Genomic DNA, 100,963 nt, shown 5'->3' on the forward strand with positions numbered 1-100,963 from the left:
CCTGTGGTCAAGTAAATCGCCGATGGCGTGAACTAACGCCGACAGCAACGCACAAACGCCCCGACTGGTTCGGGGCGTTTGCGTTTCTGGCGCGTCACTTCGGCGACTTTTGTTTTACAGTGAATGACTCGGTTGTAACGCTTGCAGGAGGTTATGTGGACAGTGTGGATCTGAATGTCCTGCGCAGCGTGCTCGAATGGCGCCGTGCCGGACAGCGAGTGGTGTTGTACAGCGTGGTCCAGACCTGGGGCAGCGCGCCGCGCCCGCCGGGCGCCATGCTGGCGTTGCGGGGCGATGGGGTGGTGATCGGCTCGGTATCGGGCGGGTGCATCGAGGATGACTTGATTGCACGCCTGCAGGATGGCCGGCTGCCTGAAGACGGGCCGCCGGTGCAGTTGGTGACCTATGGCGTTACCCGCGATGAAGCGGCGCGTTTTGGCCTGCCGTGCGGCGGCACCTTGCGCCTGACCGAGGAGCGGGTAGACGAGTGGGAATGGGTGGCTGAGCTGTTGGCACGGTGCGAGGCTCATCAGATCGTCGCTCGGGAGTTGGACCTGGCCACTGGCAAGGTGACGTTGAGTGGCGCGAGCAAGACCGATGTCGTCACCTTCGACGGTGAACGCCTGCGAGCCATCTATGGCCCACGCTGGCGCCTGCTGTTGATCGGTGCCGGGCAGTTGTCGCGGTATGTGGCGGAAATGGCGCGCCTGCTGGATTTCGAAGTACTGATCTGCGACCCGCGCGATGAGTTTGTCTATGGCTGGGAAGACCAGCACGGTCGCTTCGTGCCGGGTATGCCCGATGAGGCGGTGCTGAATATCCAGACCGACGAGCGCACGGCCATCGTCTGCCTCACCCATGATCCGCGCCTGGATGACATGGCGCTGCTGACGGCACTGAATTCCTCGGCGTTCTACATTGGTGCCCTCGGTTCACGGGTCAACAGCCAGAAACGCCGGGAAAACCTCGCGGCGCTGGGCTTGTCGACGGAAGCGATTGCGCGTCTGCATGGGCCGATCGGTTTGCATATCGGCAGTCATACACCGGCGGAAATCGCGTTGTCGTTGATGGCGGAAATTGTTGCGATCAAGAATGGTGTGGCGCCGATGCAGAAGAAGCCGTTGCCGGTGGTGGTTGAGTGAGCATCACCGCGATTGTGCTGGCGGCGGGGCAGGGCAGCCGTTTTCGCGCCGAGGCAGGGGCTGACCAGGACAAGTTGCTGGCTGATTGTGTGGGCCTGGATGGCGTAGTTCGGCCAGTGATCGAGCAGGTGCTGAAGAATCTGCCGAGTGCCGTGGCTGATCGTTGGGTGGTGACTTCAGCCGATCGTCCCGAAGTAATTCGCTTGGCAGAGATCTACGGTTGCAAGGTGTTGCTGCTGCGCTCGGCCGGCATGGGCGACAGTATTGCCGCTGCGGTTGCAGCCAGTGCTTCGGCGAATGGCTGGCTGGTGGTGTTGGGGGATATGCCGTTTATTCAGTCATCGAGCATTGAGCGAGTGATTGCGGGGTTGGAGGAGGGTGGCATCAGTGTGCCGGTGCAGGACGGGCAGTACGGGCATCCTGTGGCATTTGGCCGGGCATGTGGGCCTGGGTTGATGGCTTTGACCGGTGACCGTGGAGCCAAGCCGTTGTTTGCCCAGGCGGCGGTGCGTGAGGTGGCGGTAGATGACCCAGGTGTGTCATGGGATGTGGACGTGCCTGCGTTGTTGCATTACCTCTAGCCGGACGAACATAAAAAAGCCCCGCCTGATCACTCAGGCGGGGCTTTTCAGTGGCTGCGGGAATCAGGCGAGAGGTTTGCTCTCGTGTTCTGCTTCCTGTGCCGCGGCAGCAGCAGCGGCAGCGGCTTCAGCTTCCTTGCGACGACGACGCACTTCACGTGGGTCGTTCGGCGCACGGCCGTTTTCGGTCAGGGCGCTGACCGGTGCAGCCTCAACCACGGGGGCAGCCACTTCGGCAGCCGCCGGCGCTTCAACCACTGGCGCTGGTTCAACGACCGGAGCAGGCTCAACCACTGGGGCTGGCTCGGCAACCACAACTTCGGCAACCGGTGCCGGCGCTTCTTCTACCGCCGGGGCAGGTGCTGGCGCTGGCGCTTCAACCGGAGCGGCAGGCTCGGCAGTCCATTGGAAGGCGGTCTGTTCTTCACGAACTTCACGAACTTCCGGGGCCGCTTCGACAACCGGTGCTTCAATCACTGCTTCAGCCACAGGTTGAGGCTCGACTACCGGTACTTGTTCAGCCACCGCTTCAACTTCTGGCAGGGCTTCTTGAACCGGAGCAACTTCCACTTCCGGAACAACCGGTGCTTCGATTGGGGTAGTCGCTTCAACAACCGGTGCTTCTACGACTGGGGTTTCGGCAGCAGGTGCTTCAACGACCGGCGCTTCAACCACTGGGGCCTCGGCGGCAGGCACTTCCACAACGACGGCTTCTTCAACAGTCGCGGTAGCGCGCTCAGCCTGCTCGTGCGCCTGGGCTTCAGCCGGAGCGCTGATGACCGAGCTGGCAACGGCAGCGGTAACGGCCAGGCCGGCAGCCAGTTCGGCGCCAGTCGGCTCGCTGGTAGCGGCTTCTGCGTTTTCGCCGGTCTCTTCCGAGCCTTCGATCACGTTGCCGTTGGCATCGCGTTGACGCTCACGACGGTTGCTGCGACGACGCTGGCCACGGGAGCGGCGGCGTGGACGATCGCCTTCGGCGCCTTCCTGACCGTCTTCCTGCAGTTGCTCTTCGCCGGTCAGCACTTCTTCTTCGCTGGCGGCAGCCGCTTGTTCGGCACGTGGTTGACGCTCTTCACGCGGAGCGCGAGGCTGGCGTTCTTCACGTGGCGCACGTTCTTCGCGCGGCTGGCGAGCCGGGCGTTCTTCGGCAACAACAGCTGCACCGGCAACGGCTGGCGCAGCGTCCAGCGGCTCGCGCAGTTCGCGCACACGCTCTTCGCGCTCGCCACGTGGCTTGCGGTCTTCGCGTGGGGCGCGTGGAGTACGCGGGGCGCGCTCTTCACGCGGTGCCCGTTCTACGGTCGGGGTTTCTTCACGGGCTTCGCGAGGCGCACGCTCTTCACGTGGGGCGCGTTCTTCACGCGGCGCACGCTCTTCGCGCGGCTTGCGCTCTTCGTCACGACGGCCGTTGCGGTTACGGCTCTGCTGGCGACCGTTGCGACGCTCTTCGTTGCGTGCAGGGCGCTCGGTCGCTGGTTTCTCAACCACAACCGGTGCAGCAGGCTCTTCCTTGGTGGCGAACAGGCTTACCAGCGACTTCACCAGGCCTTTGAACAGGCTTGGCTCAGGCATTACGGCTGGCGCGGCAACCGGAGCGGCGGCTTCAACCGGAACCGGTGCGTTGGCACGGGCCGGAGCGGTTTTCACGGCGGCTTCCTGGCGGACCAGGGTGCGGGTCGCGGCGGCTGGCTGCACTTCTTCGACTTCGGCGGCTGCAGCGGCGATTTCGTAGCTGGACTGGCCGCTGTGGGCTTCCGGGCTGTCATCACGCAGGCGCTGCACTTCGAAGTGCGGCGTTTCGAGGTGATCGTTCGGCAGGATGACGATACGGGCACGGGTGCGCAGTTCGATCTTGGTGATCGAGTTGCGTTTTTCGTTGAGCAGGAAGGCTGCAACCGGAATCGGCACTTGTGCGCGGACTTCGGCGGTGCGGTCTTTCAGGGCTTCTTCTTCGATCAGGCGCAGGATCGCCAGGGACAGCGATTCAACGTCACGGATGATGCCGGTGCCGTTGCAACGCGGGCAAACGATGCCGCTGCTCTCGCCCAGGGACGGACGCAGGCGCTGACGGGACATTTCCAGCAGGCCGAAGCGCGAGATGCGGCCGACCTGTACGCGGGCACGGTCAGCTTCCAGGCATTCGCGGACTTTCTCTTCCACGGCGCGCTGGTTCTTGGCTGGGGTCATGTCGATGAAGTCGATCACGATCAGGCCGCCGATGTCACGCAGGCGCAGCTGGCGGGCGATTTCTTCAGCCGCTTCCAGGTTGGTCTGCAGGGCGGTTTCTTCGATGTCGCTGCCTTTGGTCGCACGCGCCGAGTTGATGTCGATGGACACCAGGGCTTCGGTCGGGTCGATCACGATGGAGCCACCGGAAGGCAGTTCGACCACGCGCTGGAAGGCGGTTTCGATCTGGCTTTCGATCTGGAAACGGTTGAACAGCGGAACGCTGTCTTCGTACAGCTTGATCTTGCTGGCGTACTGCGGCATCACCTGGCGGATGAAGGTCAGGGCTTCGTCCTGGGCTTCAACGCTGTCGATCAGCACTTCGCCGATGTCCTGGCGCAGGTAATCGCGGATGGCGCGGATGATCACGTTGCTTTCCTGGTAGATCAGGAACGGCGCGGAACGATCCAGGGAGGCTTCCTTGATGGCGGTCCAGAGTTGCAGCAGGTAGTCGAGGTCCCACTGCATTTCTTCGCTGCTGCGGCCCAGGCCGGCAGTGCGCACGATCAGGCCCATGTCGGCCGGTGCGATCAGGCCGTTCAGCGCTTCACGCAGTTCGTTGCGCTCTTCGCCTTCGATGCGACGGGAAATGCCGCCGGCACGCGGGTTGTTTGGCATCAGGACCAGGTAACGGCCAGCCAGGCTGATGAAAGTGGTCAGGGCGGCGCCCTTGTTGCCACGTTCTTCTTTTTCGACCTGGACGATGACTTCCTGGCCTTCGCTCAGGACGTCCTTGATGTTCACGCGGCCTTCGGGGGCTTTCTTGAAGTATTCGCGGGAGATTTCTTTGAGGGGCAGGAAGCCGTGGCGCTCGGAGCCGAAATCGACAAAGGCAGCCTCGAGGCTTGGTTCGATGCGAGTAATACGGCCTTTATAGATGTTGGCCTTCTTTTGCTCGCGTGCACCGGATTCGATGTCCAGGTCGTAGAGGCGTTGGCCATCTACCAGTGCAACACGCAACTCTTCGGGTTGAGTTGCGTTAATCAGCATTCTTTTCATGTTGTACCGTCGGTTTCCGGGCTGCCGGAAACGGCGTTCGGCACACACGACTTCTCACGGTCGGTGTCAGGTGCGTCAAGAGTGGTTGGCCACTCCAGTGTCCAGCAATAACAGGCCAATTGGGCCGGTACCGCGACGGACGCGTCCTGCTTGTTAGCGGTGGTGACAAAGGCACCACTTCAACAAAAGCTAAGGTCAGGAGGAGGAATCAACCGGCGACTGTGGACGAGATGAAGCGTCTAAATATAAGCCTAGTGCTACACGGTCCGACGGTTGTGCATCTCCACCCTACACGTATCCCTGATAATTCGGGTGCTGCCGCGCGCAGAATCCGCAGCGGGTTGGCATTTACCGTGTTCTCCAATGGGGAGTCCACGCTCATGGCTAAACAAGACTAGGTGTGGGCGGTTGCGCTCTCACTCAGCTCTTAACAGGCGTTGTTTCCGAAGCATTCGCCGTGGTCTGGTCCAAGACTGACTGCACTTTGTGAACTGGCCGTAAATATCGGCGCAGAACGCGAGTATTCACTCTGCTTTCTGCACTCGCTTCAGGCCTCATGTCACCTGCGCTTGTTACAATCTTGAACCTTCCAGGGTGGCGAAAGCCCCGTAGGACGGCCTCGCGTCCTGATGAATTGCGATGGTCAGGGCCGGCAGTTTGCCGCATGTCCTCTGTCCAGGCCGCTTTTGGCGGCGTTCGCGACTATAGCAGCAATGATTAAGTGCTTCAATTCCATAAAAAATTGTTATCATCGCCGCCATGACGACTACCGCCCCCCAGACCCCCAGCGTCCAGCTGCTCGAGGTCTCGCCGGAATATGCCGGCCAACGCATCGACAATTTTCTCCTGGCCAGGCTCAAAGGCGTGCCCAAGACCTTGATTTACCGCATCTTGCGTAAAGGTGAAGTGCGGGTGAACAAGGGCCGGATCAAGCCCGAGTACAAGTTGCAGGCGGGCGATATCGTACGCGTGCCACCGGTGCGCGTGCCTGAGCGTGACGAGCCTGTACCGTTGGCCCAGGGCTTGTTGCAGCGCCTGGAAGCCTCGATTGTCTTCGAAGACAGCAAGCTGATTGTGATCAACAAGCCCTGCGGCATTGCGGTGCATGGTGGCAGCGGCCTGAATTTCGGCGTGATCGAAGCCTTTCGTCAGTTGCGCCCGGATGCCAAGGAGCTGGAACTGGTCCACCGCCTGGACCGCGACACGTCCGGCCTGCTGATGATCGCCAAGAAACGCAGCATGTTGCGCCACCTGCACACCGCCTTGCGCGGCGATGGCGTGGACAAGCGCTACATGGCGCTGGTGCGCGGCAACTGGGCCAGTTCCATCAAGAGCGTCCGTGCGCCGTTGCAGAAGAGCAACCTGCGCTCCGGCGAGCGCATGGTCGAAGTGGATGAGGAGGGCAAAGAAGCCCTGACCCTGTTCAAGGTGCTGCGCCGTTTCGGCGACTTCGCCACGATGGTCGAGGCCAAGCCGGTCACCGGGCGCACCCATCAGATTCGTGTGCACACCCTGCACGCGGGTCACTGCATCGCGGGCGATACCAAGTACGGCGACGAAGATTTCTCCAGGGAAATCCGCGATCTGGGCGGCAAGCGCCTGTTTCTGCACGCCTACATGCTCACCGTGCCGCTGCCAGATGGTGGCGAGTTGAAGCTGCAGGCACCGGTCGATGAGATGTGGGCCAAGACCGTGGAGCGCTTGAGTGTCGCGCCTTGACTACAAACTGCTGATATTCGATTGGGATGGCACCCTGGCCGACTCCATTGGCCGGATTGTCGAGTCGATGCACGCTGCGTCGACCCGCTCGGGGTATGCGCTGTGCAGTGATCTGGCGGTCAAGGGCATTATCGGCCTCGGCTTGCCTGAGGCGATTCGCACCTTGTACCCCGAGATCAGCGACGCCGAACTGGTCGCGTTTCGCGAGCATTACGCCGATCACTACATCGCATTGGAGGCCACCCCTTCGCCGCTGTTCGACGGTGTGGCGCAGGCCCTGGAGGCATTCCGTGCCCAGGGCTATCACCTGGCAGTCGCCACTGGCAAGGCACGACGTGGCCTGGATCGGGTGCTCAAGGCCCACGGTTGGGAAGATTATTTCGATATCACCCGCGCCGCCGATGAAACTGCCAGCAAGCCTCATCCTCTGATGCTGGAGCAGATCCTGGCCCATTGCGGCGTGTCGCCACGCCAGGCCTTGATGGTGGGCGATGCCTCCTTCGACCTGATGATGGCGCGCAATGCGGGCATGGACAGTGTGGCGGTCAGCTATGGCGCCCAGGCTGCCGAGGCGTTGCAGCAATATGAGCCGCGTCTGACGATTGATCATTTTTCCGAATTGCGGGCCTGGCTCAACCGGGCCCAATAAGTCTTTGCTGGGGTTGATGGCATGAGTGATGAGTGGAAAGCGCCCGAAAAGGCTGAAAGCAGTGATGACAAAAGCTGGAAGCTGCTGGAGAAAACCCTTCTGGCCAGCGTTCAGGAGCAGCGTCGCGCGCGGCGTTGGGGGATTTTCTTCAAGCTGCTGACCTTTGTCTGGCTCATCGGCATGCTGGCGCTGTTCAGTCCACTGGTAGACATGGAAAAAAGCGCAACCCGGGGTGCCAATTACACTGCCCTGATCGAAGTGCGCGGAGTGATTGCCGACAAGGAGTCCGCCAGTGCCGACAACATTGTCAGCAGTCTGCGCGCCGCGTTCGAAGACCCTAAGGTCAAAGGTGTGATCCTGCGCATCAACAGTCCGGGCGGCAGCCCGGTGCAATCGGGTTATGTGTATGACGAGATCCGTCGTCTGCGTGGTCTGCACCCGGATACCAAGCTGTATGCGGTGATTTCCGACCTGGGCGCCTCGGGTGCCTATTACATTGCCAGTGCCGCTGACCAGATCTACGCCGACAAGGCCAGTCTGGTGGGTTCCATTGGCGTGACGGCGGCCGGTTATGGTTTCGTCGGCACCATGGAGAAGCTCGGGGTGGAGCGTCGCACGTACACTTCGGGTGAACACAAATCCTTCCTCGATCCCTTCCAGCCGCAAAAGGCCGATGAGACCCAGTTCTGGCAGGGTGTGCTCGATACCACTCATCGCCAATTCATCGCCAGCGTGAAGCAGGGGCGTGGTGATCGTCTGAAGGACAAAGACCATCCGGAGCTGTTCTCCGGCCTGGTGTGGTCCGGCGAGCAGGCGTTGCCGCTGGGCTTGATCGACGGCCTGGGCAGTGCCAGTTCGGTGGCGCGGGATGTGATTGGCGAGAAGGAGTTGGTGGATTTTACGGTTGAGGAATCGCCGTTTGATCGTTTCTCCAAGCGGCTCGGTGCCAGTGTGGCGGAGAAGCTGGCCTTTTACATGGGCTTCCAAGGTCCAAGCCTGCGCTGAGCCCCAGGCTACATATAGATCAAAATGTGGGAGGGGGCTCGCCCCCGATTGCGGTGGGTCAGCTGCGGGTTAGTTGGCTGATCCTCTGCTATCGGGGGCAAGCCCCCTCCCACATTTGCTTGTGGTGTTCTCAGGGGATTTGCACGCCTTCGGCCAGCAGCATATCCACCAGGCGAATGAGGGGAAGGCCGATGAGGCTGGTGGCGTCCGACCCTTCGGTACTTTGGAACAGGCTCACGCCCAACCCCTCGGCCTTGAAGCTTCCCGCACAGTCATACGGCTGCTCGACTCGCAAATAGCGCTCGATGCGCTCTGCATCGAGTTCGCGCATATGTACGGTAAAAGGCACGCAGTCGACCTGGCAGTTGCCTGTCTCGCTGTTCAGCAGCGCCAGCCCAGTGAGGAAACTGACGCGCTTGCCGCTGGCGGCCAGCAGTTGCTCGCGGGCATTCTCGAAGGTGTGCGGCTTGCCGATGATCCGGCCATCGAGTGCGGCCACCTGGTCGGAGCCGATAATCAAATACCCCGGATGGCTGGCGGCAAGGGCGCGGGCTTTCTGTTCGGCCAGGCGCTTGACCAGTTCCTCGGCGGATTCATTTTCGTGGTGACTTTCATCGATATCCGGTGAGCTGCAGATAAACGGCAGGTGCAGGCGGCTCAGCAATTCCCGGCGATACACCGAGCTGGATGCGAGTAATAAAGGCAGCATGGGCGTCTCCTCAGGTCGGCAGCGGATTCTAGCGGGGCGACCGGCTGACGCACAGGGCTGAATTTCCTTTGACATGGCTGGGTGCATCCCTATAATGCTGCGCCTATGTTGAATGACCCGATTCCACCTCACGTTGACCCGCGCAAATTGGCTGATCGTGGCACTTCCCTTCAAGGTGAGTTGCTGCTGGCCGATTTGGAGAGACTCTGCGACCCGCTTTCCGACACTGTCGGTACGGTGCAGGCCAAATTCGTTTTTGAACGAGATGAACGTAAATCTGTGGTAATCCACAGTTTTATCGACACCGAAGTCAAAATGGTTTGCCAGCGTTGTCTTGAGCTGGTCACCCTGCCGATCCACAGCGAGTGCAGTTATGCTGTGGTGAAGGAGGGTGCGAATACCCAGTCGTTGCCGAAAGGTTATGACGTGCTGGAACTGGGCGAAGATCCTTTGGATCTGCATGCACTGATCGAGGAGGAGCTTCTGCTCGCCTTGCCCATTGTGCCTGCTCATCATCCGGAAGAATGCCAGCAGCCGGCGGGCCTCGATGACGAGCCCGAACCGAGCGAGGACGAGGTAACGCGGTCCAACCCGTTCAGTGTATTGGCGCAGTTAAAGCGTGACCCAAACGTTTAGGAGTTAATCAATTATGGCTGTTCAGCAGAACAAAAAATCCCGCTCCGCCCGTGACATGCGCCGTTCGCACGACGCTCTCGAGGCTAGCACCCTGTCCGTGGAAAAGACCACCGGTGAAGTTCACCTGCGTCACCACGTATCGCCAGAAGGCGTATACCGTGGCCGTAAAGTGATCGACAAGGGCGCTGACGAGTAATCACTTGTCTGCTCTAGTCATCGCGATAGACGCAATGGGCGGGGACTTCGGTCCCCGCAGCATTGTTCAGGCCTGCATTGCCAGCCTGTCTGCAACACCCTCGCTGCACCTGGCCCTCGTCGGCCAACCCTCCTTACTTGAAGAAATGATTGCCAGCCATCCGGCGGTGGATCGCGCGCGCCTGACGATTACGCCAGCCAGCGAAACCATCACCATGGATGAAAAGCCTGCGGCAGCTCTGCGTGGCAAGCCTGACTCTTCAATGCGGGTGGCCCTGGAACTGCTGCGTGATGGCAAGGTGCAAGCCTGTGTCAGCGCCGGTAATACCGGGGCGCTGATGGCGTTGTCGCGGTTTGTGCTCAAGACCCTGCCCGGCATTGATCGACCGGCTATGGTGGCGGCGATTCCGACGCAAAAAGGCTATTGCCAGTTGCTGGATCTGGGCGCAAACGTCGATTGCAGCGCCGAGCATCTGCTCCAGTTCGCCGTGATGGGCTCGGTGGCCGCCGAGGCGCTTGGCGTGGCCCGCCCGCGCGTTGCCTTGCTGAATATCGGCACCGAAGACATCAAGGGCAACCAGCAGGTCAAGCTGGCCGCCACGTTGCTGCAGGGCGCGCGGGGTTTGAATTACGTCGGGTTTGTCGAAGGTGACGGCTTGTACCGTGGCGAAGCGGACGTGGTGGTGTGTGACGGGTTTGTCGGCAATATCCTGCTCAAATCCAGCGAAGGCCTGGCGACCATGATCGCCACGCGTATCGAGGCGCTGTTCAAACGGAACCTGGCATCGCGCGTTGTCGGCGCCCTGGCGCTGCCGTTGATGCGCCGCTTGCAGGCTGACCTGGCTCCGGCGCGGCATAATGGCGCGAGTTTTCTGGGGTTGCAGGGCATTGTGGTAAAAAGCCACGGCTCGGCCGGTGTCGAGGGTTTTCAAAGTGCGATCGCGCGGGCAGTGATCGAGATCCAGGAAAACCTGCCGCAACGCTTGCACGGCCGTCTTGAGGACCTGTTGCCTTAGGCGAATCGGCCCGGGAGTGCTTAAATGTGACCGGCCAGTTCAATTGACCATCCAATCTGTCAGTTTCGTGCGCTCCCACCGTAGGAGTGCGCATTTTTGACGACCAGATCATTAGGGGCTTGTTACATGTCTACATCCCTCGCATTCGTCTTTCCAGGGCAGGGTTCGCAGTCCCTCGGCATGTTGGCCGAGCTGGGCGCGCAATACCCGCTGATCCTGGACACCTTCAAGGAAGCTTCCGACGCCCTGGGTTACGACCTGTGGGCACTGACCCAGCAGGGGCCGGAAGAGCAACTCAATCAAACCGATAAAACCCAGCCGGCCATCCTGACCGCCTCGATCGCCCTGTGGCGCCTGTGGCTGGCAGAAGGCGGCGCACGCCCTGCATTCGTCGCCGGCCACAGCCTGGGCGAATACAGCGCCCTGGTTGCCGCGGGCAGCCTGACCCTGGGTGAGGCGGTCAAGCTGGTCGAGCGTCGTGGCCAGCTGATGCAAGAAGCCGTTCCGGCCGGGCAGGGCGGCATGGCCGCGATCCTGGGCCTGGACGACGCCGTGGTGATCGAAGCCTGCGCCGAAGCGGCCCAGGGCGAAGTCGTCAGTGCAGTGAATTTCAATTCCCCGGGCCAGGTGGTGATCGCCGGTGCCAAGGCTGCCGTTGAGCGTGCCATCGAAGGCTGCAAGGCCCGTGGCGCCAAGCGTGCGTTGCCGTTGCCGGTGAGCGTGCCGTCGCACTGCGAGCTGATGCGCCCGGCGGCCGAGCGTTTTGCCGAGTCCATCGCCGCCATCAACTGGCAGGCGCCGCAGATCCCGCTGGTGCAGAACGTCAGCGCCGCCGTGGCTGCCGACCTCGAAACCCTCAAGCGCGATCTGCTGGAGCAGCTCTACAAGCCGGTACGCTGGGTTGAATCGGTCCAGACCCTGGCCGCCAATGGTGCGACTGAACTGGTTGAGTGTGGACCGGGTAAAGTCCTGGCCGGCCTGAACAAGCGCTGCGCCGACGGCGTGTCGACTGCCAACCTCAATACCCCTGACGCCTTTGCTGCCGCTCGCGCGGCACTGGCCTGAATCCCTGAACTTAGGAGAAGCCTGCATGAGTCTGCAAGGTAAAGTTGCACTGGTCACCGGCGCAAGCCGTGGCATTGGCCAGGCGATCGCCCTGGAGCTGGGCCGTCAGGGCGCTGTTGTGATCGGCACCGCTACTTCCGCCTCGGGCGCCGAGCGTATCGCCGCGACCCTGAAGGAAAACGGCGTGCAAGGCACCGGCCTGGAACTGAACGTGACCAGCGATGAATCCGTGGCTGCCGTTTTGGCCGAGATCACCGCACAGTTCGGCGCGCCGGCGATTCTGGTGAATAACGCCGGTATCACCCGCGATAACCTGATGATGCGCATGAAAGACGACGAGTGGTACGACGTGGTCGACACCAACTTGAACAGTCTGTTTCGCCTGTCCAAGGGCGTTTTGCGCGGTATGACCAAGGCGCGTTGGGGCCGAATTATCAATATTGGCTCCGTAGTGGGTGCCATGGGCAACGCAGGCCAAGTAAACTACGCAGCCGCCAAGGCCGGTCTGGAAGGTTTCAGCCGTGCATTGGCGCGTGAAGTCGGCTCGCGGTCGATTACGGTCAACTCGGTGGCTCCAGGGTTCATCGACACCGATATGACCCGCGAACTGCCGGAAGCACAGCGTGAAGCGTTGCTGACGCAGATTCCGCTGGGCCGTCTGGGCCAGGCTCAAGAGATCGCGAATGTGGTCACTTTCCTGGCATCCGACGGTGCGGCATACGTGACTGGGGCTACAATCCCGGTGAACGGCGGGATGTACATGAGTTAAATTGTGACGGATCGCTTCAAAAATATGTCATACGAGCTGTCTAAAATCCGTTATAAAGCTGCAACTTAATTTATAGGCAGGTGGCCGACCGGGTACAGGATGAAGCTTTCAGTTGAAAAGCTGAAAAGGCTTTCTATACACTTACCCACTGGCCAGCTGCCTGAATTTGTCCATTAGGAGTTAAACAAGGTATGAGCACCATCGAAGAGCGCGTCAAGAAAATCGTCGCCGAGCAACTGGGCGTTAAAGAAGAAGAAGTGGTCAACACTGCTTCCTTCGTAGAAGACCTGGGTGCCGATTCCCTTGACACCGTTGAGCTGGTGATGGCTCTGGAAGAGGAATTCGAGACCGAAATCCCGGACGAAGAAGCTGAAAAAATCACTACTGTTCAAGCTGCTATCGACTACGTTACTAGCCACCAGGCGTAATAGTTTGTAGTCGTCGCTTGCTGTCAGGGAAAAACCGCACTGCTGTAACGGCGTGCGGTTTTTTCTTTAGCCCTGATGAAAAGTACGCGCTGAAGCAAAAGTGTCGTCATTAGAAAAAGGAGAGTGCTGTGTCGCGTAGACGCGTCGTAGTCACCGGTATGGGTATGTTGTCGCCACTGGGCACGGATGTGCCAAGCAGTTGGCAGGGCATTCTGGCTGGCCGCAGTGGTATTGGTCTGATCGAACACACGGACCTTTCTGCCTATTCCACCCGTTTTGGCGGCTCGGTAAAGGGTTTCAATGTCGAGGAATATCTCTCGGTCAAGGAATCCCGCAAACTCGACCTGTTCATTCAATACGGCCTGGCAGCCGGTTTTCAGGCGGTGCGTAATGCCGGCCTGGAAGTCACCGACGCCAACCGTGACCGCATCGGCGTGGCCATGGGTTCGGGTATTGGCGGTTTGACCAATATCGAAGAAACCAGCCGCACGTTGCACGATTCCGGCCCCCGTCGAATTTCGCCGTTCTTCGTCCCGGGCTCGATCATCAATATGATTTCCGGTTTCCTGTCCATCCACCTGGGCGCACAGGGACCTAACTACGCCATCGCCACGGCGTGCACTACCGGCACGCACTGCATTGGCATGGCGGCGCGCAATATCGCCTATGACGAAGCCGACGTGATGATCGCCGGTGGCGCCGAAATGGCGGCCTGCGGCCTCGGCATGGGCGGCTTCGGCGCGTCCCGTGCGCTGTCGACGCGCAACGACGAGCCGACCCGCGCCAGCCGTCCATGGGACAAAGGCCGTGACGGCTTCGTGCTGTCCGACGGTGCCGGCGCCCTGGTGCTGGAAGAGTTGGAACACGCCAAGGCGCGTGGTGCCACCATCTACGCCGAGCTGATTGGCTTTGGCATGAGCGGTGACGCCTACCACATGACCTCGCCACCGTCCGACGGTGCCGGTGCCGCGCGTTGCATCACCAACGCCCTGCGCGATGCCAAGGTGAATGCGGACCAGGTGCAGTACATCAACGCCCACGGGACTTCGACTCCGACGGGCGACCTGGCGGAAGCCGAGGCCATCAAGTCGGTGTTCGGTGAGCACGCCTATAAGCTGGCGGTCAGCTCCACCAAGTCCATGACCGGACACCTCTTGGGTGCGGCGGGCGCGGTCGAGGCGATCTTCAGTGTCATGGCCATCAAGGATCAGGTCGCGCCGCCGACCATCAACCTGGATGAGCCTGACGAAGGCTGCGACCTGAACTTCGTGCCTCACGAAGCGCAGCCGATGCCGATCGACGTGGCGATCTCCAACTCGTTCGGGTTTGGCGGTACCAACGGTTCCCTGGTGTTCCGCCGGTTCGCCGAGTGATGCACAGCTGGGTCGACGGTCAGCCAGCGGACAGCGTGCCCCTGAAAGATCGCGGCCTGGCGTATGGCGATGGGCTGTTCGAGACCATTGCCGTCAAGGCCGGACAGCCGGTGCTGCTCGACCGTCACCTGCAACGCCTCGACGAGGGTTGCAGGCGCCTCGCCTTGGTTGCGGATCCGATGGTGATCCGCAGCGAAGTGCTGGCCTACGCCACCGCCCTTGGCGAGGGTGTCCTCAAATTGATCCTGACCCGTGGCGACAGCCTGCGCGGTTATGGCATCCACCCTGGCGCACCGGTGCGCCGTATCTTGCAGGGCAGCCCGCCTGCTACTTATCCCAGCGCTCATGGAACCGATGGCATCCGCCTGTTTCCCTGTGCCACCCGCTTGGCCGAACAGCCGTTGCTGGCCGGTCTCAAGCACCTCAACCGTCTGGAACAGGTGATCGCCCGCGCCGAGTGGCAGGACACCAAGCACGCTGAAGGCTTGATGCTGGATGTGTCCGGTCGTGTGATCGAAGGCGTGTTCAGCAACCTGTTCCTGGTGTGCAACGGCTTGTTACTAACCGCTGATCTGACACGTTGCGGCGTGGCCGGGGTGATGCGCGCCGAGATTCTGGCCCAGGCACAGACCCTGGGCATCCCGGTGGCCGTGGCCGACATCAGTGTCGGGCAGTTGCAGCAAGCCGACGAAGTCTTCGTGTGTAACAGCGTTTATGGCATTTGGCCGGTGCGCGAGTGCGCTGCGATGAGCTGGTCGGTTGGCCCGCTCACCCGTAAACTGCAGGGCATTGTTCGCGCGCTATTGGAAATTTGAGTTGATACGAAAACTGTTTGTACTGCTGCTGATCGGTCTGTTCTCGGCGGCTTTGCTGTTGGGTTATGGCGCCTGGAAATACGACGCTGCCCTGAAGCAGCCCTTGAAGCTGACCCAGGAGCAATTGCTCGACGTACCGGCAGGGGCGACCCCCACCGGCACCTTCAATCGCCTGGAAGCTGACGGCGTACTGGACGGTGCCTTCTGGTTGCGTCTGTACTGGCGCTTCAACCTGGACGGCCAGCCATTGCACAGCGGCGAATACCGCATGACGCCCGGCATGACGGCGCAAGGCTTGATCGGCTTGTGGCAGCGTGGCGAAGTGGTGCAATACAGCCTGACGCTGGTCGAAGGTTGGAACTTCCGCCAGGTACGCTCGGCCCTGGCCAAGCATGAAAAGATCGTGCAGACCCTCTCGGGCCTGAGCGACAGCGACGTCATGGACAAGCTCGGTCACCCTGGCGTGTTTCCAGAAGGGCGGTTCTTCCCCGATACCTACCGTTTCGTGCGTGGCATGACCGACGTCGAATTCCTGAAGAAAGCCTACAACCGCCTGGACGACGTACTCGCCCAGGAATGGAGCAAGCGCGCTGCCGACGCGCCTTACACAGACCCTTACCAAGCGCTGATCATGGCCTCCCTGGTGGAGAAAGAGACGGGCGTGCCTGAAGAGCGTGGGCAGATTGCCGGGGTATTTGTGCGGCGCCTGAAGGTCGGCATGCTGCTGCAGACCGACCCGACGGTGATCTACGGCCTGGGTGAACGCTACAACGGCAAGTTGACCCGCGCGCACCTCAAGGAAGCCAATCCCTACAACACCTACATGGTCGCCGGCCTGCCGCCGACGCCCATTGCCATGGTCGGCCGCGAGGCGATCCATGCCGCGCTGAACCCGGTGCCGGGCAGCAGCCTGTATTTCGTTGCCCGTGGCGATGGCAGCCACATTTTCTCGGATAACCTGGATGCGCATAATGCCGCCGTGCGTGAGTTCCAACTCAAGCGACGCGCCGATTACCGCTCCAGCCCGGCGCCGGTGGTGAAGCCTGCCGAAGACGCAACGCCACCGGCGGATGTGCCTGCCGAGGCGCCGGTAGAAAAGCCGGCCGACCCTGCTCCGGACGCTACCGCGCCGTAAAGCCCGCAATAATTCTGACTAAGGACTGCCTGTGACTGGCTTGTTTATTACCCTGGAAGGCCCCGAAGGCGCCGGCAAAAGCACCAACCGCGATTACCTGGCCGAGCGCTTGCGCAGCGAAGGCATCGAGGTGGTGTTGACCCGTGAGCCCGGTGGCACGCCGCTGGCCGAGCGTATCCGCGAAGTGCTGCTGGCGCCGGGTGACGAGCAGATGAACCCGGACACCGAGCTGCTGCTGGTGTTCGCCGCCCGTGCCCAGCACCTGGCCGAGGTGATCCGTCCGGCCCTGGCCCGTGGTGCCGTGGTGATTTGTGACCGTTTCACCGATTCCACCTACGCCTACCAGGGCGGCGGTCGGGGCTTGTCCGTGGAGCGTATCGCCACCCTGGAAACCTTTGTCCAAGGCGACTTGCGCCCTGACCTGACCTTGCTGTTCGATCTGCCGGTGGAAGTCGGCATGGCCCGTGCCAGCGCCCGTGGCCGCCTGGATCGCTTCGAGCTGGAAGGCGATGGGTTCTTCAACGCGGTACGCAGTGCATTCCTCACACTTGCCAAGGCGGAGCCTGCACGGTACTCCCTGCTGGATGCAGCCCAGCCGCTGGCGCAGGTGCAGCAGGCCATCGACGCGCTGCTACCCGAACTGCTGGAGCGCGCCCGTGGCTGAAGCCTACCCGTGGCAGGACAGCCTGTGGCAACAACTGGCCGGCCGTGCCCAGCACGCCCACGCCTACCTGTTGCATGGGCCGGTGGGGATCGGCAAGCGAGCGTTGGCCGAGCGCCTGATGGCAAGCCTGCTGTGCCAGCGCCCGATCAATCTTGAGGCCTGCGGCGAGTGCAAATCCTGCCTGCTGCTCAAGGCTGGCAGCCACCCGGATAACTACCTGCTGGAACCCGAGGAAGCCGACAAGGCAATCAAGGTCGACCAGGTGCGCGACCTGGTCAGCTTCGTGGTGCAGACCGCACAGATGGGCGGACGCAAGGTGGTGCTGATCGAGCCGGTGGAGGCGATGAACATCAATGCTGCCAACGCCTTGCTCAAAAGCCTGGAGGAGCCGTCCGGCGATACGGTGTTGTTGCTGGTGAGTCACCAGTCCAGCCGTTTGCTGCCGACCATCCGCAGCCGCTGCGTGCAGCAGGCGTGCCCGCTGCCAAGCGAGGCCATGAGTCTTGCGTGGCTGGCACAGGCGTTGCCGGAGTGCTCCCAGGACGAACGGGTCGAGTTGCTGAGCCTGGCCGCCGGTTCGCCGTTGGCGGCGGTGAAGCTGCAGGTCCAGGGCGTGCGTGAACAACGGGCGCTGGTGGTGGAGGGGGTCAAGAAACTGATCAAGCAGGAAGTGTCCGCCACCCAGCTGGCAGAAAGCGCCTGGAAGGACATCCCCCTGCTGTTGCTGTTCGACTGGTTCTGCGACTGGTCAAGCCTGATCCTGCGCTACCAGCTGACCCAGGATGAAAACGGTCTGGGCCTGCCGGATATGCGCAAGGTGGTTCAGTACCTGGCGCAGAAAAGTGCCCAGGACAAGGTGCTGGCGATCCAGGACTGGATCCTCGCCCAGCGCCAGAAGGTGCTCGGCAAGGCCAACCTCAACCGCGTGCTGCTGCTTGAAGCGTTGCTGGTGCAATGGGTCGGTTTGCTCGGACGCCGTTAATTTCCGTGGCCGGCGGGTGTATCGTCGGCCAGACACTTTTCGTGACTGAAGTTGTAGACTCCTATGATTGTAGATTCCCACTGCCACCTTGACCGCCTCGACCTGGCCCAGCACGGCGGTTCCCTTGACGCTGCCCTCGACGCCGCACGCCAGCGTGGGGTAGGGCACTTCCTGTGCATCGGCGTCAGCGCGGAGAATGCAGCGGACGTCAAATCCCTGGCCGAGCGTTATGCCGATGTGGATTGCTCGGTGGGCATCCACCCGCTGGACCTCAAGCCCGGTGAAGCCCCGGCACTCGACTGGCTGCTGGGTGAACTCAATCACCCGCGTGTGGTGGCCATTGGCGAAACCGGCCTGGATTACCACTACGAACCCGAAGCCGCCGAGGTGCAGCAGGCTTCGTTCCGCCTGCACCTGCAAGCCGCCCGGCAGACCGGCAAACCGGTGATCGTCCACACCCGTGGCGCCCGTGCCGATACCCTGACCCTGCTGCGCGAAGCGGCATTGCCCCAGGCTGGCGTGTTGCATTGCTTTACCGAAGACTGGGACATGGCCAAGGCGGCGCTGGACCTGGGGTTCTATATTTCGCTGTCGGGCATCGTCACCTTCCGCAACGCCGACGCCCTGCGTGATGTCGCACGCCAGGTGCCCGCCGACCGCCTGCTGGTGGAAACCGATTCCCCGTACCTGGCTCCCATCCCCCATCGCGGCAAGCCGAACCTGCCGGAGTATGTGCGCGACGTGGCGGATTACCTGGCGATGCTGCGCGGTGAGTCCTACGAGCGTTTTGCCGAGCAGACCACTGAAAACTTCAAGCGCCTTTTCCCACTGGCCCACGTCGCTTCTTAACGCGAGGGTCAAATCGCAGGCAAAAAAAACCCGGGTTCTGGGGGGTGAATCCGGGTTAAGACCATTAGGAGTAAAACAAGGGTACGCGGTCCGTTGGTACCCAGGTCGGCGCTTCACTTGGGGGAGATGTCACGTCGACAGTTCAAGTATTGATCAGTATCCGATTCAGTCCAGTCGCGGCTGATCGTTTTTTAAACAGATTTGGAATACGCGCGCTTCGCTTGAGTTCTCATCAGGCCGGTGCACGGGTGCAGTTGTTGCGTATTATTTCTGACTGATATCAATGAAAACGTTGGCGTGCTGAAAGTAAAGTGCATTCCGGGTTCACATAGACATTGCCCAACGACCGTTCAGTCGGGATAATCCCTCGCACCGGGTAAATCGTATCGCCACGTATCCGTGGCCCTGCGCAACCCTCCCTAATCCGACCTTTGCAGACCTCTTCCTCATGCACAAAGAACCCCGTAAGGTCCGTGAGTTTCGCCGCCGTGAGCAGGAAATTCTCGACACCGCACTCAAGCTGTTCCTTGAACAAGGTGAAGACAGCGTCACCGTCGAGATGATCGCGGATGCCGTGGGTATCGGCAAAGGCACGATCTACAAGCACTTCAAGTCCAAGGCCGAGATCTACCTGCGCCTGATGCTCGACTATGAGCGCGACTTGAACGAGTTGCTGCACTCGGCCGATGTCGACAAGGACAAGGAAGCCCTGTCCCGTGCCTACTTCGAGTTCCGCATGCGTGACCCGCAGCGCTATCGCCTGTTCGACCGGCTGGAAGAGAAGGTGGTCAAGGGCCACCAGGTGCCGGAGATGGTCGAGGAACTGCACAAGATCCGCGCCTCGAACTTCGAACGCCTGACTTTGCTGATCAAGGGGCGCATCAGCGAAGGCAAGCTCGAAGATGTGCCGCCGTATTTCCACTACTGCGCCGCCTGGGCCTTGGTCCACGGTGCCGTGGCGCTGTACCACTCGCCGTTCTGGAGCAACGTGCTGGAAGACCAGGAAGGTTTCTTCCAGTTTTTGATGGATATCGGCGTGCGCATGGGCAACAAGCGCAAGCACAGCAGTGAGCAGCCACCGGCAGAAACGCCTGCCACGTAATGATTTGCTGCCACGCGTAGTACCCCAGGAATATACTCAGGCATGGACTCTTGCTAAAAGCTGATTTATCAGTCAGCTTTTAGCGCGCCCGAATCATCCTCTGCCGGAGTGATCCATGATCGTTGATCGTCAAGGCAGGCGTTTTCGCAATTTGCGGATCAGCCTGACCTCAGCCTGCAATTACGCGTGTACCTACTGCGTGCCTAACGGCAAGCGGCTGGTGGCTGCCCAGGACGAACTCTCCGCCGAGGCCATGGCCCGTGGTGTGGAATACCTGATCGAAGCGGCGGGCATCGACCGCCTGCGCATCACCGGCGGCGAGCCGCTGGTCAGCCCCAAGCTGGAAGCGTTCATGGGCGCCGTGGGGGGGATGGGGCTCAGCGATATCAGCCTGACGACCAACGGCCAATTGCTGGCGCGCAAGCTGCCGTTGCTGGTGGAGGCCGGGATCAAGCGCATCAACGTGTCCCTCGATACCCTCGACGCAGATGCCTTCCGCGGCATTGCCCGTGGTGGCGACCTGGCCACTGTGCTCGACGGCATGGACCAGGCCCGCGCTGCCGGCATCAAGATCAAGGTCAATATGGTGCCGTTACGCGGCCAGAACCTCGACCAGGTCATGCCGCTGCTCGACTATTGCCTGGAGCGTGGCTACGAGCTGCGCTTTATCGAATTGATGCGCATGGGCCACCTGGCCAAGGACTCCAACGCGTTCCTGCAGCAGTTTGTCAGCCTGCAACAACTGCTGGGTTTGATCGGTGAGCAGCATGAATACCTGCAAGCCAATGCGCCTGTGGATGCCACTGCCGTACGCTACGAAATCCCCGGTAAAGGCTTCTTTGGTGTGATCGCCAACGAAAGCGTACCGTTCTGCCGCACCTGCTCACGGTTGCGCTTGTCGTCCACGGGTTGGTTGCATGGCTGCCTGTCGTCGAGTAACCGTCACTACGTCGGCGACCTGCTGGACAAGCCGCGCCATCAAGCACTCCCGGCCTTGCAGGGGCTGTTGATGAAGGCGTTGGGTGACAAGCAGGAGGTGGCTTTTTCTGGCGGCGCCACCATCATGAAAATCATCGGCGGCTAACCAACCCGCCAAGCCAGCACACAACCAACTGTGGGAAGGGGCAAGCTCCTCCCACATTTGTTATAGGTTGCTGCCAAATGGCGCAAAACCTGCATCACACGCCCATTCGCCGGTTTTCCGTCACCGGCTTCTGGAGGATTAGGATGCGTAGTGTGGTTTTGTTGCTGGCGTCGTTGACGCTGAGTGGCTGCATGACCGTCAGCGATATGGCCGAAGGCACCCGCTATCAGATGAGCGACGCCGGTTTGCTGGACCACAGCGATACCCGCCGTACCGCCTCGGTACGCATACAGCCGGACTCCTTTGTCTTTATCGCCCAGGGCGCCTTTGTGCCGCCGGGCAGTGCCTACCCGCGGCCGAACGTGGTGGCCGAAGAAGCCTTCAATGGCTTTGTCGAGTACTTCCCCATGGTGCGCCGCGCCCGTCAGCCTGAAGGCCTGGAGCAGGCCATGGCCGAAGCCCGTGCGGCGGGGGCTCACTACCTGCTGTACTGCCGTTTCGCCAAGGCGGATGACCGCATCGGCAACGCGGATGAATGGGCCGACCAGGAAGCCCTCGACCGCGTCGGCCTGGACAGCGGCGTCATCCAGATCATGTTGATCGAGACCAGCACCCAGTATTTGATTGATACTGCACGTATACGCAGTCGTGGCGGTTTACTGACGTTTCACGACAACAAGCCAGAAGATCTGATTGCCCGCCCCCTGGCGCAGTACGCCCGCGGCCTGTTGGGGATGAGCAATCCATAAGACCCAGGAGAACCCCATGACCGATTCCGCCAAGGCCAACGACCTGTTGGCCCAGTTGCCCAAGGGCAAGGGGCCGGCCCCGGTGCACCTGTGGAACCCGGACTTCTGCGGCCAGATCGACATGCGCATCGCCCGTGATGGCACCTGGTTCTATCAAGGCACGCCGATCGGGCGCAAGCCGATGGTCAAGCTGTTCTCCAACATCATCCGTCGCGATGGCGATGATTACTTTCTGATTACCCCCGTGGAAAAAGTCGGCATCACCGTCGATGATGCACCGTTTGTCGCCATTACCCTGGAAGTCGAAGGGCAGGGCGAAAGCCAGGTGCTGCGCTTCACCACCAACGTCGATGACCAGGTCGAAGCCGGCCTCAAACACCCGCTGCGGGTGGTGATCGATCCTGTGACCCAGGAGCCTGCACCCTATCTGCGAGTGCGCACCAACCTCGAAGCCCTGGTGCACCGCAATGCGTTCTACCAGTTGGTGGAGTTGGCAGTGAGCCGTCCGATCAACGGTCAGAATTGGCTGGGCGTCTGGAGCGCAGGCGAGTTTTTCCCTATTGGCCTGGAGCCCTGAAGCCGGTTTTATCATCTCCCTGAAATAATTCGCTTGCTGCACATGGGCGCTTTGCGTTATCAATTTGTACATGATTAGACATGTTCGATTTGATAAGAAAAAACGCGTCGTCGACGAGCTCATCCGCCGTATCGAGGGTGGGGTGATGGCCGACGGTTTCCTGCTGCCGGGCGAGCACCAATTGGCCGAGGAGTTCGCGGTCAGCCGCGGCACCCTGCGCGAGGCCCTGGCCGAACTCAAGCGGCGCAACTACATCGCGACCCAGAGCGGCGTCGGCTCCATCGTGACCTTTGACGGCATGGTGCTCGACCAGCGCAGTGGCTGGGCCCAGGCCCTGGCGGACACCGGTGCGAAGGTCAACACCGATATCCTGCGCCTGGAAGCGGTGACCCGCCCGGACCTGCTCAGCCGTTTCGGCAGCGACCAATTCATTGCCCTCGACCGCCGCCGTCGCACTACCGATGGCACTGCCGTGTCCCTGGAACGCTCGCTGATGCCCGCTTCCGGAGGCCTGGAGGGCCTGCCAAGAGTAGGCCTGATCGATAATTCCCTGACCATCACCCTGGCTGCCTACGGATATGTCGGCGCCGAAGGGGACCAATGGATCGGTGCCGAGCCCCTCAGCGATGAAGATGCCGAGTTGCTTGGCCGCCCAGCCGGCACGGTGTTCCTCAAGGCTTCGCGTACCACCTACGACCGTCGCGAACGTTTCATGGAGTATGTCGAAAGCTTGCTCGACCCTCTGCATTTTCGCCTGCACCTGCAATTTGGAAACTCGAAATGACCCCGCTCAATCGCGCCCTCGGCGCGTTCTACGGCCTGGCCTTGGGCGATGCCCTGGGCATGCCGACCCAGTCCTTGAGCCGCGAACAGGTGCGTGCGCGTTTCGGTGCCATCACCGGCCTGGAAAACGCCGATGCCGACCAGCCCATCGCACCGAACATGCCCGCCGGCTCCATCACCGATGACACCGAACAGGCCATCCTGGTGGGCGAGTTGCTGGTGGAAGGCCGAGGCAAGATCGAACCCACTGTGCTTGCCGAGCGCCTGATCGACTGGGAAGCGGTGATGCGTGCCAAGGGCTCGCAGGATTTGCTCGGTCCCTCCACCAAGCGTGCGATCGACATGATCCTCGCCGGCCACACCCCGGAAGAATCCGGCCGCTACGGCACCACCAACGGCGCCGCGATGCGCATCACGCCAGTGGGGATTGCCGCCGATGTCAGCGACCCGGCGCAGTTTATCCAGGCGGTGATCCAGGCCTGCCAGGTCACCCACAACACCACCCTGGGTATTTCCAGCGCGGCGGCGGTGGCGGCGGTGGTGTCGGCCGGCATCAACGGTGTGGACCTGGGCGAAGCGTTGAACATCGGCACCCAGGTTGCCCAGCAGGCCGAAGGCCATGGTCACTGGATCGCTGGTGGGCGGATTTCCACGCGCATCAGCTGGGCGCGGACCTTGAGCGTCGGCAGCGGTGACAAGGCCCTGTTCGCGGACCTGTTGTACGAATTGATCGGCACCTCCGTCGCGTCCCAGGAGTCGGTGGTGGTGTCGTTCGCCCTGGCCCAGCAAGTGGCGGTGGGCGAGATGAATGCCTTCGAGGCGTTGTGCCTGGCGGCCAGCCTTGGCGGCGACACTGACACCATCGCGGCGATTCTCGGCGCCATGCTCGGCGCGTGCCTGGGCATGCAGTGCTGGCCCGAGGCGCTGATCGAACAGGTCAAGCAGGTCAATGGCCTGGATCTGCAATCGCTGGTTCAAGAGCTGTTGAAAATGCGCTGAGTCAGGACGACCGGAAGATTCGCTTTGTATACCTGCCACAACCACAACAATACAGGCACTTGGAGCACCCCCTCATGAGCAGTACATCTTCCGGTCAAAGCGCCGGGCAATTGGAAACACGCGGCATCGAACCGGTCCCGGAAGGCGAGTGCAACGGCCACCCGCTGCAACTGTTCTGGGTGTGGTTCGCGGCCAATATCAGCATCCTCGGCTTGCCGCTCGGCGCCACGCTGGTCGCGTTTCGCGGCCTGGCGATCTGGCAGGCCATCATCGTGGCGATCCTCGGCGCCGCCGGCTCCTTTGCGGTGGTCGGCATCATCTCCATCGCCGGCCGTCGCGGCCGTGCGCCCAGCCTGACGCTGTCCCGCGCCATCTTCGGTGTGCGCGGCAATATCGGCCCGACCCTGGTGTCGCTGATGTCGCGCCTGGGCTGGGAAACCGTCAACACCACCACGGCGGCCTTTGTGCTGCTGTCGTTGTGCTCGATCCTGTTCGGCTCGCCGGTCGAAGCCAAAAGCGCACCGGTGCTCACCCTGGTCTTTATCGCCATCTTCGTGCTGCTGACGTTGTCGGTATCCGGGCTGGGCCACGCCACCTTGCTGGTGATCCAGAAGTGGGCCACCTACGTGTTCGGCGCGTTGAACGTCCTGGTCGGCGGCTTCCTCTGCGCCACGATCGACTGGAGCGCGGTGTTCAACGCTACCCCGGCACCGTTGAGCGCGATGATCATCGGCATCGGCACCATGGCCGCTGGCACGGGTATCGGCTGGGCCAACGCCGGCGCGGACATGTCGCGCTACCAGCACCGCAGCGTCAAGGCGGTGCGCCTGGTGGCGTCGGCAGCATTCGGTGCGGGCATTCCGCTGGTGCTGTTGATCACCCTCGGCGGCCTGTTGTCGGTGGGCAACAACGACCTGGCTTCGGCCACCGACCCGATCGTCGCGATCCGCGACATGCTGCCGACCTGGATGGCCGTGCCGTACCTGATCACCGCGTTCGGTGGGTTGCTGCTGTCCAACAACCTGTCGGTGTACTCGGCGGGCCTCACCACGCTGACCCTCGGTTTGAAGGTCAAGCGCGTGCATGCGGTGATCGTCGATATCGTGGCGATCTTCGCCGGCTCCATCTACTTCATGCTGATCGCCGACAGTTTCTACGGCCCGTTCATCACGTTCATCTCTTTGCTGGCGGTGCCGATCACGGCATGGGTCGGCATCTTTGTGGTCGACCTGATCCACCGTCACTACTACAGCGCCAAGGACCTGCTGGACGTGAGCCCAAGCAGCGCCTACTGGTATCGCGGCGGTGTGGAATGGCGTGCCTTCGGTGCCTGGGCCGTGGCGATCGTGCTGGGCTTCAGCTTCACCACCATTGGCACCACCGCCGAGAACATCTGGTTCGCCGGGCCTTTGTCCGACTCGTGGCTGGGCCACAACGGCCTGGGCTGGATCGTCACCTTCCTGGTGGCCGGCGGGATTTATGCGGTGCTGGGCGGTGCGGCTGACCGTCGCCCGGCTTTAGTCGAGAGCCCTAATGTCTAGATTGCTGCACACCGGTCAGGTCATCGTCGACCTGGTCATGGCCCTCGATACCTTGCCCGCAACCGGTGGCGACGTGCTGGCGCAATCGGCCAGTTTCGAAGCCGGCGGTGGTTTCAATGTGATGGCGGCCGCACGGCGCAATGGGCTGGCGGTGGTCTACCTGGGCCGTCACGGCAACGGGCGTTTCGGCGAGCTGGCACGCGCGGCGATGCAGGCGGAAGGTGTCGAAATCGCCCAAGCCGCCAGCACGGATAAAGATACCGGTCTGTGTGTATCGCTGACCGAGGCCACCACCGAGCGCACGTTCATTTCCCATATCGGTGCTGAAGGCGAGTTGAGCGCCGACGACTTGGCGCGGGTGGTTCCACAGGCGGACGATTATGTGTATGTGAGTGGCTACAGCCTGTTGCTGGAAGGCAAGGCGCAGGCTCTGCTCGACTGGTTACTGGCCCTGCCTCGCGATATCCAGGTGGTGTTCGACCCGGGTCCGTTGGTGAAGGCACCGGATTCGGCGCTGATGGTGGCGCTGTTGCCGCGTATCGATATCTGGACCAGTAACGGCCCTGAAGCACTGGCGTTTACCGGGGCGGAAACGGTTGCAGAGGCGCTGGTCGACCTGAACCGTCATCTGCCCGGCGATGCCTTACTGGTGGTGCGGGATGGGCCGAATGGCTGCTGGGTGAGCCGCAATGGCCAGGCGGAGCATGTGCCGGGGTTCAAGGTGACGGCGGTGGACAGCAATGGCGCAGGGGATGCCCACGCCGGGGTGTTTATTGCAGGGTTGGCCGATGACCTGGCACCTGCCCAGGCAGCGCGTCGGGCGAACGCAGCAGCAGCGCTGGCCGTGACACGCTGGGGGCCGGCTACATCGCCTGGCAGCGCAGAAGTCGATGCCTTGCTGCGGGAATAGGGTGGGTCAAAAAATGTGGAGGGGGCAAGCCCCCTCCATATTTGAGGCTACTGGCTCGTTTCAGACTCCAGCTTGCGCGCCTCATCCACACCCGACGCCGTCAGCTTGATCGGCAGGTTCAACGCATACTCACCGGCGGCGTCGGTGGTCACATGCCCATCCTTGATCAGGCCGCGATCCTGCAGGAACGCCAACGCACTGGCGACGACTTTTTCTCCGCGGTAGTTATCCAACACCTCCTTGCCCAGCCCTTGAGGGTGAGCGTGCAGCAGGCGGGTCAGGACTTCTTTTTCAAGGTCTTTGTCGACGTTCATGCGTACCTCTTCACTGGGAAATGATCGGGTGTTCGTCAGGCGTTGGTTGGATCAGGGCGCAGGTTGTTTCGGAGCGCCGGGCAGGTTCGAGTCATCGCCCTTATTGATCTTGGGTTCATTGACCGATGGACCCATTTTGCCGTTGCCGACGGCGGCTGGCGCCTGGCGTTGAGTGTCATGACCCTGGGTGTGCGGGTCGGCGGCATTGGTATTGTCAATGACTGCGCCGCCATTGGTGTCCAGGCCGGTGCCCATGGATTTCTGGGACTCGGTGGTGGCGTCCGGATTGGTCGGGCCGGTAGAGGAGGTGGCTGCAAAACCGCTCAGCGAAACCGAAGACAACAGGCCAGCCAGGGCGAGGGCAGCAAACTTGGAATGCTTCATGAGGGTGTCTCCATATGATGAATGTCCTTACCCTCTATTGGTCCGCCGGTATTCTGCGTTCGTGCCTTGATGGCGACGAACGGTCTTGTGTCACCTGTAAGATTTTGTGTGCCAGTGACCACGAAAATGCGCTGCAACTCGTCACGAAAGCGCCTTAGTATGTGTGCTTTGAAATTGCCAAGGCTCACCCATGACCATCGAGATTCGCCCCGCCGTGCCCAGCGATGCTGCGCAGATCCTGACTTTCATCACCGAGCTTGCCGAGTATGAGAAGGCCCGGCATGAAGTGATCGCCAGTGTGGTGGACATCGAGCGCAGCCTGTTCAGCGAAGGGGCGACCGCCCATGGCCTGATCTGTTTGCGCGATGGCTTGCCGATTGGTTTTGCGGTGTTCTTTTTCAGCTATTCCACCTGGCTGGGCAGCAACTGCCTGTACCTGGAAGACCTGTACATCAACCCGGAGCAACGCGGTGGCGGCGCAGGCAAAAAGCTCTTGCGCCACCTGGCGAAGATCGCGTTCGACAACGGTTGCGGTCGCTTCGAGTGGAGCGTGCTGGACTGGAACGAACCGGCGATTGCCTTCTATAAATCCATCGGCGCCCAGCCGCAGGAAGAGTGGGTGCGTTACCGCATGGAAGGCGATGCGCTGCGTGATTTCGCCTTGGGCTAGCTGAAAATCAAAATGTGGGAGGGGCTTGCCTACTCCCACATTTTTTTGTGCTTTGCTCACTATATGGGATGCAAATTTATATATTGAGATGTTTCAAAAGATGGGTTTATAGTCGGCTGCATCAGCACTCACTACCAAAAATAAAACAGGTGAAGCGATGCAGGCACAACCGTTGTCACTCCCCGCCGTGCCCGAGCCCATCTACGGCGAGCGGCTCAAAGGCAAAGTGGTGATCATCACCGGTGCCGCCCAGGGCATTGGCGAGGCGATCGTCGCGTGTTTCCAGGCGCAGCAGGCGAAGCTGGTCATCGCCGATATCCAGGGTGAAAAGGTCGAGAACGTCGCGACCCACTGGCGTGAACGCGGCGCCGAGATCTACGCGCAACCGGTCGATATCACGTCCAGGGAGCAATGGCAGGCGCTGGTCAATGTGGCCATCGAGCGCTTCGGCCGGGTTGATGTGCTGGTCAATTGCGCCGGGGTCAATGTGTTCCGCGACCCGCTGGAGATGACCGACGAAGACTGGCGCCGCTGCTTCGCCATCGACCTCGACGGCGCCTGGTACGGCTGCCGCACGGTGCTGCCGCACATGATCGAGCAGGGCATCGGCAACATCATCAACATTGCCTCCACCCATTCCAGCCACATCATCCCCGGCTGCTTCCCCTATCCCGTGGCCAAGCATGGCCTGCTTGGCCTGACCCGCGCCCTCGGCATCGAATACGCGCCCAAGGGCATCCGTGTGAATGCCATCGCGCCGGGCTACATCGAAACCCAACTCAATGTCGACTACTGGAACGGTTTCCCCGACCCCCACGCCGAGCGCCAGCGTGCGTTCGACCTGCACCCGCCCAAGCGCATCGGCCAGCCGATCGAGGTGGCGATGACCGCGCTGTTTCTGGCGACCGACGAGGCGCCTTTTATCAACGCCACCTGCCTGATGATCGATGGCGGGCGGTCTGTGATGTACCACGACTAACGCGTTTTCCAATAACAAGAAAGAGGTGGTTCATGTTCAAGAAGACTCTAGGCACCCTCGCGCTCGCCCTTGCCTTCAGTGGCTTTGCATCGGCCGAAGAAGTGAAGATCGGCTTCCTGGTCAAGCAGGCCGAAGAACCCTGGTTCCAGACCGAATGGGCCTTCGCCGAAAAAGCCGGCAAAGAACACGGCTTTACCGTGATCAAGATCGCCGTGCCCGATGGCGAGAAGACCCTATCGGCCATCGACAGCCTGGCCGCCAACGGTGCCAAGGGCTTTGTGATCTGCCCGCCGGACGTGTCCCTCGGCCCGGCCATCGTGGCCAAGGCCAAGGTCAATGGCTTGAAAGTCATGGCTGTGGATGACCGCTTTGTCGACGCCAAGGGCAACTTCATGGAAGACGTGCCGTACCTGGGCATGGCGGCCTTTGAAGTGGGCCAGAAGCAGGGCACCGCGATGGCGGAGGAGGCGAAAAAACGCGGCTGGGATTGGAAGGACACCTACGCGGTGATCAACACCTATAACGAACTCGACACCGGCAAGAAGCGCACCGATGGTTCGATCAAATCCCTGGAAGACGCCGGCCTACCCAAAGACCATATCCTGACCGCCGCACTCAAGACCCTCGACGTTCCCGGCAGCATGGACGCGACCAACTCGGCCTTGGTCAAACTGCCTGCAGGCGCGAAAAACCTGATCATCGGCGGCATGAACGACAACACCGTGCTCGGCGGCGTACGCGCCACCGAAAGCGCCGGCTTCAAGGCGGCCAACGTGATCGGCATTGGCATCAATGGCACCGACGCCATCGGCGAGTTGAAAAAGGCTGAAAGCGGTTTCTTCGGCTCCATGCTGCCCAGCCCGCATATCGAGGGTTACAACACCGCGCTGGCGATGTACGAGTGGGTCACCACCGGCAAGGAGCCTGCGAAATACACGGCGATGGACGAAGTGACGCTGATCACCCGCGCCAACTTCCAGGCAGAGCTGACCAAGATCGGGCTGTGGAAATGACCGGCGCGGCCTTGCGTTTCAACGGCATCGGCAAGGAGTTTCCCGGTGTGAAAGCCCTGGCGCAGATCAGCTTTGAAGCGCGGCCGCGCGAGGTGCATGCGTTGATGGGCGAGAACGGTGCGGGCAAGTCGACGCTGCTGAAAATCCTTGGCGGCGCCTACCTGCCCAGCAGCGGCTCACTGCAGATCGGCGCGCAGACCATGGCCTTCCGAAACGCCGCCGACAGCATTGCCAGCGGCGTGGCGGTGATCCACCAGGAGCTGCACCTGGTGCCGGAAATGACGGTGGCCGAGAACCTGTTCCTTGGGCATTTGCCGACGCGCTTCGGGGTGGTCAACCGCAGCCGGTTGCGCAAGCAAGCGTTGGCCTGCCTCAAGGGGCTGGCGGATGAAATCGATCCGGATGAGAAGCTCGGTCGGCTTTCCCTTGGGCAACGCCAACTGGTGGAAATCGCCAAGGCGCTGTCCCGTGGCGCCCATGTGATTGCCTTTGACGAACCCACCAGCAGCCTGTCGGCGCGGGAGATCGACCGCCTGATGGCGATCATCACGCGCCTGCGTGACGAAGGCAAAGTGGTGCTCTACGTGTCCCACCGCATGGAAGAAGTGTTCCGCATCTGCAACGCCGTCACGGTGTTCAAGGACGGTCGCTACGTGCGTACTTTCGATGACATGAGCACGCTGACCCACGATCAATTGGTGACGTGCATGGTGGGTCGCGATATCCAGGACATTTACGACTACCGCCCGCGTGAACAGGGCGAGGTGGCGCTGAAGGTCGAGGGCTTGCTTGGCCCGGGCCTGCGTGAGCCGGTCAGCCTTCAGGTACACAAGGGCGAGATTCTCGGCCTGTTCGGCCTGGTCGGGGCAGGGCGCACGGAGCTGTTTCGGCTGCTGAGTGGTTTGACCCGCAGCACCGCAGGACGCCTGGAACTCTGTGGGCAACCACTGCGGCTGCATTCACCCCGCGATGCCATCGTCGCCGGGGTGCTGCTGTGCCCGGAGGACCGCAAGAAGGAAGGCATCATTCCGCTATCCAGCGTCGCCGAGAACATCAATATCAGTGCGCGTGGCGCCCACTCTGCGTTCGGCTGGCTGCTGCGCGACGGTTGGGAAAAGGCCAACGCCGACCGGCAAATCAAAAGCATGAAGGTCAAGACGCCGAACGCCGAACAGAAAATCATGTACCTGTCCGGTGGCAATCAGCAGAAGGCCATTCTCGGCCGATGGCTGTCGATGCCGATGAAAGTGCTGCTGCTGGATGAGCCAACGCGAGGCATCGATATCGGCGCCAAGTCGGAGATCTACCAGATTATCCATAACCTGGCGGCCAGCGGCATTGCGGTGATTGTGGTGTCCAGCGACCTGATGGAAGTGATGGGGATTTCCGACCGTATCCTGGTGATGAGCGAAGGCGCCCTGACCGGCGAACTCACCCGCGACCAGGCGGATGAAGCACGGCTGTTGCAACTGGCTCTCCCGCGTTCGCGGGCTTGAAGAATTCGAGGTGAATGATGTCCGAGGTAAAAACTGCAAAGGGCTTCTGGCCGGGTTTCAACCAGCGCAAATTCCTCGATGACTGGGTGATGCTGCTCGCCGCGTTGAGCATCTTTGTGCTCAGCGCGTTGTTTATCGACAACTTCCTTTCACCGCTGAACATGCGTGGGCTGGGCCTGGCGATTTCCACCGTAGGCATTGCCGCGTGCACCATGTTGTTCTGCCTGGCCTCCGGGCATTTCGACTTGTCGGTGGGCTCGGTGATTGCGTGTGCCGGCGTGGTCGCGGGCATCGTGATCCGCGACACTGACAGCGTGGTGCTCGGTGTCGCGGCAGCGTTGGCCATGGGCCTGGTGGTGGGGCTGATCAACGGCATCGTCATCGCCAAGCTGCGCATTAATGCATTGATCGCGACGTTGGCGACCATGCAGATCGTGCGCGGCCTGGCCTACATCTTCTCCAACGGCAAAGCGGTGGGGGTGATGGATGAGGGCTTCTTCGTGTTCGGCAACGGCCAGCTGATGGGCGTGCCGGTGCCGATCATCATCACCGTGCTGTGCTTTGTGTTCTTCGGCTGGCTGCTCAACTACACCACCTACGGGCGCAACACCATGGCCATCGGTGGTAACCAGGAAGCGGCATTGCTGGCCGGGGTGAACGTCGATCGCACCAAGATCATCATCTTTGCCGTGCACGGCTTGATCGGCGCCCTGGCCGGGGTGATTCTCGCCTCGCGCATGACCTCGGGCCAGCCGATGATTGGGCAAGGGTTCGAGCTGACCGTGATCTCGGCGTGTGTATTGGGCGGGGTGTCGTTGAGTGGCGGCATCGGCATGATCCGCCATGTGATTGCCGGGGTGTTGATTTTGGCGATCATCGAGAATGCGATGAACCTGAAGAACATCGACACCTTCTACCAGTACGTCATCCGTGGTTCGATCCTGTTGCTGGCGGTCATCATCGACCGCATGAAACAGCGTTGATCCCGAGCCCTATGAAGATTCGAATGTGGGAGGGGGCTTGCCCCCGATAGCGGTGGGTCAGTGGATACCTGTTTTTCTGATGTGCCGCCATCGGGGGCAAGCCCCCTCCCACATTTGGATCGCCACTGTATTGAGGGTCGGTATTTGCCATAATGCCCCCGCTTTCACACTAATAGGCCCGATATGCAGGAAAACGCCCACATCCCCGTCAAAGATACCGCCCCCACTGGCACCCAGACCCTGTTGCGCGGCCTGGGCGTGGTGCAGGCCGTGGCGGCGGGTGCGCGGGATCTGAAAGAGATCGCCAAGCGCATCGGCACCACTCGCAGCACCACCCACCGCCTGGCCAGTTGCCTGGTGGAGGAGCGTTACCTGCGCGTGGTGCCGCAAGTGGGTTACCTGCTGGGGCCGAAATTGATCGAACTGGGGTTCCAGGCGCGCGAAGAGCTGCCACTGGTGACCCTGGCCATTCCGTATCTGGATGAGCTGTCGGCGCTGACCGGTGACACCATCCACCTGGCCATCCGTGAATACGACGATGTGCTCTACCTGCACAAGAACCCCGGCCGCAATGGCCCGGAAATGCGCTCGCGGGTCGGCCACCGCATGCCGCTGGCGCGGACCGGGATCGGCAAGGCATTGCTGCTGGATGACACGGTGGAGGAGTGGCAGCGCCTGTACGACGTCAGCCTGCCGGCGGGTGGGAAAAGCCTGCAATGGCCGCAGCACCCGGAACAATCCTGGGCTCAGTTCGAGCAGCGCATGCGTGAATACGTGGTGGGTGGGTATGCGTTCGACCTGGAAGACAACGAACCGTCGATCCGCTGCGTAGCGGCACCGGTGCGCGATGCCAGCCGGCGCATCGTCGCCGGCATCAGCATCGCCAGTACCGTGCCCTACATGCCGCTGGAGAAAATGGCCGAGCTGATCCCCGTGGTCAAACAGGTCGCAGCCCGGCTGTCGGCGGAGTTGGGCGCTAAGGCCTGATCAGGCCTTCAAGGTCGCCATGTCGATGACAAAACGGTACTTCACATCGCCGGCGATCATGCGGCTGTAGGCTTCGTTGATATGGCGGATGTCGAGCATTTCGATGTCGCAGGTGATGTTGTGCTCGGCGCAGAAATCCAGGACTTCCTGGGTTTCGGCAATGCCACCGATCAAGGAACCGGCCAGCACTTTACGGCCCAGCACCAGCTTGGCGGCGTTGACGGGCGGGTCGACCGGTTCGATCAGACCCACCAGGATATGCACGCCGTCAAAGCGCAGCACGTCGAGGTAAGGGTTCAGGTCGTGCTGCACCGGGATGGTGTCCAGCAGGAAGTCGAAACTGCCGGCGGCGGCGTTCATCTGCTCGGTATCGGTGGACACGATCACATGGTCGGCCCCCTGGCGACGACCTTCCTCAGCCTTGCTCGCCGAGCGGGTGAACAATGTCACTTCCGCACCCATCGCCTTGGCGAACTTGATGCCCATATGGCCCAGGCCACCCATGCCCAGCACGCCGACCTTATCGCCGGCCTTTACGCCGTAGTGCTTGAGCGGCGAGTAAGTGGTGATGCCGGCGCACAGGATCGGTGCCGCGCTGGCCAGGTCGAGCTTGGCCGGGATCTTCACCACGAAGTGTTCGCTGACCACGATGCTGTCCGAGTAACCGCCCATGGTGTTGCTGCCGTCTACGCGGTCCGGGGTGGCGTAGGTCATGGTCGGGCCTTCGAGGCAGTATTGCTCAAGGTCCGATTTGCAGGCGTCGCAGTGACGGCACGAGTCGACCATGCAGCCGACGCCGACCAGGTCGCCGACTTGGTGCGCGGTGACATTGGCACCAACGGCAGTGACCTTGCCGACAATCTCGTGGCCCGGCATCAGCGGGTATACGGCGATGCCCCATTCGTTGCGAGCCTGGTGGATGTCGGAGTGGCAGACGCCGCAGTAGAGGATCTCGATGGCCACGTCATCGGCGCGCGGGCTGCGGCGCTGGAAGGACATGGGGGCGAGGGGAGTGGTGGCCGACTGGGCGGCATAACCGATGGCGGTATACATGGGGAAACCTCGCAAAAGCCTGGACTGTAGAGGTGGCGCATTCTGCGCGCCGACCCTGGGAGCGAACATGGCAAATGCTCCGAGTCTCATGCCTATTCGTCCGGGAGTGCCCCTGGTTTGGATCCATTGGCCGCCAGACCTGCGATGATGTTCTCATCCCTTATTCGCGAAGTTTTTTGCCATGTTGTTGACCCGCCATCTCGATGCCAACGCCACCTTGGTTGCCTTGATTGAGGGGCTTACGCCCTGCGACGGTTTCTCCCCGACCCACCTGCCCGGTGTGCAAGTGCTGCGCGCCAGTTGTGACGTGGCACGCGGGCCGCAGATCTATGAGCCAAGCCTGATGTTCGTGGCCCAAGGCAGCAAAGTCGCCTACCTGGGGCCGCGCACGCTGGAGTATGGCGCCGGGCATTACCTGATCCAGGCCATGCCGGTGCCGTTCGAGTGCGAGACGTTTGCCATGGGCTCCGATGCGCCGTTGTATGGCGTCACGGTGGGCATTGACCGCGTGGTCTTGGGCGAATTGGTGATGGCCATGGGCATTCAGGCCGGGCCGCCGCCCACGGCGCAGACGCTGGAGTCGATGAGTTCGGTGATGCTCGATGATGCGATGCGCGGTGCCGTCGAACGGCTATTGGAGTGTCTGCACGATCCGCTGGAAAGCCGGATCATGGGGCCGGCGCGGGTCCGGGAAGTGTTGTTCACCGCTTTACGAGGTCCGCAAGCGGATGTATTGCGGGCGCTGGTGGAACAGCAGGGGCAGTTTTCGCGCATCGCCACGTCGTTGAATCACCTGCATGCCCATTACGCCGAGCCGCTGAATATCGAGACGCTGGCGGGGTATGCGCACATGAGTGCGTCGACCTTTCATGAGCACTTCAAGCGCTGCACGTTGTTGTCGCCGGTGCAGTACCTGAAGCGTTTGCGTCTGCTCAAGGCCCAACAGTTGCTGCTGGTGGACGGCATGGGCGTGGCGCAGGCGGCGCATAGCGTGGGGTATCAGAGTACGTCGCAGTTCAGTCGGGAATATAAACGCTATTTCCTGCGTAATCCCGGCGAAGAGCGCGCAGCATAAAAAAGGCTCCCATTTGGGAGCCTTTTTGTTCGAGCCGCGAGCTTACATATTCGGGTAAGTCGGCCCACCCGCGCCTTCCGGCGTAACCCAGGTGATGTTCTGCGAAGGGTCCTTGATGTCACAGGTCTTGCAGTGCACGCAGTTCTGGGCGTTGATCTGGAAGCGCTTCTCGCCGTCTTCCTGGGTGATCACTTCATACACGCCGGCCGGGCAGTAGCGCTGCGCCGGTTCATCGTAGAGCGGCAGGTTGGTGCCGATCGGGATGCTCGCGTCTTTCAACTTCAAGTGGCACGGCTGTTCTTCTTCATGGTTGGTACCGGAGATGAACACCGAGCTCAGCTTGTCGAAGCTCAGCTTGCCGTCGGGTTTCGGGTAGTCGATCTTCTTGCTGTCCTTGGCCAGCTTGAGGCAGGCGTAGTCCGGCTTGGTGTCGTGCAGGGTGAACGGCATCTTGCCGCCCAGGATGTTCTGGTCGAACCAGTTGAAACCGGCACCGATGATCGGGCCGAACTTGTGCATCGCCGGGCCGAAGTTGCGGCTGGCGAACAGTTCTTCGTAGAGCCAGCTGGACTTGAAGCTGTCGACGTACGCGGTCAGTTCATCACCGCCTTCGGATTCGGCAAACAGGCGGTCGGCCACGGCGTCGGCGGCAAGCATGCCGGACTTCATCGCGGTGTGGCTGCCCTTGATCTTGGCGAAGTTCAGGGTGCCGAGGTCGCAACCGATCAGCGCGCCGCCCTTGAAGACCATCTTCGGCAGCGAGTTCAGGCCGCCTTTGCAGATGGCACGGGCGCCGTAGCTGATGCGCTTGCCGCCTTCGAGGTACTGGGCCAGCACCGGGTGGTGCTTGAGGCGCTGGAACTCATCGAACGGCGACAGGAAGGTGTTGCTGTAGGACAGGTCGACGATCAGGCCGACCACCACCTGGTTGTTTTCCAGGTGATAGAGGAACGAGCCGCCGGTGTTCTCGGCGCTCATGATGTCCAGCGGCCAGCCGGCGGTGTGCACCACCAGGCCAGGCTGGTGCCTGGCCGGGTCGATTTCCCAGATTTCCTTGAGGCCGATGCCGTAGTGCTGGGCGTCGGCGTCGCTGTCCAGGTTGAAGCGCTGGATCAGTTGTTTGCCGATGTGGCCACGGCAACCTTCGGCGAACAGCGTGTACTTGCCACGCAGCTCCATGCCTGGGGTGTAGACGCCTTCCTTTGGGTTGCCCTCGCGATCGACGCCGAGGTCACCGGTGATGATGCCGCGCACCACGCCGTTTTCGTCGAACAGCGCTTCCTGGGCGGCGAAGCCTGGGTAGACTTCCACGCCCAGGTTCTCGGCCTGCTGGGCCAGCCAGCGGCACAGGTTGCCCAGGGAAATGATGTAGTTGCCTTCGTTGTGCATGGTCTTGGGCACAAAGAAGTCAGGGACCTTGGTGGAGGCTTCGGGGCTGCGCAGTACATAGATGTCATCGCGCACCACCGGAGTGTTGAGCGGCGCACCGAGTGCTTTCCAGTCCGGGAACAGTTCGTTCAGGGCGCGGGGTTCGAACACGGCACCGGAGAGGATATGCGCGCCGACTTCGGAGCCTTTCTCGACCACGCAGACGCTGATTTCCTTACCGGCTTCGGAGGCCTTCTGCTTCAGGCGGCAGGCGGCAGACAGTCCCGCCGGGCCAGCGCCGACGATGACCACGTCGAATTCCATGTATTCGCGTTCCACAGGCTATCTCCTACTCAAGGCTCAACAGGCTTTTTTTCTAATGGGTGGAGGTTCGGTGTTGTCTTGCGGCAACGGCAAGACCCACCTTTCTCTCTAGGTGGCGCATTATATCTACACCACTGGCAGCGTCCAATACAAACGTTTGTTTGAATTGCCCGCAGGCTAGATAAATCACAGTGGTGCGGCTTATGACTGGCTATTTTGCCGTATTGACCAGAATAGGCGTTCCGGTCAATATACGGTCGGTTTTGCGCTTACCGTAGGCAGACAGCAGGTTTCAAGAGCACGTCCAAAAGCAAGACAGGTGACGCGTGCCCAACCATTGGCGCGCAGTTTACACGCTGCGATAAAGAATGACCTCTCAGTCACCCCTGACGAACGGTCATCATTTCCCGTGAGCAAGGTCGCCGCCTGCGTTTTTGGAGGTGCCCTTGTGTGCCGATGAGCATCAACCGCCAGGTTCGCCTAGGCGACTTTCTTTTCACCGGAGAGTAACGAGGAATCCATGAAGGTTCTTGTAGCTGTCAAACGCGTTGTCGATTACAACGTGAAAGTTCGCGTCAAGGCGGACAATTCCGGCGTCGACCTCGCTAACGTCAAGATGTCGATGAACCCGTTCTGCGAAATCGCCGTGGAAGAAGCCGTACGCCTGAAAGAGAAAGGCGTGGCGACTGAAATCGTCGTGGTTTCCATCGGTCCTGCCACTGCTCAAGAGCAGCTGCGTACCGCCCTGGCACTGGGCGCCGACCGAGCCATCCTGGTCGAGTCCGCTGAAGAGCTGACCTCCCTCGCCGTGGCCAAGCTGCTCAAAGCCGTTGTCGACAAGGAACAGCCTCAGCTGGTTATCCTCGGCAAACAGGCCATCGACAGCGACAACAACCAGACTGGGCAGATGCTGGCTGCGCTGACCGGTTACGGCCAGGGTACCTTCGCCTCCAAAGTCGAAGTGAGCGGCGACAGCGTGGCTGTCACCCGTGAAATCGACGGCGGCGCGCAGACCGTTTCTTTGAAACTGCCGGCCATCGTCACCACCGACCTGCGTTTGAACGAGCCGCGCTACGCGTCCCTGCCAAACATCATGAAAGCCAAGAAGAAGCCGCTTGAGTCGCTGACTCCGGAAGCTTTGGGCGTTTCCACCGCTTCCACCAACAAGACCGTCAAAGTTGGAGCACCGGCTGCACGCAGCGCGGGCATCAAGGTCAAGTCGGTGGCTGAACTGGTCGAGAAACTGAAAAACGAAGCGAAGGTAATCTAACCATGACTATCTTGGTAATCGCAGAACACGACAACAAAGTGCTGGCCCCGGCCACCCTGAACACCGTGGCTGCCGCTGCGAAAATCGGTGGTGATATCCACGTATTGGTTGCGGGCCAGGGCGCTGGCGCGGTGGCTGAAGCCGCTGCGAAAGTCGCTGGCGTGAGCAAAGTACTGGTCGCCGACAACGCGGCCTACGCTCACCAACTGCCGGAAAACGTTGCGCCTCTGGTTGCAGAGCTTGGCGGTGGCTACAGCCACATCCTGGCTGCCGCCACCTCCAACGGCAAAAACATCCTGCCACGCGTTGCCGCGCAGCTGGACGTTGACCAGATCTCCGAGATCATCTCGGTCGAAAGCGCCGACACCTTCAAGCGCCCGATCTATGCCGGTAACGCTATCGCTACCGTACAGTCCAACGCTTCGGTCAAAGTCATCACCGTGCGTGCCACCGGTTTCGACCCGGTTGCCGCTGAAGGTGGTTCGGCTGCCGTTGAAGCCGTCGCCGCTGCCCACGACGCTGGCACCTCCAGCTTTGTAGGCGAAGAGCTGGCCAAGTCGGACCGTCCTGAGCTGACCGCTGCCAAGATCGTCGTTTCCGGCGGCCGTGGCATGCAGAACGGTGACAACTTCAAGCACCTGTACGCCCTGGCCGACAAGCTGGGCGCTGCGGTCGGCGCTTCCCGCGCGGCCGTCGACGCAGGTTTCGTACCCAACGACATGCAGGTCGGCCAGACCGGCAAGATCGTTGCGCCACAGCTGTACATCGCCGTCGGTATCTCTGGCGCGATCCAGCACTTGGCCGGTATGAAGGACTCCAAAGTGATCGTTGCGATCAACAAGGACGAAGAAGCACCGATCTTCCAGGTGGCTGATTACGGCCTGGTGGCGGACTTGTTCGAAGCCGTCCCTGAGTTGGAGAAGCTGGTCTAATCCAGTCGCTTCACTTATAAAGAGCCCGGTCCTAGTGACCGGGCTTTTTTTTGACTTGCTGGAGACACACGCCATGGAATTGCGCCCCTGGGCTGTACTGCTGGGCCTCACACTGCTGCCGAGCCTGGCGCTGGCCGCCGGCAAATGCGACCGCCTGGTGATCACCGGCAGCCCGGACGCGCCGCCCCTGCTCTGGCGTGACCCGCAAGACCCCACGCACCTGATCGGCGCCACCGCCGACGTGCTGCAACAGGTGGGCAAGGACCTCGGGTTGAAAATCGACCTGCTCTATGGCGGCAAACGCCCGCTGGCCCTGGATGAGGTGCGCAGCGGGCGCATGGATATCCTCGCCGATGCGCCGCTGAACCTGGGCGAGCTGGAAACCCTCGACTACATTCACCCGGCCCTGGTGCAGCTCGACTACCTGGTGTGGACGCGCAAGGATTCAGCGCTGGTCTACACCACGGCGGCCGACCTGCACGGGCACAAAGGCGCGGTGTCGGAACGTGCGCGCTTGAGTGCCGCCTTCGAGACCTTCGTCGGCCAGCAATTGAGCCTGCAACGCCTGGCGTCCCTGACGCCGGCGTTCCAGAAGCTGCTGCTGGGAGAGGTCGACTATGTCCTCGCCGGACGCTATTCCGGCATGGCGACGGCGCAGACCCTGGGCATGAGCAACGACCTGATCGCCCGCGACGTGCCCGTCGATCAGCCGGGCCTGTACCTGGCGATTTCCCACAACTCGGCCTGCAACGATCCGTGGTTGCGCGGACAGCTCGCCAAAAAGATGACAGAATTGCCCGGGTCTGGTGTGACGGAAGCCGCGTTGCAGCGCAATCTGGAACGTTGGAAAGCGCAATTGCAACAACCCGTCGGCACCCCAACAAAGTAGGGATTTTCAGTGACTCTTCGACCTCTTTTCGCGGCCCTCGCCGTTGTCGCTCTGGCGGGATGTGCAGCTGATCCTGCGCCGAATGAACAAATTCGCCTCACCCAGCAAGCCCTGGAGCAAGCCAGCGCCGTTGGCGCCAACCCTGATGAATCGCCCGAACTGAAACTGGCCGAAGAGAAATTCGCCCGGGCCAAGTCGAGCATGGCTGACCAGTCCTACAAAAATGCACGCATGCGCTTTGAGCAAGCCGAGTTGGACGCGCGGCTGGCAGAAGCCAAAGTGTTGACCCGCAAGAGCCAGGAGCAGTTGAACGTGCTCAACACCCGCATCACGCGCCTGCGCAAGCAACTGCAGTTGGGGGACGCCCAATGAGCCCGATGATCCGTGGTTTGAGCTGTGCGCTGCTGTTGGGCACTGCTGTATTGGGCGGTTGTGCCAGCCATCCCGACAGCGAACAGGCCCTGCAACAGGCCGGGAATGATTTCCAGAAGGTCAAGGAAGACGCCAATGTGTTGCGCTTTGCACCCAAGGACGTGATCCGCGCCGGTGAGTCCCTGGCTCGTGCCGACCGCATGTCCAGCTACTGGGGCAGCGGTGCCGACGTGGTGCATTACGCCTATTTGAGCCAGCGCTATAGCGCCATTGCCCGCGAACACACCGAACAGGCGCTCAACCAGGAGCGCGGCGCCAAGCTCGAACTGGAGCGCCAGCGCCTGCAACTGGCCTTGCGCGAAAGCAAGCTGAGCAGCGTGCAGCAGCAGGGCAAATGGCTTGAAGAACAGATCGCCAGCCTGACCACTACCCAGACCGATCGTGGCCTGGTGATGACCCTGGGCGATGTGCTGTTCGACACCGGTGACGCCGAGCTGAAGAACTCGGCCAACCGTACAGTGCTCAAGATCGTGCAGTTCTTGCAACTGAACCCCAAGCGTGTGGTGCGTATCGAGGGCTACGCCGATAACACCGGCGGCGAGCAGGAAAACCTCAAGCTGTCCCGCGACCGCGCGCAGTCGGTGGCTGATGTGCTGGTCGACCTGGGCATCGACGAAAAACGCATCCAGGTGGAAGGGTATGGCGACCAGTACCCGGTGGAGGCCAATGCCTCCGAGCGGGGCAGGGCACAGAACCGTCGCGTTGAAATCGTCTTCTCTGACGAAAAAGGCCAACTGGGCGCTGCCCGATAGTAGCCTGGAGCAGCTCTGAATGTGGGAGGGGGCTTGCCCCCGATAGCGGTGCATCAGTCAGCAAATCTGTCGCTGACCCACCGTCATCGGGGGCAAGCCCCCTCCCACATTTTTTGGTGTGCACCCTCACAGTTTTTACTGTCACTCCAACGCGCGCTCGACTATTGTGGCAACTGTCCCCGTACACTTCTAAACTGTGCCGGTATGTTTCACACAAAAATAAAATACCCGTGAAATCGAGTGCTGCGTCATGACCAATCTGTTGCTTTACCAACGTATCGCCCAGCAACTGGCTGAAGATATCCGGCGCGGTGTCTATCAACCGGGCGAGCGCGTGCCTTCGGTGCGCAAGATGAGTTCGCAGTTGAACGTCAGCCACGCGACGGTGTTGCAGGCCTATGCCAACCTGGAAGACCAGGGGCTGATCCGGGCGCGGCCACAGTCCGGTTATTACGTGCACCAGACGCCAGCACTCACGGCGCCGACGCCGGATATTGCACGGGTCGAGCGCCCTGGGTTGGTCACCCGCAGCAGCATCATTCAACAGGTATTGGGCGAGTCGCGTCGCGAGGGAGTGTTTCCGTTGGGCGCCGCGGTGCCGAGCGTGGACTACCTGCCTGTACGCGCGCTGCACCAGCAACTGGCCAAGGTCACGCGCTTCCAGAGCCCACGGGCGTTCAGCTACATGTTCAGCCCCGGTTTCGAACCGCTGCGCCGCCAAGTGGCGATCCGCATGCGCGATGCGGGCGTGGTGGTGGACCCGTCCGAAGTGGTGATCACCCACGGTTGTGTCGACGCGTTGCAGATGTCCCTGCGGGTGCTGACGCGGCCGGGCGACCTGATAGCCGCTGAATCGCCGACCTATTACGGGTTGCTGCAACTGGCCGATCTGTTGGGCCTCAAGGTCATCGAGATTCCCAGCGACCCGTCCACCGGCATGAGCCTGGAGGCCCTGCAGCTGGCGGCCAACCAATGGTCGATCAAGGCCCTGGTGCTGACCACGCGCCTGAGCAACCCGCTGGGCGGCACGATGCCCGAGGAACGACAGAAACAGTTACTGCGCCTGGCCTCGGACTTCGACATCCAGATTGTCGAGGACGATATCTACGGCGAGCTGATGTTCGAACTGGGCCGCACCAAGGCGCTGAAAGCCTATGACCGCCTGGATCGGGTCATCTATTGCTCGAGCTTTTCCAAGACGCTGTCCCCCGGTGTGCGCATTGGCTGGATGATCGCCGGCAAGTACCAGCAGGAGATCCAGCGCCTGCAGATGTTCAGCACCCACTCCGCGTGCAGTGTCACACAGATGGGCGTTGCGGCTTACCTGGAAAATGGCGGCTACGACCGGCATCTGCGTTACATCCGCCAGGAGTACCGCAAGAACCTCAGCGCCTTTCAACTGGCCGTGCAGCAGTATTTCCCGGAAGGCACTCAGATGACCCGTCCGACGGGCGGCTTCATCCTGTGGGTCAGTTTGCCTGGAAGGGTCAATACCCAGGAACTGCACGTGCGCGCACTGCAACAGGGCATCAGTATTGCGCCGGGGCTGATCTTCAGTAACACGGAGCAGTTCAATCACTGTATTCGCCTCAACTGCGGCACCCCGTGGAACCGCGAGGCAGAGCGGGCGCTGATGACGTTGGGGATGCTGGCCAGCCAGTTATGCCAGGAAACGGCAGCAGGACTGTGACGCTCGGAAAGGGGACAAATCCTATAGCGCGCTGATCACCGTGCTTGTCATGCCGCGCACAACAAGCGAGCATATGGCCCTCTGCCGTTAATGCTGTAGGCGATATGACCTGTATTTTTCGCGCTGTTCTGGTAATTGGCCTGTTAAGCCTGTGCAACGTCGGCACAGCGCTGGCGGCAGCCCCTGTGAGCGAAACCAGGCCCGCCGCCAGTAACGAGCAGAAGACCCCCGCGAAAAAACCGGCTCCCGAAAAAAAAGCGCCAGCGGTGAAGAAACCCACCGCCGCCGCCAAAAAACGTGCAGCCAGCAAGTCCAAGGCATCTCGCGAAGTGACGCAGACACAATTGCCACCGGCACAGTTGGACCTGTCCTTGCCGTCGGATATGGTCAGGCACTTGCAGCCTATCGGCACCATGCCCAAACCCAAAAGTGTGCCCTTGCTGCCGCCAATGTTCGGTGAGAAGCCCGCCGACAACAGCGCCTTCCAGATCAACGGCCGCCTGCTCAGCAACGAAATGCAGCTGCAACTGCGCAACGAAGAACGACGCGAAGTGGAAGGCGCCGCGCTGGAGTTCGAGTTCAAGCAGTAAACTTTTCCCGCAAACGTGACGCGTGCCCTCGACCATCTGTCGCAGACTGGTCAGTCACTTTTGTTTTCTGCGAAAAACCCCTGTTAACCCATTTTAAAACGGCTGTTTTAGGGCGTACTCTAACCCCGCCATCCACATTGAGTCGTCGAGGACCTGCTGGTCATGAATTGCCGTGAAGGCTGTGGCGCTTGCTGCATCGCCCCCTCCATCAGTTCGCCATTACCGGGCATGCCACAAGGCAAGCCCGCCGGCGAACGCTGCTTGCACCTGTCGGTCGAACAACTATGCCTGCTGTTCGGCCAGCCGGAGCGACCGGCGGTGTGCAGTGATTTCAAGGCAGATCTCGAGGTCTGCGGCACCGACCAGGCCGATGCGATCCGCTTGATCGGCTGGTGGGAGCAGATGACGGCGGCTTGATGGGCTTTACTATCGGAACTTCAACAATAAGGAATACAACAATGGGTTCGCTGAAACGAATGGCTGTGTTGTGCGGTTTTACAGTGTTGTTTGCTGCCACCGCCCAGGCTGAGGATTGGCAAGTCGCCAAGGACGAAGACGGTATCAAGGTGTCCCTGAGCGAAATTGCCGGCTCCAAGTACAAGGCGTATCGCGGGGTCACCACGATCAAGGCGCCGGTGGCCAAGATTGTCGCGCTGCAGGAAGACGTTGCCGGTGCGTGCGCCTGGATCCACGAATGCAAGTCCCAGAAACTGGTCGACAAGAAGGGCGACGAGAGCTGGACCTACACCCAATTCAAAGCGCCGTTCCCTGTGACGGATCGTGACTCCTACCTGCATATCACCACGACCAAGGCCGCCGATGGCACGTTGACTCGTAAACTTGAAGGTGTCCCCACCTACAAGCCTGAAGAAAAAGGCTACGTGCGCGTCGCCCAGGTCGACGGCTTCTGGAAACTGGTGCCCAAAGGCGACAACCAGACCGAAGTCACCTACCAGGTGCACACCGAGCCAGGCGGCAGCGTGCCCTCGTGGTTGGCCAACAAGTTTGTGGTGGACGCCCCGTTCAACACCTTGAAAGCCTTGAAACAACACGCAGAAAAATAACTGCAGTTGATCCGGTGCCTCCGGCCTTGAGTGGAACGTTTGTCCAGCGCTCAAGGTCCAGATACGTGTAAGCCCACACATGGGTTTTATCGAGGAGGCACCGATGCAAACGTGGCAAATTACCTTCGTTGATGATCACGGCGTGCAGTCCGTGGAGCAGTTCACCTGCGAACACAAGCCCAGCCTCGAAGACGCTGCGCACATGATTCGCAACAAGCTGGTGCCCGTCGCCGCCAAACTGAACCTCAATGACCTGGAGGGCCGCAAGCCCGAGCCGACGGTCAAGATTCTCAAAGACCAGAACAGTATCCAGATCCTCGACATCTCTCCCGCCGCCTGAACATTCCCTGTAAGCCATCCAAGCGCCTCTGGTGGAGGTGATAGCTTCGCGCTACTCTGCAAACGAGATCAGCGAATGAATCGCTAGTTCTGGTCTTGTCAGCTACATGCTTGTTTTCCAGCGGTGATGTTGTTGCCGTAGTCCCCACGCCATTGCGGCGTGGGCTTCGGGAAGCACGGAAAGTCTATCCATCAATTCGAGGAGCACTTTTCATGAGCACAGCCTATCAAGAAGACATCAGCACCAACGTTCTGCGCCGCATGAAAGAAGGCGGCTTCGACTTTTCGCGTTTTCACCCCATCGAGTTCTACGCCATTTTCCCGGATGAGGAACGGGCGCGCAGGGCTGCGGGTGAGTTTCGCGGGGAATCCCTGAATGCCCAGGTGAGTGCGCGCGACGATGGCGCCTGGTACCTGGAACTGAGCAAAGTCATGTTTGCGACCTACGACGGCATAGGAGACTTCGAGCAAGACTTCGGGGCGGTGGTCGAGCCGCTGGGTGGGATCATCGAAGGATGGGGCGTGAAGCAGGAGGTGCGTGGGTTACCCATGTAGCGGCTTGAAGTATGAGAAACGCAGCGTATCGGCTGACCTTTGGGTCGGCCGATTTTGTTTGTGAGGTGGGAAAATTACTCGGAACTTGCGCGCTATTTTTACGCACCAAAAAAAGGCCACCCATGAGGGTGGCTTAAAGGGAAGAGCGGAGCGCTGAAGGCAGTTCAGCAGATGGGGCCGATTATCCGCAGCCTGCGCCGGGCAGTGAAATCAACTCTGACTATGCTGTTGATAGTCAAAGCCCGCATTGCGATGAAGCGCCGGGCAGTGCACCGGGCATTCTGCGCACCAGGACGGTGCGAGCAGATTGCGTGGTTAATTCAACTCACTGATTTCTAAGTGTTTATGCCGCTGGCACGGGCCTTGCGACGGTTCTTTCGCCCGGGTGACAAGGAGTTCGGCATGATCCGCACTTATTACGATGAAATGTACGATGGGGCAGGCCAGGTCCGACCGCATTACCGCGAGTTCGCCCGCTGGCTGGCCGAAACCCCGCCTGAACTGCTGGCCCAGCGCCGGCGCGAAGCCGATTTGCTGTTTCACCGCGCCGGGATCACCTTCACCCTCTACGGGGACGAGCAGGGCACCGAGCGCCTGATTCCCTTCGACACCATCCCGCGCAGCATTCCCGCCAGCGAATGGCGGATTGTCGAGCGCGGCTGCATCCAGCGGGTCAAGGCGCTGAACATGTTTCTCGCCGACCTGTATCACGAGCAACGCATCATCAAGGCCGGGATCATTCCTGCCGAACAGGTGCTGGCCAACGAGCAATACCAGCTGGCAATGCAGGGCCTGGACCTGCACCGCGACCTGTATTCCCACATCTCCGGCGTCGACCTCGTACGCGATGGAGACGGTACGTACTACGTGCTCGAAGACAACCTGCGTACGCCCAGCGGCGTCAGCTATATGCTTGAAGACCGCAAGATGATGATGCGCCTGTTCCCCGAACTGTTCGCTGCCCAGCGCATCGCGCCTATCGATCACTACCCCAACCTGTTGCTCGACACCCTGAAAAGCTCAAGCCCCCTGGATAACCCCAGCGTGGTGGTATTGACGCCGGGCCGCTTTAACAGCGCGTTCTTTGAGCATGCCTTTCTCGCCCGTGAGATGGGGGTGGAACTGGTGGAAGGCGCCGACCTGTTCGTGCGTGACGATCGCGTCTTCATGCGCACGACCGATGGGCCAAAGGCCGTGGACGTGATCTACCGTCGCCTCGACGATGCGTTTCTCGACCCCCTGGCCTTCAACCCGGACTCCATGCTCGGCGTGCCCGGCCTGCTCGCGGCTTATCGCTGCGGGAATGTGGTGCTGGCCAATGCCATCGGCACCGGGGTGGCGGATGACAAGTCGGTGTACCCCTTCGTCACCGAGATGATCCGTTTTTACCTGGATGAAGAACCGATCCTGAAGAATGTTCCGACCTTCCAGTGCCGTAAGCCCGACGAACTGTCCCACGTGCTCGCCAACCTGCCCGACCTGGTGGTGAAGGAAACCCAGGGCTCCGGCGGCTACGGCATGTTGGTAGGCCCGGCGTCCACGGCAGCGGAAATCGAAGCCTTCCGTGCGCGTATCAAGGCCAAGCCCCACGCCTATATCGCCCAGCCGACCCTGTGTTTATCCACCTGCCCGACCTTTGTCGAAAACGGCATTGCGCCGCGCCATATCGACCTGCGCCCATTTGTGTTGTCCGGCAAGGAGACCCGTGTAGTCCCCGGCGGCCTGACCCGCGTGGCCTTGCGCGAAGGCTCGCTGGTGGTCAACTCGTCCCAGGGCGGCGGCACCAAAGACACTTGGGTGGTCGAGGACTGATGCCATGTTGAGTAGAACTGCCTCGGATCTGTACTGGATGTCGCGCTACCTGGAGCGTGCCGAAAACCTCGCACGCATGCTCGACGTCAGCTACTCGCTGTCACTCATGCCCCAGGATGGGCGCGGCGATGGCCTGCATGAACTGGCCATGCCGTTGTTGATTACCGGCACCCTGGAGGATTACCACGAGCGTCACGGCCAATTGCACGCCGAACGCCTGTTGCACTTTTTTGCGCTGGACGCGGCCAACCCGGCCAGCATCTACAGTTGTCTCGGTGCGGCGCGGGCCAGCGCCCATGCCGTGCGTGGGCGAATTACCGCGGATATGTGGGAAAACATCAACGCCACCTGGCTGGATATTCGCGATATCGCCCAGCAGGGCCTCAGCCGTTATGGCATGAGCCGGTTCTGTGAGTGGGTCAAGGAACGCTCCCATCTGTTCCGTGGCGCCACCTACGGCACCATCATGCGCAACGACGCCTTCCGGTTTATCCGCCTGGGCACTTTTATCGAGCGCGCCGACAACACGCTGCGCCTGTTGGACGCCCGCTATGAAATGGCCGGTGACCGCGCCGAGCCTGTCACCGATGGCACGGCCCACGCCTACTATCAATGGAGTGCCTTGCTGCGCGCCTTGTCGTCGTTCGAGGCCTACACCGAGATTTATCGCGATGCGCCTGGCGCGCGGCAAGTCGCCGAGTTGCTGCTGTTGCGCGCCGATGTGCCACGCTCGTTGCGTGCCTGCAGTGAAGAGATCGACCAGATCCTCGCCAGCCTGCCCGGCATCAACGGCCGCCCGGCCCAGCGCCTGGCTGCCGAGATGGATGCGCGCCTGCGCTTTACCGCCATCGATGAAATCCTTGAGGAAGGCCTGCACGCCTGGCTGACCGACTTTATCCCTTTGGTCCGCCAGTTGGGCGACGCCATCTACAGTTCCTACCTGGAGGCGGCATGAGACTCTCCATCAGCCACGAAACCACCTACCACTATGAAGACCAGGTGCGCGCCAGCATCCAGTACCTGCGCCTCACGCCCCATGACAGCGAGCGCCAGCATGTGCTCAGTTGGCAACTCGACCTGCCGCGCCCGGTGCGTGCCCAGGTGGACCCGTTCGGTAACATCCTGCATGTGTTGACCCTGGATGAGCCCCACGACGCCATCATCATTGGCGCGCGTGGCCAGGTGGATATCGACGAGCTGCGTGAGGCCGAGCACGAGAGCCAATCGGCGTTCCCGTTCCTGCGGTGCACCCGCCTGACCGAACCTGATGACGCCTTGCGTGGTTTTGCCGAACAGCACTGCCGTCAACGGCGCGACCGCACGGCGTTGATCGACTTGATGCACGCGCTGAACCAGGCGATGGCCTACACACCTGGCGCGACCGAAGTCGACACCTGCGCCGCCCAGGCCTTCGCCGGCCGGGCGGGCGTGTGCCAGGACCACACCCACGCGTTCCTGGCCTGTGCGCGTAGCCTGGGCATTCCTGCGCGGTATGTGTCGGGGTATTTATACACCGAGGACAGCACGCACCTGGCCAGCCACGCCTGGGCCGAAGCCTGGCTGGATGACGCCTGGTACAGTTTTGACGTGACCAACCAACTGGCGCGCCCGGAGCGGCATTTGAAGCTGGCGGTGGGGCTGGATTACCTCGATGCTTGCCCGGTGCGCGGCATGCGCCGGGGCGGTGGGCATGAGCAAATGCATGCCAAGGTGTTCGTGGCGCCGACGCCGGTGATTTCCGTCCAGCAGCAATGATAGGGTCGCGGCGAGCGGGGTGTCGTGGCGTTTGCCACCGGATGTTTAAGGTTGCGGTTTACGCCCGGCCATATGCTTCAAATACCCCACCAACAGATCCAGCTCACCGTCGGGCAACACGCTGGTCGCGAACGCCGGCATCTTCGCCTGCGGCCAATGCCGCAAACTCTGTGGGTCGCGGATATAGCGCTTGAGGAAATCACCGCCAAAATACTCGGTGGGGTTGTAGGGGATATTCAGGTCCGGTCCCACCTGGCCGTCTCCGGCGCCATTGAGGCGGTGGCATGCCAGGCAGTTTTTCTGGAACAGGGCAAAACCCTGGTTGATCGGGTCGTTGGCCGCCAGCTTCGGATCCGGCAACAACGCCGGAAAACGCTCCGCCACTGTCTTCAACTGCTTGATCGCGGAAATCTGGAATGGCCACTGCTCAGGGCTGATAGCCCCGGCTTGCGGGTTGGTCCACACCAGGTAGAACGGCCCTGCACTGGGTTTGCCATCTGCCAGCGCCGGCCATGGTTGAGCAGGATCCTCCACCGCCAGCCAGGCGCGTGCACCCTGTTGTTCCAGCAACGGCGCGGCGGTGAGTTCGGCGGCGAATCCATCCAGGGCCACCGCTTGCACGTGGCTCTCGGGTTTCAAGCCAGGTAGGAGTACGGCCAGCGGCACTGCGCGATAATTCATGCTGCGCTTGTAGGAGACGTCATCGGCGATCTGCACCGTCTGCGCTTGCGGGTGCTTGAGCAAGTCGGCGGTCTCCCAGGTCTTGCGGGAGTGGTCGAGTTCGATGGTCAATTGGGCCGCCGCAGTGGGGAGGCTGATGAGCAAGGCGAGGAGGGCAAGGATGGCTTTCAAGAAAGGGCCCGGTGTCGAGTGGCGATGCTGCTCACGATAGCGCAAATCTGCACGCAAAAAGACAGCCCCTGCAGGACCGCTATGCGCAATGTCCTTGCAGGCGCTGCCAAAAACTGCAGAACCGGTGCTGTGAATGCACGGCATGTGGGCGTGGAGGTGTCACCCAATAACCTTGGTTAAATTGGGCAAGATCAGAATCAGTGTGGTGGCGAACAGAATGAGTCCCGCCTGACGTACTTTCGAATGTTTGAACATGGCTGACTGCCTTTTGTTGTTATTCCTGAGCGTCAAATGCGTGCCGGTTTTATTTCAGTATGGCGAGATGACGTGTCGCTTTTCTTACAGTTGCTCCGGCAAAACCCGGCAGCAACTTCCTACTGATTCAACCTTAGAGGCCTTGTTCTTCGCGGCTTAGACTCATTTCGTATCAGTTAATCAGTATTTCTGCTTAAAAAGGCATGAGGCATATCGCCATCTTGGCGCCAATGCCTTGGCTAGACAGCTAAAACGATTAATCAGGGGATTACCTTAGGTACCTACCGTTCGTCCGAGCGAGGGGGTCAAAAGCAATGAGCGCATCCGTCATTGAAACCGTGTCAATCGGGCCTAAGGTAGGGCACACATGCACACTGGTTCGAGGACGTCATGACCCAAGCGTTGATCTTTGATGCAATACGCACCCCCCGTGGCAAAGGCAAGCCGGACGGTGCCTTGCACAGCGTCAAGCCGGTGAACCTGGTGGCCGGCCTGCTCACCGCGCTGGCCCGACGCAGTGACCTCGACACTCATCAAGTGGACGACATCGTGCTCGGCTGCGTGACCCCGGTAGGCGACCAGGGCGCCGACATCGCCAAGACCGCGGCGCTGGTGGCGGACTGGGACATCAGCGTCGCCGGCGTGCAGGTCAACCGCTTCTGCGCGTCGGGCCTGGAGGCGGTGAACCTGGGCGCGATGAAAGTCCGCTCCGGCTTCGAGGACCTGGTGGTGGTCGGCGGTGTCGAGTCCATGTCCCGCGTGCCCATGGGCAGTGACGGCGGCGCCTGGGTGCTCGACCCGCAGACCAATATGCACAGTCACTTCACCCCACAGGGTATTGGCGCGGACCTGATCGCCACCCTGGAAGGTTTCACCCGCGAGGACGTCGACGCCTTTGCCCTGCATTCTCAGCAGAAAGCGGCGAGGGCGCGTGCAGACGGTGCCTTCGACAAGTCGCTGATCGCGGTGCAGGACCAGAACGGCATCGTGCTGCTGGACCATGACGAATTCATTCGCGGCGATTCCACCCTTGAAGGCCTCGGCAAGCTCAAGCCGAGTTTCGAAATGATGGGGCAGATGGGCTTCGATGCCACCGCGTTGCGGGTCTACAGCCATGTAGAGCGCATCCATCACGTACACACCCCCGGCAACAGTTCCGGCATCGTCGACGGGGCGGCGCTGATGTTGATCGGCTCCGAAGCCAAGGGGCGTGAACTGGGCCTGCAACCCCGGGCACGTATCGTTGCCACGGCGGTCACCAGTACCGATCCGACGATCATGCTCACCGGTCCCGCGCCCGCCACGCGCAAGGCCCTGGCCAAGGCCGGCCTGCGCGTCGAAGACATCGACCTGTTCGAGGTCAACGAAGCGTTTGCCTCGGTGGTGCTCAAGTTCATCAAGGACATGGGCATCGACGCCGCACGTGTGAACGTCAACGGCGGCTCGATTGCCATGGGGCACCCGTTGGGGGCGACCGGCTGCGCGATCCTCGGCACCCTGCTCGACGAACTCGAAGTACGCCAGCAGCGCTATGGCCTGGCCACCCTGTGTGTTGGCGGTGGCATGGGCATCGCCACCATTATCGAACGCCTCTGAGCCCAAGGAATTTGTCATGACCCAAGCCATTCGTTACGAAAAAGGCCAGGACGGCATCGTGGTGCTGACCCTCGACATGCCCGGCCAAAGCGCCAACACCATGAACGGCGTATACCGCGCGGCCATGGCGGCCACGGTCGAGCGCCTGGAGACGGAAAGGGACAGCATCGCCGGCGTCGTCATCACCTCGGCGAAGAAAACGTTTTTTGCCGGTGGCGACCTCAATGAACTGATCAAGGTCGACAAGGCCCACGCCAAGGATTTCTATGACGGTGTGCGGGTGTTGAAAGCGCAACTGCGGCGCCTGGAAACCCTCGGTAAACCCGTGGTGGCCGCAATCAATGGTGCGGCACTCGGCGGCGGCTGGGAGATTTGCCTGGCATGCCATTACCGCGTCGCGCTGGACGACAAGTCGGTGCAGTTGGGCTTGCCGGAAGTCACCCTGGGCCTGCTGCCGGGGGGCGGCGGGGTGGTGCGCATGGTGCGTATGCTGGGGCTGGAAAAGGCCTTGCCGTATTTGCTCGAAGGCAAGAAAGTGCGGCCGCAACAGGCGCTGCAAGCCGGCTTGATCAACGAACTGGCGGCGGATCGCGATGAGTTGCTGGCCAAGTCCCGCGCCTGGATCCTGGCCAATCCGGACGCCAGGCAACCGTGGGACAACAAGGCCTACCAGATTCCGGGCGGCACCCCTTCGAACCCGAAAATTGCGCAGATGCTGGCAATTGCGCCGTCGATTTTGCGCAGTAAAACCAACGGCTGTTTCCCCGCCCCGGAGAAAATTCTCTGTGCGGCCGTCGAAGGCGCCCAGGTAGACTTCGACACCGCGCACCTGATCGAAACCCGTTACTTCACCGAGCTGGTGACGGGGCAGGTCGCAAAAAACATGATCGGCACCTTCTGGTTCCAGCTTAACGAGATCAACTCCGGCAGCTCGAGGCCGCAAGGGTTTGCGCCGCATATCACGCGTAAAGTCGGCGTGCTGGGCGCGGGGATGATGGGGGCGGGCATTGCCTATGTCAGCGCCAGCGCAGGCATCGAGGTGGTGCTCAAGGACATCAACCTGGCGGCCGCCGAGAAGGGCAAGGCGCATTCGGCGGCGCTGCTGGACAAGAAGGTCAGCCGTGGGCAATTGACCGCCGAGCAGCGGGAAACCATTTTGGCGCGGATTCTTCCTACGGCCTCTGATACTGATCTGGCAGGCTGTGACCTGATCATCGAGGCGGTGTTCGAAGACCGCGAACTCAAGGCCAAGGTCTCGGCCGCTGCGCAAAGCGTGGTCGGCGCCGACGCCGTGATCGCCTCCAACACCTCCACCTTGCCCATCAGCGGCCTGGCCACGGCGGTGCCGGATCAGGCCAGGTTCATTGGCCTGCACTTCTTCAGCCCGGTGGACAAGATGCCGCTGGTGGAAATCATCAAGGGCGCACGCACCAGTGACGAAACCCTGGCCCGTGGTTTGGATTTTGTCCTGCAAATCAAGAAAACCCCGATCGTGGTCAATGACAGCCGTGGCTTCTTCACTTCACGGGTGTTCGGCACCTTTACTAACGAAGGCATTGCCATGCTCGGTGAGGGCGTGGCCGCGCCGATGATCGAGACCGAAGCGCGCAAGGCCGGCATGCCGGTGGGGCCGTTGGCGGTGTCTGACGAAGTGTCCCTCAGCCTGATGAGCCATATCCGGCAGCAGACGGCCAAGGACCTGCAGGCGGAGGGCAAGGCGCTGCCTGCGCACCCGGCGACGGCGGTGATCGATCTGTTGGTCAATGAATACAAGCGGCTGGGCAAGGCGGCGGGAGGCGGTTTCTATGAGTACCCCAGCGGCGGGCAAAAGTACCTGTGGCCAGAGTTGAAAAGCCGCTTTGAGCGACCCGACCAACGCATCTCTGCACAGGATGTACGCGACCGCCTGCTGTTTATCCAGGCCATCGAGACGGTGCGCTGTGTGGAGGAGGGGGTGTTGATGTCCACGGCGGACGCGAACGTGGGGTCTGTTTTCGGCATTGGTTTCGCGGCCTGGAGCGGTGGCGCGCTGCAGTTCATCAACCAATACGGCTTGAACGACTTTGTTGCCCGCGCCCGCTATCTGGCGCAGCAGTATGGCGAACGTTTCACGCCGCCGGCGCTGTTGCTGGAGAAAGCGGCGCAGGGCGAAGTGTTCCGGTGAAGCTGGGGGGCTTGCCTTGAAGGGGTATTTCAAGGCAGGCTCTGGGGGTGTGCAATATTCCCATCACCGTGTCAGGTATTTTTTATGTCGCTACGCGTCTGTATCCTGGAAACCGATATCCTGCGTCCAGGCTTGATCGATCAATACCAAGGGTACGGGCAGATGTTCAAGCGCCTGTTCGCCAAGCAGCCGATTCCCGCCGAGTTCGTGGTGTACAACGTGGTGAACGGTGAATACCCCTCGGACGACGAAGTCTTTGACGCGTACCTGGTCACCGGCAGCAAGGCCGACTCCTTCGGCACTGACCCATGGATCCAGACCCTCAAGACCTACCTGCTCGGCCGTTACGAGCGTGGCGACAAGCTGCTCGGCATCTGCTTCGGTCATCAGTTGCTGGCACTGTTGCTGGGCGGCAAGACCGAGCGCGCCGGCCAGGGCTGGGGCATGGGCATTCACGACTACCAGTTAGATGCCAAGGCCCCGTGGATGAGCCCTGAAGTACCGGAATTGACCCTATTGATCAGCCATCAGGACCAGGTCACCACGTTGCCGGAGAATGCCACGGTCATCGCCTCCAGCGCTTTTTGCCCGTTCGCGGCGTACCACATCGGTGACCAGGTGTTGTGTTTCCAGGGCCACCCGGAATTTGTCCATGATTATTCCCGCGAGTTGCTGGAGATTCTCCAGACAACCCTGGGCGAAAAAGTCTATACGAACGGCGTGGCCAGCCTCGAGCGCGACCACCACGGTGCAACCGTGGCGGAATGGATGATGCGGTTTGTGGCGCACAAATCCTAAAGCCAACCCGACCTTTTGAAACTGGCCCACAATGCCGTGCAACCCGTCGCAATAAACCCGAGTACCGCAAAGTAGCCGTAGTGCCATTGCAGCTCGGGCATGTTCTGGAAGTTCATCCCGTAAATCCCCGCCACTGCGGTGGGGAACGCCAGGATCGCCGCCCATGCGGCAAACTTGCGCTGCACCACGCTCTGGCGCGAAGCCTCCAATAACACACCGATTTCGATGGTCTGGCTGGCGATATCGCGCAGGGTGGTCAGGTCTTCCATCTGCCGCGTCACGTGAATCTGCACGTCACGGAAATACGGGCGCATGTTCTTGTCGATGAACGGGAAGCTGAGCTTCTGCAACTCCTGACTGATCTCCACCATCGGCGCCACATAACGCTTGAGTCGCAACACGTCGCGGCGCAGGCCGTGGATCTTCTGGATATCCCGCTCGCTCAGCGAACTGCACAACACGTTGCGCTCCAGCTCATCGATCTCGGCATGGATCGCTTCGCTCACCGGTTGGTAGTTTTCGGTGACGAAATCCAGCAGCGCATACAGTACGAAGTCTTCCCCATGCTCCAGCAACAGCGGCCGCGCCTCACAACGCTGGCGCACAAAGCCGTAGGACGCCGAGTGCCCATTGCGCGCGGTGATGATGTAGCCGTTGCCGGCAAAGATATGCGTCTCGATAAACTCCAGCTTGCCGTTCTCGCGCACCGGCGAGTAGGTGACGATAAACAGCGCATCGCCAAAGGTTTCCAGCTTGGGGCGGCTGTGTTTTTCCAGGGCGTCTTCGATGGCCAGTTCATGCAGGTTGAACTGGCGTTGCAGGTTGGCCAGCTCCCGGGCGTCGGGTTCTTCCAGGCCTATCCATACAAAGTGATCGGGTTTGGCGGCCCAGGCCGCGCCTTCATCGAGGGTGATATCCGTGACTTTCTTACCGGCGCTGTAGACGGCGGCCGCAACAACTCTACCCATGGTGCTGATCGCTTCTTATTGGGAGGACAAGTGTTGGGCAGCTTAGCCTGAATGGCGTTCCGTCGTTGCGTCGAGCTTTTTGTAGTGAGCGAGCTTGCTCGCGCTGGGGGGCGAAGCGCCTTCAAGTGGTGTTCAGGCTGCCCGCAACTCGCGGTCCATCTCGTCAATACAGGCTTCCATCTGTGCATGACACGCCTGCATCAACGCCGGGATGTCGTCCGAAGTCATGCCAACGGTAGGAATTGGCGGCAGCGACCGTATGAGCACATCCCCACTGTTCCAGCGATTGAGCTGCATATGCGTGACGTAATTGCTGACACACACCTGCACAATCGGCACCCCCGCCGCAATCGCCATATGGAACGCACCTTTCTTGAACGGCAGCAATCCTTTGCCCAGGTTGCGCGTGCCTTCCGGGAACACCCAGATCGAGGTGTCTTCATGCTGCAACGTGTGGGTGGTGGTGAGCATCGCGCGGCGTGCCTTGTGCGCATTGCCCCGGTCAATCAACACATTGCCCGCCAGCCAGAACAACTGGCCGAACAGCGGCACCCACTTCAGGCTTTTCTTGGCGATGCACACCGTACGGTGGGGCACCACGGTGCCGAACACAAATAGGTCATAGTTGGACTGGTGGTTGGCGATGATCACGCAGGTGCCGGGCTTGTTGCGCAGCGAGTCCACATCGGCCTTCACCTTGAGCCGCAGGATCCACATGGCCGGCACCGCGTACAGGCGTGCGCACAGGCGACTGTTGTCCGGGTTGAACGGCCGGCACACACCAACCAGCACGCCGAGCACGCCGGCAAGCATAAAGTGCAGGCTCATCAACAACATACGCAACAGGAAAAGCATCGACACGGCCTACCGGGACAAAAGGTGGCGCAGTGTACGGTTGTGCACTGTATTCGGCAATTACCCCGGTAGAGGTAGGAGATAGCCGATGTTTAAGCGCATGTTTCAACATCTGTCGATACGGGCAAGCTAGAGCGGCTGAAGATGATTCGGAATTGGTTGTACGAAAAAGCCCGACGTAAGGTCGGGCTTCGGTGTATCAGGCGTAGGGATTAACTCAGGATATGCCCCTGGTCTTGGATGATGGCGTCGTCCAAGGCTTCCAACAGTTCTTTACGGACTTTCAACTTGGTGTGCTTGTGGGCGTTCATGTTGAGCTTCTTCAACTGACGCGCCGCTTCCAGCGCCGCCGCGTGCAGCTCTTCCGGTGCCACCACCTTGTCGAGGAAGCCCGCTTGCAACGCGCCCTGCGGGTCAAACATCTCGGCATTGATCACCGAACGATGGAACGCCGACTTGCGCAGGCGATCCCGCGCCAACTCGATACCGGCGTGGTGCATGGTCATGCCAATCGCTACTTCGTTCAGGCCAATGCTGAACGGGCCTTCCACGCCAATCCGATAATCCGCCGACAGCAGCAGGAAGGCACCCTTGGCCACCGCATGCCCAGGGCACGCCACAATCACCGGGAACGGGTGCGACAACAGGCGACGCGCCAACGTCGAACCGGACGTCACCAGGCTGATCGCCTCTTTAGGGCCGGCGGTCATCACCTTCAAATCATAACCACCCGACAAAATCCCCGGCGTACCGGTGATCACCACCACCGCCCGGTCCTTCTCCGCCTGGTCCAGCGCTTCATTAAAGGCACTGACCACCGCCGGAGAAATGGCATTCACCTTGCCGTTGCTCAAGGTCAGGGTCGCGATACCGTCTTCGAGGTGGTAGGCAATCAACTCACTCATGACGCGGTTCCTTGTAGGACTTGTTATAGAAGAATGCAGCAGACGTTACCCACCACGCCCGCCCCGGTAAAGCGCTGTGACTGACTGGCCAGTCAGGGTTTTCCCCTGCACAGCGCATCGGAATGCCTGGGGCAGGGCACAATCGCCGCCCCAGACACCTACCGCCGATGCCTGAGAATGGCACAATCAACGCCCCTTGCCGGGCGGTGAGCGGCATAACCGGCTAAGCGCATGAATATTCTGAAAAAAACCTTTGCCATCAGAAAGGCTTTCGACTACATTAGCGCGCCTCGACAGACTGAACTGGTTTGACGAGATACGGTGAAGTGTCCGAGTGGCTTAAGGAGCACGCCTGGAAAGTGTGTATACAAGAAATTGTATCGAGAGTTCGAATCTCTCCTTCACCGCCAAATTTGAAACGACTAAACCCCTGAAAACGTTAAAGTTTTCAGGGGTTTTGTGTTTTCAGGGGGTCAAAAAAGGCCCATATGGGAACATCCTTGGGAACACAAGCTGCTGGATTGCCCGCGTTCGAACCCCGGTTTACGGGGCTTTGTCACCACCTGGTGGCTGGATGCCCAGGGCGTGTTGCAGCATGCCGATGACGTCCGGGCCGTCCTCATTGATCCACATGCCGTAGTGCTGTCGGATCATGTTCGCGCTGGTGTGGCCCATCTGCTCCGCTATCCAATCCACCGAGGCCACACCGGTGGTCAGCAGTTGGCTGGCGTAGGTGTGTCGGCACTGGCCCGGACCGCGATAACGAACCCCGGCCGCTTTTAAATGTGCTTTGAAGAACCGGTCCCTTACGACAAAGTCGCTGACGTGCGGCAAGCCGCTCTTGGTGTTCAGGAATACGAAGTGCAGCTTGTGCTTGCGGACCGTCTTGTTGTCCCGCTCGACGACATCCACCGTATCCACGGTCTTGAGCTGGTTGATGGCGTCCAGCTTGCGCAGGGCATCCCACGCTGGCTCCAGCAGACGCACCTTGCGAGTAGAACGCCGAGTTTTCGTCACGCGATAGGCTCCCCGCACCTTGGATCGGCGGAAAGTTACTGTCCCCTGTTTCAGATCGACATCCTCCCAGGCCAGGGCAATAGTCTCCGACACCCGCGGCCCTGCCCAAATCATGAACTGCACCATCAGCAGCTCCTGGGTACGATTGGTCGGTGTTTCGAGGATCTGCTTGATTTCCGCCCTGGTGAACGGGTCTGGCGCCTCTGGATCGGGCAGACGCACGAATAACCCTTCAGTTGGGTCGTGCGCGACCTTCTTCCGGGTGCGGTACAGCCGGAACACCTGGCGCACATTGCTGATGATGTCGCGGATGGTTTTGTTCTTCAGCCGCTTCGACAACGGCCCCTGAATCCACTCCTGCAGGTCCAAGTGGTCAATCTGATCGATCTGAACGTCACCCCAGCGCGGCCGCACATGGACCTCAGCCTTGTTCTTGTACCCCCGGAAAGAGGTCGCGGCCACGCTGTTGCTCTTGATGGTCAACCATAGGTCTAGGTAGTGCCCGAAGCTGTTCTCGGCCAATTTGCTCGACTCGGGAAAATGCCGGCGGTAATCGAAGGTGCCGGCCTGTATCTCGTATTCGATGACTGTGACCAGGCGCTTTGCATGCTCGCGGTTGGCCGGTGTGTTGCCTCCGGGCACCAGCTCCCGGCACAGCTCGCCATTAAAACGAAAATAGACCCGTACCGAATTGCCACGGGCCTCTACGCCATCTGCCATATGCGTCCCCACGCGATGTATTGAAAGATTCTTCCAGGTGAAAGAAAAAAGGCCCGTCTCCGGGCCTTTGTGTATTGCGGTGAAGTGTTGCCGATCACTGCTGGCGAAGTAACCAGAACAGGCCGGCACTTTTTCTAGGTGCTGGTGTGGTACCGGCTTGGGCTTCCTCGGCCCGACGCTTGGCGTTGAGCGCCTGACGCGCTTTGCTGCACTTCTGGTGATTGCCGTGGGCACGGGATCTGTTGCACTGGTCGCATATGCCGGTTAGGTCCAGGTTCCAGGGAAAGGATTTTCCGTTGTTCATTGCGTCCCCCTTACATCCGAAACGATTGATGGATAAAGGTCGGCCGGGACACATGGTCAGCGGGCTGTGCGGCGTCGGATTGGACTTCACAAACGAACCGATGTCGCTCTCGGTTGCGCGCGGTAAGTGCCTCAGTGAGGCCAGGTACGACGTCAATGCATTGCTCGTAAGCGTGAGGCCCGTTCCAGCTATCAGCCTTCACTACCTGACAATCCGTACGGGTCGTATCGGCGCACAGATAAAGCAGCAGCAACACAGTCATGCACCAACCTCCTGCTGGGTCACGCTCAGCGCAATCGCCACCGGCTGCACCCAAATCGACACGTTGCTGAGCATGAACGTCTCCCCAGCCTCGGAAAGCAGCAGCGTCATGCCGAACACATCGGCCATCGCCCTTGCCGCCGCGCGCGGTACCGCGTTGCCGATCCGCTCCCGGTGGTGGCCGTCGTTGATACCGTCCAGCCGGAAAACCCCCGCCTGTTCAATCTTTCGAACCCGCTGCATACGCTCAATCTCATGAGCGGTCTGCGGATCTGCTGACCAGTGGTCCTCTGGATCAAACAACGATTGCAGTGCAGCCAGCTCCAGGGTGGTGAACGGGCGGTGCCAGGTGCCGTCGAGGCTGGTGATCATGCAGGTCAGCCGGTCGTTGGGTGCCGGCATGCGCAGGTCTGCGACCGACCACCGGCCATTGTCGTGGCATGCGCTGGCGGAAACTGCGCCGGCCGGGGTGTTGTAGTCGACCACGCCGTAATGCCCGCCGGTCAGGTAGGCGTCGCCCTTGGTGCGCGACATGCCCGGGCGCGGATCTGCGATCGATAACGCGCCGCTGGCTACCTGTTGTGAGCCGGTCACGGTCTTGGCGCTCTCGCACCAGGGCGTGATCCGCAGCTTTTGCGTGCTGGCGTTCGGGTGCCAGTTTTTGTAGGCCGGATCGGCCACGGCAAAAGCGCCCTGGCCAGTGGTACTGCCGGCGATCACGGTGCCGGCCGGCTTGCTGTAGTCAGTGACCAGGTATTTGCCGAAGCCCTTGGACGGTTGCCGAGGGTCGGCCACCGCCTGTCCGCCGGAGCTGGGGCCATGCCCTGCCGTGACAGTGCCGGCGGCTTGGTCGTTGCGAACCACGCGAAACACGTTGTTGTGCCGCTCGCCGCCCATGCGCGGGTCCGCAACGCTGAAGGTCCCTTGCCCTGGGCTACGTTGGCCGGTGACCACGCCGCAGTGGCGGTCATAGGGCAGCACGCCGTATTGGGTGTATTCGTATTTGCTGGTCGGTCGAGGGTCGGCAACCGAGAATTTGCCGTTGGTTGGGCTCGACCGCCCGGCGACCGTGCCGGCGGTGTCCTGCCAGTCGTGCACCCCCATATAGCCGGCGCGGTACTCCGGCACGATCACGAAATCGCGCAGGTACCCGTCCTCGATCGCGAACCGGCTCAGGCTGCGCCAATCTTTCCCAGCCTCGACCAGGGCCAGGCGCACCCAGGTTTTCCACTGCAACGCCGGCACCCGGTGCATGGGGCCCGCCTGATCGACATCGCCGGCCAGCGGCATACGGCTCAGTACGTCACCCACGGCGCGAAGGCTGCGCTTTTCAGGTTCATACAAGAATGCAGGAACCTGCTCGATGTGCCTGGCCACCAGTAAGAAGCGCTTGCGGCTCTGGGCCAGCCCACCAATTTCGCCACAGTCGTGGGTAGTTTCCGCCACTGCGTAACCATAATGGCGGAGCAGCTTGGTGATTTGGTCCAACAGGTAGCGGCCACGGGTTGCCAGGCGTGGAACGTTTTCGAACACGATCAGTTTCACCGGCTTGTGCTTCCAGGCTTCGCACATCAGCCACACACAGCGCAGCGTTAGCTCGTTGAGTGCCCGGTACTTGGGTGTCTGGCTCATTGACTCGGAAAGCAGACCCGAAGCGCCCTTGCATGGGCTGCTGATGAACACCGCGTCCGGGTCTTCGTTGCCGGCGGCGCGTCGCAGGTCCTCGGCGGTTGCTTCTTTCCAGCCGGCGGGCGGCTTCTGACCGTGGAACGCGGTGAACTGCTCGCGGGTGAACAGATCCATAAGCGTGCCAGGCACACCGGTCATCATCTGGAAGTCACGTAAGCCTGCCGGGTCGACGTCGACGCCGCCCAGGCAACGCCATTCAGCTTGCACGGGGCCCAGGACTGGTTTGGAGTCGCTGAAGCCAGCGGCACCGCTGCCAAGGCCGCAGCAAAGGTGAAAGTGGGTGAGGGTGCGCTTAAGCATAAGACACCTCCACCAATTCAACGTCGTCGTAACTAGGTGTTTCGACATCAGCTGCGATGACGCGAATGCCGCAAAAGCCGTAAGGCCCAGGTTCATTGCCACCCCAGCCTTCTTCGTTGTGAAGGTCTTCGGTCCAAAAAGGTCCAGGGTTGTCACCCGTCATAAGGTTTTTGGTGGTGATGCTGAAGCTTGCGTCGCCTTCGCTCAGCATCCGGCAGATCATCGTTTGACCAAACAAGCGGATAACGGTCCGGACGACATCACCGTTTTCAGCGGAGAGCCTGTCATCGGCGTTCGACCAAAAATCATTGATTAGTGAGGCAGTTTCCTCGGTCAGTACGTCGTGATTTACCTCGAGAGTGACCTGGTATTCCTTCCAGGTTTCCTTGATCAGGTATCGCTTGATGTTCGGTGGGGTGCTAGCCTCTACGCCGCTGCTGCTTGGGTTCTGTGCTTGCATGGTGCTGCTCCTTAGTAGTGGTAGGTGTCGGGGAGTTGGCGCTCCTCGACACCATCTTTCAGGCCGGTTTGGCCTGGTCTTGCTCAATGATCGTTATGACTTCGTCCCGGTCCTTCGCATAAGCGAAGGGCAGTTCGCCTCCTGGGCGAGTGACGGGGTAGCGCGACTCCGGCAACCGGCACAGCGCGACTGTGTAGCCGCTGTCGGTAACCCAGCAGTTCTGCTGGACTTGTCCATCCCTGTTGCGTTTCGGCGCCCACTTCATGCCCATGTCCCGATCAGTTCTTCCCAAATGGCATCGCCATCGGGGAGGTACGTGTGCACCTCTTGCTCGGGCGAGTAGTCCAGTTGCAGCACTGCCAGGCAGTCGTCGAACAGCGCGGTGTCGAGACCACGCAGGCTGGTCAGCACGAAGGGGTAGTCGCGGCCGTTGTAGAGCCCGAGCAGGAAGCGACCGATCACTGCGCTCTGGCCTGTATCACGCTGGGCGATTGGGACCAGCCGCCCGAGTGCCTCGATACCGGCCTTGCGGATGGCGGGGCGCATGGCTTCGAACTCTTGCAATTGCTGAAACCAGTTGGGCTGCGGTTTTGGGTGTGTTGGGTTCATGCGAAGTCTCCTGTCGAGAGGCAATCAGAAGGGGTGGAAGTCTTCGTCGATAATCAATTTGATAGTGTTCAGCGCGGTGAGCCGCTGCTCGTTGCTCAGGTCGAGCATTGAGCTGAGTACGTCCACCCAGGCGATCAGCTGCCCGCCGTTTTTGGCCGCGCGTTTTGAAGGCCCGGCACTCTCCTCTAACCATGCTGCTGTATAGGTGGGGGCGAGCTTGTTGAAGGTGCTCAGGAGTTGTTCCCGGCTCTGCTTCACTGTCAGGCCAAACACTCCGGCTTGCTCAGCAGACAAACCTCGCAACGCCATTGCGCCGTTCATGCTCTCTTGTGTGTGCTCGCTGCCCAACTGGATTCGGACAATGCGGCTATCGAGCATTTCGCTGCACTCAAGGGGAGCGTTGCTAATGATCGATAGCGCACCTCGAAAGTAAGTTGTTTGCGATTCGCTCCGTTGGACGTGCCGTGTGGTGCCGCCGCTGTTGTACAAATCGCGGAGCTCCTCCCAGTCAAAAGTCGATTCTGCGTTTGGTACCGACTCGAAAATAACGATTGGCTTGCTTGCGTTGAACAGCGCGCGCGTACGGCCAGCCGGCGTCGCATATTCAGGTGAACAGGCCGTAAATTCTTCCTCGCCCAGGAGTTTCCAGAGGTAGCTGATAAGGAATGATTTCCCGCTACCAGGTCCGCCAACGATGTGTAGGAATGGGAAGCTTTGATGGTCGGCGCGGATTTGCTCTGCGTGCATCGCGCCGAGCCACCAGGCCATTGCCACCACACCTTTTGAGCGGAATGCGGCATAGAAATCGTCAAAGCGGATCGCGGTTTTCAGTTCGTTTTGCATGTTATTGCTCCTGTTGTGGTGGTGGTTAAACGCCCTGGAATACCCAGCAGCGAATGGTTTTAGGTTTGTCGAAGGCGTCGACCTGGCGGGCCGAGTTGACAGGCTTGTTCGACTCCAGAAACTTGGGTGACTTGCTGGTCTTGAGCAGGCGTTTCAGGTCGCTCAGCGGCGGCACCTGCTGCCGTTTGTTGGCAGCCATTTCCACAAACTCGTTGAGGTTCACGGCGATCAGTCCATCGCGGCGCGCATGGTTCAGCGCTGCTTTCTCGTCCATGCCATTGAGGAACTCGTACAGGTCCCAAAACTCGCGCACGGTTGGGTGGTCGGCGTTAATTGCCTGCTGTCGCTCTAGGGCCATGCGGTTGATTTCTGCATGTGCCAACGCCCTGCGGCGGTCACCGAGGGGCACGACACCGGCCAACGCATCCACCAGGCTGCGCAACTGGGCGTGGTTTTTGGCGATACGCACGGTGCGCACGCCAGGCTGGGCCAGCAGCTCCTGTTCGTAGCCGGAGGTGTTTTCCTCCATCAGGCGCATGGTTTCGGCTTCGCGTTGCAGCGCCTTGACCAGGAAGCCGCTGATGCTGTCCATCGGCATGCGCTCCAGTTGCTCGGCGTACTGCTTGGTTTCCGGGGTGTGGTGTTCGCGTGTCAGGTGGACATGGCAGATACGCTGCAGGATCGGTTCCGACGCGTTCACCGGGTTGTTCTGAGCGATCAGCAGGGCGGCGCGGAACGGTGGTTCGTGGGTGTCGTTGCCGTTGTTCTTCACGCCGGTGGAGCGAACGCTGCGGCCGTTGTAGGCGGTTTTCAGTTCGTCCCAGTCGAAGTGCTTAACCGGCTGGCCTTCCTTTTGTTCACGCTCGGACTCGATCAGCACCACCGGCAAGTTACTGACCTGTGAAAAGTTGCGCGCGCGGCTGGCGGCGGTCGCTTTGGACGGGTCAAAGCCTTCGTAATCAGTGCGCCCGACCGACTTCCACAGCAGCTCAACCAGGGTGGTCTTGCCTGAGCCGGCTTCGCCCACCAGCTCCAGGAACATCAGCGACTTGTGGATCTGGCGGATCTGCTCGGCGTGCAACGCGCCCAGCCACCAGGCCAGCACCACCAGCCCCTGTACGCCAAAGCAGCGCCAGTAGATCTCGAACCACCCTTCGTTGTAGGCGTTGAGGTCGGTGTTGATATGCAGCACCGGCGACTGGCTCTGCGACTTGATGCTCAGCTTGCCGAGGTCGAAGAAATCTTCCTTGTTGCGCACCTGTACCTTGCCGCCATGAAATGCCAAGTCGTTGAAGACATAGGCGCCATGGTCGCGGCTGTAGCCGATCCATTCGATGGTGTTGACGGTTTTCAGGCAGTCCAGCTGGGGCGCCAAGATCCGTTTCAGTTGCTGTGCGCTGCCTTCGAACCACGCACCATTGGCGACGTTGAGCAGGCGATTCGAGAATTCGGGCGCCGACGTGAGCTGCTTGGCCGTGAACGTGCTTTTGATGGCAGGCCCTTGCGGGCGCTCGATGCGGAAGTAGTACCAGGCCTCGTCGGTCAGGTCGTTGCGCATGTAGTACAGCGCTTGGAAATTGCAGTTGGCGATGCTGGACACCGAGGCAGACAGGCGCAACGCCTTGTAGCGACGTTGATCGTCATTGAGTAATTGGTCCTCATGCCGCTCTGAACTCTCCAGATCGCTCATGGCGCGGTCGTACTTATCGAGGTCCAGCCGAAACCAGTACAGGCGCTTGCGGAATGTGAAGTTGAATTCCTTGCGCTCGTTGCGCAGGTAAATCAGAAAACCCTTTTCCTCTGCGGAGTCAGCCAGCAGCAGGTCGCCGTGGTGGCGGGCTTCGTCGAGATCCTGCTCGATCCGCTCGGCGCGCTTGTCGTCGCCCTCGATCGGTTTCCAGCGCAGGTGCAAGTCGTTCCAATCAACCTTTTTGCCGTGGGGCTGTGGGATCACCGCCGCCTTGCAGGTGAAGCCCAGGTCGCGTGCCTCTTTCGCCCAGCGGCGCATGTTGGCCTTGGCGACAGGCTCGTTATCCAGTGCCCACACCAGCAGCGGCAAAGGCTTGTCCGCGTCGTGGCGCAGTTTGGCCAGGGCCTTGAGTGAATCGATCGGGCAGGGCGCGCTGGACATCATCGACACGGCCGACACGTCGTTATGCAGCAACGCGATGGCGTCGAAGATGCCTTCAGTTATCCAGAGTTCGTCGACCTCCAGCAGGTCCACGCTCGGCGGGCACCACCAGACACCCTTGTAACCGGTCAAACCTTCGCCGGTAGGGCGGAAGCGCGCTTTCATCTTGCCGAAGCGGTCTGGCCGATCGATCAGGCGCTCCCAGTACCCACCTTTCTCCAGGGCGAAACGCACCGTGGCGCTGCCGATGTTCAGCCGACCATCCCAGTAGTTGTCCTGGGTGAACCAACCGGCGATCAGCTCAAACTTGAAGCCCCGCGCAAACTCAAGGTAGGCGCGTGCCGTGGCAAGGGGGTTATCCGGCGTAGACGGGGCGGTCTTGCTCCAGTCGTTGAACAAGTCGTCGTAAACGTCCTTCACGTGGACGCGGTGGTCGCACTTTTCCGGCCGTCCGCAGATCAGTGTCCAGGGCGAGTCGTAGAAGGTGTAGAGGGTCTTCTGGCCGCAGGCAGGGCAAACGCCCTTACGCATATAGTCGGTGCCGCGCATGTGCTTGAGCTGGTAATCCCGCTCAATGCGTTGGATGACGTCGGCGCGCAGCCTTTCTTTCATTTCCATCGTGGCTTACTTCGCTTCGTCGAGACTGTGTTTAAGGGCGCCAATCAGACTTTTTCGTGCAGCCAGCGCAGGGAAGGCCGCCAGCAACGAACCGTGCCGCAAACCCTCGGGGATCATGCGAAAACGGTCGTCATACCAATGCTCGTTGAACAGCAACGCGTACTGCGCGCGCATGTCCTGGAGCAGTGCCTCGGCCTGGTCGCGGGGCAGTTTTGCGGTGATGGCGATGTCGATTTCCATGGTCCACCTCGGATTGCGGGCAAAGCTCACCCAAACCCATTGGGAATGGGGCAGGGCGGGGGTTTAAAAGGGAGCGTTACTGAGGGTGTGGCTTGTGTACGGTGCTGCGCTGGTCGAGCAATTTTTGTGGCAGAAACCGAGCCGGAACCGGGAAGCGTTGATCCGCGAGGACGTCCACCAGGTGGACACGCGTGCTGTCCGTACCACTGGCCCAGTCGACGCCAATCCAACGGCGTTTCTTGATCACCTGCAGTTCAGTCCAGGCGTTATGGACAAGCTTCGGTGCCATAAACACAGGCACTTCCAACGCAAGGGTCAGGTGGCGGATGCAGCGATCGAACAGTAGATCGGAATCCACAAGGTGTTCTGCTTCATGGCGTTGCAGGTAAGCGAAAGCAGCGTGTTGCATGCTGCTGCGGTAGTCATGAGTCTGTTGATCAAGGTTCATCACGCGCGCTCCATTTCCAGTTGGTCCAGCAGATCGGGTTGATCGTTGGCGGTTTTCATTGTCTGGCGGCGAATGACCACGTCTGCGACTGGCAGCTGTACAGCCGGGTTGGGCATGCCGCTGGGGCTCAGCTCGTGGGTCATTTGAAATTCAGCACGCGCCACGAAGCCGCAGGCCTCATTGGTGCATTGCAAGTAAGCAATACGCAGGAAAATGTGTTGGCCTTCGCTGGTGCGGATGCGCATCCGGCCGTGGCAGTGGGGGCAGACCAGCTTGTAAGTACTCACTAGACAGCTCCCTGGCTGTAGAGCTGAATGGTCGCGAACACCTCGGCGTAACGGGCCGACATATAGGTGAGCAGGGCGGCGATGATCGCGTCGGCTTCACGTCTTTCGATGACCCCATCGTCCAGGGCGGCAGACATGATTTGGTCGACCTTGCCCCGCTTGGCCGAGGCCTTGAGCGAGCGGCTGTACAACTCCACGTTGTCCAGGCTCTCCGGGACGCTCAGCGGAACGAACATGCCGCCATACATTGAAGCGATGTAGTCCGCCAGGAATGTGGTGCCGGCGACCTGCTCAAGACGGTGAATGTGTTCATCGGTCAGCGGGCGGCTGCCAGCGTTCTCGTAGGCCTGGTTGTCGAACTTCTTCAGCGGCATGCCGAGGTCTGCCGAGGCATACGACCGACCGCCTGGGTAGGCGCCGATGACGGCCATTACGACGCTCTTTCTGCTGTCTAGAACTGGGCGTTTCATCTTCTGGTTTCTCCCTGGAGTCGTCGCCCCTACAGTCATTTCATACGGCCTGTGCTGAGATTTGCTCGGTGGTCCCCGCAAGGATTCCCGGCAGCACTTCCTTACCTATTACCCGCGACAGGTCTTGCAGTATCTGGAACGTCAACCGGCCACGAGGCAGCTTTTTGTTGCCAGCCCAGCGCTTAACCACTTGCGTCACCGTGCGCACCTCATAGCCGTGGCTGAGGGCGAACTGACGGAAGTTGCTGCCACGCTCGATCAGCCGTGCTTGGATCTGGCGCTTTTCCATGGCTTGGCTCATGGTTGATGTGTTCCTAGTTGGTTAAGATGTACTCATTGCGCATAAGCCTATTTATTCCATTTAAATAAATCAAGCGGTATTTATTCAAAATGCAGAAAAAGTCTCTCGACGCCGTGCTTGAACGCTTGATGACGGTTTTTGCCGTTGATAGCGATAGCGAGCTGGCGCGTAAGCTGGACGTTAATCGACAGACGTTGGGAAGCTGGCGTAGCCGGCAGTCCATTCCTTATGCGTTATGCGTAAACGTAAGCGAGGCTGAAGGCGTTTCGCTGGATTGGCTGCTCACTGGGGAAGGGACAATGTTGCGAGGTGGGTCAGTCGCGCCGACTGTTTCGCCAGTCACTAGCCCTCAGGAAGATGCAATCCTGGCTTTGTTCCGGTCCTTGGAAGAGACCGACAGGCGGGAGATACAGAGCGCTGCTGAAGAAAAGAAACGCATAAGGGACATAGAGCAGCGCCTAAAGGATTTGACGGAAGCCCTTGCCGATACCAAACGGCCAGCATAGTCTGTACCCATTGAGAACGGATCAGTCAAACAGGGACGCTGATGATCCACCTCGCTAAAGCCGATTACAGTGCTGCGAGTATGCCAACTGGCGCTACCTTGAAATCAACATAAGGACATGATCCATGCTCAAAGTAGGTGCTATAGCCCCGTTGCCACTTATTTTCCGCCTCCCTGTCGCCTTTGCTGACCTGAGCAATGTGAAGCAAACCGACATCTTTAAAGCGATCGAATCGTCGCTTCTCAAGCAGGCCGAGGTAGAGGATTTGCCCGCCTGGAACGTTCCTCACTTCACCTTCCGTGACATGGTTTTCAGTACCAAGATCGAATTCAAAGGTGAGCGCATTGACCTTGCCTGGACGGGTTCGAAGGTTCCAGAAAAAAGGAGCACACCGAGCACTCAAATCAACTTGGCCAAAGAGCAGTCGCCGCACTCAATCAAAGTAACGATATCGAAGTGCGGAGAGTGATAGAAGATGCGGAATATAACAATCGATTTTTGAAGAGTGCTAGTGGCGTTTGTTTCGCTGATAGCTGCCGTCTAACATTTAAATAAGAACTAAATCCAGGCTGTGTTGTTGTATTTAGCATAATTGGGGAAGGGTATGGTCACTAAATCTAAATCTATTCATTATAAAAATGTATTTATTACTGGTGATGTAAATCTACAAGTTTCTTTGCAAACAGCTCTTAGTAAAACCGGCACTGCTGCTAAACCAAGTCAGAGACAGCAAAAAGTAAATGGTAGCGATACGGCGGTAATTTTTGTAAACCAATTTGGCGACAGCAACGGTATGACATTTGGTCAGCTCGTTTTTCTGGAGTCGGGACGGCAACAACCTTTTATTACCGTAGATGACGAGGCAGAATTTTATTCTATTGATGCTCTGGCATCAGAAAAAATTCCTGATGAAACAAAAAACGCGGAAGGGGACACCGTCACAGCTTTAGATAGTGAGGCTGTCGCAAAGAAGCGTCGAGAATTCCTAGAGTCTATGCTTTACTTTGGAGTTATCGATAATCATATGATTATAATGCAGTCTACTGCGCTTAAAAGTAGAGAGCTTGAGGCACATTTGGCATGGTTGCTTGGAGATTGCACTGGTGTTATTCCTGCCAATGTGATGCTTGTTCTAAAAGACAAGCCTGCTGAATCTGTATATAAAAAAATGCAAGCTGCACCAGTGAAAAGTATCAAGCTGGGTGCACCTTTGACAACTGAAGTTTATACAGACCCATCTGAACCAAAAAAGAATGACGTTGTCCGTACTGAAACTGAAGAAACACATGCAAGTAAAGTTCGCTTCGTTCCACATGGTATGGCCGCCTCTATCTTAAAGGCTGCCCTGCCGGAGGGATTTCTTGAGCGTCTGAACTTGGAAGATTCTTTGGACGAGGCTAATATTCATGTTGCGTTGGAGATTACATACCTTCGGAAAACCACAAAAATTGGACAAACGGTAATTGACTCAGTCGCTACAAGCCTGAGGCATACGCCAGAATCTGATGTCGTGATCAATCTTCACGGCGGTGGTAAGATTAAAGGTGACGAGCTGAAGCTTTCAGGTAGTATTAGCGTTAAGTATATGGATAATGGTTTGGTTGATGAAAGTATTTTATACCATGAAATGCACAAGTGGCTTGTTTCTAAGATTTCATCCACAGAAGTAGATTCAACTCTAGAGAGTGCGGAGTGAACAAGAAAACGGGGCATGCAGGCTTTTCGATATTTTGGCTCCTAGTTACGCTGGGCGCCTGTGTTCTGTCTGGATATCTGCTTGGGGCTGTTGCAGCTCATATGCCCAATGATAAGCCTGTCATGCCTCTTCTAATTATGGGGCTATTGCTGGCACCCATGACGTTAGTCACCCAGCTTATCTTCAAATTTAATGATATGAAGAAGCTTAAGGGGATTAATCGGGATGAAAAGCGTCGATTGGAGGCGATGGTGGATGCCAAGGTTCTCCGGTTAATCTTGATCGATGTTTTTTATTTAGTAAGTACATCGGTCGTAGGTGTGCTTTTTTATGTTTCCCCGTTTTTTTTGGAGTTAAACTTAATTACTTGGACGTTGCGTGCGGCAGGCTTCTTACTCGTTGCCGCTGCGGTAACTTCTGTAAAGGTTCTGCTGGATACTAGAAAAATATCAAATTTTGAAGCTAGGATTTCTAACCGCGCCCAAGAAAGAAAGACAAAAGCAGCACTTTTAAAACGGTTGAAACATAATGCTAAATCTTAGCCTCATGTAATTTACAAATTATCTATTTTTAATTTTTTAAACTCTCGGTCCACCGCCCGTTTAGCCGTCTTTTCGCTGGCGTACAGCCACCGCAACCGTCTCGGTTTCGCCTGATCCCCCGCCGTAATTGTCTTTTCCTTCCCGGTTTTTTGGTCGCGGTAGTACGCGATGATCCCTGTGTAATTGCCTTTGTTCTCCTCCGCCAGATCTTCAACGTTGTCTTCAGGCAACTTGCTCTCCAGCTCCAGGCTGACGGTGTATCCGCCATCCGCACTTAGGCTGTGCTGCACGTTACCGCCGTACCAGATGATCTCGTCGATTTCCGCCTTCACGCCCTGGAGCGTGTACGTCAGCTCGGGGATCAGATCCGGCCGGCCCATGGCCAGGTTGTAACTGAGCGTGGCACTGCCGCGTTGCAGGCGTCTGAATTCAGCCCGTGCGGCGCGCAGGGCTGACTGCTGGTCGCTGTACGTGTGGCGTAGGTCTTTTAGGTTGTCGCCGCCACCGGCAATGGCTTCCTGTTTTTTGGCGCTGTTCACGTCGTAGTAATAGGCGCGTACGCCGTCGTAGCTGTCGCGGTCGGCTTGCAGGTAGCGGTGTTGGTCGCCGTCGGCTCGGGTGAGGGTGATGTGGGGCAGGTCCATGCCGCTGGCGGTTTTGCCGCCACCCGCTGGGAGGCAGAGTAGGCACCCGGCTTTGACGCTGGCCACTGCGTCGAATTCTTCGCCCAGGCGGCTGATCAGGTTGGCGTCGGACTCGTTGGCCTGGTCGAGCTGCAGGATGGGCAAACCGTCCAGCGCGCCGGCTATGGTGGCGGTCAGGCCGTTGCCGATGGCGATATCGCCCAGGACGTCGCCGAGGGTGGTGTTGCTCCAGCTGCGTTCGCGTTTGGTTTTCAGGCCCTTACGTAGATCTGCCGATCGAGCGCGGATGCTGAGCACATCTGGCGCGCCGCTGTGTTCAGTTTCGTCGACGGTGTAGGTGCCTTTGTCCACCAGGCCGGTGTCGCTCCAACCCAGCCACAGTCGCACCACTGCGCCCTTGGGCGGGATCGACAGTAGGCCGTCGTGGTCGCTGAGGGTGATGCTGAGTTGGTCGGCCTCAACGCCGCGGTTGTCGGTCAGCTCCAGGCTCATCAGCCGCGGACTGATCAGTTGAGCGATGTCCAGGCCGTCGACGGTTAGCCGGAAGGCCGGCACCGGATAGGCCGCGTCTCGGACGTAGCGTTCGGCTGTGTTGCGCAGGTAGCCGGTGACCTTGGATATGACGGAGTCGATCACAGCAGACCTCGCAGGATGTTGAGGCCAACGCTGGTACCAGCGCCGAGCAGGTCGATGCGGTCGTCGTCGGTGCGCTTCAGGCTCAGCGTGAATTCAATGCGCCGTGGGGTGCCGTCGTCGAAAAAAATGGTCTTGGTTTCGCTCAGGCTGTCGATGACCCACAGGCCGTAAATCCTCCCCGTGCCCTCGACCATCGGCCATGCCTTACCGGTATTCGCCATCAGCCGTATGGCGTCGAGGCTTAGGGCGGTGCCGGCTAACTCGGGGAAGATGATGCCGGGGAGGGTGATAGCGTCTTCACCACGACCAACGAACTGCCGCGCGGGAGCGGCGCCGATACGGCTGTTGCTGGCATGGCGCCAATCGGTTTGGCGTTGCAGTTCCTGGTAAGCGGCGGTTCTGAGGCTGAACACGAACATGCCGAGGGCCATCATCATGGTGGTTATTCCAGGTCAGAAAGTTTGCTGCGCTGGCGCGCCTTTTTTTCGTTTTCGATGCGGGCCATGATCGCGCGCACGCTCTTTTCCAGGCTCTGCATGTCGGTGCCTGGCCCCGCTTCAATTGTGAATTGGTAGGTGTCGTGGCTGTCGTAAACAGCGGCTGCGGGCGAGCTGCTGATTGGCGGCGTGTTGTCCACGGCGAACGCCGGCATAGCCGTGGCGCCCAGGGCTAAGGTGCCTGCCTCTGTCAGTTGCTTGCTCATGCTGGTCAGCGCGTTCAACGGTCCTTTCTGCCCACCTTCAAGGCCCTGGGTAAGCCCCGCCATGGTGAACCCGCCCAACTCCGCGAACACGCGCGACGGGCTGTGGATACCGAGCTTTTCCTTGAACCAACCAATGCTGCTGTCGCCGATCGAGCTGATGGCGTCTTTGACGGCACCCAGGCCGGCCGTGAGGCCGTTGACCAAGCCGTTGACGATCATGCTGCCGAACTCGGTGAAGCGGCTTGGCAGATCGATGCCCAGATAACTCAGCACGCCGGCAAATGCCTGGTATACAAGGCCGAGCGGGCTGAAGTTGACCAAAGTGGTGATGATGCCGCCGATGCCTCCGTCAAAACCCGCCTTGATCTCGGTCCAGGCGTTGGCGAAGTAGTTCTTCACAGCGTCCCAGTTCTTGTAAATCAGATAGGCGCCACCAGCCAGCGCGGCAACGACAGCGGCAATGATCAAGACAATCGGGTTTGCTGCCAGGCCCCAAAGTGCAATACCTACGGTGCGCAAAGCGGTCAACAGTGCGCCGCCCATTGTCGTAGCGAGCATACGAACGCCTTGGGCAAACATGGGGAAAACGTTACGGGCCAGTCCGGTCAGGGTTGGCATTAGCCGGCCGAGCATTTTGGTGATGCCGCCACCTTGGAGACCGAACATGGTCATGCCGTATCGCAGCACTGCGAACGGACCCAGCATGCTCGCCATGGTGAGAGCCAGGCCACCAAACACGAATGCCAGCGCGGCAATCGCGGCTACCACCTTGACCAGGCCACCGGCCAATTTCGGATTCTCCCGAGCCCAGGCGCCGACGCTGTTCGCGATCTCTCCCAGTGTATTGATCAAATCCTTGAGTTCCGGCGCTACCGCTGCACCGAACTCTGCCATGGCATTGGTGAAACTGCCCTCTGCGGCTTCCATGATGTTGGTGAGGGTGCTGAGTTGCTCGTTGACTCTGGTACGCAGATCGGCCTGTGTTTGTAGCTTCTGCTGGACCTCCTTATACCCGGCCAGACCTTTGTTCATCATCGTATTCAGGGTGGTGAGCGTTTCAGCGTCATCCCCAAAGACCTTGCTGATTACAGCTGTGCGGTCGGTGTCATTCAGAACTTTGAGCTTTTCCACCTGGGCGTACAGGTTCTCCAGGCCAGCGAAATTACCGTCAGCATTCGTGAATTTGAGCGATACGCCTTTGTTAGCACCCGCCGCAATTTTATTGGCCTTGTCGACCTTATCCTTGTCTAAACCTGCCTGGAAAATTTTGCGGAACGCGTTGCCGGCTGAACCACCCTCCATGCCGGCCTGGTCCATCATGATCAACAGCGGCGCCAGCTCTTTCGCGGCATCGATCCCTGACTTCTTGATCACATCCATGACCGGGGCGATCTTGCTGAAGCCCTGGAGCATGTTGCCGGGGTCCACACCGGCATAGAACCCGCGCTGGATCGTGTCCATCAGGCCCATCATGTCTTTTTCGGTGGTGCGCGTTGCGTCCTGCATTTTGGCAGCAAACTCTGCCGCTTCCGTGGCCTCCATCTTCAACTGGACGCCCAGGTATGCAGCAGCTTCACCGGTACCCCCGAGGATGCTTTGCGCACTCAGGCCTTGCCGCCGAAGCATGGTCATCATGTTCTGGAAGTCGGCCGTGGTACCGGGCAATCGGTCGCCGAGCTTGGTAGCCAGGTCGGTGATTTTCTGGAAGTCCTCCGAGACCTTGCCGGTGTCGTCCATCATCGACACCTTGAGCTGTGTGGCGGAATCCTCATTGGGCGCAAAGGCCTTCACTGCGGCGGCGATGGGACGGCTGGCTGCATAGCCAACGCCCAGGCCGGCGGCGCCGTTCACGGCGAGATTGCCGGCGGCGCGCTGGGATTTCTCCATCTGGCTGCGAGCCAACGCCGCCCGCTTGTGCTGGGCGCTCAGTTCGGCCATGCGCTTACCCTGCAAACTGATGCTGGCGTTGGTGGCGTTGATCTGCTCGCGCAGCTGGCGCTCGTGGGTGCCAAGGTTTGTGGTGCTGATGCCGGCGTCATAGAGCTTCGATCGCAGCCCTTGCAGCTGTACGCTCTGTTGTTGGTGCTGCTGCTTGAGCCGCGTTGCCTCGCGCACCGCCGCCTGGAAGCTCCGGGTCATTGCCCTGGTCGGCGCGTCGGTAGCGGCGAGTTCCTGACTCAGGGATTTGACGCGGTCCCGTGCGGCGGTGAGAGACGCGCCGGTTTGCTCAGCAGCCGCACGCTGAGCCCGCCAGGCGCTGACGTCTTTCTGTTGGCTGGTGAGTTCTTTCAGGCGGTCGCGAGCGTCCTTGAGGGCGCGTGCAGTCTGAATACCCCCTTCGCTGATGTGTTTCAGTGGGCGGGTGGCCTTGTCGATGGTACTGAGCAGCACCTGAAGTCTCAGATCATTTGCCATCGGTGGAGCTCCGCAACCTGGCGCGTTCGCGCCAGTCCATCAGTTCTTGCAGGCCCAACTGATCCATGTCAGCTGGCGCCCAATGAAAAACCACGGCCAGGTCGGCCATGGCGTCCTCTACGCAACGAGGGATGCGTCCGTCTTCATCGATTTCTGAAGCAAAAAACCAGACACCTTGGTGCCCAGCGCGAACAGATCGGCAGGGTCCATCGATGTGACTTCGACGGCGGTGAGGGTAGGGGTGCTGATGCGCGGAACCACTTTGACCAGGCTGTTGACGTCCATATTCAGCAGCTCTGCCAGGCTCACGCCGCGCAGCTCGCCCGAGTTGGGTTTGCGCAGGGTGATGCTGTCGATGCTACTGGTGCCACGACGGATGGGCGTATCGAGGAGGACGGTGTTGTCGTCGGCCAATGGTTTTACTTCGGCTTGTTCGGTGGCTTCGTCTTTCATGGGTAGAGCTCCTGGTGCTGAGGGTAGGTGGTTATCGATCGAGGACGGGGATCAGAGGCCGATGGCGCTACGCTGTTTCTCCAGCATGTCGACGCCGCCGACCTTCTCGATGAAGTTGAGCAGGTCGATTTCGATGATGTCTTCGTTGTCGACGGTCAGCTTGTAGTAGCTGCAAGTGGTGGTGATGGAGTGCTCGGTGTCTTCACCTGGTGTGGCGTCACCCATTTCAATGGTTTCGTGACGGCCGCGAACAGTTACCTCTACGGCACTGATTTGGCCGGTGTCGTCCTGCTGGAAGGCACCGGCGAAGCGCAGAGCAATACCGGAGGCGTTAACCGCGCCGAACTGCTTGAGCACGATCAGATCCAGGCCACCCAGCTTCCATTCCATCTGGATACCGTCGTCGGACATGCCCAGGTCAGCTTTGACCGGGCCATTCATGCCGGCGGCGCGCCACGCTTCCATCTTGCGGCCCAGGGCGGGCAGGGTGACGGTTTTGACCTTGCCCTGGTAGCTGCCGCCGTCGTTGAACAGGTTCATGTTTTTCAGTTTGAGAGGCATTGCCATGGCGGGAATCTCCGGGGTTATGGCACGGGGTTAGCTCCCCTCGCGGGGAGGCCCGGTTTAAGCAGCGATTGCGGCAGCGAACTGCATCAGGTAGCGGTCGGTGATGCGTTGGCGCAGGGTGAGGTCTTCCAGCGGCGGCACCGGGGTGTAGTCGTAGTCGAGGGTCAGCTTGCCGGCCTTGAGGGTGTCCTTGTCGTTGACGTCTTCCGGGTACCAGCAACTGCCGCCGATCAAGTAGCCCTGGTTGACCAGTTCGCGGAACTTGGCGTTGATCCCGTTGATGATGTCTTTGACCAGGGACGCGTGCATGGGCTTGTCCATGGCCCACATGTGCGCCTCGGCCATGGTGTCGGCGATGATCTGGGCGGTACGGGTGTAGTTTTCAAACGCGAACAGCGGATCTGCGCTGCATGTACGGCTACCCCAGAAGCGGAAGCCGCCTTCGTTGATGAGGGTGGTGACCTCGTTACTGTTGAGGTAGTTAGCGTCGGTGGCGGGGTTTTGCAGATCCCAGAACACGTCGGCGCTGATGCCGGTCACACCGTTGACGGCGACGTTGGAGAGGGTCTTGTGCCAGCCAATGTCTTTGTCGATCAGCGCCCGCAGGCCCAGCGCACGGGCTACTGCCGACGCGGTGACGGTCGCGCTGGTGACCGTGTCCCAGTTCTGGAACTCCGGCCAGATCACCATGACTTCACGAGCGCCGAAGTTTTCGCGGTAGGCGACCACCTCTTCCTTGGTTTTGCAGTCCCACGCACTGACGTAGGCGAAGGCGCGCAGGTCTTTGGCGATCGATACCAGTGCGGTGGCCACCGGCTGACTGTCGAGGCCTGGCACACCGAGAATGCGCGGCGTCATGCCTACTCGGGCCTTGGCGGCGAGCAGGGCTTTCATGCCGGTGTATTTGCCGTCGGCGGTGGTGGTGCCGATCAGCGCGGTGGTGGTAGCGGCCGAGTCTGCTCCTTCCTTCACCCGCACTACGATTGTGTAGGGCTTGGTCTGGTCTGCAATGGCTTGCAGGCTCTTTGCCAGGGTGCCTTTGACGCCGGCTTTGGCGATGGCGCTTTGCACATTGGTCAGCAGGACTGGAGTGTCCAGCGGGAAGGCGAGTGGGTCTGCATCTTCAGCCGTACAAACCAGGCCGATGACTGCGGTTGCGATGGTGCGAATGGGGCGAGTGCCGTCGTTGAGTTCGAGAACCCGCACGCCGTGGAGATAGTCTGAACCGGCCATGGGTGGTTGCCTGCGCTGTGATGGAATGACAGTGCACAGGCTGCCGCGCGCGCGCCGGATGGGCGAGCGGCGCGGCTTGTAGCTGACAGGATTACAGGGCGCCGTCGTCTGAAGTCCAAGGATACTGAGCCTGGATTGCTTCGAATCGGGCTACACCGGCAGCACGGACGGCCTCCCAGCCTGGCTCGTTCATCACTTGCATGCGCTGAGCTTCAGCAAAGTAGCGATCCGAACCTGTGAGGGGATCAGCATACGATCGTAGGCGCAGTGCCTCGATCTGTTCGCGGGTGGGTGGGATCGACTCGGGATCTGTAGCGGTAATCGCTCCAGTTTCATCGATACGCCAAATCGAATCAGGCTCTTGGAGAATGCGCACCGATAACTCATCGCTGATCTCGACCGCACCTTTCGGAATGGTGTGAACACCCTTGAAAAGCATGTGTTGAAACAGCCCATCACCGTTGAATACAGCATAAGTTTTCGACATGTCAGCGCCCCAATGCGAACCAGAAGAAAGAGTATGAGCCGGTGGCTGTCCAACTCAGGATCATTGAGGTGGACGTCAATGACTGCACGTTTGCTGCGACCGAGCTAGGGTTCCCGCCAACAATAGAGTTCGGTAAGGCCCAAGCAATCAGACACTCAACAGGGAAGGGGGTGGCGAACGGTACCGATGTCCCCGAGGTGAAAGTTCTGTTACCCCACTGCCAGACCAATCCTCCCATCCAACTGGGGAAGTAGATGTGACCATTGACCGCCAGCAAGACCCGAAAGCCGGCGCGTAACTTCTTCGGCGTAACAATCGTCGCGTCATCAAGGCCTTGATCAACCTGGCTTTGACTGGCGAGTTTTGCCAATCCAGCCACCTCCTCTGTGGCTTGAGCAAGTACCTTCGCCAGACGGCGTGCAAGCTTCAGCGGAGTGACGGTTCGAGCATCGGTTGTGCCCTCATCCATGTCCTCGTCTTTTGCGTTGGCCTGAACGCCGGATTTGCTTTCCGTCGCCTCAACCCAGCGTTTCTTGAAGAATTGGAAGACGTTCAGCATGGTTGCTGGCTTTGTGTTTTCGGTCACTTCGTCAGCTTCAGCTTCGGCTTTGCTGGCCGTTTCGATGGCGTAACCCGCCAAGGTTGTAGGAGCTGTACCAGCCAGCACTCGGCCGAATTTATCGACCGTTACGCTCCTGAAGACGCCTGCAATATCCTTTGCTGTGGCTGATAGCAGTTCGAAGCTAAGCGCTGTGGTGCCAATTACGACAGGACTGTCGGTGGTCAATGTCCAAACTGTATCGGCGTAAGTGGCGCCGCGCTCAACGCCCACGGTCAGCGCAGAGGTCACTTTCGCGTTGGAATCTGCGTCTGGCGATCTGAGCCACTGGCCTGTCGCCGCGATGTATATTCCGTTTTGACTCGCGGTTTGCTGCTTTCTTACGAGAACGCGAGCGCCCGGTTCCAGGGCAATGCCATCAATGGTTTGCAGGCCTCCTAAGGCGATGCTGTTCAGGGTCGCAACGACGACAGACTGTTTTAAGTCAAGCTTGCCAATTTCTTCTGCAACCTTTACGTCGACGTACTCTCGTGTTGCAAGTACCACGGACGGATCAATTTTCAGCTCGATGTTGCTCGTACTGCTAACGATCAGGTTGATCCTGATCACCTGGGTTCGCCCTGAACCTTGAGCGAGCAGCGGCTTATAGGTGGGAGCACAGTTGGCAATCGCAACCAGGTCGCCTGCTGCGTCATAAAGACCAATCTCGCGTACCCACCAACCACCAACGTTCTCCGGGATGATCTGTTCGGCAATGATCACACTGGCATTGCTTGGGTCGACCTTCACCTGGTTCAACGGTGCACGTCGGCGCTCGTTGATCAGTTTGGTTTGTGTGCGGCTGGGGATCGGGTCGGTGCCGTTGGCATCCCCAACTGCCATCTGTGCAAATGTCCAGGGCACACCCAGAGCGTCTGCGTTCGCTTGTTTGGCTTCGCCGACGGCAGTGAGGATTGCGAAGAACTGACTGTTTTGATCGGTCATGAGTAAATGTCCATCGTGTCGATATGGTGTTCGCGGCCACCGATGCGGTACACGCCGCTGACGTCGATATCGCGCTGGGTCGGTGGGTAAACGTTGAGTTCGTCTCCTTCGTACACGCAGGCTCCGATAAATACGGTGCCGGTGCTTTCCAAGCTGATGGCCAGGCCGGTGAGGGGGCGGGTGAGCGGTTTGGCGTCATCAATCAGCCAGGTCAGCTCTTGGTACATTTCTTCGGTGATGCCGGTGTCCAGTACGCCGACCTTCAAGGCGAAGGTGCCAGGCACACCTTCCGGTACGGTCTGCCACCATTCCACAACTTCGATCAGGTAGCCCAGGGGCTCGACCACTCGACGCAGGGCGCCGATGGTGCCTTTGTGTGCGTGGATGTAGCGGGATGAGCGTATGGCGGCGCGCTTGGTGGCTTCGGTCCAGGTGCTGTCCCAGCGGTCGACGGAGAAGGCCCAGGCCAGGTACGGCAGTACCACCGCTGGGCAGGTGTTCGGGTTGCACAGATCCCGCAATGGGATCGGTACACGTTTAATTTCCGCGAGCGCTTGTGCCGCCTGGCGTTCAAGCGTTGTGGAGTTGTTCGGTAGCAGCTGCTGGGCGCCCATTACTCAGCACCCCTTGTGATGGTGACGCCGGTGCAGAAGGGCGCCTGTTCCTTGGTGGCGACAATATCGACCCAGTCTTCCAGCACGACCTTACGTACACCTTCGACGAACAGCGCCGCGTGCAGGGCGGATTCCGACACCTCCATAGCCAGGCGACGACGTTGGTTCACGTAGGTCTGTAAGCTCTGTTCAGCCGCAGCAAGTATTGGCTCAGACTCGGGGCCACTGGTCAGCAAGTACAGCTTGGCTTTCACTTGGTACCGAATGATTTCTGCGGGCTTCACGGTCAGGCGGTCGGCCACGGGCCGGCGGTCATCGTCGCTAAGATACTTCTTGACGGTGGCGACCAGGTCGGCCGACGCGGTGCCGTCGCCGAGCAGGGCCTGCACGGTGACCACTGCCACGGCGGGTGATGGGCTTTCAGCGGTCGCATCGGCAACGCGGCCATCAGCCCCACGGGCATGGAAAATGTAGCTCTGGCGCGGGCCGGCGGTGCTCAGCCCCTCCCAGGCCATTTGCGCCCGTTCCCGCAAACTGTCGTCGCCTTCCATGATCCGCGCGACAGGCGGGACGGCCATGGGCTTGGCTTCCTGAACCACCAGGCGCTTGACGTTGAAGTTGCCCGCCAACTGGTCCAAATCGGGGCCTTTGGCAAAGGCCAGCAGGTTCGCCATGGACGCCTCATTCACCCGCTGACGCCAGATGGTTTCGCGGTAGGCGTTCTCTTGCAGCAGCTTGGTCAGGGGCTCGGATTCCATTTCGAGGCGAGCGGCAATCTGCGGCTGTTCCTCGATCGGCCACAGGCTGATCATGTAGGCCTTGCGCTCGGCCAGGATCACTTCGAAGTCGATCTGCTCGACGATCTGCGGCGCCGGGAGCTGGCTGAGGTCAATCGCGGCAAAGGAGTTCATACACTGCCACCCAGTTGCAGCGGCAGGCTCATGCTCAACGGCTCGTTGGTGTCGACGATGGTGCCTTCCAGCTCTAGCACGGACTGACCTTGAAGGTTCGCGCCGAGGAACTGCACACGGCTAAGGCTGATGCGGGTTTCCCAGCGCATCAACGCCATGACTGTGCCCGCGTAGACACGCAGACGTGTGGCGTCGTTGAAGGGATGATCCACCAGCTCTGGCAGCAGGCTGCCGTATTCGCGGCGCATCACGCGGGTACCGATGCGGGTAGTGAGGATGTCTTCGATGCTCTGGCCGATGTGGTCCAGGTCGCTGATGTCGGCGCCGGTTTCTCGGTTCATGTTGGTAAGGGCCTCCCGGACTGATCGTCGCCTTGCTTAACGCCTGAGGTCAGGTGATTGACCAGGCTGACGCCCGCCGCGACCACGTCTCTCGAAACGTCTACCCGACCGACTACGTTCTGGTTGCCGGTTTGGTTGTAATCGCCCTGGTGATTGATGGGGCCAATGATGTTGATCCCGCCCTTGCTCACCAGGCTGGTGGTGCCGCTGTCGGGCAGGACAGCGCTCAAGTGATGTTGGACGCTGTCGTACTCGATAACCGCGCCGTCGGCGTAGGTGCGACGGTGCAGGCCGGCTCGGTTGCCGTTGGCAGGGATGTGGTCACTGAACAGGCCGGTCACGACAATGCCGTTGGCGAGCTGGCCGGATGGGCTGAACAGGATCACCTGTTCGCCTTCGGTGGGCGGATCCCATTCCTGATCAGCTCCAGCGCGCAGGGCGAGCCATGGAAGCCAGGCGGTGGTCAGTGAACCGGTTTTTACCTGCACGCGCGGGGGCTCCATCTGCACTGCGGCGATGACGCCGAAGCGGATGAGGTTTTCGAGCATGCGGGAGAGGGCGGCGAAATCGTTCATGGCGCCGATGGTGGCGCCACGCGTGCGGGAGCGCAGTATTTGCAGGTTGTAGGCTTGTTATCTACAAGCTGATGCGCACCTTTATTTAAATAGCAATACGATGGCTATTACTGCGGTGACAACTGCAGATGCTAGCGAAACAATAATCGAGAGGTTTACTTTTCTTTCGATTTTGTGTGTGTTTTCGATTAGCCGATCAATGTGTTTGGTGTTGTCAATAGTATTGCTGATGGGATGTTTTTGCTCGTAGTCACTGCTGCTTTTGTCTGCGTAGTTTGCAATTATGCTCCCTCCTGCGCCAGCGCAAGCAAATAATAGTACCTGCATGTAAAGATCTAGCTGGACTTTTAAGTCTTCAATATAGGGGTTGTTTCGGTCAATATACTGAAAGTAATAAATAGTGAAAAATACTTGAAATAGTACTCCGTATGATATCAGCAGCATTCCTTTGGGGAAGCGACCTGCTCTGACTTCTAGAAGGAAAATAAAAATTAATATTCCTGCTGTTGAGCCAGTATATATTCCCATTTCGGGAGTGGTTTTTTTAATTATCCATGGAGTTATCACAATTGTGAAAATCGCTGCTGCTATAACTACTCCTAAAATTATCCTTGCTACTACCTGCTTGGTTTTCATTCTGCTACGTGTTTTTGGTGAGGGGGTGGCAAGGCTACCATTTTGGGCTACTGAGCAGAAAGGTGGGTCAATAGGCTATTTCGTATTAGCTCGATGTCAGGGGTTGTGATTCCAAGTATTTCGCGCTGCTCATAACGAATGTCTGGGGCGCCGCGTTCTGCGCGATCTTTCAAACCGAATTGGTGCACCCTGGCAATCCGCGCGATACGTCCAGTGAAACCCACTGTCACGGCGTTGCTATCAATACGGACTTTTAGGTATGACGCAGTTCGTAGCTTCTTGAACATTGCAGCCTTCCTACGAATACGCCCCTGCTTACTGAGAAGGTTCCGCTGCTTACGTGGCGCAAACTTGGTTCCGTCCGGGTTTTCCTGAGCCATCACGCGCTTCTGCTGACTGCGGCGCAGCTCCTGCCCAATGCTCCGTGCAAGTTTGTTACGCTCCCCCGGCTCCAGCCTATCTAGCAGCACCGCCGCCCAGGTCTCCAGTGCTTCCAGATTACTTGCCATCAGCCACCCACCATTCACTCGTATTGCCCTGGGCACCAGGCTTCCAATTCGGATCGAGGTAGCTTGCCACGTACTGCGGTTCGTTCGGATGCTTCACGGTGGTGTTGCCCTGGTGATCCTCTCCAACCACGACCCGCTCTGTCAGGTGCAGGGTAATGCTGAGGTCCACCTTGTTCTTGTCGAGGATATCGGCTTCGAATTGGATTCCGTCTTTGACCTTGTCGAGGCTCTCCAGCAGCTCGGACTGGTTGACGCTCAGCCAACCCAGGATCGGCAGGATTACGCTGTCGGGGTGGCCGGCGAACTCGGTGAGGATGATCTGCAGGTCGAAGCTGTATTCAAACGACAGGGTGTGTGCGGCAGTGCAACGGACCTTGCCGTTATCGATGAAGATCAGCAGGCGGTCGGGGTCGTGCCTGAAGTCTGCAACGGTGGCCAGGAGATGAGCACGCAAGCTTTCAGGTTTGTTCATGGGTTGGCCTGCTGGTGTTTGTAGACCATGTCGACCTGGGCGGCACAATCGGCCCAGGCGGCTTCGGCGCGGTCCTGGTCGGTGAGTTGGTCGCCGTTATTGCGTGGGCTGGTCGCCGGCAGGACGCACGGTGTTACGGCCGGACAGCCAGTCACGATAAGCGGCGGCGCCGGTGAGGGCGGGGCGCTGGCGCAACCTGCGAGCAGCGTCAGGCAGAGGCTGGTCAGCCCAGTTGCGTAGTTCCTCGTTTTCACGTTTCAGGTCCTCTATGGTTCGCTCGCGCTTTGCCAGGCCCAGGCGCAGCTGGTCCTGCTGGCTGCGCAGGAGGCTCTGAGCATCACGCTCCTGCTTCAGGGTGTCGGTGAGGGTGTTGGCGGTGGCAAAGTTGCGGTCAGCGTCTTCGCGGGCGGTCTTGGCCGCAGCCTTTGCCAGTTCGGTTTTGCCTTCGGCGACTTCGATGCGCGCTTCCTGACCCCAGATCAACAGTGCCAGGGCGCCGAGCAAGGCAATGCCGTACAGAGCCTGGCGCAAGGTGCTCACGCGCGGTACCAGCCGAGTTTGTTCATGCGGGCAGCATCGAGATGCTGGATAGGGCCGCGCACGATCACCGCCCTGGCGTTGTTCATCAACTGGATGCATTCGGCCAGCCGCTCCATATCGGCTTGTTCAGTTGAATCGGGTACTACCAGCAGGTCGCCGTCCTGAACACGCAATTTCTTCACCGCTTCGAAGTCGATCATGCCGCCACCCCTTGTCCGCATTCGCAGCTGGCGTGCCGTTCGTAGGCGCGCTGTAGTTTGGTGTCGTAGAGATTCCGCAGATAGTCCGGCCCGTTGTAGAGGCGGGCGAACTCGGCCCATTTGCGGGTCTTGAGCGCCTTGTGTAGCGCTGGGTCGGTTTCGATAAATCGCGTGAACGCGTCGAGCTGCTGCGATTCGCTGGCAGTCATCGCCGAGACGAACGCCTGCACGCTGGCATAGCCGAGGCGCTTCCAGTGAAAACCCATGATCTGAAACGCGCCCCAGGAAGCCGACTCCAGGGCAGCGGCGTCGTCGATCAGGCGGGCCATGGCCAGGCGCTGGTGTTCGGCGGTACCGCCGATGTATCCGCCGGGTTTCGGGTTGACCAAGGCAGGGTTGGCGGCGGCGAGCTGATCGGCGTGACGCTTGAGTTCGGCTGGGTCATCGCCGGCATGTCGAGCCGTAGCGAGCTGGCGGTACATGATGTGCCGTTCGAACAGGATCACCGGCTTGCCATTGTCGAGGAAGCCTTTGCCCTTGGACTCCACCTCATTGACCGCGTAGATGCTCGCCAACGGCACGTCGAGGCGCTCGGCAGCGGCCACAAGGTCATTGTTGCGCAGCAGCTGACCGCAATCGCCGCCGGCCAGGCTGGTTTGGGTCTTGGTACCGGCGATGCCGTCGGCGACCAGGCCGACTTTGACCTGGTAGGCGCGGACAGCCGCTTCGGTGGTGTCACCGTAATCACCGTCCGCCACCAGGTTGGCCCCGTGTCTGTTGAGGTTCTTTTGCAGGATCAGCACTGCTTGCGAGCGATCCCCGTGGCGAAGGGTTGTCATAGTTGCTCTACCTTCCGGTTGAAAAACTTCTTGGCCGCAGCGCGGGTACCTTCGACGCCTAGCAACCCGATCACCCCACCGAAAAAAGGCGCAGTGGACGTCGGTATGCCGAGCAACGCCAGGCCATGGCTCGCCGCCAGGGCTAGCGTGCCGCACAGCGGTGCCTCGATCAGCATGCGGCGCAGGGTGCCGCCGCCATACATGATCCGTAGGGCCGCGATGACCAAGGCGAGGACTCCGGCGTAGAGAGTCGGCCAGTTTTGTTCGAGCCAGGCGGCGAGCCAGGCCCAGGTGTCGGGACGTTCAGGCATGCGCTTCATTCCGTTGTCCAGGGTTGGTGGGGTCAAGGGCTTGGTGCTGCGGTGTCAGTCCCATAGATTCACCATCTGCCGTTGGGGCGCGCTGGTTTGGGCTTCGGGCATGTTGACGACCAGGCCTTGCGGCAGGATTGGGCCGTGGTCGGCCAGGCCGGGGTTGGCTTCAAGCACTGCCTCGGTGACGCCTGCGGTACGGCCGTAGTGACGCCAGCAGAGGGCATCAACGGTGTCGTTTTGATTGGTGCGGATGGAGACGGGCATCAGATCAGCTCCACGGTTGTGCGGGTGCGGCCGAGGAAGTCGCGTACCGCCCAGCGCAGGTCCCGGCGGTAATCGTCGATGGTCGGGGCGGTTTCTTCGGCTTTGTCGCTGCCGGTATTGGTCGCGCTGTAATCGCGGTACCGCTCGCAGACTTCAGCGCCGGTACCTGCCTCGATCGCACGGCTGTACAGGTGAACCTTTACCGATACGTCCTTGATGCGATCCCCCGGCACGTCAGCCAAAGTGGCGTGGCCAGCGGCTTGTTGCGCGACGCGCCATTCGCTCAGTTCGTTATTGAGGTTGATCGCCGCTGCGATCACGGCGGTTTCCAGACGGGCCGGAGTGACGCTGGCGTCGATGCGCAGGGTGGCGCGCAAGCCGTCCAGGTCAATCGACGGCCAGAACGGGTCGGTGTTGATATGGCCGCCGGTGACTGGGCCGCTGGCTACAAATGCGCTCATGGAACGGCACTCAAAATAGATCGCCGGTGGTCGGGGCTTCACGTTCAGGAGGAGCAGCCTGGCCGATCCGCCCCGAGCCGGCGGGGTGCGTGGGGACGCTCGGTCAGCTGCCAGTGGCAGCGTGTTTTTTCAGGAGGCGCTCGGCGCCGTCCAAATCTTTTTTGCCGCCACAACCGTCGTGCAGCTCGATCGCCCGCTTGAGCAGGTCGATACCGGCCTGAATCTGTCCGGGCTGGCCTGGCTCCTCGGCGGTGATGCCATCCAATGTCGCGCGGCCGGTTGCCAGGTACAGCTTGGCGCGGGCCTGGTCGGGCATGTCTTCGGCGTCGGTCAGTTCGACGGTGCGGTGCAAGATGCTCAGGTCGAAACTGCCATTGGCCTTTTGCGCCTTCAGCGCGGCTGTGGCGATTTCTTCTGCCACCAGGCAACCGGTGGTGCGTTCGAAACGGTCCGGCATGATCAGCTTGTGCTTGAGCACATAGTCAGCGATGTCCAGGGCGCCGCTGTAGTCCTCGACGTCAACGCGCCAGACCATGACGGTGGTCATGACGTCGTCCTGAGCACCGTTGCCTGCTGCAAGTACTACCTCGACATACGGGATGTACTCGGGCAACAACTGTGCTTTGAGCGCAGCCTTGCCTTCGTTGGACTGAATGGCTTTCAGGCGCAGGCGGTCTTGCAGCAGCTGATTTAACTGGTGCTCGTACGCTGTTGCACCGGCCATGGATTGCTGTGGTGCTGTTTTCGCTGCCTCCATTGCCGCGCGTGCGCGGCGTTGGTGGGCTTGGGCGATGCTGAGTGCCATGGGATTAACCCTCGCTGCTTGCGTCTTCAACCGGAGTGATGTTTTCCAGCAGGCAGCCCAGGCCGTATTCCTCGACCACATAAGCCTCGTTCGACGATTCGAAGTTGCTGACGCGGTTCCACTCCGGCTCTTCCTTGAGGTAGCGGCGGCGACCGCCGATCTGCCAGTACACCGACAGGTTGGCGAACGTGGTGATGAGAATCGTGCCTTCGGGGATGTACGGCACCTCGTACAGCGGCAGGCCACCGACGCGGCGTTGCGAGATGATCAGGTCGCTCGCCAGGGTGTTGGTCGCGTCCTGGTCCTTGTTGACCAGGGCCAGAAACTTGTCGTGTACCAGTTCGCGGCCGGTCAGCACCACCAGGCCAGGATTGCGGCGATACCAAGGGTCGAGCAACTGGATGGCGTCATAGACCAAGGCGTCGATGTTCTTGAAATCGCCGGTTTTGCCAATGGTGATCTTGCCGGCGACGGCGCCTTCCTTCAGCACGCGGTCGGGTGCGTGGGTGCGGTACTGCTGGAGCCAGCCGATGTTGACGTCTTCCAGCAGCGGGTGCGCGGTGCGGTCGGTTTGCTCTGCGGCCGAAACGCCGTAGAAACCGATTTGGATACGGTCGAGCGCCTGACGTTGGGCGATGGCGCTGGACAGGCGGGTTTGGAAGTCCGGGAACTTGGCCCAGGCGTCGAGCTGTTTGTAGCTGACGAAGGTGTCGAAGTCGGTTTGTTCGGCCTTGTACTTGTCGCTCGACAGAGTGCCAATGCTGCGAGGTTCACGTTTTTTGACGTTGGTGTTGGTACGGCTGGCAACAGTGCCACCCACGCCCAAGCCGACCTTTTCGCCTTCCTGTTCATCGACGCCGATGACGTTGACCTTGGTCAGGAACTCGCTCGACTCCTGAATCTTGGTTTCCAAGCGCTGCTGGATGGTTGGGTCGACGCTGAATGTGGCGGTGGCCGATTCAACGCCGTTGAGCAGTGCGACCTGGCTGAGGTAGCCGGTGAAGAGTTTTCGAGTGTCGTTACGCATGGGTGTCTCCGATAGTGGGCTGGGCGGTGTAGGCCGCAGGTCAGAACTCAGCCAGGGCTTGTTTGCCGCCGCCGGTTACCGGTGGGCGCTGGGTTTGGGAGTGGTCTTGGGTTTTGCCGAGGGTGGTTTTCAGCTCGACCAGTTCTTTGCTGAGCTGCTCGACCTTGGTGTTCAGTTCGCCGGAGAATTTCTTCTCTGCGGCCAACTGATCCGGCAGGTCTTTGACGTGATCGGCAATCGCTTCGACGGCTTGGCCGATTTGGGCGAACTCGGCGTCGTCCTTCGCCTGTTTGCCGCCGAGCAGTGCCTGCACTTTGCTGAAGAGTTGTGCGCCGAGGCTGGGCTTGTCTTCGATTTCCTCAAACTGCAACTCGGTTTCCACCGCCTCGGTGAACATCGACGTCGCGGAATAATGACGGTCTTTGAATGGGCTGGATTCTGGCTTCTGCGCGGAGAAAGACAGTACATCGGTGCCCAAGCTGGCCGGGGAGTCGGTCACCGCCAGGCCCACGATGTAAGCCTCGCCGGTGTCCGAGAAGCTGTCGTCGATTTCGATCGAGGTGTAAATCTTCTGCTTGGCCTTGTTCATGGCGATCAGATCGGGCGTCGGCTCGACCTGGGCGAACAGGGCCAGCTTCTTCTGGCCGTTGATTTCCACTTCTTCGGTCTTGACCGCGAGCACGTCACCGTAGGCCTTGAAAGGGCTGTCGGGCAGCAGGCTGCGGAAGTGCTCCAGCCAGATGCGAGCACCATAGGTGGCTGGATTGAAGTTCTTCGCCGCCTGTTCCAGCCAGCTGCGTTTGATGGTGCGCTTGTCAGAGGTAGCGCCCTCGACGGCGACGCGGAACCAATTGCTGCGAAACTTCTTCATGCCGGGAATCCTCAGTGCGTTGGGCGCATGCTCTGACGTAAGCGATGCGTTGCAATGAGGGGCATGGTCGTGACGCGCGCGAGTTGCAGCAATGAGTTGTGGTTGTAAGGAGCAAATCTACAAGGCTAACGCGAGGGTTATCAGGCGATTCGTATAGCCAGTATCACTGTGCCATTATTCGTGGTGAAATTGATTTTTACGCAGATCTCACACTGAAAAGGATTTTTGAAATGGCAGCTCCAGGAAAACCAGAATCAAACCGAATTAAGTTTGCTTACTATCTCGCAGGGTGGGCATACGGAGGCGATAAAGTGGCGCTCCGTGCTGCTGCGAAGTCTGTACTCACATCTGAATATCAAAAAGAAATGAAAGGCCATATATTTTGCCCGGAGTGTTGCGTTGGTTTATTCAGATCCCCAGAGGATGGAGATAAAGACGCAAATGGGCGAGCTGCGTACTTCGCCCACAGTAGGACACACCGACCACCCTGCGGACTACGAGTGAAGAAGCGCGACGGGCAAAGATTTACGACCGAAGAAGAAGCTAAACAAGCCATTGATGATGAACTGCTCGTTGTTGTTAAAAGCTTTATGAAAGAAAAACCTGTCGCGCCGGTATTGCCAGGACAAATTTACGATGGTCCTGTCGTTGAAGATATAGATGGTGAACCTACAGATGTTCCTATTAAGAGGCATAATGGGGAGCAAATTAAGCTCCCTAGCAGGATAACTACAGTTCGAGGACTGTGTAGAAGTTTTGATAAGAATTATTATAAATATTATTTTTTGCCTGACGCCCAGTATCCTCAACTTTTAAGCGATGCCTTGATGGATGTGTCGAACGTTCGGGAGTTAAACGAAAAGTCTAAACTGTATTTCGGTCGTATAAAGCGCATATTTAAAATGGGGGATGGTAATCCTTGGAATATACAAATGACTCGCCTTCAATATGAAAACGATGGTGATTATCAAGATTTCACTTTGAAGATGTCTATTCGTGACTCCAAGGAGCACGGCATAACGGATGCATCCATTGGTCGTATCGTGATGATGTACGGTCCTATTTCAAAAAATGGAAGCGGTTTAGCTATAAGTGATCTTGGGTGGGGGGAGTTTGCCCTGCTTCCTGCCAAATATGATCAGGTACTCTTCCCTGAAAATGCTGAACCTTATCAGGAAACTCTAGAAGAACTTCTAGCCGATGCGACAGGCCTCACACTAGAGGAGATTGAAGAGTGGATGCTCGATGAAGAGCAAGAAATTACCGATGATGGTGTTTTAGTAGGTCATATAGTAAATTTCCGCGATGATACGCCTGAGAGAGTTATGAGTCGGGTTAGTGGTAGAACGGGAGAGTACACAGCGAACGTCGGTATCATCGATTTAGATGAGGGTGAATAGGGAAATTATCGTACCCTCTAGTTAGCTTGGAACTAATCGTTATTCACGGAAGTGAGGTTGTGTAAGCAAAGGCTACAGGTGGTAACCCTACCTTATAGCCTTTGTGTTCGGCAGCATTTGGTTTATGACAACCGAATTACTTCCCATTGATCCCCGACGCCAATCCAAGTTCCTGTATTGGATGGGTTGGCGCATCTGCGAGATTGCCGAGGCTACGGGCGAAAAGGAAAAAACGCTACACAGCTGGAAGGCTCGCGACGAGTGGGACCGGGCGGATAATGTCGAGCGCATCGGCGGGGCGCTGGAAGCGCGTCTGGTGCAGTTGATCCTCAAGGAAGGCAAGAGCGGCGGGGACTTCAAAGAGATCGACCTGCTGCACCGGCAGTTGGAGCGACAGGCCCGCATTCAGCGCTTTCAGGGTGGCGGTACCGAAACCGAACTCAACCCCAACCTCGCCAAGCGCAACGAAGGACCGAAGAAGAAGACGCCGAAAAACGACATCAGCGAAGACCAGATCGAGCTGCTGCGCGAAGCGTTTATCGATGGGTGTTTCGACTACCAGAAAGACTGGCACCGGGCGGGCAACCAGCGCAACCGCGTCATCCTCAAAAGCCGACAGATCGGCGCCACTTATTACTTCGCCCGAGAGGCGTTTATTGATGCGCTGGAAACTGGGCGCAATCAAATTTTCTTGTCGGCGTCGAAGAATCAGGCCTACCTGTTCCGTGGGTACATCCAGGCGTTTGCCCGCGAGGTCATCGGCGTTGAGCTGACCGGTGATCCCATCGTGCTGCCGAACGGCGCCGAACTGTTTTTTCTCGGTACCAACGCGCGCACGGCTCAGGGCTACCACGGCAATTTCTACTTCGACGAATTCTTCTGGACGTTCAAGTTTGAGGAGCTGAACAAGGTTGCATCGGGTATGGCGATGCACAAGAAGTGGCGCAAAACCTACTTCTCGACGCCGTCGACCATGGCCCATGAGGCCTACACCTTCTGGACGGGCGAGCGCTTCAACAAGGGCAAGCCGGCGGCTCAGCACACCAAAGTCGACGTATCCCACGGGGCGCTCCAGCAAGGTAGGTTCTGTGAGGACCGGTTGTGGCGACAGATCGTCACCATCCTCGACGCGGAGCAGGGCGGTTGCGACTTATTCGATATTGAAGAACTGCGGCGGGAGTACAGCCCCGAAGCGTTCGCCAACCTGCTCATGTGCGAATTCGTCGACGACGGCGCGAGCATTTTCCCTCTGACGGTGTTGCAGCCCTGCATGGTCGACAGCTGGGTCGAGTGGGCCGAGGACTACAAGCCGTTTGCGATGCGGCCGTTCGGCGACCGCCAGGTGTGGGTGGGGTATGACCCGGCGGAAACCGGCGATTGCTCGGGCCTGGTGGTGGTCGCGCCACCTCTGGTAGCAGGGGGCAAATTCCGGGTGCTGGAGCGTCACCAATTCCGAGGCATGGACTTCGCGGCACAGGCCAGCGTGATCAAGGCCGTCTGCAACCGCTACTGGGTGACGTACATCGGGATCGACGTCACCGGCCTGGGCAGCGGCGTGGCGCAGCTGGTGCGCCAATTCTTCCCCAACGTCACCACGTTCAGCTACTCGCCCGAGGTCAAGACCCGCCTGGTGCTGAAGGCTTACGACGTGATCCACCGGGGTCGGCTGGAGTTCGATGCCGGCTGGACCGACATGGCGCAGTCGCTGATGGCGATCCGCAAAACCATCACCGCAGGCGGTCGCCAATTCACCTACACCGCCGGCCGCAACGACAACACCGGCCACGCCGACCTGGCATGGGCGCTCTTTCACGCATTGCACAACGAACCGCTGGAGGGGCAGACCACTGCCAATACCGGGCGGATGGAGATTTTTTGATGTCGAACCGCCGCAGAAATACCAAGCAAATGGCCCAGGCTTCCACGGTTGCAACGCAGGAGTTCATTCCGCGCAGTGATAGCAAGATGGAGGCGTTCAGCTTCGGCGATCCGTCACCAGTGTTGAGTGGCCGGGAGGTGTTTGATTATCTGGAGTGCTGGTTTAACGGGCGGTGGTACGAGCCGCCGTTGTCGCTGGACGGTCTGGCACGGTCTGTGGGTTCCAGCGTGCACCTTCACTCGGGGCTGATGTTCAAGCGCAATTTGCTGAGCAAAACCTTCATTCCACACCGGCTGCTGTCGCGGGCAGCGTTCGAACAGTTCGCCCTGGACTTCCTGTGCCTGGGCAACGGCTATCTGGAAGGGCGGCGCTCGATGCTCGGCCCGGTGCGCGAGTTGGTACCGCCGCTGGCGAAGTACATGCGCTCGGGCAAGGACGGCCGACAGTTCATGGTTCAGGGCTGGAAGGAAGAGCATGAATTCGAACCGGGCACCGTTTTTCATCTGCGGGAAGCGGATCTGCACCAGGAGGTGTATGGCCTGCCCGAGTGGATCAGCGCCTTGCAGTCGGCGTTGTTGAATGAATCGGCCACGCTGTTTCGCCGTAAGTACTACGAGAACGGCAGTCATGCCGGCTTCATCCTCTACATGACCGATGCGGCGCAGAACGAAGCGGACGTCGATTCACTGCGCAAGGCGCTCAAGGACTCCAAGGGGCCGGGCAACTTCCGCAACCTATTTGTGTACTCGCCGAACGGCAAAAAGGACGGATTGCAGATCATCCCGGTCAGCGAGGTGACGGCCAAGGACGAATTCAACTCGATCAAAAACCAGACCCGCGACGACGTGCTGGCCAGCTTGCGCATTCCGCCGCAGTTGATGGGCATTGTGCCGCAGAACGCGGGAGGGTTTGGGTCGATCAGGGAGGCGGCGCAGATCTATGCAGCCAATGAACTGGAGCCGATTCAGGCGCGTATGGCGCAGGTGAATGACTGGCTCGGGGAGGAGGTCGTGCGCTTCAAGCCCTATGAAATTCCCGTGGGGGCCTAAAACCCCCTGCGCAGCAAACGAGGCGACGAACCGGTGCGTCAACACCGGTTCGACGCTGAAACACTCGAACAAGCCGAGTGCTCCAACCAAGGCCTCGCCCCACTGCGCAGGGGGTGCGAAGCCTAAGCGAATCCAATTGTCGAAACAAGGATCACTTATGAGCACACCGATAATCCCGTGGATGGGCGGCAAGCGTCGCCTGGCAGATCGTCTTATTCCGCTGTTTCCGCCGCATGAATGTTATGTCGAGGTCTTTGCCGGCGGCGCAGCGCTTTACTTCATGCGGCCCCAGGCTGCGCCAGTTGAAGTCCTTAACGACATCAATGGCGACTTGGTGACGTTGTACCGTGTCGTGCAGAACCACTTGGAAGAGTTCGTACGCCAGTTCAAATGGGCGCTCAGCTCCCGCCAGGTGTTCGAGTGGCAGAAGATGACCAGGCCGGAAACGCTCACCGACATCCAGCGTGCGGCGCGGTTTTTCTACCTGCAGCACCATGCGTTTGCGGGGAAGGTCAGCGGGCAGACGTTCGGTACAGCCACCACTGGCCCTGCCATCAACCTGCTGCGGATTGAAGAGAACCTGTCTGCCGCCTGGCAACGGCTGTCGGGTACCTACGTCGAGAATCTGGGCTGGCTGGAATGCGCGGAGCGGTACGACCGGCCGCATACCTTCCATTACATGGACCCGCCTTACTGGCAGACCGCAGGCTACGGCGTGGATTTTCCCTTTGAAAACTACGAGCGGATGGCCGACTTCATGCGGCGATGCAAAGGCAAGGTGATGGTGAGCATCAACGATCACCCGGACATTCGACGGGTGTTTGATGGCTTTCATTTTGAAACGGTAGATATACGGTATAGCACGGCCAATCAGAGGCACGGGAAGTCCGAGGTCAGTGGGGAACTCATTATAATGAATTGGGAGTCTGCTGCGTTGGGCCAGCTTTTTTGAACTGGGTTAATTAGCACACTAAAGCGGTAATCTGCGTGCTTCTTTTGAGGGGTTCTGTTTTGGCAGGGGTAAATTATTTTAGTTGAAAGTGCTTGCGGTATTCGATGGGAAAAAAAATATAATTTTTTGACAGGTTCTATCAGTAGGAAAGCAGCCATCGAATATCGCTTGCATAGTTACGAAGGCATTCAATGCAATGCTCTTGGTTCCTGTTTTCGCCGAACGCCGTTCGTAGGACCTGATCGTACTTTGCTTCTGCGACTTGTTGTCTAGCGACGATGACTTTCTGGTTTACATGGTCGAATCCGAAGAAGTCGATCATGTCCATCATGCAAGATTCAAGGCACACAATTTTTGTGCGGAGAAATGCAAAAGCCTCTAATTGATCGTAATTGCAGATAGCCCTCAATGCTCTCTTGTCACCGGTCAAAATACGATAGTCAATAGCTTTAGAGTCATTGTCTTTCGCATGTAGGAACAGAGCTTGCTCACCCGCATCAATTGCGGAAATCTCATTCAAATGCTCAAGCAAGTCGAATTCCATGGGAGCTTCTGTAAGCACCTGGCATTTTTCGAGAAGTTCATTGATTCGATCGTAAGCTTGTACGCTACCTACATATTTTGCGATTGATTTGTCAGGCTCGTTCAATCGAAGGCTGTATCTCATCGTGTTTAGAACGAAGCAGTCATATCGGTCAGATTCAAGAGCGCCCAAGGCATCATCAATAAGATCGCATTGGGCTAGTTTGATAACAAGATCATTGTCAGACAGTAAAATCATTATTTACCAACTAATGTCCCTAACAACGAAAGACTATCTTCCTTGAGAGCGTCCTGAACATTAGCGAATAAATATTTTGAAATGAGTTCGCTGTCTTTTCTGCCTTGCGCAATTACGCTTAATGTTTTAGTGCAGAGAGGCCAAAAGTTTCCGTTATGCGCACAGTTCAAGAGCACATGAGTCGGGTCAATTGCATGCCGCTTGCCGAAATCTATAGCCAATTGTGCTAGCACAGGTGCAGCCATGAAACGGCCAAGGACAAGCTGGGCCTGCCTTCCTGCGAGTAGTTCCAATGCATAGTTGTCGGCAGCTTGCTCCGCTTCGTCTTTACCGTTTGGATCTTCGGCAATGTCACTGTCTACTATGGCGCCATTCGTGTCTAAATGCCCAAGTGCAATGTGGCCGAGTTCGTGAGCCAGATGAAAAAGCAAATACCCACACGCTTTTCGCGAAGACAAAACGATCGTAGGGCGATCTTTGATGGACATAGCAATGCCATCCATCTTTTTCTTCATCAATCCTGATGCCAGGTGAATAACAGGAATGCCCACTTGCCAGCAGTATTCGATGAGGCCTTCGAGGTCTACCCAGGGCCTGCCGGTTGCCAAAATCTGCCGACGAACTTCTTCAGCAGAGCCAGGCTGTTGGAACTCACGGTCAAACGCAGACAGGACAAGCTTGCTAGCACTGCGTGCTAGGGCAACCGCAATCTGTACATCGTCTGCGGTAATGCCTTTCATCAGCTTGAAGCGTCGCATTTCTGGCAGGTCGAACTCCACACGGGGTGGTTCCTCTACCAAAGGGCGTACTTTGAGATTCAATGCTTTGGCCACAATCAGCTTGGCTTGTTGAAGGCCTGCTGGGGTTTCTGCGATCTCATCTTCCCACCAAGAGGGCAGGATTGCTTTCACATCCCGCTTCTTGATGCCGTGTGCGTTGAGGGCGGAATAAAGATTTTGGATGGTGTCAGTCATTTCCCCCTCCTTTGGCCTGATGCGCGGGTGTGCTTAGACGGCGCGAATAATAGCTTAAATCACACGTTTGTGTTCGTTTGTGTTCAAAGTGCCACTGAGCACATGCAGGTTGCTTCTTCATTCTAGGTGTAGACCACTAATTGATCACTATGTGCCCATGCTCGAAGGGCCGATGCCTTTGCGATTCTGAGTGGCGTACATCTACCCCCACCCTTCGGAAGTGCCTGCTGACTTAAAACTCAATTTCATGGGGCTATGGTCCAACCAGCACCTGGCGCGCGCCGTCGTCCCCCCACCTCGCCTGCGGGCTAAATGGGTCGTTTTTTCTGCACACCTGCGGACCACTCGCGGCGGTGCAGGCTGGGCGCTTGCTTGGCGTTGTGGGGAGGTTGAAAGCCTGCGGAACCCTGCACCGAGGGGTATTTCTTCGAAAGGTCTGGAGGCGTTGCTGTGCAGGTAGAGGGGGGGATTTCAAAAAGAGTAATTTCAGTAACCACGTATGGGTAATGGGCTACAGGCCGCGTATTCCGTGGGGTTCGGTATTACAAAAAGGAGTAACAGAGAAGTAATTGAAAAGGTAATTTTCTGCCAACGTGTTGTTTTTAAAGGGTTTTTATAAGCATGAGGATTACATTTATAAAGAGTAATCAGATTACTTCAATATTACTTAAAAATTACCTTTTGGCCGGAATGCAAAACCCTTAAATTTCAATAACTTGAGAGTTAAAAACGGTCAAGATTACTTATGTTACTCTTTTTTTTGCCCCCCTCTAGATTTCGAATCTCAGCCCCCTACACGTGTGATGCGCACGCGTAACGCGGTGCAATCTCAGGTCCGTGGGGATGGCGTGGGAACGCTTTCGCGCAACCGGCACCGCTGGAGCCCTTGTATTCCGGGGCCTCGGCTGAGCGATCGAGGGTGCGGGTACTTTCGAATCTCTCCTTCACCGCCAAATTTGAAACGACTAAACCCCTGAAAACGTTGAAGTTTTCAGGGGTTTTGTGTTTTCAGAGGGTCAAAAAAGGCCCATATGGGAACATCCATGGGAATACTTGAGGATCTTTTTCAAGTGCGACCTATCGTCGAACCTCTGTCTTTCAGCGCTGTAGGGCCGAGCGACTCTAGCCTACGACTCTCACGGAGCGCATGGGGACCAGAGCGCCCCGCTATTCGCAATACTGAAATGCCATTACCCTGCTACGTTTGACCGACGACTAGTCGGGCCATTTAAATGCGAGGGAGCGATGACTGTATCCAATTTAGAAAAGTACCGGAAAGACTTACAGGCTTTACTTCAAGAGGGTGGGGCGGTTCTTCAAGCGCTTCGCCGTGGCGCAGATGGGGTGGAAGAATGGCGAGAGCGTTTGGCAAGGGCAGGCTGGTCAGAACAGCAAATCGAAGCTTACGACAATAAGCTCAAACCCTTTCGGGTTTGCTATCACCATTGGTATTCGGAAGCTCTGCTCGTTGTGAAGCAACTGCTTCCTGACCGGTATGCGGACTTTGTAAAATTCTATGAACGACCAAAAACGCGAAAGTCATTTGATGTCGAGACTTATCGAATCGAGGATGCGTGCCAATCTCTCTCATCGACTCAGTATGGTGGGACCGTGGTCGTTGACATGCATGCGGCTATTCCATTGCTACAGCAGCAGATAGCAATTCTTGAATCCATAGAGAAACGTTTCGAGAGTTCACTCTTTGACATCAAGCAGTTAGTACAGGCTGATCTTTTTGACTCGGAACTTGATGTGGCTAGAGAGCTGCTGAAAAACAAATTTGCTCGTGCAGCAGGTGCTGTTGCGGGAGTCGTGCTGGAAGGCCATCTGAAGCAGGTATGCGACAACCATAGCTTGCCCAAGAAATCTGGAACCATCGCAGTGCTCAACGACGCGCTAAAAGCGGCTAGCGTTATTGAACTGTCGCAATCTAGGCATATTCAGTTTCTTGGAGACATTCGCAATAAATGTGGTCATAAAAACCCGACCGATCCAACGGTTGAGGAAGTAGGCGAGCTTATTGCTGGCGTCGATAAGGTTATAAAAACCATCTTCTGAACCACTCGCCGGGGGCAATTTTGCCCCCTTTGAGAAACTGCTTAAAGGTTCAGGGCAAGTTGAAGCATCCCGATAACGTCTGGTCCGTCCTCATTAATCCACATCCCATAGTGCTGACGAATCATATTAGCGCTGGTGTGCCCCATCTGCTCCGCGATCCAGTCAACCGTAAGCGATCCATAAACCCACCTATCCCAAGGTGAGTCAACGGTTTACCGTGGCATCTCCGGTGAGCAGTTCCACGGCAGCAAGGCTTCGTAGTCTTCGACCGTCGAGGCATATGGCAACCGCTCCAGTACGTGGCGCAGCCACGTATAGGGCTCCTGGCCGTTGACCTTGGCGGTCTCGACCAAGCTGTAAATCTTTGCGCTGGCGGCGGCGCCGTTGACGGTATCACTGAACAACCAAGCTTTGCGTCCGATCACAAACGGCTTGATCGCTCCTTCAGCGGCGTTGTTGTCGATGGGTAAATAACCCGCTTCGACATAGCGCTCCAGTCGGTTCCAGTTATTCGCCAGATAGTGCACAGCCTTGCCTAATGCGCTTTGCGGCGTCACTTGGGATTGGGTCTTAGCCAGCCAGCTTTTCAGTTGGGCCAGGATCGGCGAGCTTCTTTCCTGACGAGCGATAAACCGTTGCTCATCGCTGGCGTCTTTGGATTCGCGTTCGATGCTGTACAGTTTGTTGATCATCGTCAGCGCGATATCAGCCCTCCCGGTTTTACCCTTAGGCTGCACTTTTTGCGCATCCACGAACTTGCGGCGTGCATGCGCCATGCATGCCAGTCGCTCCACGCCCGGCTGCAACACCAAGGCGTTATAGCCGGCGTAATCATCGGTCATCACATAGCCGCGATAGCTGTCCAGCAAACGCAACGGTACATCCTGCGCTCGGCTGGAGGTGTAGTCGAACAGCACGACTTTCTTGTCCGGTGGGCCACTGGCCTGCACCCACATCCAGGATTGACTGGTCGGGTCACGATCCGGCTCCTTCAACACCTGGACGCGGGTTTCATCGCAGTGGATCACCGGGCTTTCCAGCAAGCGGTCGCGCATCAAATTCAGCAGTGGCTGGAAGTGTTCGCTGCACTGGATCACCCAGCGCGCCAGCGTCTGGCGCGCAATCTCGACGCCATGTCGGCTGAGCACGGTTTCAAACCGGTGCAACGGCAAGCCATCGACGTACTTGGTAGTCAGCAGCATCGCCAGCACGCTGGGACTGGCCATACTCTTTTCGATCAACTGAGCAGGCTTGTCAGCCGTGACCGGTGCAGTTTCACACCCCCGGCAACCGTAGACCTTGCGGATGTGCCTGATGACACGGATCTGCATCGGCACGATGTCCAGTTGTTCGCTGGTTTCTTCGCCGATGGCGTGTTTGCGGCAACCGCAGGCACAGGTCAGTTCGTGTTCAGGCAGTTCGTGGATGATTTCGATACGCGGCAGATCGGCCGACAACGGCTTGCGCTTGCCACGGCGCGGCGTCGGCGCAACGGCTTCTTCGTCAGGGTCATCAACGAGCGGCATCGGCTCGCTTTCGGGCTCGTTGAACAGCGCCAGTTGCGGCGTGTTGGGCTCGACAGTCTGTTCGGACTTGCGCCCGAACAAGCGGTCGCGCAGCAACTTGATCTGCTCTTTCAGGTCGACGATGTGGGTTTGATAAGCCTGGGCCACTTCTTCCTGGCGACTGAGTGCCTCAAGCAGCAGTTGCTTGAGCAAAACAGGATCATCAGGAAGGTCGTCGGGCAGGGAAATCATGGCCCGGATTATACCGGGTCAGGCTACGTAGCGTGGGGTCAAAACCTGATGAGGGCGGTTGCGCCAAAGGTCAAAACCGTCGAGCAGCCAGTTCAGTTCCTGGACGCTCAATACGATGGCTTCGTCGGTGACGTCGGGCGAGGTTTTGAAACGCTCGGATTCCAGGCGCTTGAGCCAAAGACAGAAGCCGTTGCGCTCCCAATAGAGGATTTTCACCCGGTTGCGGGAGCGATTCAGAAAAACGAAAAGTACCGGGTCGAAGACGGCCACCTTGATATCCAGCTCGACCAGGGCGGCCAGGCCGTCGATGGATTTTCGGAAGTCCACGGACTTGGGGTAAAGGTAAACTTTTTCGACTTTGGCGTCGGGACGCATCATGAGGTGCTGGCTCCAGAAAGAGATCGGGAGCGCAGCATCGGGCTTCAATGGGCGGCTTTGAATGTGTGGGTGATGGATCGGTTACAGATATGCCGGAACGCTTCGGCCCATGGTCAACGGTGTATCAACGGTTCCGGGGTTGGCGAAACCAGGGCACCTTCGATCAGATGCTCAAACGCTTGCACCTGAGACTGAATGAGCAAGGCTTGATCGATGTGCAAACCTGGATGATCGACTCAACCGCAGTACGTGCAACCCGAGCCTCTTCTGGCGCCGGGAAAAAAGGGGGCCTGACGAGCCTGCCGATCACGCTCTAGGCCGTAGTCGCGGTGGCCTGACAACCAAGATTCACATGCTCTGCGATGCCAACGGGACACCGTTGCGCTTCCTCCTCTCTGGCGGTCAAGCCAGT

General features: G+C 59.4%; 110 protein-coding genes, 1 tRNA gene and 3 pseudogenes (1 of these 114 running past the window's edge). 61 read left to right on the forward strand and 53 right to left on the reverse strand.

Annotated elements, in window-relative coordinates; genetic code table 11:
• The 3 genes from BM110_RS27995 to BM110_RS28005 form a co-directional block, all read left to right on the forward strand.
• Window positions 1-15, forward strand: partial view of a dicarboxylate/amino acid:cation symporter gene (locus tag BM110_RS27995; RefSeq protein WP_071490511.1) — the 3' portion only. The gene continues 1,317 nt to the left of window position 1, outside the view; 15 of the gene's 1,332 nt are visible here — the last part of the coding sequence; its start codon lies off the left edge, out of view; the stop codon is at window positions 13-15.
• 140 nt (window positions 16-155) lie between these two features.
• Complete coding sequence (locus BM110_RS28000) at window positions 156-1,142, forward strand: XdhC family protein (protein ID WP_071490510.1); 987 nt, start codon at window positions 156-158, stop codon at window positions 1,140-1,142.
• Window positions 1,139-1,723, forward strand: a complete 585-nt coding sequence (locus tag BM110_RS28005; RefSeq protein WP_093514556.1) for a nucleotidyltransferase family protein — start codon at window positions 1,139-1,141, stop codon at window positions 1,721-1,723. Before BM110_RS28000 ends, BM110_RS28005 begins: the two co-directional genes overlap by 4 nt.
• Before the next feature lie 63 nt (window positions 1,724-1,786).
• Here the strand turns inward: BM110_RS28005 and rne are convergent, their stop codons facing one another.
• Window positions 1,787-4,948: a ribonuclease E gene (rne, locus tag BM110_RS28010; RefSeq protein WP_218189521.1), complete on the reverse strand. Its 3,162-nt coding sequence runs from the start codon at window positions 4,946-4,948 to the stop codon at window positions 1,787-1,789.
• A 759-nt stretch (window positions 4,949-5,707) separates the two neighbouring features.
• Between rne and rluC the strand changes: the two genes are divergently transcribed.
• Genes rluC through BM110_RS28025 form a run of 3 tightly spaced genes read left to right on the forward strand, consistent with a single transcriptional unit; the run spans window position 5,708 to window position 8,321 of the window.
• A complete protein-coding gene (rluC, locus tag BM110_RS28015; RefSeq protein WP_071490507.1) occupies window positions 5,708-6,667 on the forward strand; it encodes a 23S rRNA pseudouridine(955/2504/2580) synthase RluC in 960 nt (319 codons plus the stop codon).
• The gene (locus tag BM110_RS28020; RefSeq protein ID WP_093514558.1) at window positions 6,654-7,316 is read left to right on the forward strand and encodes an HAD-IA family hydrolase; all 663 of its coding nucleotides are present in this window, start codon (window positions 6,654-6,656) and stop codon (window positions 7,314-7,316) included. Before rluC ends, BM110_RS28020 begins: the two co-directional genes overlap by 14 nt.
• A 21-nt stretch (window positions 7,317-7,337) precedes the next feature.
• Window positions 7,338-8,321, forward strand: a complete 984-nt coding sequence (locus BM110_RS28025) for a S49 family peptidase (protein WP_092242527.1) — start codon at window positions 7,338-7,340, stop codon at window positions 8,319-8,321.
• A gap of 130 nt (window positions 8,322-8,451) precedes the next feature.
• Here BM110_RS28025 and BM110_RS28030 read toward each other — a convergent pair whose 3' ends face one another.
• Complete coding sequence (locus tag BM110_RS28030; RefSeq protein WP_093514559.1) at window positions 8,452-9,030, reverse strand: Maf family protein; 579 nt, start codon at window positions 9,028-9,030, stop codon at window positions 8,452-8,454.
• Between the two features lie 105 nt (window positions 9,031-9,135).
• Between BM110_RS28030 and BM110_RS28035 the strand changes: the two genes are divergently transcribed.
• From BM110_RS28035 to BM110_RS28130, 20 genes are all read left to right on the forward strand, one after another.
• Window positions 9,136-9,666 (forward strand): YceD family protein, encoded by a 531-nt coding sequence (locus tag BM110_RS28035; protein WP_010566563.1) that lies wholly within the window; start codon window positions 9,136-9,138, stop codon window positions 9,664-9,666.
• Between the two features lie 13 nt (window positions 9,667-9,679).
• Window positions 9,680-9,862 (forward strand): 50S ribosomal protein L32, encoded by a 183-nt coding sequence (rpmF, locus tag BM110_RS28040; protein WP_003179396.1) that lies wholly within the window; start codon window positions 9,680-9,682, stop codon window positions 9,860-9,862.
• 4 nt (window positions 9,863-9,866) lie between these two features.
• Complete coding sequence (plsX, locus tag BM110_RS28045; RefSeq protein WP_093514560.1) at window positions 9,867-10,877, forward strand: phosphate acyltransferase PlsX; 1,011 nt, start codon at window positions 9,867-9,869, stop codon at window positions 10,875-10,877.
• A gap of 126 nt (window positions 10,878-11,003) precedes the next feature.
• Window positions 11,004-11,942, forward strand: coding sequence for an ACP S-malonyltransferase (fabD, locus tag BM110_RS28050; protein ID WP_015885433.1), 939 nt, complete (start codon window positions 11,004-11,006; stop codon window positions 11,940-11,942).
• A 25-nt stretch (window positions 11,943-11,967) separates the two neighbouring features.
• Window positions 11,968-12,711 carry a 3-oxoacyl-ACP reductase FabG gene (gene fabG, locus BM110_RS28055; protein ID WP_015885432.1) on the forward strand — a complete coding sequence of 248 codons (744 nt, stop codon included), beginning with the start codon at window positions 11,968-11,970 and terminating at the stop codon, window positions 12,709-12,711.
• Window positions 12,712-12,902: 191 nt separating this feature from the next.
• On the forward strand, window positions 12,903-13,139 hold the full coding sequence (gene acpP, locus BM110_RS28060; RefSeq protein WP_003175607.1) for an acyl carrier protein: 237 nt from the start codon (window positions 12,903-12,905) through the stop codon (window positions 13,137-13,139).
• A 128-nt stretch (window positions 13,140-13,267) separates the two neighbouring features.
• A complete protein-coding gene (gene fabF, locus BM110_RS28065) occupies window positions 13,268-14,512 on the forward strand; it encodes a beta-ketoacyl-ACP synthase II (protein WP_093128129.1) in 1,245 nt (414 codons plus the stop codon).
• On the forward strand, window positions 14,512-15,327 hold the full coding sequence (pabC, locus tag BM110_RS28070; protein WP_093514561.1) for an aminodeoxychorismate lyase: 816 nt from the start codon (window positions 14,512-14,514) through the stop codon (window positions 15,325-15,327). The genes fabF and pabC overlap by 1 nt, the downstream gene beginning before the upstream one ends.
• A gap of 1 nt (window position 15,328) precedes the next feature.
• Window positions 15,329-16,462, forward strand: coding sequence for an endolytic transglycosylase MltG (gene mltG / locus BM110_RS28075; RefSeq protein ID WP_093514562.1), 1,134 nt, complete (start codon window positions 15,329-15,331; stop codon window positions 16,460-16,462).
• A 31-nt stretch (window positions 16,463-16,493) separates the two neighbouring features.
• Window positions 16,494-17,126, forward strand: coding sequence for a dTMP kinase (gene tmk, locus BM110_RS28080; RefSeq protein ID WP_071490499.1), 633 nt, complete (start codon window positions 16,494-16,496; stop codon window positions 17,124-17,126).
• Window positions 17,119-18,108 (forward strand): DNA polymerase III subunit delta', encoded by a 990-nt coding sequence (locus tag BM110_RS28085; RefSeq protein ID WP_093514563.1) that lies wholly within the window; start codon window positions 17,119-17,121, stop codon window positions 18,106-18,108. The genes tmk and BM110_RS28085 overlap by 8 nt, the downstream gene beginning before the upstream one ends.
• Before the next feature lie 63 nt (window positions 18,109-18,171).
• Window positions 18,172-18,957 carry a TatD family hydrolase gene (locus tag BM110_RS28090; RefSeq protein WP_093514564.1) on the forward strand — a complete coding sequence of 262 codons (786 nt, stop codon included), beginning with the start codon at window positions 18,172-18,174 and terminating at the stop codon, window positions 18,955-18,957.
• 448 nt (window positions 18,958-19,405) lie between these two features.
• Entirely contained in the window at window positions 19,406-20,059 is a 654-nt protein-coding gene (locus BM110_RS28095) for a TetR/AcrR family transcriptional regulator (protein ID WP_071490496.1), read from the forward strand.
• A gap of 115 nt (window positions 20,060-20,174) precedes the next feature.
• The gene (locus BM110_RS28100) at window positions 20,175-21,143 is read left to right on the forward strand and encodes a GTP 3',8-cyclase MoaA (protein ID WP_092242561.1); all 969 of its coding nucleotides are present in this window, start codon (window positions 20,175-20,177) and stop codon (window positions 21,141-21,143) included.
• Window positions 21,144-21,286: 143 nt separating this feature from the next.
• The gene (locus BM110_RS28105) at window positions 21,287-21,892 is read left to right on the forward strand and encodes a DUF4823 domain-containing protein (RefSeq protein ID WP_071490494.1); all 606 of its coding nucleotides are present in this window, start codon (window positions 21,287-21,289) and stop codon (window positions 21,890-21,892) included.
• Between the two features lie 16 nt (window positions 21,893-21,908).
• Window positions 21,909-22,469 (forward strand): DUF1285 domain-containing protein, encoded by a 561-nt coding sequence (locus BM110_RS28110; protein WP_093514565.1) that lies wholly within the window; start codon window positions 21,909-21,911, stop codon window positions 22,467-22,469.
• Window positions 22,470-22,539: 70 nt separating this feature from the next.
• The gene (locus BM110_RS28115) at window positions 22,540-23,253 is read left to right on the forward strand and encodes a GntR family transcriptional regulator (protein WP_092242568.1); all 714 of its coding nucleotides are present in this window, start codon (window positions 22,540-22,542) and stop codon (window positions 23,251-23,253) included.
• The gene (locus tag BM110_RS28120; RefSeq protein ID WP_093514566.1) at window positions 23,250-24,251 is read left to right on the forward strand and encodes an ADP-ribosylglycohydrolase family protein; all 1,002 of its coding nucleotides are present in this window, start codon (window positions 23,250-23,252) and stop codon (window positions 24,249-24,251) included. Before BM110_RS28115 ends, BM110_RS28120 begins: the two co-directional genes overlap by 4 nt.
• A gap of 74 nt (window positions 24,252-24,325) precedes the next feature.
• The gene (locus tag BM110_RS28125; protein WP_093514567.1) at window positions 24,326-25,792 is read left to right on the forward strand and encodes a purine-cytosine permease family protein; all 1,467 of its coding nucleotides are present in this window, start codon (window positions 24,326-24,328) and stop codon (window positions 25,790-25,792) included.
• Window positions 25,785-26,702: a PfkB family carbohydrate kinase gene (locus BM110_RS28130; RefSeq protein ID WP_093514568.1), complete on the forward strand. Its 918-nt coding sequence runs from the start codon at window positions 25,785-25,787 to the stop codon at window positions 26,700-26,702. Before BM110_RS28125 ends, BM110_RS28130 begins: the two co-directional genes overlap by 8 nt.
• 47 nt (window positions 26,703-26,749) lie before the next feature.
• On the opposite strand, the gene BM110_RS28135 is transcribed toward BM110_RS28130, so the two are convergent.
• Together BM110_RS28135 and BM110_RS28140 are read right to left on the reverse strand one after the other, a co-directional pair.
• Window positions 26,750-27,016 (reverse strand): hypothetical protein, encoded by a 267-nt coding sequence (locus BM110_RS28135; RefSeq protein ID WP_058427435.1) that lies wholly within the window; start codon window positions 27,014-27,016, stop codon window positions 26,750-26,752.
• 51 nt (window positions 27,017-27,067) lie between these two features.
• Window positions 27,068-27,400 carry a hypothetical protein gene (locus BM110_RS28140; protein WP_058427434.1) on the reverse strand — a complete coding sequence of 111 codons (333 nt, stop codon included), beginning with the start codon at window positions 27,398-27,400 and terminating at the stop codon, window positions 27,068-27,070.
• Between the two features lie 190 nt (window positions 27,401-27,590).
• On the opposite strand from BM110_RS28140, the gene BM110_RS28145 reads away from it, so the two are divergent.
• The 6 genes from BM110_RS28145 to BM110_RS28170 all read left to right on the forward strand — a co-directional run bounded on the left by BM110_RS28145 (window position 27,591) and on the right by BM110_RS28170 (window position 33,528).
• Window positions 27,591-28,070 (forward strand): GNAT family N-acetyltransferase, encoded by a 480-nt coding sequence (locus tag BM110_RS28145; RefSeq protein WP_010208407.1) that lies wholly within the window; start codon window positions 27,591-27,593, stop codon window positions 28,068-28,070.
• A 157-nt stretch (window positions 28,071-28,227) separates the two neighbouring features.
• The gene (locus BM110_RS28150) at window positions 28,228-29,049 is read left to right on the forward strand and encodes an SDR family oxidoreductase (RefSeq protein WP_092242578.1); all 822 of its coding nucleotides are present in this window, start codon (window positions 28,228-28,230) and stop codon (window positions 29,047-29,049) included.
• A 32-nt stretch (window positions 29,050-29,081) separates the two neighbouring features.
• Window positions 29,082-30,062, forward strand: a complete 981-nt coding sequence (locus BM110_RS28155) for a substrate-binding domain-containing protein (RefSeq protein ID WP_093514569.1) — start codon at window positions 29,082-29,084, stop codon at window positions 30,060-30,062.
• A complete protein-coding gene (araG, locus tag BM110_RS28160; RefSeq protein WP_093514570.1) occupies window positions 30,059-31,558 on the forward strand; it encodes an L-arabinose ABC transporter ATP-binding protein AraG in 1,500 nt (499 codons plus the stop codon). The genes BM110_RS28155 and araG overlap by 4 nt, the downstream gene beginning before the upstream one ends.
• 17 nt (window positions 31,559-31,575) lie before the next feature.
• Window positions 31,576-32,541 (forward strand): L-arabinose ABC transporter permease AraH, encoded by a 966-nt coding sequence (araH, locus tag BM110_RS28165; RefSeq protein ID WP_093128222.1) that lies wholly within the window; start codon window positions 31,576-31,578, stop codon window positions 32,539-32,541.
• 183 nt (window positions 32,542-32,724) lie between these two features.
• The gene (locus BM110_RS28170) at window positions 32,725-33,528 is read left to right on the forward strand and encodes an IclR family transcriptional regulator (RefSeq protein WP_071491453.1); all 804 of its coding nucleotides are present in this window, start codon (window positions 32,725-32,727) and stop codon (window positions 33,526-33,528) included.
• Here the strand turns inward: BM110_RS28170 and BM110_RS28175 are convergent, their stop codons facing one another.
• Entirely contained in the window at window positions 33,529-34,581 is a 1,053-nt protein-coding gene (locus BM110_RS28175) for an NAD(P)-dependent alcohol dehydrogenase (RefSeq protein ID WP_092242587.1), read from the reverse strand.
• A gap of 181 nt (window positions 34,582-34,762) precedes the next feature.
• Here BM110_RS28175 and BM110_RS28180 point away from each other — a divergent pair, with 181 nt between their 5' ends.
• The gene (locus BM110_RS28180; RefSeq protein ID WP_071491451.1) at window positions 34,763-35,656 is read left to right on the forward strand and encodes an AraC family transcriptional regulator; all 894 of its coding nucleotides are present in this window, start codon (window positions 34,763-34,765) and stop codon (window positions 35,654-35,656) included.
• A gap of 42 nt (window positions 35,657-35,698) precedes the next feature.
• Here the strand turns inward: BM110_RS28180 and BM110_RS28185 are convergent, their stop codons facing one another.
• Window positions 35,699-37,363: an electron transfer flavoprotein-ubiquinone oxidoreductase gene (locus BM110_RS28185; RefSeq protein WP_092242588.1), complete on the reverse strand. Its 1,665-nt coding sequence runs from the start codon at window positions 37,361-37,363 to the stop codon at window positions 35,699-35,701.
• 505 nt (window positions 37,364-37,868) lie between these two features.
• Here BM110_RS28185 and BM110_RS28190 point away from each other — a divergent pair.
• The 14 genes from BM110_RS28190 (at window position 37,869) to BM110_RS28255 (ending at window position 49,428) form a co-directional block, all read left to right on the forward strand.
• Entirely contained in the window at window positions 37,869-38,618 is a 750-nt protein-coding gene (locus tag BM110_RS28190) for an electron transfer flavoprotein subunit beta/FixA family protein (protein ID WP_093514571.1), read from the forward strand.
• Window positions 38,619-38,620: 2 nt separating this feature from the next.
• On the forward strand, window positions 38,621-39,550 hold the full coding sequence (locus BM110_RS28195; RefSeq protein WP_093514572.1) for an electron transfer flavoprotein subunit alpha/FixB family protein: 930 nt from the start codon (window positions 38,621-38,623) through the stop codon (window positions 39,548-39,550).
• A gap of 73 nt (window positions 39,551-39,623) precedes the next feature.
• Window positions 39,624-40,439 carry a substrate-binding periplasmic protein gene (locus BM110_RS28200; protein ID WP_093514573.1) on the forward strand — a complete coding sequence of 272 codons (816 nt, stop codon included), beginning with the start codon at window positions 39,624-39,626 and terminating at the stop codon, window positions 40,437-40,439.
• Between the two features lie 9 nt (window positions 40,440-40,448).
• The gene (locus BM110_RS28205; protein ID WP_092242594.1) at window positions 40,449-40,811 is read left to right on the forward strand and encodes a DUF4398 domain-containing protein; all 363 of its coding nucleotides are present in this window, start codon (window positions 40,449-40,451) and stop codon (window positions 40,809-40,811) included.
• A complete protein-coding gene (locus tag BM110_RS28210; RefSeq protein ID WP_093514574.1) occupies window positions 40,808-41,623 on the forward strand; it encodes an OmpA family protein in 816 nt (271 codons plus the stop codon). The genes BM110_RS28205 and BM110_RS28210 overlap by 4 nt, the downstream gene beginning before the upstream one ends.
• A 250-nt stretch (window positions 41,624-41,873) precedes the next feature.
• The gene (locus BM110_RS28215) at window positions 41,874-43,313 is read left to right on the forward strand and encodes an aminotransferase-like domain-containing protein (RefSeq protein WP_015885400.1); all 1,440 of its coding nucleotides are present in this window, start codon (window positions 41,874-41,876) and stop codon (window positions 43,311-43,313) included.
• Between the two features lie 104 nt (window positions 43,314-43,417).
• The gene (locus tag BM110_RS28220) at window positions 43,418-43,903 is read left to right on the forward strand and encodes a translation initiation factor 2 (RefSeq protein WP_093128110.1); all 486 of its coding nucleotides are present in this window, start codon (window positions 43,418-43,420) and stop codon (window positions 43,901-43,903) included.
• Window positions 43,904-44,065: 162 nt separating this feature from the next.
• The gene (locus tag BM110_RS28225) at window positions 44,066-44,320 is read left to right on the forward strand and encodes a YkgJ family cysteine cluster protein (RefSeq protein ID WP_071491547.1); all 255 of its coding nucleotides are present in this window, start codon (window positions 44,066-44,068) and stop codon (window positions 44,318-44,320) included.
• 41 nt (window positions 44,321-44,361) lie between these two features.
• Window positions 44,362-44,967, forward strand: a complete 606-nt coding sequence (locus BM110_RS28230) for an START domain-containing protein (RefSeq protein WP_093514575.1) — start codon at window positions 44,362-44,364, stop codon at window positions 44,965-44,967.
• A gap of 103 nt (window positions 44,968-45,070) precedes the next feature.
• Window positions 45,071-45,307: a hypothetical protein gene (locus BM110_RS28235; protein ID WP_092242608.1), complete on the forward strand. Its 237-nt coding sequence runs from the start codon at window positions 45,071-45,073 to the stop codon at window positions 45,305-45,307.
• Window positions 45,308-45,519: 212 nt separating this feature from the next.
• The gene (locus tag BM110_RS28240) at window positions 45,520-45,861 is read left to right on the forward strand and encodes a ribonuclease E inhibitor RraB (protein WP_058427416.1); all 342 of its coding nucleotides are present in this window, start codon (window positions 45,520-45,522) and stop codon (window positions 45,859-45,861) included.
• Window positions 45,862-46,263: 402 nt separating this feature from the next.
• The gene (locus tag BM110_RS28245) at window positions 46,264-47,673 is read left to right on the forward strand and encodes a circularly permuted type 2 ATP-grasp protein (protein WP_092242611.1); all 1,410 of its coding nucleotides are present in this window, start codon (window positions 46,264-46,266) and stop codon (window positions 47,671-47,673) included.
• 4 nt (window positions 47,674-47,677) lie between these two features.
• Entirely contained in the window at window positions 47,678-48,628 is a 951-nt protein-coding gene (locus BM110_RS28250) for an alpha-E domain-containing protein (protein ID WP_071491441.1), read from the forward strand.
• Window positions 48,625-49,428 (forward strand): transglutaminase family protein, encoded by an 804-nt coding sequence (locus tag BM110_RS28255; protein WP_092242614.1) that lies wholly within the window; start codon window positions 48,625-48,627, stop codon window positions 49,426-49,428. The genes BM110_RS28250 and BM110_RS28255 overlap by 4 nt, the downstream gene beginning before the upstream one ends.
• Window positions 49,429-49,473: 45 nt before the next feature.
• Here BM110_RS28255 and BM110_RS28260 read toward each other — a convergent pair whose 3' ends face one another.
• The gene (locus BM110_RS28260; protein ID WP_093514621.1) at window positions 49,474-50,280 is read right to left on the reverse strand and encodes a c-type cytochrome; all 807 of its coding nucleotides are present in this window, start codon (window positions 50,278-50,280) and stop codon (window positions 49,474-49,476) included.
• A gap of 645 nt (window positions 50,281-50,925) precedes the next feature.
• Between BM110_RS28260 and BM110_RS28265 the strand changes: the two genes are divergently transcribed.
• From BM110_RS28265 to BM110_RS28275, 3 genes are all read left to right on the forward strand, one after another.
• Complete coding sequence (locus BM110_RS28265; RefSeq protein WP_093514576.1) at window positions 50,926-52,131, forward strand: acetyl-CoA C-acetyltransferase; 1,206 nt, start codon at window positions 50,926-50,928, stop codon at window positions 52,129-52,131.
• Window positions 52,132-52,147: 16 nt separating this feature from the next.
• On the forward strand, window positions 52,148-54,295 hold the full coding sequence (locus BM110_RS28270) for a 3-hydroxyacyl-CoA dehydrogenase NAD-binding domain-containing protein (protein ID WP_092242624.1): 2,148 nt from the start codon (window positions 52,148-52,150) through the stop codon (window positions 54,293-54,295).
• Window positions 54,296-54,379: 84 nt separating this feature from the next.
• Window positions 54,380-55,093, forward strand: a complete 714-nt coding sequence (locus BM110_RS28275; protein ID WP_093514577.1) for an amidotransferase — start codon at window positions 54,380-54,382, stop codon at window positions 55,091-55,093.
• Here BM110_RS28275 and BM110_RS28280 read toward each other — a convergent pair.
• The 3 genes from BM110_RS28280 to BM110_RS28290 all read right to left on the reverse strand — a co-directional run bounded on the left by BM110_RS28280 (window position 55,090) and on the right by BM110_RS28290 (window position 57,821).
• Window positions 55,090-56,061 carry a magnesium and cobalt transport protein CorA gene (locus tag BM110_RS28280; protein WP_092242626.1) on the reverse strand — a complete coding sequence of 324 codons (972 nt, stop codon included), beginning with the start codon at window positions 56,059-56,061 and terminating at the stop codon, window positions 55,090-55,092. The two genes, BM110_RS28275 and BM110_RS28280, sit on opposite strands and share 4 nt — an antisense overlap.
• Window positions 56,062-56,193: 132 nt before the next feature.
• Window positions 56,194-56,916 carry a lysophospholipid acyltransferase family protein gene (locus tag BM110_RS28285; protein WP_093128101.1) on the reverse strand — a complete coding sequence of 241 codons (723 nt, stop codon included), beginning with the start codon at window positions 56,914-56,916 and terminating at the stop codon, window positions 56,194-56,196.
• 212 nt (window positions 56,917-57,128) lie between these two features.
• Complete coding sequence (locus BM110_RS28290) at window positions 57,129-57,821, reverse strand: crotonase/enoyl-CoA hydratase family protein (protein WP_071491433.1); 693 nt, start codon at window positions 57,819-57,821, stop codon at window positions 57,129-57,131.
• Window positions 57,822-58,141: 320 nt separating this feature from the next.
• Here BM110_RS28290 and BM110_RS28295 point away from each other — a divergent pair.
• Window positions 58,142-58,231: transfer RNA gene (locus tag BM110_RS28295), tRNA-Ser, on the forward strand.
• Window positions 58,232-58,364: 133 nt separating this feature from the next.
• Here the strand turns inward: BM110_RS28295 and BM110_RS28300 are convergent.
• The 12 genes from BM110_RS28300 to BM110_RS28365 all read right to left on the reverse strand — a co-directional run bounded on the left by BM110_RS28300 (window position 58,365) and on the right by BM110_RS28365 (window position 68,507).
• On the reverse strand, window positions 58,365-59,558 hold the full coding sequence (locus BM110_RS28300; protein ID WP_093514578.1) for an Arm DNA-binding domain-containing protein: 1,194 nt from the start codon (window positions 59,556-59,558) through the stop codon (window positions 58,365-58,367).
• Between the two features lie 562 nt (window positions 59,559-60,120).
• The gene (locus BM110_RS28315) at window positions 60,121-62,112 is read right to left on the reverse strand and encodes a DNA cytosine methyltransferase (RefSeq protein ID WP_093514580.1); all 1,992 of its coding nucleotides are present in this window, start codon (window positions 62,110-62,112) and stop codon (window positions 60,121-60,123) included.
• Window positions 62,105-62,572 carry a DUF2528 family protein gene (locus BM110_RS28320; protein ID WP_256575473.1) on the reverse strand — a complete coding sequence of 156 codons (468 nt, stop codon included), beginning with the start codon at window positions 62,570-62,572 and terminating at the stop codon, window positions 62,105-62,107. Before BM110_RS28320 ends, BM110_RS28315 begins: the two co-directional genes overlap by 8 nt.
• Window positions 62,573-62,630: 58 nt before the next feature.
• The gene (locus tag BM110_RS28325) at window positions 62,631-62,837 is read right to left on the reverse strand and encodes a hypothetical protein (RefSeq protein ID WP_093514623.1); all 207 of its coding nucleotides are present in this window, start codon (window positions 62,835-62,837) and stop codon (window positions 62,631-62,633) included.
• Window positions 62,834-63,181 carry a DUF7673 family protein gene (locus tag BM110_RS28330; RefSeq protein ID WP_093514581.1) on the reverse strand — a complete coding sequence of 116 codons (348 nt, stop codon included), beginning with the start codon at window positions 63,179-63,181 and terminating at the stop codon, window positions 62,834-62,836. Before BM110_RS28330 ends, BM110_RS28325 begins: the two co-directional genes overlap by 4 nt.
• Window positions 63,182-63,205: 24 nt before the next feature.
• On the reverse strand, window positions 63,206-64,024 hold the full coding sequence (locus BM110_RS28335; protein ID WP_093514582.1) for a hypothetical protein: 819 nt from the start codon (window positions 64,022-64,024) through the stop codon (window positions 63,206-63,208).
• A gap of 25 nt (window positions 64,025-64,049) precedes the next feature.
• Window positions 64,050-66,767: a toprim domain-containing protein gene (locus tag BM110_RS28340; protein WP_175538873.1), complete on the reverse strand. Its 2,718-nt coding sequence runs from the start codon at window positions 66,765-66,767 to the stop codon at window positions 64,050-64,052.
• A gap of 12 nt (window positions 66,768-66,779) precedes the next feature.
• On the reverse strand, window positions 66,780-67,013 hold the full coding sequence (locus BM110_RS28345) for a hypothetical protein (protein WP_093514584.1): 234 nt from the start codon (window positions 67,011-67,013) through the stop codon (window positions 66,780-66,782).
• A gap of 76 nt (window positions 67,014-67,089) precedes the next feature.
• On the reverse strand, window positions 67,090-67,461 hold the full coding sequence (locus BM110_RS28350) for a hypothetical protein (RefSeq protein WP_093514585.1): 372 nt from the start codon (window positions 67,459-67,461) through the stop codon (window positions 67,090-67,092).
• Window positions 67,461-67,748 (reverse strand): Ogr/Delta-like zinc finger protein, encoded by a 288-nt coding sequence (locus tag BM110_RS28355; protein ID WP_093514586.1) that lies wholly within the window; start codon window positions 67,746-67,748, stop codon window positions 67,461-67,463. The genes BM110_RS28350 and BM110_RS28355 overlap by 1 nt, the downstream gene beginning before the upstream one ends.
• Window positions 67,748-68,218 (reverse strand): YmfL family putative regulatory protein, encoded by a 471-nt coding sequence (locus BM110_RS28360; RefSeq protein WP_093514587.1) that lies wholly within the window; start codon window positions 68,216-68,218, stop codon window positions 67,748-67,750. Before BM110_RS28360 ends, BM110_RS28355 begins: the two co-directional genes overlap by 1 nt.
• A 40-nt stretch (window positions 68,219-68,258) precedes the next feature.
• Window positions 68,259-68,507: a helix-turn-helix domain-containing protein gene (locus BM110_RS28365; RefSeq protein WP_093514624.1), complete on the reverse strand. Its 249-nt coding sequence runs from the start codon at window positions 68,505-68,507 to the stop codon at window positions 68,259-68,261.
• A 101-nt stretch (window positions 68,508-68,608) separates the two neighbouring features.
• On the opposite strand from BM110_RS28365, the gene BM110_RS28370 reads away from it, so the two are divergent.
• The 4 genes from BM110_RS28370 to BM110_RS28385 all read left to right on the forward strand — a co-directional run bounded on the left by BM110_RS28370 (window position 68,609) and on the right by BM110_RS28385 (window position 71,263).
• Window positions 68,609-69,025: a helix-turn-helix domain-containing protein gene (locus BM110_RS28370; RefSeq protein ID WP_256575474.1), complete on the forward strand. Its 417-nt coding sequence runs from the start codon at window positions 68,609-68,611 to the stop codon at window positions 69,023-69,025.
• 124 nt (window positions 69,026-69,149) lie between these two features.
• A complete protein-coding gene (locus BM110_RS28375) occupies window positions 69,150-69,494 on the forward strand; it encodes a hypothetical protein (RefSeq protein ID WP_093514588.1) in 345 nt (114 codons plus the stop codon).
• Window positions 69,495-69,629: 135 nt separating this feature from the next.
• The gene (locus tag BM110_RS28380) at window positions 69,630-70,721 is read left to right on the forward strand and encodes a hypothetical protein (protein ID WP_139220350.1); all 1,092 of its coding nucleotides are present in this window, start codon (window positions 69,630-69,632) and stop codon (window positions 70,719-70,721) included.
• Window positions 70,718-71,263 (forward strand): hypothetical protein, encoded by a 546-nt coding sequence (locus tag BM110_RS28385; protein ID WP_139220351.1) that lies wholly within the window; start codon window positions 70,718-70,720, stop codon window positions 71,261-71,263. Before BM110_RS28380 ends, BM110_RS28385 begins: the two co-directional genes overlap by 4 nt.
• A gap of 11 nt (window positions 71,264-71,274) precedes the next feature.
• On the opposite strand, the gene BM110_RS28390 is transcribed toward BM110_RS28385, so the two are convergent.
• From BM110_RS28390 to BM110_RS28510, 26 genes and pseudogenes are all read right to left on the reverse strand, one after another.
• Complete coding sequence (locus BM110_RS28390) at window positions 71,275-72,543, reverse strand: phage late control D family protein (RefSeq protein ID WP_093514591.1); 1,269 nt, start codon at window positions 72,541-72,543, stop codon at window positions 71,275-71,277.
• Window positions 72,540-72,980 (reverse strand): phage tail protein, encoded by a 441-nt coding sequence (locus BM110_RS28395; protein ID WP_093514592.1) that lies wholly within the window; start codon window positions 72,978-72,980, stop codon window positions 72,540-72,542. The genes BM110_RS28390 and BM110_RS28395 overlap by 4 nt, the downstream gene beginning before the upstream one ends.
• 5 nt (window positions 72,981-72,985) lie before the next feature.
• The gene (locus tag BM110_RS28400; protein WP_093514593.1) at window positions 72,986-75,661 is read right to left on the reverse strand and encodes a phage tail tape measure protein; all 2,676 of its coding nucleotides are present in this window, start codon (window positions 75,659-75,661) and stop codon (window positions 72,986-72,988) included.
• Window positions 75,651-75,770 (reverse strand): GpE family phage tail protein, encoded by a 120-nt coding sequence (locus tag BM110_RS28405; protein ID WP_093514594.1) that lies wholly within the window; start codon window positions 75,768-75,770, stop codon window positions 75,651-75,653. Before BM110_RS28405 ends, BM110_RS28400 begins: the two co-directional genes overlap by 11 nt.
• Before the next feature lie 8 nt (window positions 75,771-75,778).
• The gene (locus tag BM110_RS28410; protein WP_093514595.1) at window positions 75,779-76,114 is read right to left on the reverse strand and encodes a phage tail assembly protein; all 336 of its coding nucleotides are present in this window, start codon (window positions 76,112-76,114) and stop codon (window positions 75,779-75,781) included.
• Window positions 76,115-76,165: 51 nt separating this feature from the next.
• On the reverse strand, window positions 76,166-76,681 hold the full coding sequence (locus BM110_RS28415; RefSeq protein WP_093514596.1) for a phage major tail tube protein: 516 nt from the start codon (window positions 76,679-76,681) through the stop codon (window positions 76,166-76,168).
• Between the two features lie 57 nt (window positions 76,682-76,738).
• Window positions 76,739-77,914 carry a phage tail sheath protein gene (locus BM110_RS28420; RefSeq protein ID WP_093514597.1) on the reverse strand — a complete coding sequence of 392 codons (1,176 nt, stop codon included), beginning with the start codon at window positions 77,912-77,914 and terminating at the stop codon, window positions 76,739-76,741.
• A gap of 91 nt (window positions 77,915-78,005) precedes the next feature.
• The gene (locus tag BM110_RS28425) at window positions 78,006-78,401 is read right to left on the reverse strand and encodes a hypothetical protein (protein ID WP_093514598.1); all 396 of its coding nucleotides are present in this window, start codon (window positions 78,399-78,401) and stop codon (window positions 78,006-78,008) included.
• A 1-nt stretch (window position 78,402) separates the two neighbouring features.
• Window positions 78,403-79,944, reverse strand: coding sequence for a phage tail protein (locus tag BM110_RS29965; RefSeq protein ID WP_256575475.1), 1,542 nt, complete (start codon window positions 79,942-79,944; stop codon window positions 78,403-78,405).
• The gene (locus tag BM110_RS28435; protein WP_093514599.1) at window positions 79,941-80,558 is read right to left on the reverse strand and encodes a phage tail protein I; all 618 of its coding nucleotides are present in this window, start codon (window positions 80,556-80,558) and stop codon (window positions 79,941-79,943) included. Before BM110_RS28435 ends, BM110_RS29965 begins: the two co-directional genes overlap by 4 nt.
• On the reverse strand, window positions 80,558-81,469 hold the full coding sequence (locus tag BM110_RS28440; RefSeq protein ID WP_093514600.1) for a baseplate J/gp47 family protein: 912 nt from the start codon (window positions 81,467-81,469) through the stop codon (window positions 80,558-80,560). The genes BM110_RS28435 and BM110_RS28440 overlap by 1 nt, the downstream gene beginning before the upstream one ends.
• On the reverse strand, window positions 81,466-81,810 hold the full coding sequence (locus tag BM110_RS28445; protein ID WP_093514601.1) for a GPW/gp25 family protein: 345 nt from the start codon (window positions 81,808-81,810) through the stop codon (window positions 81,466-81,468). The genes BM110_RS28440 and BM110_RS28445 overlap by 4 nt, the downstream gene beginning before the upstream one ends.
• Window positions 81,807-82,385 carry a phage baseplate assembly protein V gene (locus tag BM110_RS28450; RefSeq protein ID WP_093514602.1) on the reverse strand — a complete coding sequence of 193 codons (579 nt, stop codon included), beginning with the start codon at window positions 82,383-82,385 and terminating at the stop codon, window positions 81,807-81,809. The genes BM110_RS28445 and BM110_RS28450 overlap by 4 nt, the downstream gene beginning before the upstream one ends.
• 81 nt (window positions 82,386-82,466) lie before the next feature.
• Window positions 82,467-83,021: a hypothetical protein gene (locus tag BM110_RS28455; protein ID WP_139220352.1), complete on the reverse strand. Its 555-nt coding sequence runs from the start codon at window positions 83,019-83,021 to the stop codon at window positions 82,467-82,469.
• A gap of 47 nt (window positions 83,022-83,068) precedes the next feature.
• Entirely contained in the window at window positions 83,069-83,530 is a 462-nt protein-coding gene (locus tag BM110_RS28460; RefSeq protein WP_093514604.1) for a phage virion morphogenesis protein, read from the reverse strand.
• Window positions 83,520-84,002: a phage tail protein gene (locus BM110_RS28465; RefSeq protein ID WP_093514605.1), complete on the reverse strand. Its 483-nt coding sequence runs from the start codon at window positions 84,000-84,002 to the stop codon at window positions 83,520-83,522. Before BM110_RS28465 ends, BM110_RS28460 begins: the two co-directional genes overlap by 11 nt.
• Window positions 83,999-84,184 (reverse strand): annotated as a pseudogene (lysC, locus tag BM110_RS29680) (Rz1-like lysis system protein LysC); the annotation flags it as partial. The pseudogene lysC and the gene BM110_RS28465, both read right to left, overlap by 4 nt.
• Window positions 84,099-84,542, reverse strand: coding sequence for an Rz-like lysis system protein LysB (gene lysB / locus BM110_RS29970; RefSeq protein WP_093514606.1), 444 nt, complete (start codon window positions 84,540-84,542; stop codon window positions 84,099-84,101). The pseudogene lysC and the gene lysB, both read right to left, overlap by 86 nt.
• Entirely contained in the window at window positions 84,539-84,742 is a 204-nt protein-coding gene (locus tag BM110_RS28475) for a hypothetical protein (protein ID WP_078049788.1), read from the reverse strand. Before BM110_RS28475 ends, lysB begins: the two co-directional genes overlap by 4 nt.
• A complete protein-coding gene (locus BM110_RS28480; protein WP_093514607.1) occupies window positions 84,739-85,581 on the reverse strand; it encodes an N-acetylmuramidase domain-containing protein in 843 nt (280 codons plus the stop codon). The genes BM110_RS28475 and BM110_RS28480 overlap by 4 nt, the downstream gene beginning before the upstream one ends.
• Window positions 85,578-85,901 carry a phage holin, lambda family gene (locus tag BM110_RS28485; protein WP_172963325.1) on the reverse strand — a complete coding sequence of 108 codons (324 nt, stop codon included), beginning with the start codon at window positions 85,899-85,901 and terminating at the stop codon, window positions 85,578-85,580. The genes BM110_RS28480 and BM110_RS28485 overlap by 4 nt, the downstream gene beginning before the upstream one ends.
• Window positions 85,902-85,946: 45 nt before the next feature.
• The gene (locus BM110_RS28490) at window positions 85,947-86,159 is read right to left on the reverse strand and encodes a tail protein X (RefSeq protein ID WP_093514608.1); all 213 of its coding nucleotides are present in this window, start codon (window positions 86,157-86,159) and stop codon (window positions 85,947-85,949) included.
• Window positions 86,159-86,620: a head completion/stabilization protein gene (locus tag BM110_RS28495; protein ID WP_093514609.1), complete on the reverse strand. Its 462-nt coding sequence runs from the start codon at window positions 86,618-86,620 to the stop codon at window positions 86,159-86,161. Before BM110_RS28495 ends, BM110_RS28490 begins: the two co-directional genes overlap by 1 nt.
• A gap of 103 nt (window positions 86,621-86,723) precedes the next feature.
• Window positions 86,724-87,425, reverse strand: coding sequence for a phage terminase small subunit (locus BM110_RS28500; protein ID WP_093514610.1), 702 nt, complete (start codon window positions 87,423-87,425; stop codon window positions 86,724-86,726).
• 4 nt (window positions 87,426-87,429) lie between these two features.
• Window positions 87,430-88,452 (reverse strand): phage major capsid protein, P2 family, encoded by a 1,023-nt coding sequence (locus BM110_RS28505; protein ID WP_093514611.1) that lies wholly within the window; start codon window positions 88,450-88,452, stop codon window positions 87,430-87,432.
• A 40-nt stretch (window positions 88,453-88,492) separates the two neighbouring features.
• Complete coding sequence (locus BM110_RS28510; protein ID WP_093514612.1) at window positions 88,493-89,323, reverse strand: GPO family capsid scaffolding protein; 831 nt, start codon at window positions 89,321-89,323, stop codon at window positions 88,493-88,495.
• A gap of 230 nt (window positions 89,324-89,553) precedes the next feature.
• Between BM110_RS28510 and BM110_RS29470 the strand changes: the two genes are divergently transcribed.
• The 4 genes from BM110_RS29470 to BM110_RS28535 all read left to right on the forward strand — a co-directional run bounded on the left by BM110_RS29470 (window position 89,554) and on the right by BM110_RS28535 (window position 94,603).
• Entirely contained in the window at window positions 89,554-90,723 is a 1,170-nt protein-coding gene (locus BM110_RS29470; protein ID WP_139220353.1) for a hypothetical protein, read from the forward strand.
• 124 nt (window positions 90,724-90,847) lie between these two features.
• Window positions 90,848-92,602 (forward strand): terminase ATPase subunit family protein, encoded by a 1,755-nt coding sequence (locus BM110_RS28525; protein ID WP_093514627.1) that lies wholly within the window; start codon window positions 90,848-90,850, stop codon window positions 92,600-92,602.
• Window positions 92,602-93,651, forward strand: coding sequence for a phage portal protein (locus BM110_RS28530; RefSeq protein WP_093514615.1), 1,050 nt, complete (start codon window positions 92,602-92,604; stop codon window positions 93,649-93,651). Before BM110_RS28525 ends, BM110_RS28530 begins: the two co-directional genes overlap by 1 nt.
• A gap of 157 nt (window positions 93,652-93,808) precedes the next feature.
• Window positions 93,809-94,603 carry a DNA adenine methylase gene (locus BM110_RS28535; protein ID WP_093514616.1) on the forward strand — a complete coding sequence of 265 codons (795 nt, stop codon included), beginning with the start codon at window positions 93,809-93,811 and terminating at the stop codon, window positions 94,601-94,603.
• Between the two features lie 139 nt (window positions 94,604-94,742).
• Here the strand turns inward: BM110_RS28535 and BM110_RS28540 are convergent, their stop codons facing one another.
• Both BM110_RS28540 and BM110_RS28545 read right to left on the reverse strand, forming a co-directional pair.
• Window positions 94,743-95,384, reverse strand: coding sequence for a hypothetical protein (locus tag BM110_RS28540; protein ID WP_093514617.1), 642 nt, complete (start codon window positions 95,382-95,384; stop codon window positions 94,743-94,745).
• On the reverse strand, window positions 95,384-96,358 hold the full coding sequence (locus tag BM110_RS28545; RefSeq protein ID WP_093514618.1) for an ImmA/IrrE family metallo-endopeptidase: 975 nt from the start codon (window positions 96,356-96,358) through the stop codon (window positions 95,384-95,386). Before BM110_RS28545 ends, BM110_RS28540 begins: the two co-directional genes overlap by 1 nt.
• Before the next feature lie 1,245 nt (window positions 96,359-97,603).
• Here BM110_RS28545 and BM110_RS28550 point away from each other — a divergent pair.
• Complete coding sequence (locus tag BM110_RS28550; protein WP_093514619.1) at window positions 97,604-98,416, forward strand: hypothetical protein; 813 nt, start codon at window positions 97,604-97,606, stop codon at window positions 98,414-98,416.
• 41 nt (window positions 98,417-98,457) lie between these two features.
• Here BM110_RS28550 and BM110_RS29975 read toward each other — a convergent pair.
• The 3 genes and pseudogenes from BM110_RS29975 to tnpB form a co-directional block, all read right to left on the reverse strand.
• Window positions 98,458-98,595 (reverse strand): annotated as a pseudogene (locus tag BM110_RS29975) (site-specific integrase); the annotation flags it as partial.
• Between the two features lie 33 nt (window positions 98,596-98,628).
• On the reverse strand, window positions 98,629-100,173 hold the full coding sequence (locus tag BM110_RS28555) for an IS66 family transposase (protein WP_093514620.1): 1,545 nt from the start codon (window positions 100,171-100,173) through the stop codon (window positions 98,629-98,631).
• A gap of 18 nt (window positions 100,174-100,191) precedes the next feature.
• The gene (tnpB, locus tag BM110_RS28560; protein WP_256575477.1) at window positions 100,192-100,551 is read right to left on the reverse strand and encodes an IS66 family insertion sequence element accessory protein TnpB; all 360 of its coding nucleotides are present in this window, start codon (window positions 100,549-100,551) and stop codon (window positions 100,192-100,194) included.
• A gap of 86 nt (window positions 100,552-100,637) precedes the next feature.
• On the opposite strand from tnpB, the pseudogene BM110_RS28565 reads away from it, so the two are divergent.
• Window positions 100,638-100,963, forward strand: a pseudogene (locus BM110_RS28565) (IS5 family transposase); the annotation flags it as partial.

Source organism: Pseudomonas sp. NFPP28 (assembly GCF_900115535.1).
Classification (GTDB): domain Bacteria; phylum Pseudomonadota; class Gammaproteobacteria; order Pseudomonadales; family Pseudomonadaceae; genus Aquipseudomonas; species Aquipseudomonas extremorientalis.

Coding starts and splice junctions, on each gene's coding strand:
- BM110_RS28135 (WP_058427435.1), bottom strand. CDS start 27,016: ATGAACGTCGACAAAGACCTTGAAAAAGAAGTCCTGACCCGCCTGCTG.
- BM110_RS28140 (WP_058427434.1), bottom strand. CDS start 27,400: ATGAAGCATTCCAAGTTTGCTGCCCTCGCCCTGGCTGGCCTGTTGTCT.
- BM110_RS28100 (WP_092242561.1), top strand. CDS start 20,175: ATGATCGTTGATCGTCAAGGCAGGCGTTTTCGCAATTTGCGGATCAGC.
- BM110_RS28105 (WP_071490494.1), top strand. CDS start 21,287: ATGCGTAGTGTGGTTTTGTTGCTGGCGTCGTTGACGCTGAGTGGCTGC.
- BM110_RS28200 (WP_093514573.1), top strand. CDS start 39,624: ATGGAATTGCGCCCCTGGGCTGTACTGCTGGGCCTCACACTGCTGCCG.
- BM110_RS28315 (WP_093514580.1), bottom strand. CDS start 62,112: ATGCTTAAGCGCACCCTCACCCACTTTCACCTTTGCTGCGGCCTTGGC.
- BM110_RS28240 (WP_058427416.1), top strand. CDS start 45,520: ATGAGCACAGCCTATCAAGAAGACATCAGCACCAACGTTCTGCGCCGC.
- BM110_RS28350 (WP_093514585.1), bottom strand. CDS start 67,461: ATGAACCTTGATCAACAGACTCATGACTACCGCAGCAGCATGCAACAC.
- BM110_RS28445 (WP_093514601.1), bottom strand. CDS start 81,810: ATGAACCGAGAAACCGGCGCCGACATCAGCGACCTGGACCACATCGGC.
- BM110_RS28115 (WP_092242568.1), top strand. CDS start 22,540: ATGATTAGACATGTTCGATTTGATAAGAAAAAACGCGTCGTCGACGAG.
- BM110_RS28535 (WP_093514616.1), top strand. CDS start 93,809: ATGAGCACACCGATAATCCCGTGGATGGGCGGCAAGCGTCGCCTGGCA.
- BM110_RS28300 (WP_093514578.1), bottom strand. CDS start 59,558: ATGGCAGATGGCGTAGAGGCCCGTGGCAATTCGGTACGGGTCTATTTT.
- BM110_RS28125 (WP_093514567.1), top strand. CDS start 24,326: ATGAGCAGTACATCTTCCGGTCAAAGCGCCGGGCAATTGGAAACACGC.
- BM110_RS28095 (WP_071490496.1), top strand. CDS start 19,406: ATGCACAAAGAACCCCGTAAGGTCCGTGAGTTTCGCCGCCGTGAGCAG.
- acpP (WP_003175607.1), top strand. CDS start 12,903: ATGAGCACCATCGAAGAGCGCGTCAAGAAAATCGTCGCCGAGCAACTG.
- BM110_RS28530 (WP_093514615.1), top strand. CDS start 92,602: ATGTCGAACCGCCGCAGAAATACCAAGCAAATGGCCCAGGCTTCCACG.
- BM110_RS28510 (WP_093514612.1), bottom strand. CDS start 89,323: ATGAAGAAGTTTCGCAGCAATTGGTTCCGCGTCGCCGTCGAGGGCGCT.
- BM110_RS28380 (WP_139220350.1), top strand. CDS start 69,630: ATGGTCACTAAATCTAAATCTATTCATTATAAAAATGTATTTATTACT.
- BM110_RS28525 (WP_093514627.1), top strand. CDS start 90,848: ATGACAACCGAATTACTTCCCATTGATCCCCGACGCCAATCCAAGTTC.
- BM110_RS28420 (WP_093514597.1), bottom strand. CDS start 77,914: ATGGCCGGTTCAGACTATCTCCACGGCGTGCGGGTTCTCGAACTCAAC.
- BM110_RS28120 (WP_093514566.1), top strand. CDS start 23,250: ATGACCCCGCTCAATCGCGCCCTCGGCGCGTTCTACGGCCTGGCCTTG.
- BM110_RS28435 (WP_093514599.1), bottom strand. CDS start 80,558: ATGGGCGCCCAGCAGCTGCTACCGAACAACTCCACAACGCTTGAACGC.
- BM110_RS28540 (WP_093514617.1), bottom strand. CDS start 95,384: ATGATTTTACTGTCTGACAATGATCTTGTTATCAAACTAGCCCAATGC.
- BM110_RS28455 (WP_139220352.1), bottom strand. CDS start 83,021: ATGAAAACCAAGCAGGTAGTAGCAAGGATAATTTTAGGAGTAGTTATA.
- BM110_RS28425 (WP_093514598.1), bottom strand. CDS start 78,401: ATGTCGAAAACTTATGCTGTATTCAACGGTGATGGGCTGTTTCAACAC.
- rluC (WP_071490507.1), top strand. CDS start 5,708: ATGACGACTACCGCCCCCCAGACCCCCAGCGTCCAGCTGCTCGAGGTC.
- araG (WP_093514570.1), top strand. CDS start 30,059: ATGACCGGCGCGGCCTTGCGTTTCAACGGCATCGGCAAGGAGTTTCCC.
- BM110_RS28110 (WP_093514565.1), top strand. CDS start 21,909: ATGACCGATTCCGCCAAGGCCAACGACCTGTTGGCCCAGTTGCCCAAG.
- BM110_RS28190 (WP_093514571.1), top strand. CDS start 37,869: ATGAAGGTTCTTGTAGCTGTCAAACGCGTTGTCGATTACAACGTGAAA.
- BM110_RS28495 (WP_093514609.1), bottom strand. CDS start 86,620: ATGAGCGCATTTGTAGCCAGCGGCCCAGTCACCGGCGGCCATATCAAC.
- BM110_RS28290 (WP_071491433.1), bottom strand. CDS start 57,821: ATGAGTGAGTTGATTGCCTACCACCTCGAAGACGGTATCGCGACCCTG.
- rpmF (WP_003179396.1), top strand. CDS start 9,680: ATGGCTGTTCAGCAGAACAAAAAATCCCGCTCCGCCCGTGACATGCGC.
- BM110_RS28500 (WP_093514610.1), bottom strand. CDS start 87,425: ATGGCACTCAGCATCGCCCAAGCCCACCAACGCCGCGCACGCGCGGCA.
- BM110_RS28550 (WP_093514619.1), top strand. CDS start 97,604: ATGACTGTATCCAATTTAGAAAAGTACCGGAAAGACTTACAGGCTTTA.
- BM110_RS29470 (WP_139220353.1), top strand. CDS start 89,554: ATGGCAGCTCCAGGAAAACCAGAATCAAACCGAATTAAGTTTGCTTAC.
- BM110_RS28545 (WP_093514618.1), bottom strand. CDS start 96,358: ATGACTGACACCATCCAAAATCTTTATTCCGCCCTCAACGCACACGGC.
- BM110_RS28235 (WP_092242608.1), top strand. CDS start 45,071: ATGCAAACGTGGCAAATTACCTTCGTTGATGATCACGGCGTGCAGTCC.
- BM110_RS28155 (WP_093514569.1), top strand. CDS start 29,082: ATGTTCAAGAAGACTCTAGGCACCCTCGCGCTCGCCCTTGCCTTCAGT.
- BM110_RS28370 (WP_256575474.1), top strand. CDS start 68,609: ATGCAGAAAAAGTCTCTCGACGCCGTGCTTGAACGCTTGATGACGGTT.
- BM110_RS28145 (WP_010208407.1), top strand. CDS start 27,591: ATGACCATCGAGATTCGCCCCGCCGTGCCCAGCGATGCTGCGCAGATC.
- BM110_RS28170 (WP_071491453.1), top strand. CDS start 32,725: ATGCAGGAAAACGCCCACATCCCCGTCAAAGATACCGCCCCCACTGGC.
- BM110_RS28035 (WP_010566563.1), top strand. CDS start 9,136: ATGTTGAATGACCCGATTCCACCTCACGTTGACCCGCGCAAATTGGCT.
- BM110_RS28225 (WP_071491547.1), top strand. CDS start 44,066: ATGAATTGCCGTGAAGGCTGTGGCGCTTGCTGCATCGCCCCCTCCATC.
- BM110_RS28340 (WP_175538873.1), bottom strand. CDS start 66,767: ATGAAAGAAAGGCTGCGCGCCGACGTCATCCAACGCATTGAGCGGGAT.
- BM110_RS28280 (WP_092242626.1), bottom strand. CDS start 56,061: ATGGGTAGAGTTGTTGCGGCCGCCGTCTACAGCGCCGGTAAGAAAGTC.
- BM110_RS28460 (WP_093514604.1), bottom strand. CDS start 83,530: ATGGCAAGTAATCTGGAAGCACTGGAGACCTGGGCGGCGGTGCTGCTA.
- BM110_RS28285 (WP_093128101.1), bottom strand. CDS start 56,916: ATGCTTTTCCTGTTGCGTATGTTGTTGATGAGCCTGCACTTTATGCTT.
- BM110_RS28210 (WP_093514574.1), top strand. CDS start 40,808: ATGAGCCCGATGATCCGTGGTTTGAGCTGTGCGCTGCTGTTGGGCACT.
- BM110_RS28180 (WP_071491451.1), top strand. CDS start 34,763: ATGTTGTTGACCCGCCATCTCGATGCCAACGCCACCTTGGTTGCCTTG.
- BM110_RS28400 (WP_093514593.1), bottom strand. CDS start 75,661: ATGGCAAATGATCTGAGACTTCAGGTGCTGCTCAGTACCATCGACAAG.
- araH (WP_093128222.1), top strand. CDS start 31,576: ATGTCCGAGGTAAAAACTGCAAAGGGCTTCTGGCCGGGTTTCAACCAG.
- pabC (WP_093514561.1), top strand. CDS start 14,512: ATGCACAGCTGGGTCGACGGTCAGCCAGCGGACAGCGTGCCCCTGAAA.
- BM110_RS28090 (WP_093514564.1), top strand. CDS start 18,172: ATGATTGTAGATTCCCACTGCCACCTTGACCGCCTCGACCTGGCCCAG.
- tnpB (WP_256575477.1), bottom strand. CDS start 100,551: ATGATGCGTCCCGACGCCAAAGTCGAAAAAGTTTACCTTTACCCCAAG.
- BM110_RS28150 (WP_092242578.1), top strand. CDS start 28,228: ATGCAGGCACAACCGTTGTCACTCCCCGCCGTGCCCGAGCCCATCTAC.
- BM110_RS28175 (WP_092242587.1), bottom strand. CDS start 34,581: ATGTATACCGCCATCGGTTATGCCGCCCAGTCGGCCACCACTCCCCTC.
- BM110_RS28395 (WP_093514592.1), bottom strand. CDS start 72,980: ATGATGATGGCCCTCGGCATGTTCGTGTTCAGCCTCAGAACCGCCGCT.
- fabG (WP_015885432.1), top strand. CDS start 11,968: ATGAGTCTGCAAGGTAAAGTTGCACTGGTCACCGGCGCAAGCCGTGGC.
- BM110_RS28410 (WP_093514595.1), bottom strand. CDS start 76,114: ATGAAAGACGAAGCCACCGAACAAGCCGAAGTAAAACCATTGGCCGAC.
- BM110_RS28130 (WP_093514568.1), top strand. CDS start 25,785: ATGTCTAGATTGCTGCACACCGGTCAGGTCATCGTCGACCTGGTCATG.
- BM110_RS28405 (WP_093514594.1), bottom strand. CDS start 75,770: ATGGCCGACCTGGCCGTGGTTTTTCATTGGGCGCCAGCTGACATGGAT.
- BM110_RS28465 (WP_093514605.1), bottom strand. CDS start 84,002: ATGAACAAACCTGAAAGCTTGCGTGCTCATCTCCTGGCCACCGTTGCA.
- BM110_RS28415 (WP_093514596.1), bottom strand. CDS start 76,681: ATGGCAATGCCTCTCAAACTGAAAAACATGAACCTGTTCAACGACGGC.
- BM110_RS28275 (WP_093514577.1), top strand. CDS start 54,380: ATGTCGCTACGCGTCTGTATCCTGGAAACCGATATCCTGCGTCCAGGC.
- BM110_RS28030 (WP_093514559.1), bottom strand. CDS start 9,030: ATGCTGCCTTTATTACTCGCATCCAGCTCGGTGTATCGCCGGGAATTG.
- BM110_RS28025 (WP_092242527.1), top strand. CDS start 7,338: ATGAGTGATGAGTGGAAAGCGCCCGAAAAGGCTGAAAGCAGTGATGAC.
- BM110_RS28320 (WP_256575473.1), bottom strand. CDS start 62,572: ATGCAAGCACAGAACCCAAGCAGCAGCGGCGTAGAGGCTAGCACCCCA.
- BM110_RS28505 (WP_093514611.1), bottom strand. CDS start 88,452: ATGCGTAACGACACTCGAAAACTCTTCACCGGCTACCTCAGCCAGGTC.
- BM110_RS28255 (WP_092242614.1), top strand. CDS start 48,625: ATGAGACTCTCCATCAGCCACGAAACCACCTACCACTATGAAGACCAG.
- BM110_RS28325 (WP_093514623.1), bottom strand. CDS start 62,837: ATGAAGTGGGCGCCGAAACGCAACAGGGATGGACAAGTCCAGCAGAAC.
- BM110_RS28195 (WP_093514572.1), top strand. CDS start 38,621: ATGACTATCTTGGTAATCGCAGAACACGACAACAAAGTGCTGGCCCCG.
- BM110_RS28440 (WP_093514600.1), bottom strand. CDS start 81,469: ATGAACTCCTTTGCCGCGATTGACCTCAGCCAGCTCCCGGCGCCGCAG.
- BM110_RS28485 (WP_172963325.1), bottom strand. CDS start 85,901: ATGAAGCGCATGCCTGAACGTCCCGACACCTGGGCCTGGCTCGCCGCC.
- fabD (WP_015885433.1), top strand. CDS start 11,004: ATGTCTACATCCCTCGCATTCGTCTTTCCAGGGCAGGGTTCGCAGTCC.
- BM110_RS28270 (WP_092242624.1), top strand. CDS start 52,148: ATGACCCAAGCCATTCGTTACGAAAAAGGCCAGGACGGCATCGTGGTG.
- BM110_RS28335 (WP_093514582.1), bottom strand. CDS start 64,024: ATGCAAAACGAACTGAAAACCGCGATCCGCTTTGACGATTTCTATGCC.
- BM110_RS28555 (WP_093514620.1), bottom strand. CDS start 100,173: ATGATTTCCCTGCCCGACGACCTTCCTGATGATCCTGTTTTGCTCAAG.
- BM110_RS28450 (WP_093514602.1), bottom strand. CDS start 82,385: ATGAACGATTTCGCCGCCCTCTCCCGCATGCTCGAAAACCTCATCCGC.
- BM110_RS28215 (WP_015885400.1), top strand. CDS start 41,874: ATGACCAATCTGTTGCTTTACCAACGTATCGCCCAGCAACTGGCTGAA.
- BM110_RS28230 (WP_093514575.1), top strand. CDS start 44,362: ATGGGTTCGCTGAAACGAATGGCTGTGTTGTGCGGTTTTACAGTGTTG.
- BM110_RS28250 (WP_071491441.1), top strand. CDS start 47,678: ATGTTGAGTAGAACTGCCTCGGATCTGTACTGGATGTCGCGCTACCTG.
- BM110_RS28475 (WP_078049788.1), bottom strand. CDS start 84,742: ATGATCGACTTCGAAGCGGTGAAGAAATTGCGTGTTCAGGACGGCGAC.
- BM110_RS28345 (WP_093514584.1), bottom strand. CDS start 67,013: ATGGAAATCGACATCGCCATCACCGCAAAACTGCCCCGCGACCAGGCC.
- BM110_RS28360 (WP_093514587.1), bottom strand. CDS start 68,218: ATGAAACGCCCAGTTCTAGACAGCAGAAAGAGCGTCGTAATGGCCGTC.
- BM110_RS28365 (WP_093514624.1), bottom strand. CDS start 68,507: ATGGAAAAGCGCCAGATCCAAGCACGGCTGATCGAGCGTGGCAGCAAC.
- rne (WP_218189521.1), bottom strand. CDS start 4,948: ATGAAAAGAATGCTGATTAACGCAACTCAACCCGAAGAGTTGCGTGTT.
- BM110_RS29965 (WP_256575475.1), bottom strand. CDS start 79,944: ATGACCGATCAAAACAGTCAGTTCTTCGCAATCCTCACTGCCGTCGGC.
- BM110_RS28330 (WP_093514581.1), bottom strand. CDS start 63,181: ATGAACCCAACACACCCAAAACCGCAGCCCAACTGGTTTCAGCAATTG.
- BM110_RS28480 (WP_093514607.1), bottom strand. CDS start 85,581: ATGACAACCCTTCGCCACGGGGATCGCTCGCAAGCAGTGCTGATCCTG.
- BM110_RS28220 (WP_093128110.1), top strand. CDS start 43,418: ATGACCTGTATTTTTCGCGCTGTTCTGGTAATTGGCCTGTTAAGCCTG.
- BM110_RS28490 (WP_093514608.1), bottom strand. CDS start 86,159: ATGCCCGTCTCCATCCGCACCAATCAAAACGACACCGTTGATGCCCTC.
- BM110_RS28265 (WP_093514576.1), top strand. CDS start 50,926: ATGACCCAAGCGTTGATCTTTGATGCAATACGCACCCCCCGTGGCAAA.
- BM110_RS28245 (WP_092242611.1), top strand. CDS start 46,264: ATGATCCGCACTTATTACGATGAAATGTACGATGGGGCAGGCCAGGTC.
- BM110_RS28375 (WP_093514588.1), top strand. CDS start 69,150: ATGCTCAAAGTAGGTGCTATAGCCCCGTTGCCACTTATTTTCCGCCTC.